The organism is Ursidibacter sp. B-7004-1 (genome assembly GCF_053654055.1).
Window position 1 is genome coordinate 1 of sequence record NZ_JBSIUP010000003.1, and the last position, 115,343, is coordinate 115,343.

110 protein-coding genes and 3 tRNA genes are annotated in these 115,343 nt (G+C 37.4%); 60 read left to right on the forward strand and 53 right to left on the reverse strand.

The features are described from left to right. Positions 1–260: 260 nt before the first annotated feature. The 5 genes from infB to glpX form a co-directional block, all read right to left on the reverse strand. A complete protein-coding gene (gene infB / locus ACWIW0_RS01475; RefSeq protein ID WP_454451906.1) occupies positions 261–2,852 on the reverse strand; it encodes a translation initiation factor IF-2 in 2,592 nt (863 codons plus the stop codon). A gap of 19 nt (positions 2,853–2,871) precedes the next feature. Beyond that, a complete protein-coding gene (nusA, locus tag ACWIW0_RS01480) occupies positions 2,872–4,386 on the reverse strand; it encodes a transcription termination factor NusA (protein WP_454446330.1) in 1,515 nt (504 codons plus the stop codon). Between the two features lie 14 nt (positions 4,387–4,400). Continuing rightward, positions 4,401–4,880 carry a ribosome maturation factor RimP gene (rimP, locus tag ACWIW0_RS01485; RefSeq protein WP_454451907.1) on the reverse strand — a complete coding sequence of 160 codons (480 nt, stop codon included), beginning with the start codon at positions 4,878–4,880 and terminating at the stop codon, positions 4,401–4,403. A gap of 254 nt (positions 4,881–5,134) precedes the next feature. After that, positions 5,135–5,211: transfer RNA gene (locus ACWIW0_RS01490), tRNA-Met, on the reverse strand. A 122-nt stretch (positions 5,212–5,333) separates the two neighbouring features. Further along, positions 5,334–6,353 carry a class II fructose-bisphosphatase gene (glpX, locus tag ACWIW0_RS01495; RefSeq protein ID WP_157394643.1) on the reverse strand — a complete coding sequence of 340 codons (1,020 nt, stop codon included), beginning with the start codon at positions 6,351–6,353 and terminating at the stop codon, positions 5,334–5,336. A 181-nt stretch (positions 6,354–6,534) separates the two neighbouring features. Between glpX and ACWIW0_RS01500 the strand changes: the two genes are divergently transcribed. Then, positions 6,535–8,154: a peptide ABC transporter substrate-binding protein gene (locus tag ACWIW0_RS01500; protein WP_454451908.1), complete on the forward strand. Its 1,620-nt coding sequence runs from the start codon at positions 6,535–6,537 to the stop codon at positions 8,152–8,154. A gap of 238 nt (positions 8,155–8,392) precedes the next feature. Here ACWIW0_RS01500 and ACWIW0_RS01505 read toward each other — a convergent pair whose 3' ends face one another. Beyond that, complete coding sequence (locus tag ACWIW0_RS01505) at positions 8,393–10,045, reverse strand: ShlB/FhaC/HecB family hemolysin secretion/activation protein (RefSeq protein WP_454451909.1); 1,653 nt, start codon at positions 10,043–10,045, stop codon at positions 8,393–8,395. A 34-nt stretch (positions 10,046–10,079) separates the two neighbouring features. Further along, the gene (locus ACWIW0_RS01510) at positions 10,080–13,775 is read right to left on the reverse strand and encodes a two-partner secretion domain-containing protein (protein ID WP_454451910.1); all 3,696 of its coding nucleotides are present in this window, start codon (positions 13,773–13,775) and stop codon (positions 10,080–10,082) included. 228 nt (positions 13,776–14,003) lie between these two features. On the opposite strand from ACWIW0_RS01510, the gene ACWIW0_RS01515 reads away from it, so the two are divergent. Both ACWIW0_RS01515 and glnS read left to right on the forward strand, forming a co-directional pair. Next, a complete protein-coding gene (locus ACWIW0_RS01515) occupies positions 14,004–15,503 on the forward strand; it encodes a hypothetical protein (protein ID WP_454451911.1) in 1,500 nt (499 codons plus the stop codon). A gap of 77 nt (positions 15,504–15,580) precedes the next feature. Further along, complete coding sequence (glnS, locus tag ACWIW0_RS01520) at positions 15,581–17,257, forward strand: glutamine--tRNA ligase (RefSeq protein WP_454451912.1); 1,677 nt, start codon at positions 15,581–15,583, stop codon at positions 17,255–17,257. A 65-nt stretch (positions 17,258–17,322) separates the two neighbouring features. Here the strand turns inward: glnS and ACWIW0_RS01525 are convergent, their stop codons facing one another. After that, complete coding sequence (locus ACWIW0_RS01525; protein WP_454451913.1) at positions 17,323–18,234, reverse strand: lysine exporter LysO family protein; 912 nt, start codon at positions 18,232–18,234, stop codon at positions 17,323–17,325. 132 nt (positions 18,235–18,366) lie between these two features. On the opposite strand from ACWIW0_RS01525, the gene dinB reads away from it, so the two are divergent. After that, the gene (gene dinB / locus ACWIW0_RS01530) at positions 18,367–19,437 is read left to right on the forward strand and encodes a DNA polymerase IV (protein WP_454451914.1); all 1,071 of its coding nucleotides are present in this window, start codon (positions 18,367–18,369) and stop codon (positions 19,435–19,437) included. A gap of 91 nt (positions 19,438–19,528) precedes the next feature. Further along, positions 19,529–20,380 carry a protease HtpX gene (gene htpX, locus ACWIW0_RS01535; protein ID WP_157394647.1) on the forward strand — a complete coding sequence of 284 codons (852 nt, stop codon included), beginning with the start codon at positions 19,529–19,531 and terminating at the stop codon, positions 20,378–20,380. 76 nt (positions 20,381–20,456) lie between these two features. Here the strand turns inward: htpX and ACWIW0_RS01540 are convergent, their stop codons facing one another. From ACWIW0_RS01540 to exbB, 3 genes are read right to left on the reverse strand one after another with little or no spacing between them, the layout of a single operon-like run. After that, positions 20,457–21,299: an energy transducer TonB gene (locus ACWIW0_RS01540; protein ID WP_454451915.1), complete on the reverse strand. Its 843-nt coding sequence runs from the start codon at positions 21,297–21,299 to the stop codon at positions 20,457–20,459. 9 nt (positions 21,300–21,308) lie between these two features. Beyond that, entirely contained in the window at positions 21,309–21,695 is a 387-nt protein-coding gene (exbD, locus tag ACWIW0_RS01545) for a TonB system transport protein ExbD (protein ID WP_454451916.1), read from the reverse strand. A 44-nt stretch (positions 21,696–21,739) separates the two neighbouring features. Further along, positions 21,740–22,192 carry a TonB-system energizer ExbB gene (exbB, locus tag ACWIW0_RS01550; RefSeq protein WP_454451917.1) on the reverse strand — a complete coding sequence of 151 codons (453 nt, stop codon included), beginning with the start codon at positions 22,190–22,192 and terminating at the stop codon, positions 21,740–21,742. A 172-nt stretch (positions 22,193–22,364) separates the two neighbouring features. Here exbB and glpE point away from each other — a divergent pair, with 172 nt between their 5' ends. The 4 genes from glpE to fis all read left to right on the forward strand — a co-directional run bounded on the left by glpE (position 22,365) and on the right by fis (position 25,332). Next, the gene (gene glpE, locus ACWIW0_RS01555; RefSeq protein ID WP_454451918.1) at positions 22,365–22,691 is read left to right on the forward strand and encodes a thiosulfate sulfurtransferase GlpE; all 327 of its coding nucleotides are present in this window, start codon (positions 22,365–22,367) and stop codon (positions 22,689–22,691) included. Between the two features lie 89 nt (positions 22,692–22,780). Beyond that, complete coding sequence (gene sohB / locus ACWIW0_RS01560) at positions 22,781–23,836, forward strand: protease SohB (RefSeq protein WP_454451919.1); 1,056 nt, start codon at positions 22,781–22,783, stop codon at positions 23,834–23,836. A 213-nt stretch (positions 23,837–24,049) separates the two neighbouring features. Next, positions 24,050–25,039 (forward strand): tRNA dihydrouridine synthase DusB, encoded by a 990-nt coding sequence (gene dusB / locus ACWIW0_RS01565; RefSeq protein ID WP_454451920.1) that lies wholly within the window; start codon positions 24,050–24,052, stop codon positions 25,037–25,039. Next, positions 25,039–25,332, forward strand: a complete 294-nt coding sequence (fis, locus tag ACWIW0_RS01570) for a DNA-binding transcriptional regulator Fis (protein WP_157394945.1) — start codon at positions 25,039–25,041, stop codon at positions 25,330–25,332. Before dusB ends, fis begins: the two co-directional genes overlap by 1 nt. A gap of 98 nt (positions 25,333–25,430) precedes the next feature. Here the strand turns inward: fis and ACWIW0_RS01575 are convergent, their stop codons facing one another. The 4 genes from ACWIW0_RS01575 to corC all read right to left on the reverse strand — a co-directional run bounded on the left by ACWIW0_RS01575 (position 25,431) and on the right by corC (position 29,170). Then, on the reverse strand, positions 25,431–26,027 hold the full coding sequence (locus ACWIW0_RS01575; RefSeq protein ID WP_454451921.1) for a sigma-E factor negative regulatory protein: 597 nt from the start codon (positions 26,025–26,027) through the stop codon (positions 25,431–25,433). A gap of 18 nt (positions 26,028–26,045) precedes the next feature. Beyond that, positions 26,046–26,624 carry an RNA polymerase sigma factor RpoE gene (gene rpoE / locus ACWIW0_RS01580; protein ID WP_454451922.1) on the reverse strand — a complete coding sequence of 193 codons (579 nt, stop codon included), beginning with the start codon at positions 26,622–26,624 and terminating at the stop codon, positions 26,046–26,048. Positions 26,625–26,730: 106 nt separating this feature from the next. Further along, positions 26,731–28,257, reverse strand: a complete 1,527-nt coding sequence (lnt, locus tag ACWIW0_RS01585) for an apolipoprotein N-acyltransferase (RefSeq protein ID WP_454451923.1) — start codon at positions 28,255–28,257, stop codon at positions 26,731–26,733. Between the two features lie 25 nt (positions 28,258–28,282). Further along, positions 28,283–29,170 carry a CNNM family magnesium/cobalt transport protein CorC gene (corC, locus tag ACWIW0_RS01590; RefSeq protein ID WP_454451924.1) on the reverse strand — a complete coding sequence of 296 codons (888 nt, stop codon included), beginning with the start codon at positions 29,168–29,170 and terminating at the stop codon, positions 28,283–28,285. Between the two features lie 155 nt (positions 29,171–29,325). Here corC and ACWIW0_RS01595 point away from each other — a divergent pair, with 155 nt between their 5' ends. Continuing rightward, positions 29,326–29,967, forward strand: a complete 642-nt coding sequence (locus tag ACWIW0_RS01595) for a curli polymerization inhibitor CsgI-related protein (protein WP_454451925.1) — start codon at positions 29,326–29,328, stop codon at positions 29,965–29,967. A gap of 214 nt (positions 29,968–30,181) precedes the next feature. On the opposite strand, the gene ACWIW0_RS01600 is transcribed toward ACWIW0_RS01595, so the two are convergent. Continuing rightward, complete coding sequence (locus ACWIW0_RS01600; RefSeq protein ID WP_454451926.1) at positions 30,182–30,769, reverse strand: YajG family lipoprotein; 588 nt, start codon at positions 30,767–30,769, stop codon at positions 30,182–30,184. A 78-nt stretch (positions 30,770–30,847) separates the two neighbouring features. Here ACWIW0_RS01600 and ACWIW0_RS01605 point away from each other — a divergent pair, with 78 nt between their 5' ends. The 3 genes from ACWIW0_RS01605 (at position 30,848) to glmU (ending at position 33,112) form a co-directional block, all read left to right on the forward strand. After that, on the forward strand, positions 30,848–31,159 hold the full coding sequence (locus ACWIW0_RS01605; protein ID WP_454451927.1) for a BolA family protein: 312 nt from the start codon (positions 30,848–30,850) through the stop codon (positions 31,157–31,159). A 297-nt stretch (positions 31,160–31,456) separates the two neighbouring features. Next, positions 31,457–31,546 (forward strand) — tRNA-Ser (locus ACWIW0_RS01610). A 198-nt stretch (positions 31,547–31,744) separates the two neighbouring features. Then, positions 31,745–33,112, forward strand: a complete 1,368-nt coding sequence (glmU, locus tag ACWIW0_RS01615; RefSeq protein WP_454451928.1) for a bifunctional UDP-N-acetylglucosamine diphosphorylase/glucosamine-1-phosphate N-acetyltransferase GlmU — start codon at positions 31,745–31,747, stop codon at positions 33,110–33,112. Here the strand turns inward: glmU and ACWIW0_RS01620 are convergent. Next, complete coding sequence (locus ACWIW0_RS01620; RefSeq protein ID WP_454451929.1) at positions 33,096–33,236, reverse strand: hypothetical protein; 141 nt, start codon at positions 33,234–33,236, stop codon at positions 33,096–33,098. The genes glmU and ACWIW0_RS01620 overlap by 17 nt on opposite strands. A gap of 170 nt (positions 33,237–33,406) precedes the next feature. Here ACWIW0_RS01620 and rpsB point away from each other — a divergent pair, with 170 nt between their 5' ends. After that, positions 33,407–34,123 carry a 30S ribosomal protein S2 gene (gene rpsB / locus ACWIW0_RS01625; RefSeq protein WP_157394084.1) on the forward strand — a complete coding sequence of 239 codons (717 nt, stop codon included), beginning with the start codon at positions 33,407–33,409 and terminating at the stop codon, positions 34,121–34,123. A 96-nt stretch (positions 34,124–34,219) separates the two neighbouring features. Continuing rightward, positions 34,220–35,071 (forward strand): translation elongation factor Ts, encoded by an 852-nt coding sequence (tsf, locus tag ACWIW0_RS01630; protein ID WP_454451930.1) that lies wholly within the window; start codon positions 34,220–34,222, stop codon positions 35,069–35,071. 199 nt (positions 35,072–35,270) lie between these two features. Here the strand turns inward: tsf and ACWIW0_RS01635 are convergent, their stop codons facing one another. From ACWIW0_RS01635 to rsmC, 4 genes are all read right to left on the reverse strand, one after another. After that, complete coding sequence (locus ACWIW0_RS01635) at positions 35,271–36,404, reverse strand: glycerate kinase (RefSeq protein WP_454451931.1); 1,134 nt, start codon at positions 36,402–36,404, stop codon at positions 35,271–35,273. A gap of 9 nt (positions 36,405–36,413) precedes the next feature. Further along, positions 36,414–37,793 carry a GntP family permease gene (locus ACWIW0_RS01640; protein ID WP_454451932.1) on the reverse strand — a complete coding sequence of 460 codons (1,380 nt, stop codon included), beginning with the start codon at positions 37,791–37,793 and terminating at the stop codon, positions 36,414–36,416. A gap of 128 nt (positions 37,794–37,921) precedes the next feature. Beyond that, the gene (locus ACWIW0_RS01645; RefSeq protein WP_454451933.1) at positions 37,922–39,016 is read right to left on the reverse strand and encodes a CdaR family transcriptional regulator; all 1,095 of its coding nucleotides are present in this window, start codon (positions 39,014–39,016) and stop codon (positions 37,922–37,924) included. Positions 39,017–39,050: 34 nt separating this feature from the next. Next, positions 39,051–40,040, reverse strand: coding sequence for a 16S rRNA (guanine(1207)-N(2))-methyltransferase RsmC (gene rsmC / locus ACWIW0_RS01650; RefSeq protein ID WP_454451934.1), 990 nt, complete (start codon positions 40,038–40,040; stop codon positions 39,051–39,053). Positions 40,041–40,122: 82 nt separating this feature from the next. Between rsmC and ACWIW0_RS01655 the strand changes: the two genes are divergently transcribed. The 3 genes from ACWIW0_RS01655 to srmB all read left to right on the forward strand — a co-directional run bounded on the left by ACWIW0_RS01655 (position 40,123) and on the right by srmB (position 42,356). Further along, a complete protein-coding gene (locus ACWIW0_RS01655) occupies positions 40,123–40,545 on the forward strand; it encodes a DNA polymerase III subunit psi (protein ID WP_454452008.1) in 423 nt (140 codons plus the stop codon). Further along, positions 40,532–40,975 (forward strand): ribosomal protein S18-alanine N-acetyltransferase, encoded by a 444-nt coding sequence (rimI, locus tag ACWIW0_RS01660; RefSeq protein ID WP_454451935.1) that lies wholly within the window; start codon positions 40,532–40,534, stop codon positions 40,973–40,975. Before ACWIW0_RS01655 ends, rimI begins: the two co-directional genes overlap by 14 nt. Before the next feature lie 70 nt (positions 40,976–41,045). Continuing rightward, entirely contained in the window at positions 41,046–42,356 is a 1,311-nt protein-coding gene (srmB, locus tag ACWIW0_RS01665; protein WP_454451936.1) for an ATP-dependent RNA helicase SrmB, read from the forward strand. Positions 42,357–42,625: 269 nt separating this feature from the next. Here srmB and apbC read toward each other — a convergent pair whose 3' ends face one another. The 3 genes from apbC to ACWIW0_RS01680 are packed head-to-tail and all read right to left on the reverse strand — an operon-like array spanning position 42,626 to position 45,947. Then, positions 42,626–43,723, reverse strand: a complete 1,098-nt coding sequence (gene apbC, locus ACWIW0_RS01670) for an iron-sulfur cluster carrier protein ApbC (RefSeq protein WP_454451937.1) — start codon at positions 43,721–43,723, stop codon at positions 42,626–42,628. Beyond that, a complete protein-coding gene (locus tag ACWIW0_RS01675) occupies positions 43,720–45,237 on the reverse strand; it encodes a peptide ABC transporter substrate-binding protein (RefSeq protein ID WP_454451938.1) in 1,518 nt (505 codons plus the stop codon). Before ACWIW0_RS01675 ends, apbC begins: the two co-directional genes overlap by 4 nt. 56 nt (positions 45,238–45,293) lie before the next feature. Then, positions 45,294–45,947 carry a YchE family NAAT transporter gene (locus ACWIW0_RS01680; protein WP_454451939.1) on the reverse strand — a complete coding sequence of 218 codons (654 nt, stop codon included), beginning with the start codon at positions 45,945–45,947 and terminating at the stop codon, positions 45,294–45,296. A gap of 169 nt (positions 45,948–46,116) precedes the next feature. Between ACWIW0_RS01680 and rsuA the strand changes: the two genes are divergently transcribed. The 23 genes from rsuA to ACWIW0_RS01795 all read left to right on the forward strand — a co-directional run bounded on the left by rsuA (position 46,117) and on the right by ACWIW0_RS01795 (position 62,533). Beyond that, positions 46,117–46,809, forward strand: a complete 693-nt coding sequence (gene rsuA / locus ACWIW0_RS01685; protein WP_454451940.1) for a 16S rRNA pseudouridine(516) synthase RsuA — start codon at positions 46,117–46,119, stop codon at positions 46,807–46,809. Then, the gene (locus tag ACWIW0_RS01690; RefSeq protein ID WP_454451941.1) at positions 46,809–47,996 is read left to right on the forward strand and encodes a Bcr/CflA family multidrug efflux MFS transporter; all 1,188 of its coding nucleotides are present in this window, start codon (positions 46,809–46,811) and stop codon (positions 47,994–47,996) included. Before rsuA ends, ACWIW0_RS01690 begins: the two co-directional genes overlap by 1 nt. 391 nt (positions 47,997–48,387) lie before the next feature. Continuing rightward, entirely contained in the window at positions 48,388–49,794 is a 1,407-nt protein-coding gene (gene leuC / locus ACWIW0_RS01695; RefSeq protein ID WP_454451942.1) for a 3-isopropylmalate dehydratase large subunit, read from the forward strand. A 96-nt stretch (positions 49,795–49,890) separates the two neighbouring features. Next, the gene (leuD, locus tag ACWIW0_RS01700) at positions 49,891–50,496 is read left to right on the forward strand and encodes a 3-isopropylmalate dehydratase small subunit (RefSeq protein WP_454451943.1); all 606 of its coding nucleotides are present in this window, start codon (positions 49,891–49,893) and stop codon (positions 50,494–50,496) included. Between the two features lie 158 nt (positions 50,497–50,654). Then, a tRNA-Ile gene (locus tag ACWIW0_RS01705) sits at positions 50,655–50,731 on the forward strand. A 200-nt stretch (positions 50,732–50,931) separates the two neighbouring features. Next, complete coding sequence (locus tag ACWIW0_RS01710; RefSeq protein WP_454451944.1) at positions 50,932–52,149, forward strand: tyrosine-type recombinase/integrase; 1,218 nt, start codon at positions 50,932–50,934, stop codon at positions 52,147–52,149. 532 nt (positions 52,150–52,681) lie between these two features. Further along, complete coding sequence (locus ACWIW0_RS01715; protein ID WP_454451945.1) at positions 52,682–52,888, forward strand: helix-turn-helix transcriptional regulator; 207 nt, start codon at positions 52,682–52,684, stop codon at positions 52,886–52,888. Between the two features lie 9 nt (positions 52,889–52,897). Next, positions 52,898–53,569: a hypothetical protein gene (locus tag ACWIW0_RS01720; RefSeq protein ID WP_454451946.1), complete on the forward strand. Its 672-nt coding sequence runs from the start codon at positions 52,898–52,900 to the stop codon at positions 53,567–53,569. Positions 53,570–53,582: 13 nt separating this feature from the next. Beyond that, the gene (locus tag ACWIW0_RS01725; protein WP_454451947.1) at positions 53,583–54,554 is read left to right on the forward strand and encodes a P2 family phage major capsid protein; all 972 of its coding nucleotides are present in this window, start codon (positions 53,583–53,585) and stop codon (positions 54,552–54,554) included. A 3-nt stretch (positions 54,555–54,557) separates the two neighbouring features. Continuing rightward, a complete protein-coding gene (locus tag ACWIW0_RS01730; protein WP_454451948.1) occupies positions 54,558–54,782 on the forward strand; it encodes a hypothetical protein in 225 nt (74 codons plus the stop codon). Between the two features lie 99 nt (positions 54,783–54,881). Beyond that, complete coding sequence (locus ACWIW0_RS01735) at positions 54,882–56,006, forward strand: hypothetical protein (RefSeq protein WP_454451949.1); 1,125 nt, start codon at positions 54,882–54,884, stop codon at positions 56,004–56,006. 171 nt (positions 56,007–56,177) lie between these two features. Further along, a complete protein-coding gene (locus tag ACWIW0_RS01740) occupies positions 56,178–56,372 on the forward strand; it encodes a helix-turn-helix transcriptional regulator (protein WP_157395552.1) in 195 nt (64 codons plus the stop codon). Continuing rightward, positions 56,345–56,698 carry a transcriptional regulator gene (locus ACWIW0_RS01745; protein WP_454451950.1) on the forward strand — a complete coding sequence of 118 codons (354 nt, stop codon included), beginning with the start codon at positions 56,345–56,347 and terminating at the stop codon, positions 56,696–56,698. Before ACWIW0_RS01740 ends, ACWIW0_RS01745 begins: the two co-directional genes overlap by 28 nt. 91 nt (positions 56,699–56,789) lie before the next feature. Next, positions 56,790–56,939, forward strand: coding sequence for a hypothetical protein (locus tag ACWIW0_RS01750; protein WP_454451951.1), 150 nt, complete (start codon positions 56,790–56,792; stop codon positions 56,937–56,939). Positions 56,940–57,132: 193 nt separating this feature from the next. Further along, complete coding sequence (locus ACWIW0_RS01755) at positions 57,133–57,735, forward strand: host cell division inhibitor Icd-like protein (protein WP_454451952.1); 603 nt, start codon at positions 57,133–57,135, stop codon at positions 57,733–57,735. Continuing rightward, positions 57,728–57,931: a hypothetical protein gene (locus tag ACWIW0_RS01760; RefSeq protein ID WP_454451953.1), complete on the forward strand. Its 204-nt coding sequence runs from the start codon at positions 57,728–57,730 to the stop codon at positions 57,929–57,931. Before ACWIW0_RS01755 ends, ACWIW0_RS01760 begins: the two co-directional genes overlap by 8 nt. Beyond that, positions 57,924–58,274: a hypothetical protein gene (locus ACWIW0_RS01765; RefSeq protein WP_454451954.1), complete on the forward strand. Its 351-nt coding sequence runs from the start codon at positions 57,924–57,926 to the stop codon at positions 58,272–58,274. Before ACWIW0_RS01760 ends, ACWIW0_RS01765 begins: the two co-directional genes overlap by 8 nt. After that, the gene (locus ACWIW0_RS01770; RefSeq protein WP_454451955.1) at positions 58,267–58,620 is read left to right on the forward strand and encodes a hypothetical protein; all 354 of its coding nucleotides are present in this window, start codon (positions 58,267–58,269) and stop codon (positions 58,618–58,620) included. The genes ACWIW0_RS01765 and ACWIW0_RS01770 overlap by 8 nt, the downstream gene beginning before the upstream one ends. Continuing rightward, positions 58,608–58,958 carry a helix-turn-helix transcriptional regulator gene (locus ACWIW0_RS01775; protein ID WP_454451956.1) on the forward strand — a complete coding sequence of 117 codons (351 nt, stop codon included), beginning with the start codon at positions 58,608–58,610 and terminating at the stop codon, positions 58,956–58,958. Before ACWIW0_RS01770 ends, ACWIW0_RS01775 begins: the two co-directional genes overlap by 13 nt. Beyond that, entirely contained in the window at positions 58,952–59,179 is a 228-nt protein-coding gene (locus ACWIW0_RS01780) for a hypothetical protein (protein WP_454451957.1), read from the forward strand. The genes ACWIW0_RS01775 and ACWIW0_RS01780 overlap by 7 nt, the downstream gene beginning before the upstream one ends. 70 nt (positions 59,180–59,249) lie before the next feature. Further along, positions 59,250–61,436 (forward strand): DUF927 domain-containing protein, encoded by a 2,187-nt coding sequence (locus tag ACWIW0_RS01785; protein ID WP_454451958.1) that lies wholly within the window; start codon positions 59,250–59,252, stop codon positions 61,434–61,436. 454 nt (positions 61,437–61,890) lie between these two features. Beyond that, complete coding sequence (locus ACWIW0_RS01790; RefSeq protein ID WP_454451959.1) at positions 61,891–62,202, forward strand: type II toxin-antitoxin system RelE/ParE family toxin; 312 nt, start codon at positions 61,891–61,893, stop codon at positions 62,200–62,202. 13 nt (positions 62,203–62,215) lie between these two features. Beyond that, positions 62,216–62,533, forward strand: coding sequence for an addiction module antidote protein (locus tag ACWIW0_RS01795; protein ID WP_454451960.1), 318 nt, complete (start codon positions 62,216–62,218; stop codon positions 62,531–62,533). Between the two features lie 503 nt (positions 62,534–63,036). Here the strand turns inward: ACWIW0_RS01795 and dacB are convergent. Continuing rightward, positions 63,037–64,482, reverse strand: a complete 1,446-nt coding sequence (gene dacB / locus ACWIW0_RS01800; RefSeq protein ID WP_454451961.1) for a serine-type D-Ala-D-Ala carboxypeptidase — start codon at positions 64,480–64,482, stop codon at positions 63,037–63,039. A gap of 192 nt (positions 64,483–64,674) precedes the next feature. Here dacB and greA point away from each other — a divergent pair, with 192 nt between their 5' ends. The 4 genes from greA (at position 64,675) to ruvX (ending at position 67,065) form a co-directional block, all read left to right on the forward strand. Further along, on the forward strand, positions 64,675–65,151 hold the full coding sequence (greA, locus tag ACWIW0_RS01805; RefSeq protein ID WP_157393947.1) for a transcription elongation factor GreA: 477 nt from the start codon (positions 64,675–64,677) through the stop codon (positions 65,149–65,151). Positions 65,152–65,351: 200 nt separating this feature from the next. After that, positions 65,352–66,086 (forward strand): 16S rRNA (uracil(1498)-N(3))-methyltransferase, encoded by a 735-nt coding sequence (gene rsmE, locus ACWIW0_RS01810; protein WP_454445663.1) that lies wholly within the window; start codon positions 65,352–65,354, stop codon positions 66,084–66,086. Next, on the forward strand, positions 66,086–66,640 hold the full coding sequence (locus tag ACWIW0_RS01815; protein WP_454451962.1) for a YqgE/AlgH family protein: 555 nt from the start codon (positions 66,086–66,088) through the stop codon (positions 66,638–66,640). Before rsmE ends, ACWIW0_RS01815 begins: the two co-directional genes overlap by 1 nt. Beyond that, entirely contained in the window at positions 66,640–67,065 is a 426-nt protein-coding gene (gene ruvX, locus ACWIW0_RS01820; protein ID WP_454451963.1) for a Holliday junction resolvase RuvX, read from the forward strand. Before ACWIW0_RS01815 ends, ruvX begins: the two co-directional genes overlap by 1 nt. Here ruvX and tadA read toward each other — a convergent pair. From tadA to ACWIW0_RS01860, 8 genes are all read right to left on the reverse strand, one after another. Further along, a complete protein-coding gene (gene tadA, locus ACWIW0_RS01825) occupies positions 67,057–67,587 on the reverse strand; it encodes a tRNA adenosine(34) deaminase TadA (protein ID WP_454451964.1) in 531 nt (176 codons plus the stop codon). The genes ruvX and tadA overlap by 9 nt on opposite strands. 288 nt (positions 67,588–67,875) lie before the next feature. After that, positions 67,876–69,708 (reverse strand): DEAD/DEAH box helicase, encoded by a 1,833-nt coding sequence (locus tag ACWIW0_RS01830; RefSeq protein WP_454451965.1) that lies wholly within the window; start codon positions 69,706–69,708, stop codon positions 67,876–67,878. A gap of 234 nt (positions 69,709–69,942) precedes the next feature. After that, positions 69,943–70,881, reverse strand: coding sequence for a lipoprotein NlpI (gene nlpI / locus ACWIW0_RS01835; protein ID WP_454451966.1), 939 nt, complete (start codon positions 70,879–70,881; stop codon positions 69,943–69,945). 101 nt (positions 70,882–70,982) lie between these two features. Next, positions 70,983–73,112, reverse strand: a complete 2,130-nt coding sequence (gene pnp, locus ACWIW0_RS01840) for a polyribonucleotide nucleotidyltransferase (RefSeq protein WP_454451967.1) — start codon at positions 73,110–73,112, stop codon at positions 70,983–70,985. Positions 73,113–73,349: 237 nt separating this feature from the next. Beyond that, positions 73,350–73,946 carry a Fic/DOC family protein gene (locus tag ACWIW0_RS01845; protein WP_454451968.1) on the reverse strand — a complete coding sequence of 199 codons (597 nt, stop codon included), beginning with the start codon at positions 73,944–73,946 and terminating at the stop codon, positions 73,350–73,352. Continuing rightward, complete coding sequence (locus ACWIW0_RS01850) at positions 73,921–74,094, reverse strand: antitoxin VbhA family protein (RefSeq protein ID WP_454444611.1); 174 nt, start codon at positions 74,092–74,094, stop codon at positions 73,921–73,923. Before ACWIW0_RS01850 ends, ACWIW0_RS01845 begins: the two co-directional genes overlap by 26 nt. Before the next feature lie 107 nt (positions 74,095–74,201). Then, positions 74,202–75,992 carry an ABC transporter ATP-binding protein/permease gene (locus ACWIW0_RS01855; RefSeq protein ID WP_454451969.1) on the reverse strand — a complete coding sequence of 597 codons (1,791 nt, stop codon included), beginning with the start codon at positions 75,990–75,992 and terminating at the stop codon, positions 74,202–74,204. A gap of 124 nt (positions 75,993–76,116) precedes the next feature. Continuing rightward, positions 76,117–78,261 (reverse strand): TonB-dependent receptor, encoded by a 2,145-nt coding sequence (locus ACWIW0_RS01860; RefSeq protein ID WP_454451970.1) that lies wholly within the window; start codon positions 78,259–78,261, stop codon positions 76,117–76,119. Between the two features lie 264 nt (positions 78,262–78,525). Between ACWIW0_RS01860 and ACWIW0_RS01865 the strand changes: the two genes are divergently transcribed. The 3 genes from ACWIW0_RS01865 (at position 78,526) to trxA (ending at position 82,108) form a co-directional block, all read left to right on the forward strand. Then, positions 78,526–80,190, forward strand: coding sequence for an ABC transporter substrate-binding protein (locus tag ACWIW0_RS01865; RefSeq protein ID WP_454451971.1), 1,665 nt, complete (start codon positions 78,526–78,528; stop codon positions 80,188–80,190). A 182-nt stretch (positions 80,191–80,372) separates the two neighbouring features. Further along, entirely contained in the window at positions 80,373–81,677 is a 1,305-nt protein-coding gene (locus ACWIW0_RS01870; RefSeq protein ID WP_454451972.1) for a uracil-xanthine permease family protein, read from the forward strand. Between the two features lie 116 nt (positions 81,678–81,793). Then, complete coding sequence (gene trxA, locus ACWIW0_RS01875; protein ID WP_454451973.1) at positions 81,794–82,108, forward strand: thioredoxin; 315 nt, start codon at positions 81,794–81,796, stop codon at positions 82,106–82,108. Between the two features lie 179 nt (positions 82,109–82,287). Here the strand turns inward: trxA and ispA are convergent, their stop codons facing one another. The 4 genes from ispA to ACWIW0_RS01895 are packed head-to-tail and all read right to left on the reverse strand — an operon-like array spanning position 82,288 to position 83,928. Further along, a complete protein-coding gene (ispA, locus tag ACWIW0_RS01880; protein WP_454451974.1) occupies positions 82,288–83,181 on the reverse strand; it encodes a (2E,6E)-farnesyl diphosphate synthase in 894 nt (297 codons plus the stop codon). Further along, positions 83,181–83,405 (reverse strand): exodeoxyribonuclease VII small subunit, encoded by a 225-nt coding sequence (xseB, locus tag ACWIW0_RS01885; RefSeq protein ID WP_454451975.1) that lies wholly within the window; start codon positions 83,403–83,405, stop codon positions 83,181–83,183. The genes ispA and xseB overlap by 1 nt, the downstream gene beginning before the upstream one ends. 29 nt (positions 83,406–83,434) lie before the next feature. After that, the gene (locus ACWIW0_RS01890; RefSeq protein ID WP_454451976.1) at positions 83,435–83,803 is read right to left on the reverse strand and encodes a type II toxin-antitoxin system death-on-curing family toxin; all 369 of its coding nucleotides are present in this window, start codon (positions 83,801–83,803) and stop codon (positions 83,435–83,437) included. Further along, positions 83,800–83,928 (reverse strand): hypothetical protein, encoded by a 129-nt coding sequence (locus ACWIW0_RS01895; protein ID WP_454451977.1) that lies wholly within the window; start codon positions 83,926–83,928, stop codon positions 83,800–83,802. Before ACWIW0_RS01895 ends, ACWIW0_RS01890 begins: the two co-directional genes overlap by 4 nt. A 176-nt stretch (positions 83,929–84,104) precedes the next feature. Between ACWIW0_RS01895 and ACWIW0_RS01900 the strand changes: the two genes are divergently transcribed. Both ACWIW0_RS01900 and ACWIW0_RS01905 read left to right on the forward strand, forming a co-directional pair. Next, the gene (locus tag ACWIW0_RS01900; protein ID WP_454451978.1) at positions 84,105–84,893 is read left to right on the forward strand and encodes an MOSC domain-containing protein; all 789 of its coding nucleotides are present in this window, start codon (positions 84,105–84,107) and stop codon (positions 84,891–84,893) included. Between the two features lie 9 nt (positions 84,894–84,902). Then, a complete protein-coding gene (locus ACWIW0_RS01905; RefSeq protein WP_454451979.1) occupies positions 84,903–86,840 on the forward strand; it encodes an LTA synthase family protein in 1,938 nt (645 codons plus the stop codon). Between the two features lie 67 nt (positions 86,841–86,907). Here the strand turns inward: ACWIW0_RS01905 and ACWIW0_RS01910 are convergent, their stop codons facing one another. Then, positions 86,908–87,453, reverse strand: a complete 546-nt coding sequence (locus ACWIW0_RS01910; protein WP_454451980.1) for a GNAT family N-acetyltransferase — start codon at positions 87,451–87,453, stop codon at positions 86,908–86,910. A 203-nt stretch (positions 87,454–87,656) separates the two neighbouring features. Between ACWIW0_RS01910 and ACWIW0_RS01915 the strand changes: the two genes are divergently transcribed. The 4 genes from ACWIW0_RS01915 (at position 87,657) to ACWIW0_RS01930 (ending at position 92,734) form a co-directional block, all read left to right on the forward strand. After that, positions 87,657–87,944 (forward strand): co-chaperone GroES, encoded by a 288-nt coding sequence (locus tag ACWIW0_RS01915; RefSeq protein ID WP_157395527.1) that lies wholly within the window; start codon positions 87,657–87,659, stop codon positions 87,942–87,944. Between the two features lie 23 nt (positions 87,945–87,967). Then, positions 87,968–89,611, forward strand: a complete 1,644-nt coding sequence (groL, locus tag ACWIW0_RS01920) for a chaperonin GroEL (RefSeq protein ID WP_454443135.1) — start codon at positions 87,968–87,970, stop codon at positions 89,609–89,611. 152 nt (positions 89,612–89,763) lie between these two features. Beyond that, on the forward strand, positions 89,764–91,947 hold the full coding sequence (gene uvrD / locus ACWIW0_RS01925) for a DNA helicase II (protein WP_454451981.1): 2,184 nt from the start codon (positions 89,764–89,766) through the stop codon (positions 91,945–91,947). 22 nt (positions 91,948–91,969) lie between these two features. Continuing rightward, a complete protein-coding gene (locus tag ACWIW0_RS01930) occupies positions 91,970–92,734 on the forward strand; it encodes a class I SAM-dependent DNA methyltransferase (RefSeq protein ID WP_454451982.1) in 765 nt (254 codons plus the stop codon). A 24-nt stretch (positions 92,735–92,758) separates the two neighbouring features. Here ACWIW0_RS01930 and ACWIW0_RS01935 read toward each other — a convergent pair whose 3' ends face one another. Continuing rightward, the gene (locus ACWIW0_RS01935; protein WP_454451983.1) at positions 92,759–93,127 is read right to left on the reverse strand and encodes a copper resistance protein NlpE N-terminal domain-containing protein; all 369 of its coding nucleotides are present in this window, start codon (positions 93,125–93,127) and stop codon (positions 92,759–92,761) included. 34 nt (positions 93,128–93,161) lie between these two features. Beyond that, a complete protein-coding gene (locus ACWIW0_RS01940) occupies positions 93,162–93,470 on the reverse strand; it encodes a DUF721 domain-containing protein (RefSeq protein WP_454451984.1) in 309 nt (102 codons plus the stop codon). Positions 93,471–93,579: 109 nt separating this feature from the next. On the opposite strand from ACWIW0_RS01940, the gene secM reads away from it, so the two are divergent. The 3 genes from secM (at position 93,580) to mutT (ending at position 97,209) form a co-directional block, all read left to right on the forward strand. Next, positions 93,580–93,918, forward strand: a complete 339-nt coding sequence (secM, locus tag ACWIW0_RS01945) for a secA translation cis-regulator SecM (protein ID WP_454451985.1) — start codon at positions 93,580–93,582, stop codon at positions 93,916–93,918. A gap of 84 nt (positions 93,919–94,002) precedes the next feature. Beyond that, entirely contained in the window at positions 94,003–96,711 is a 2,709-nt protein-coding gene (gene secA / locus ACWIW0_RS01950) for a preprotein translocase subunit SecA (RefSeq protein ID WP_454451986.1), read from the forward strand. A gap of 96 nt (positions 96,712–96,807) precedes the next feature. Then, on the forward strand, positions 96,808–97,209 hold the full coding sequence (gene mutT / locus ACWIW0_RS01955; protein WP_454451987.1) for an 8-oxo-dGTP diphosphatase MutT: 402 nt from the start codon (positions 96,808–96,810) through the stop codon (positions 97,207–97,209). A gap of 75 nt (positions 97,210–97,284) precedes the next feature. Here the strand turns inward: mutT and ACWIW0_RS01960 are convergent, their stop codons facing one another. The 8 genes from ACWIW0_RS01960 to lptF are packed head-to-tail and all read right to left on the reverse strand — an operon-like array spanning position 97,285 to position 107,003. After that, positions 97,285–98,466 carry an N-acetylmuramoyl-L-alanine amidase gene (locus ACWIW0_RS01960; protein ID WP_454451988.1) on the reverse strand — a complete coding sequence of 394 codons (1,182 nt, stop codon included), beginning with the start codon at positions 98,464–98,466 and terminating at the stop codon, positions 97,285–97,287. Between the two features lie 22 nt (positions 98,467–98,488). Continuing rightward, positions 98,489–98,986, reverse strand: a complete 498-nt coding sequence (gene tsaE / locus ACWIW0_RS01965; protein WP_454451989.1) for a tRNA (adenosine(37)-N6)-threonylcarbamoyltransferase complex ATPase subunit type 1 TsaE — start codon at positions 98,984–98,986, stop codon at positions 98,489–98,491. A gap of 13 nt (positions 98,987–98,999) precedes the next feature. Further along, complete coding sequence (gene orn / locus ACWIW0_RS01970; RefSeq protein ID WP_454445846.1) at positions 99,000–99,551, reverse strand: oligoribonuclease; 552 nt, start codon at positions 99,549–99,551, stop codon at positions 99,000–99,002. Beyond that, positions 99,544–100,032, reverse strand: a complete 489-nt coding sequence (gene coaD, locus ACWIW0_RS01975) for a pantetheine-phosphate adenylyltransferase (protein WP_454451990.1) — start codon at positions 100,030–100,032, stop codon at positions 99,544–99,546. Before coaD ends, orn begins: the two co-directional genes overlap by 8 nt. Further along, positions 100,025–101,323: a lipid IV(A) 3-deoxy-D-manno-octulosonic acid transferase gene (waaA, locus tag ACWIW0_RS01980; RefSeq protein ID WP_454451991.1), complete on the reverse strand. Its 1,299-nt coding sequence runs from the start codon at positions 101,321–101,323 to the stop codon at positions 100,025–100,027. The genes coaD and waaA overlap by 8 nt, the downstream gene beginning before the upstream one ends. A gap of 25 nt (positions 101,324–101,348) precedes the next feature. Next, on the reverse strand, positions 101,349–104,825 hold the full coding sequence (gene dnaE, locus ACWIW0_RS01985; protein WP_454451992.1) for a DNA polymerase III subunit alpha: 3,477 nt from the start codon (positions 104,823–104,825) through the stop codon (positions 101,349–101,351). Positions 104,826–104,836: 11 nt separating this feature from the next. After that, on the reverse strand, positions 104,837–105,904 hold the full coding sequence (lptG, locus tag ACWIW0_RS01990; protein WP_454451993.1) for an LPS export ABC transporter permease LptG: 1,068 nt from the start codon (positions 105,902–105,904) through the stop codon (positions 104,837–104,839). 1 nt (position 105,905) lies between these two features. Then, positions 105,906–107,003 (reverse strand): LPS export ABC transporter permease LptF, encoded by a 1,098-nt coding sequence (gene lptF, locus ACWIW0_RS01995; protein ID WP_454451994.1) that lies wholly within the window; start codon positions 107,001–107,003, stop codon positions 105,906–105,908. Between the two features lie 189 nt (positions 107,004–107,192). Here lptF and ACWIW0_RS02000 point away from each other — a divergent pair, with 189 nt between their 5' ends. The 3 genes from ACWIW0_RS02000 (at position 107,193) to trhP (ending at position 111,041) form a co-directional block, all read left to right on the forward strand. Continuing rightward, the gene (locus ACWIW0_RS02000; protein ID WP_454451995.1) at positions 107,193–108,683 is read left to right on the forward strand and encodes a leucyl aminopeptidase; all 1,491 of its coding nucleotides are present in this window, start codon (positions 107,193–107,195) and stop codon (positions 108,681–108,683) included. 131 nt (positions 108,684–108,814) lie between these two features. Continuing rightward, positions 108,815–109,534, forward strand: coding sequence for a Fic family protein (locus ACWIW0_RS02005; protein ID WP_454451996.1), 720 nt, complete (start codon positions 108,815–108,817; stop codon positions 109,532–109,534). 115 nt (positions 109,535–109,649) lie between these two features. Next, entirely contained in the window at positions 109,650–111,041 is a 1,392-nt protein-coding gene (trhP, locus tag ACWIW0_RS02010; protein ID WP_454451997.1) for a prephenate-dependent tRNA uridine(34) hydroxylase TrhP, read from the forward strand. 134 nt (positions 111,042–111,175) lie between these two features. Here trhP and nrdR read toward each other — a convergent pair whose 3' ends face one another. From nrdR to ACWIW0_RS02035, 5 genes are all read right to left on the reverse strand, one after another. After that, on the reverse strand, positions 111,176–111,637 hold the full coding sequence (nrdR, locus tag ACWIW0_RS02015; RefSeq protein WP_454451998.1) for a transcriptional regulator NrdR: 462 nt from the start codon (positions 111,635–111,637) through the stop codon (positions 111,176–111,178). After that, entirely contained in the window at positions 111,637–111,912 is a 276-nt protein-coding gene (locus ACWIW0_RS02020) for a YcgL domain-containing protein (protein ID WP_454447359.1), read from the reverse strand. The genes nrdR and ACWIW0_RS02020 overlap by 1 nt, the downstream gene beginning before the upstream one ends. Before the next feature lie 2 nt (positions 111,913–111,914). Then, positions 111,915–113,369 carry a replicative DNA helicase gene (locus ACWIW0_RS02025; RefSeq protein WP_454447358.1) on the reverse strand — a complete coding sequence of 485 codons (1,455 nt, stop codon included), beginning with the start codon at positions 113,367–113,369 and terminating at the stop codon, positions 111,915–111,917. A gap of 66 nt (positions 113,370–113,435) precedes the next feature. Further along, positions 113,436–114,254 carry an RNase RNM gene (rnm, locus tag ACWIW0_RS02030; RefSeq protein ID WP_454451999.1) on the reverse strand — a complete coding sequence of 273 codons (819 nt, stop codon included), beginning with the start codon at positions 114,252–114,254 and terminating at the stop codon, positions 113,436–113,438. A gap of 104 nt (positions 114,255–114,358) precedes the next feature. Beyond that, complete coding sequence (locus tag ACWIW0_RS02035) at positions 114,359–115,324, reverse strand: SAM hydrolase/SAM-dependent halogenase family protein (protein WP_454447356.1); 966 nt, start codon at positions 115,322–115,324, stop codon at positions 114,359–114,361. Positions 115,325–115,343: the final 19 nt, after the last annotated feature.

Below are 115,343 nucleotides of genomic sequence, written 5' to 3' on the forward strand. Positions count from 1 at the left end.
TAGCATTATGTAAGCTCCTTTTTGGAATTGTCAAATAAAAAGAACAATCAGTCAGTTTTTACAAAATTTTTCAGTTTATGCTAAGTACACAGGGTTACATCGAAGCATTGCAAATTTCTCCGGAAATCTAACCGCTTGAAATGAATGAAGATGCACCTAGACTATGACAATCCCTAATTTGTGATATTTATCAATGAATGTGGGAACACGCTATGTGTCCTAATCTTGAAAATATAGGGTGCAAATGCACCCCTATTTCATTAAATCGTACGTTTAATTTCAACCACTTCAAAGACTTCGATTTGGTCGCCGACTTTGACATCGTTGTAGTTTTTCACGCCGATACCACATTCCATACCGTTACGCACTTCTGATACGTCATCTTTGAAACGGCGTAAAGATTCAAGCTCGCCTTCAAAAATAACCACGTTATCGCGTAAAACACGAATTGGATTATTACGTTTAACGATACCTTCTGTAACCATACAACCTGCGATTGCTCCGAATTTCGGATGACGGAATACATCACGCACTTCAGCCAAGCCAATAATTTCTTGTTTAAATTCTGGCTGTAACATACCACTCATCGCTGCTTTGATCTCATTTAAGAGTTCGTAGATGATTGAATAATAGCGTAAATCAATGTTTTCTGTTTCGATCACTCGGCGAGCTGTTGCATCAGCACGCACGTTAAAGCCAAGTACGATAGCATTTGATGCTGCCGCAAGTGTTGCATCAGTTTCAGTAATACCACCTACACCAGAACCAACAACTTTCACTTTTACTTCGGCTGTTGAAAGTTCGTTTAATGCTTGGCAAATCGCTTCCACAGAACCTTGTACGTCTGCTTTTACAATTACGTTTAACTCTGCTACATCGCCTTCTGCCATATTGGTAAACATATTTTCCAATTTCGCTTTTTGCTGACGAGCAAGTTTTACATCACGGAATTTACCTTGACGATATAGTGCTACTTCACGCGCTTTTTTCTCATCACGCACAACGGTTGCTTCATCACCAGCTGATGGTACGCCTGAAAGACCTAACACTTCCACTGGGATTGATGGTCCTGCCGATTGAATATCTTTACCGTTTTCATCACGCATTGCACGCACACGACCATATTCAAAGCCACAAAGTACAATATCACCACGATTTAATGTGCCTGATTGAACAAGGATTGTTGCAACAGGACCACGACCTTTATCTAAGTAAGATTCGATCACAACACCGCTTGCCATTCCTTCTTTAACTGCGGTTAATTCTAATACTTCAGACTGTAATAAAATCGCTTCTAATAGGTCGTCAATTCCCATACCTTTTTTCGCAGAAACAGGGACAAATTGAACATCACCACCAAATTTCTCAGAGATAACTTCGTGTTGTAATAACTCTTGTTCAACACGATCTGGGTTTGCTTCTGGTTTATCAATTTTGTTCACTGCAACTACAATTGGCGCACCTGCTGCACGAGCGTGCTGGATCGCCTCAATCGTTTGTGGCATTACGCCATCATCGGCTGCTACAACGAGTACAACGATATCTGTTGCTTTCGCACCACGAGCACGCATTGATGTGAAGGCGGCGTGTCCTGGAGTATCTAAGAAAGTAATCATCTTACCGTCATCTGTTTCAACGTGGTAAGCACCGATATGTTGGGTAATACCACCTGCTTCGCCCGCTGCAACTTTAGCTTTACGGATATAGTCAAGTAATGAGGTTTTACCGTGGTCAACGTGTCCCATAATAGTAACAACAGGAGCTCGAGTAACTTTTTCTGCGTGAATATCACGATCTTCTAAGACTGATTCTTCTAGCTCATTTTCTTTACGCAGAATAACTTTATGTCCCATTTCTTCGGCAACAAGTTGTGCTGTTTCTTGGTCAATAACTTGGTTAATCGTTACCATTTCCCCCATTTTCATCATTGTTTTGATGATTTCAGTTGCTTTTACTGCCATTTTATTGGCAAGTTCAGCAACGGTAATGGTTTCACCGATCACGACATCCGCTTTCACTGTTTGTACTGGTTTAGTAAATGCTTGTTGTAAGGCACTACCTTTCTTACTATGCTTACCTTTACCTTTTAGATCTTTTTGGTTACGACGATCTGCACTACGTTCGTTTTTATTGCCGTTTTCATCATCACGACCACCCTTTTTAGCCTTCGCTACACCATTCTTTCCACGAGCACGACCACCTTCACTACGACGGTCAGAATCACGCTCTGCTTCTAAGGCATAACTTGAAGTAAAACGGTCATCATCAAAATCATCACTGCTTTCACCCGCTTCTTCGCGTGCAATTTCAGCTAAACGGCGAGCATTTTCTGCTGCACGTTTTGCTTCCATTTCAGCTTTTTGACGAGCAAGCTCATCTTGTTTACGGCGTAATTCCGCTTCTTCTTTACGTTTTGCTTCTTTCTCTGCATCAACAACTTTTTCAACTTTCTGTGCTGGCTTAGCTTCGGCTTTTGGAGCTGCTTTAGGTTGTTTATTTGGCATTACAGGTGGTTGATGAACTGCCTTTTTCGCTTCAATAGCTTTGTCTTCTTCAGCTTTTTTGGCTTCAGCTTGTTTTTTTGCTTCTTCAGCAGCTCTTAATTTTTCTGATTCAGCTTTCTCTTTAGCTGCTTTTTCGGCAGCTTCTTTCTCAGCTTGAGCTTTTAATTTTACTGCTTCTGCCTCTGCTGCTTTTTTAGCAGCTTCAGTATCAACTTTGCGTGATTTACGCACTTCAACCTGAACTTCTTTACTTTTTCCACCCGCAGTTGTACCGCTTACTGTTGTTTTTGTTCTACGTTGTAAACTTAATTTTTTTGGGGCTTCCATTTTGATTTCATTATCACTCATTGTTCTTTCTCCTTAAGATTTAGCTAAACCAACAAATTTGGCGTGCTGCCATAATCAATTCGCCAGCTTTTTCTGCGGTTAATTCTTCAATATCAGCTAAATCATCAACACCTTGTTCAGCAAGCTCTTCAAGGGTAGTAATTTGTTTTTCAGCTAAACGGAAAGCAATATGACGATCCATTCCTTCTAAATTTAATAATTTATCTTCAATATCAGCTTGTTTTAACGCTTCTTCTTCCGCTAATGCTTTTGCAGTAAGCACATTCTTTGCACGAGTTTGAAGTTCTTCAACTAAATCTTCATCTTCCAAGCCATCGATAGCTGTTAATTCATTAACTGGCACATAAGCTAATTCTTCAAGGCTTGTAAAACCTTCTTCAATTAAGAGATGTGCAAATTCTTCATCAATTTCCAAACTATTAACAAATAAATCAATTACTTTGTTATCTTCTGCTTGATGTTTTTTATCTAACTCATCGGTAGTCATTACATTTAGCGTCCAACCTGTTAATTGGTTAGCTAAACGAACGTTTTGACCATTACGACCAATTGCTTGTGCGAGTGCTGATGCATCGACAGCAAGATCCATTGAGTGATTATCTTCATCAACCACAATTGAACTTACGTCTGCTGGTGCCATTGCATTGATAACAAATTGAGCTGGGTTATCGTCCCAAAGTACAATATCAACACGCTCACCGCCAAGCTCATTACTGATAGCTTGCACACGAGCACCACGCATACCAACACAAGCACCAACTGGGTCAATACGTTTATCATTACTTTTTACTGCAATTTTGGCACGAGAACCAGGATCTCGAGATGCACCTTTAATTTCAATTAGCTCTTCACCAATTTCTGGCACTTCTAATTTGAATAGCTCTTGTAACATTACTGGTTTAGCACGAGTTACAAATAATTGTGGCCCTTTTGATTCTGGCTTAATTTGATATAACACACCACGCACACGATCTCCAGGACGGAAGTTTTCACGAGGTAACATATCTTCACGTACAATAACGGCTTCTGCTTGGTTACCCAGATCTAAGATGATCTGTTCACGACTTACTTTCTTCACTGTTGCGGTAATAATTGAGCCTAATTGTGAACGGAACTGTTCAACCACTTTATTACGCTCTGCTTCACGAATTTTAGTGCTGATCACTTGGCGTGCAGTTTGCATTGTGATGCGGTCAAACGCAATTGACTCGATCTCATCTTCAATATAGTCACCAAGTTGAATAGCTGGATTTTCAAATTGTGCCGCTTCTAAGGTAATTTCTTTAGTCTGGTGATTAACTTTTTCGACCACTAACCAGCGGCGGAAAGTCGTAAATTCACCTGTTTTACGGTTGATAACAACACGCACATCAATATCAATACCGTTACCCGATTTACGATCTTCTCTTTCTGCGGCTGCTTTCTTTTTAGTTGAGATCGCTAATGCTGTTTCAAGTGCTTCAAAAATCGCATCTTTTGGTAATAATTTCTCATTTGATACCGCTTCAGCGGCTAATAAAATCTCTTTACTCATTCTGTCTGACTTCCTTAGAAATTAAATACGGGAATTAAATTTGCTTTTTGAATATTGCCAAAAGCAAAACTTTGTAAGTTGTTTTCGAGTTTTAGGCTCTCATCAAGTTTTAATGTAATTAAATCACCTTCAACTGAAAGAATTTCACCTTGCCATTTGCGACGATCAAACATAGGAATACGCAAATGAATCACCACTTCACGCCCTACAAAACGTTGATAGTGTTCCAAGGTAAATAATGGGCGATCTAAACCTGGTGATGACACTTCAAGGTTATATTTATCTGCAATTGGGTCTTCAACATCAAAAATTGCACTCACTTGACGGCTTACATCACTGCAATCATCAATAGTTACGCCACCTTCTTTGTCAATATATAAGCGAACTGTCAAAAAACGCCCTGCACGTTGGCATTCAATACCAACAAGTTCAAAACCCATTGCATCAATAGAATCTTGAACAAGCTCTTGTAACTTCTGCTCTACTGTTGCCAAATTTTCTCTCCTTATTTAATTTCCCCTTTCCTGCAATACATTTTTATAGGCAAAGGGTTAATGTTATTTTTAACAGATATAAAAAAAGAGCTATAAAAGCCCTCTTAACACAACTAAAGCTGACTGTTAGCCACAAAAAAGCCTCAAACAACAGTTGAGGCTTCAAGCGGTTTGTTTCATTTCATTCTTTGCAATTTGCAAGATATAAATAAAACAAAACTCATTGTTATCAACATAACAATGAGCCTTAAAACTGGTTGCGGGGGCTGGATTTGAACCAACGACCTTCGGGTTATGAGCCCGACGAGCTACCAAGCTGCTCCACCCCGCGTCTGATGTGGTGCATTATAGCTAATCACAGAACCTTTGCAAGTAATTTTTTCACTTTATGAAATAAAAGCAGATTTTATAAACAATTCGTGAATAATATCAACAATAATGTACCCATTGAGTTTATACATTTAATAATGTATGTAAATCAGCGTCTTTACGATCTAAATAGTGTGAAGATTGAATTTTACGAATGGTACGAGAACGACCACGAATTAACAATGTTTCTGTGGTAGCTAAATTCCCTTTACGTTGAATACCTTTTAATAAATCACCTGTTGTAATGCCTGTTGCAGAGAAGACAATATTATCATCACGCACTAAATCTTCTAATTTCAATACTTCATTGATTGGCACATTTAAAGCTTCGCAACGTGAAATTTCTTTCTCTGCATAAGCAAAATTCTCTAACGAATTGCCCTTAACTTGATTGCGTGGAATGAGCCTTGCTTGCATATCGCCCCCTAAAGCACGAACAGCTGCAGCTGCCACTACCCCTTCAGGTGCACCGCCAATACCATATAGCAAGTCTAAATCACTTTCAGGTAAACAGCATTGTACTGCTGCCGCCACATCGCCATCAGGAATTGCCATTACTCGCACCCCTAATTGTTGCATCTCAGCAATAACTTTACTATGGCGAGGTTTATCTAGCACCGCAACGGTTAATTGTGAAAGCAATTTTCCTTTTTTAGAGGCTACTCGGCGAAGATTTTGTTCAATCGGCAAATTAAGGTCAATCATTCCTTTTGCTTCATTACCTACTACTAATTTTTCCATATACATATCAGGAGCTTGCAAGAAGGTATCTTTACCACCAGCAGCTAACACTGATAATGCGTTGGCTTGCCCCATTGCTGTCATTCGAGTGCCATCAATCGGATCAACCGCAATCGTTACCACTTCATCTTCAGGGCGAGACAAGCCGATCTTTTCACCAATATACAACATCGGTGCTTGATCAATCTCACCTTCTCCAATTACCACTTCACCTCGAATTTCCATCTGATTTAATAACAGACGCATCGCTTTAACCGCAGCATCATCAGCTGCATTTTTATTCCCACGTCCTAACCAAGCAAATGCAGCTAAGGCAGCTGCTTCAGTAACACGTGAAAATTCAATAGAAAGAGATCTTTTCATCTTTAGCTCCTTAAGAGAAACGCTTTAAAAGAATAAATACCAAATTGGTTGCATAAGCATAGCATATTTTGACTTTATTAGATTGACGCTTTGTAAAATTTGCACTAAATCTAACCGCTTATAATGTATTAATGTATAATAGATGCAGAAAAATTACCTATTATTAAACTATTTTCATTTTATGAAATTTACACGCATTATCACAATTATTCTTGCCCTTATTCCCCAACTAAGTTTTAGTGCAAAAATTCCTGATAATATCGAATTAGCAGAAACACAATTACTCAGATATCACTATACCAATGAAGTTATTTCTATAGATCCCCAAAAGATTGAAACAGTGAATGATAGGCATCTTGCAAACCAGCTTTTTGAAGGGCTTGTAACATCTCAACCAAATGGGTCAGTAATACCCGGTGTTGCAACACATTGGGAACATTCACCTGATTTCAAACAATGGATTTTTTATCTACGACAAGATGCTAAATGGTCTAATGGTGAAAATGTTACGGCTAAAGATTTTGTCTATGCTTGGCGAAGACTCGCAGATCCTAAAACAGCCTCTCCCTATATTAGCTATTTATCATTGCTAAAATTAGATAACGAGACTGATATCATACAAGGACATAAAGAAGTAGAAACATTAGGGATAGAAGCTATTGATGATTACACAATCAAACTTACACTTTCTGCACCAGTACCTTATATTGACCTATTAGTACAAAATCCAGCTCTATTCCCTGTTCCAAAACGTATTGTTGAAATATTTGGGGATAAATGGACTGCACCTGAAAACCTCGTTAATAATGGTGCTTATTCTCTCCAATCTCGTACTATAAACGAAAAAATCGAACTAACACGCAATCCTCATTATTGGGATAATCAAAACAGTACAATCAATAATGTAACTATTTATATACTTGATAGTGAACCAGCATTTGCTCATTACCGAGCAAACCAGCTAGATATTGCTAATATTCCTACCCATTTTCATCAACACGAAAAATTTAGACAGGAATATGCACCCCATATCAACACCCATTTACAATTAGCGACTTATCGCTACGAAATCAATACAACTAAACCACCACTAAATGATATCCGTATCCGAAAAGCACTCAATTTAGCCATTGATAGAGAATTAATTACTCATAAAATCTTAGGCTACGATAGTCATAGCACTTTTACCTTTACTCCAAATTACATCTACCTAGGGCATAAAATCAAACAACCTGAATACGCAAACTTTACTCAAGCAGAGCGTAACCAACAAGCCAAAAATCTTCTTAAAGAAGCTGGCTATAGCAAACAAAACCCTATCACTATTGAACTCACTCATTCAAATAACAAAAATCTAAAACATTTTGTCGTAACTAGCAAAGCAAGTTGGGAAAAGAATTTAGATGGAATGGTAAAAATCAATCTCAAAGGATTAGAGTGGAAAACTTTATTAACAGAAAAACAACAGGGCAATTTTCAGCTAATTTCAGCTTCTTGGTTTGCAGATTATAACGAAGCAACGACATTCTTAAGTTTTTATCACTCTAAAAATCATAAAAACCATACTGGCTTTGCTAGCGAACATTTTGACAACTTACTGCAACAAAGCTATTACACAAAAGAAACTGAACAACGAGCAGCATTATATGCACAAGCAGAGGCAGAACTCGAAAAATATCAACCTTTTATTGCTATTTATCATTTTATGGATTTTTTTGTTAAAAGCCCGAAATTACAAGGGTATGATACAAGTAATCCGCAAGGAATTTTTTTAATCAAAGATCTCTATTTTGTAAAATAAGCCTCAAATAAAAATATCCTCCTATTTGGGAGGACCAGACTGATGACAAACTCTAATTTGTTGTATTTAATAAGTGGACGCCAAGCGTGGCGTCCCTACATAACAAAAATAAAATATTTATTTTTCAATTAGTTATACTCATTCTTTGTAGGGACGCCACGCTTGGCGTCCGAATGAAAACACTTTGTCAATAATTTGATCCTCCCATTTGGGAGGACATTTCCAATAAATGTATCATTTAAAAATGATAAGTTAATTTTAACCACACTCGTGGGCTTTTTCCTTTTTCAATATTCTGTGAATGAATTTTCCAAGCACTTTTTGCTTCAAGCGTTAAATTCTTCACTTGAACATTTAAACCCACACCGGCACCTTGTAAACTTCGGTGATTCTTTCCGTCTAAATATGGCTTGCTACGCAAGGTTACACGACCAATATCGTAAAACCCATTGAGGCTCAGATATGAGTTAATCGCATAACGAAGTTGCAGATTAGCGATAATCCCTTTATCACCTGAAGCTGCATTAGATGAATAGGCAGAAACACCCTCTAAACCACCAAGACTTAACTGCTCGCCTGAATCAAGGTTCTTATTTGCCCATTGTACGGAAAGATTAGCCCACAAACTCCATTTATCATTGAGATATTGTGTGCGACTTAAATTCACATTGAGCTTGTAATATCTCCCTTGCATTTTAGCAGAAACCCTATCAATTTCTCTTGCTTCCACTGAGCGAATGTTAAGTTTACCAAGCGTATTTTGCATATTGATTGACGTATAACCACCACCTAATAAGCTATCTTGGAAAGAGGCATTGACACTTAAATTGCCCGAAGTCACCCCTTTTACAGTTTCCGTATTCGTTGAGTGAATGCTATCTTTTAAACGACGTAATTCGCCTCCACTTGATAGCCAAACATTATGAGAATTTGAACGTAGTAACGGATAACGTAAATTAAAATCAAAAGTATCAGAAGAACCATCAGCATTTAAATTAGCAAACGCTCCACCTAACTCATAACGTGTACGAGCAATACTCGTATTAAAACTTAGCCCGTTATACCCTAAAGGTAATTCTAAACCGATTTTTCCATAATCAAGCCCTCTTGCACTCGTCATTCCTTGTACACTAATGGTTTCCCCTCGTCCAAATGGACTTTGAATATAAACATTGGCTCGCACTCGTTTTTCACCAGTGGATTCACTACCATGATTATCTAACGAAAGATTACCTCGCACTGCTGGGGATTCACCTAAGTGAGCAATTAAGACTGTTTCTCCTACTTGCTTCCCTTCCGCCAAACTGTAATTAACCTCTCCCACACCAGCTAAATCTTTGATAAGTAACAAGGTACGTTCTGCTTGCTTATTATTTAAGGGTTTGCCAATTTCTATACTATTTAGATAGCCTTGCACCACACTTTCTCTCAGGCGAGATTGATTTTGGTGTTGAAGATTGGCTACTTTACCTTCAAACACTTGAATAACCACCTCGCCCTTTTCGATACGCTGTGGTGGCAAAACTGCTTTTGCAAGAACATAACCTTGCTGATGATAATAAGCGGTGATTTTATCGGTGAGATCTCGCAATTGTCCTAACGTTACCGTTTTGCTTTCATACTCACGCACCCAATGCGATAACGCTGTTTCTGAAATAGTCTCAATACCAACTAAACGGATTTTTTGCACATCTAAACTGATGTTATCTGATTCCTGTGCCTCTCTTGCAGATTTTTGCCCCAAATCGACCGCTTGTGTCGCCGTTGGTTTGTTCTCTTGTTTAATATCACGAGATATTGAGCCTGCATTGGGGAGAGTGTTGGCGTAGGTTGCTGAACTGATTGCTAATGTAATTGCTGAAAATAAAAATATACGACTTTGAAAAGACATAATGATCTCCCTGTTAATAATAGCAATATAAATTTCACATATATGTCCGACAATATATTTTTTTATGGTTTTTAAAAAAATCCTTATTAGGGCAAGACGACAAAATAAAAATACTATTGCATTGATTCATATACTTTCCAATTTTTGCACTTAAACAATATTGCATTTCTAATAAATTAACACCTTTAGTTTTTTGATAAAACCTTTTATCCTTTTCGATTTTTATATAACCATTATACACATTAACAAAATCTGATAATACCCCTACATTCTCTTTTATAGACAGACTATCACTAGTATAATCTACAACTGACATATCACTCTTATTTTTATTCATAAAATAAACATTCTTTATTTGTTTTAAATCTTCATTATACACTGAAGATTTAGTGATATTCCAAAGACTATTATCAACCACCAAAATATAATTACTATAAAAATCATCCAAATAAAAATTATGCTTAACAAGTTTATTAAATCCAATATTTTTAGATTCTAGCACACCTGAACCTAGAACTTTTATTTTATCCTTATCAGAATCAATAATGCCATTTAAATCTGTTATATGATTAGCATTTACTATATTTGTCCCATCAAATTCTTTAGTCCCCATTAAAACATATAATTTTTTAGGTGAAATTTTTAAGGTACCTGACCCATATACAACCCTATATTTATCGGAACTCAACCCTCTGACAATTAAAGAATATTCCCCCGTATTAACAGAATTTATCCAATTACCATTATTCTCATCAATACTAATTTCACCCATAAAACTATTCTCAAAAGTATCACCTTCTTTTAACCCATCAATATTAATATTATTCCAACCATTTAATGCCTTAAGATCTTCTATTAGAGTTACAGCATTTCCATCATATTCTTTAATAAGATTCTTTTTGATAAAAACATCTCCTTTAAGAAAAGATCTTAATTTAGGTAACCCTATTGGATTTCCATTTTCATCAGCATCTATTGTCCAAGCATTATCTTTAAATATATCTTTATCTTTAATATCTTCTAAAGATATAGCCTCCCCCAAATTGTTTAAAAATTTATTTTCATTATTATAGTAGCTATTCGTAACAGTCGAGGATTGGACTAGATTACCGATTAATCCTCCAACAACTTCGTTATTCTTATACCAATCATCTGTTGAAATAGTGCTTATTTTACCCATAGCATAGCTATTATGAATATTAATAGTAAGTGGATCTTTGTGTTCATCTGCATAAGTATAATATCCTCCACCTATCAATCCACCGATTCTCCAAGAACCAGAAACATTAGCTTTGGAATAGACATTATCAATATTTAAAAAAGACTTTCCTTTTTTAGCATTTGAAGCAATAGACCCTATCACTCCTCCAACATACGCACCTCTATTTGGTAATGTAGAGATTTCCCCCTCGATATAACTATTTTTAATATTTACGATCGCTCCATCATAAATGTTGCCCTCACCAATTAAACCACCTATATATAAGACATTTTTAATTAAGACTTTTGCATAACTGTTTTTAACATCAAATTCTCCTATAAAATTTGCTTGTCCAATAAGCCCACCAGCTACTATACCATTATCCATATAGTTAGAAATGATCTCTACGGTTGAATGATTACCCTCAATTTTACCTGGCTGGGAATGAAAATATCCAGCTAAGCCACCAATAGTAGCTCCATTACTATTTACTTTTAGTAATACTTGATTATGAAAAATATCTGTATTACGAGCAGTGCCTATTACTCCCCCTAAATGAATAGGAAGACATTGATACCCTTTACACTCTATACCACCATTTATCTTTAATGAAACACCATTTTTTATTAACTTACCATCATAAGATTCACCTAAAACGCCCCCAATCCCCCATCTTCCATCTATTGTCCCAGACATATAATTACCTAAAAATGTTCCAGAATATGAATATCCAGTGATCCCCCCAATACCAATACTGTTAGGGGTTATGATATTAACATCGACTAAACTTAAATCTCTAACTGTACTATTTTCTAGGCTTCGTATTAGGCCAATACCATCTTCTTCATTTTCTGAATGAATATTTAAACCACTTAACTTATGTCCTAATCCATGTAAATGTATAGTCACCCCTAAAGGATCTCCCCAGCCTAAAAAATCTGTTTTATTCTTGGTATAACTAATATCTATTTCGTTACCTAAAGCAATATTCATCGAGCCAAATTCCATTGTTGAGCCGTCATCTCTAATCTCTGGCATTCTATGAATGACATCGAAAATTACCTCTTCGCCACCGTTACCCTTTTTTAATATGAAAAACTTTCCCTCAGGAAGGTTAATTCTTACAGAATGTGGAGAAACTAAATCATTATTATTGATAATATAATCGGTATTCTCACCGTCTTCAGTCCCTTGCCCGAATTTCAACTCTAATTTAGCCGTACCTGAACCATTAAGTGTTTTATTGATGTGAATATCGTTGTCAGCATTAAGCGTTAAGGTATTTTTATCCCACGAAATCTCATCATTGATAACCAAATCACCTTTACCTTCTTTTGCACCACTACGACTTTTGAGTTCGACATTTGATGATTTCAAATTATTAGAAACTTGCTGACCTGTTATATCTCCACCATTTTTCGCAACAGTAAAATCTTTCGGATCAATTACCCATTTACCCGTTTTACCTTTTTTCGCCTTGGTCGAAACCCTTGCCTTATTATCAATTTTTACTTTCGCTGCACTGGTTTCTACAAAGCCTCCATCGGCATTCCCTTTACCTTCTGCCTTAATGCTACCTGAGAAATGTAATTCACTGTTGTCTAAATCGCCTAATAATTCAACTACACCACCTTTGTTTGTCACTCGATTAGCTTCAATCACACCACTGTGTTTAATTACCGATTTTTTAACTTCACTGATGCCTTTAGCGGTAAGGACGACACGTCCCCCCTCAGCTAAGATTGCTCCGCCATTATCAACTAAACCTTGTAATGTACCTCGTTTAACAGTGTAATTAAAATGCTCATTCGGCAATGAAATACGAAATGCTTCTGCGGAGGCTAATACTACCAGCCCTTGAGAAGCGGTGATTTTGCCTTGGTTTTTTACGACTGGAGCAATCAATGCTACTACGCCCCCTTCAGGCACCACGATGTTACCAAGGTTTTCAACCCTACCATTCCCTTTGCCATCAAACTGATAATTACCTTTTACAAAATCATCATCGCTAATGTTTTGCGTTGTCGCCACTAATGACCCTACGTTGATTTGCGATCCATTACCAATTAATACACCATTTGGGTTAGAAATAAATACGTTTCCTTTAGCATTTATCGCCCCTTCAATCACTGAACGTTCATTACCAATTACTCGGTTTAATGTCACAGAATCTCGATTAGGTTGATGAAAATTAACGGTTTCTTGAGGTTTAATATTGAAATTTTGCCAGTTAATAGCGGCATTTTGAGAGGATTGATGAACGTTGGTGACTGCACCTTGCTGTTGAATATTAGCTTGCCCTGCAGTAACTTGTCCACCTGTAGGCGCTGCAACAGCTAAACTACTCGTCACTAAACTTACTAATATGGCAAGCGGTCGGATTTGGTGAAAAATTTGCAAATGGCTTGATGAAGAAGCTGTGGAGCTTATTTTTGTTGCTTTAACTTTATGTTTGCCTTTACCAATTTCAGAAACAGCTTGCCAGCAAGCGGTACTGTGGTTCCAAACGATACGATAGATATGGTTCATTTTGCACCTCTTTGTGTTTAAATTAAACAACGGCACTTATTTTAGAACATTAACATATTTCTATTTGTTACACGCTCACCAACTTGTAACAAGCAAACAAAAAAAATAGTTTTAAATCAATTGGTTAAAGAAAAACACTCTAATATTTTAGACTCAATACCCTTATTTTTAACTATGTAGAAAAAGGTATAATAGTGTTATTTATCAGTGTTTTAATTTGGAGAGAGTATGAACATTGTGCTTTCACAAAATTCCATCTGTTTTCAGCAACGAAGAGCTTTATTTAAAAACAAATTTTCTTACATAATGTTGGAAAATTTATATAAAAAGTCTTTTTCGAATGAAAATTTAACCTTTGCTGAATTAGAGAATACTATTCAAATAATTAGACCTAATTTTAAACTACAAAGAACACAAATAAGCCGTTATTTAAAAGAAATAGAGGATCATATTTCTCATTTGTCTCTCCCGATTAAAATAATTTACCAAAAAAGAAATAAAACGGTAGGCCCTTGGTATTTATCTCTAGAGAAAAACGTTACCTTTCACTTCGAGAAGTATAATGAGAAAGACATAGAAAATGAAAATATACCTGATTTAAATCATCTTTTTATATGTGATAAAAACGTAAAAACAATACCCAAATTATTATGTAGGTTCATCTATCAATGGACAAAGAGTTTCTCTTATTTCGATTTAGGTTTAATTGATGATGCTCTGCAAGAGTTGTCTGAATGTTATGAATTTCCTATTAGTTTATTTACTGCTAGCTTCTTAGATATTTATAAATCACGCTTATATTCTATTAAAGGTGAGTATGATGAAGCTGAAAAACTGATTGTTAATATTATTAACAATCCAAATATTCCTGTATATAGCTACTTAGGATCATATTCTCGTGTTATGCTAATGCGAATAAAATATGAGAATATGCCAGCTAGTAATTTTCATAAATTACTTACTAAAAATAGAAGACCTGAAAAATTTTATCAAGAAGATATATTATCTCTAATGGATTGGCATAATTTACAAGCACTTTTATTAAAAAGAAAACTTTTTGTTTCTCCAAGAGAAGATAAAAATAAATTACACAAGCAGATTATTAGCCATTCACAGGAAGCTATAATAATTAGCTTAATCATAGAAAATCGCAATCGTTTTTTAGATTTTTGTTCAAATTTTACATTGTATTTGCAAAATGTAATTGAGTTAAATTTAAGTGATATTCATGATATTGTTCGCTGGTATCAATTTATTATTGAATACTCCAATAAGTTTAGTGTAGGAGATTATTCAATATGGAGTTATATCTTTTATGCGGAATTTTACTTAAAATATCAAATTTTTTTCAATAAAGATGAAATTTCTCAATTGGAACCAAGTCAAGAAGAATTCTATTTATTTGTGTTAAAAAAGACCGAATATGGTTGCAATGCTAGACAAATTGTTATTTTTTATATTTGCTATTTTAAATTTATTAATTCTAAACAAGACTATAAGAAATTATTTGATATTGCTAATAAAATTATAAATATTTTAGACAATAACAAAGACCTATATAAAGAATTAGTTTCAGATAATTACGCACTAGATCTTGAGGAGATCTACAAATACGAAAGCAAGCAAGCAAGCAAGCAAGCAAGCAAGCAAGCAAGCAAGCAAAATGGTGATGACGCAATCTTTAAATGTAAACCATTTATTGAGATTAAACTTAAAAATACCTTGTAATATGCCCTATTCTCACTTTAAGTTATATCGTTAAAAGTGTAGAATGCTCTGTTATTTTTACCCTAAACGAGAGAAATATGAGCAACGAAGAGATTTTATCTGCAGAACAGCCCGATGTTCGTGCCAATTTTATTACCCATATCATTGATGAAGATTTAGCTTCAGGAAAGCATAAAAGTATTCACACTCGCTTTCCACCCGAGCCTAATGGTTACTTGCATATTGGACACGCTAAATCAATCTGCTTAAACTTTGGTATTGCTGAAGATTACAAAGGCTTATGTAACCTACGTTTTGACGACACAAACCCAGTTAAAGAAGATGTGGAATATGTCGAATCTATCAAAGAAGACGTAAAATGGCTTGGTTTTAACTGGGAAGGTGAACCCCGCTATGCTTCTGACTATTTTGATCAATTATATGGCTATGCGATTGAGCTAATTGAGAAAGGTTTGGCTTACGTTGATGAGCTTTCACCTGAAGAAATCCGAGAATATCGTGGTACATTAACTGAACCAGGTAAAAACAGCCCTTATCGTGATCGCCCAATCGAAGAAAACTTAGCGCTTTTTGAAAAAATGAAAAATGGTGAATTTGCCGAAGGCAAAGCCTGCTTACGAGCAAAAATTGATATGGCATCTTCTTTTATTGTAATGCGTGATCCTGTCATTTACCGTATTAAATTCGCTAGCCACCACCAAACAGGCGATAAATGGTGCATTTATCCAATGTACGATTTCACTCACTGTATTTCAGATGCCATTGAGCGTATTACTCACTCGCTCTGTACTTTAGAATTCCAAGACAACCGCCGTTTATACGATTGGGTATTAGAGAACATTTCGATTGAACGTCCACTACCGCATCAGTATGAGTTCTCTCGTTTAAACTTAGAAGGTACATTAACCTCTAAGCGTAAATTACTTAAACTAGTTACTGATGAGATTGTTGATGGCTGGAACGATCCACGAATGCCAACTATCTCAGGCTTACGTCGTCGTGGTTATACGCCTGCCTCATTGCGTGAATTTGCTCGTCGTATCGGTGTAACCAAACAAGATAATGTGGTGGAATATAGTGCGTTGGAATCTTGTATTCGTGATGATCTCAATACTAATGCACCACGAGCAATGGCTGTAATTAACCCTGTTAAAGTTATTATCGAAAACTTTACAGGCGAAGAAATCCTAACCGCTCCAAACCACCCAAATCGTGAAGACTTAGGTGTGCGTGAATTGCCTTTCACTCGTGAGCTTTATATTGATGAAGCTGACTTCCGAGAAGAAGCGAATAAACAATATAAACGTTTAGTACTTGGTAAAGAAGTCCGTTTGCGTAATGCCTATGTAATTAAAGCAGAACGTGTTGAAAAAGATGCAAGCGGTAAGATCACCACGATCTTTTGCACCTACGATCCTGAAACATTAGGGAAAAATCCTGCTGATGGACGTAAAGTAAAAGGCGTTATTCACTGGGTTTCGGCAACACAAAATAAACCTGCTGAATTCCGTTTATACGACCGACTTTTTACTGTGGCAAATCCTGGAGCAGAAGACGATATTAACAGTGTCGTAAACCCTAATTCGTTAGTGGTAAAACAGGGCTTTGTTGAACCAAGTTTAGCCAATGCAAAAGCGGAACAAGGTTATCAATTTGAACGTGAAGGCTATTTTTGTTTAGACAGTAAAGATGGCAATACAGACAACCTAGTCTTTAACTTAACTGTTAGTTTGAAAGAAAGTGTAGCGTTTTAGAGTGATTAACTAAAATAGCAAAAGGAATGCCTTTAGATTAAATCTAGTCTAAAGGCATTTTTATATTAAGAAGCTAGCCCAATAAACATTGGTAATAAAAAAGGTATGGCTAAATTGACAATAAAGCCAAAACTAATCGCTAACGGAACAACTTGCATTCCGCCTGATTTTTGAATAATTGGCAAAGTGCAATCAAGCGATGTCGCTCCTCCCAATCCAACTGCTGTCGAAGGAAACATTCTCATAAAGAAAGGAATGCTGAATAAGCAGAAAATTTCACGAGAGAGATCATTAAAGAAAGCAATACTGCCGTAAACAGGTCCCCACGCATCATTAACCAACACACTTGATAACGAATACCAACCAAACCCAGAAGCAAAAGCTAATGCTTTGAATAAAGGTAAACCTAATAAATAGGCTGAAATCACCCCTCCAAGCAGCCCACTGCCCATAAAGATCAATGCTGTAAATATTCCACGTTTATTTAAAAATACCACTTTCAAAGGAATACCACTATTGCGTAGCTGAATACCAACACAAAAAATCATCACAACGAGTACATAAGTACTGGAGTGAAGTGGGAAATCTAATATATCTTTAGTTACAAAGCCAAAAATTCCCCCTGCTAATACTGCTGAACATAATGCCAATGATTCCAAAAGCTGTTTCCAACGTGAAGGTAATTCTTCTGCAGTTAAAGCAGTTCGTTTCATTGGATATAATTTATCAAAAAGCATTAAACTTCCGATATTACAACAATGAATAATGGCACTTAGCCCCAAAGCTGTTAGCCCAATTTGGGGAAGTTTAGTTTCTAAATCATCTAATTGCCCCAAAGCAATGCCCATTATCAACAAAATTAAGTAAAGGCTATACATTGTCGTTTTATTGACTACCACCATTACTTTAGGATTATGAACACGAAAAAGATAGCCTAAAAAAAGTGGCGCAAAGGCAATCAATAATCCATAAATCATTTGTCCCCCCTTTCAATTTTCCTTTTTATTATTAAGGTTAAATTTTAACAATAAATCAACCCAATAAAACTGTTTTTATATACAGTTATTTGATATACTAACAATCGGTTACTTTCTCTCAATTTTTTGCAAATGAATATATCACGAAAAATTATTCACATTGATATGGACTGCTTTTATGCCGCAATAGAAATGCGTGAGAATCCAACCTTGATCGGTAAAGCAGTTGCCGTTGGTGGAAGTGCAAATCAACGGGGAGTACTCACTACTTGCAATTATGAAGCGAGAAAATTTGGGCTACACAGTGCAATGCCAACCGCTCAAGCATTAAAACTATGCCCGCAATTAGTGTTATTGCCTGTAAATATGCCTTTGTATAAAGAAGTATCAGCCCAAATTCACCAAATTTTTCAGCGATATACATCAATCATTGAGCCACTTTCACTTGATGAAGCCTATTTAGACGTAACCCACTGCCAACATCATTCTGGTTCAGCCACTTGGATTGCTCAAGCAATCCGCCAAGCAATTTGGAATGAATTACAATTAACCGCCTCGGCAGGCATTGCCCCACTAAAATTTCTTGCCAAAATTGCCTCTGACCAAAATAAACCGAACGGACAATTTGTAATTCCCCCCGAGCAAGTTGCTGATTTTATTTCAACACTTCCATTAAAAAAGATCCCTGGTGTGGGTAATGTGACAAATGAAAAACTCAAACAGCTAGGACTTCACACCTGTGCAGATATTCAGAAATCAGAAAAACACTTTATTTTCCAACAATTTGGTAAATTTGGACAGCGTTTGTGGGATTTTAGCCACGGTATTGATGAACGAGAAATTGAAGTCAATCGCCCACGCAAATCACTTGCTGTTGAAAATACCCTACTACAAGATATTTCTGATTTAAACAGTGCTGAAATGATTGTCTGCGAACAATTTAATAAACTTGCCTTTCGCATTCGGAGAAACTGGACTGATACACCTTTATCCGAATTTAAAAAATTAGGGATAAAACTGAAATTTGACGATTTTAGCCAAACAACTCTAGAAAGAACAATGGATAATTTTACTCAAGAGAATTTCTTATATTTACTCGAGCAAATCTGGCAGCGAAGAAATGAGCGAAAAATACGCTTAATCGGTATAAATGCTCATTTTCCAAACAAAAAAGTAACCACACAGTTAAACTTATGGGAATAATTGTTGCCGAAACCTTGAATTTTGCTAAATTATCGCCATTTACAAGCGGTCTTTTTTACTCAACTTTTTACAACTTGGAGAATTATCTACTATGATGAGAATTGCACTCTTTCTTGCAACAAACTTTGCCGTGATGATTGTATTAGGCATTATCTTAAGCGTAACAGGTATTGCTGGTAATAGTACTGGCGGTATCTTAATTATGTCAGTGCTTTTTGGTTTTGCAGGTTCATTGATCTCATTATTTTTATCAAAAACAATGGCACTACGTTCTGTTGGTGCAGAAATTATTACTGAGCCACGCAATAATGCAGAACGTTGGTTAGTTGAAACCGTTAAACGTCAATCACAACAAGCAGGTATTCCAATGCCTGATGTCGCCATTTACCACTCAGCTGATGTGAATGCCTTTGCAACAGGTGCAACCAAAAGTAACTCCCTTGTTGCAGTAAGTACTGGCTTATTAAATTCAATGACACAAGACGAGGCAGAAGCTGTTGTTGCACACGAAGTTGCTCATATTGCAAATGGCGATATGGTTACGATGACTTTATTACAAGGTGTACTCAATACCTTTGTTATTTTCTTATCTCGAATGATTGCAACCGCTGTATCAAGCACTCGTAACGACAATGGTGAAGAAAGCCAAAGCACTGGGATTTATTTCCTAGTATCAATGGTGTTAGAAATTCTCTTTGGTGTATTAGCAACCATTATTGCGATGTGGTTCTCTCGTTATCGTGAATTCCGAGCAGATGCTGGCTCAGCAAGCCTTGTGGGTAAAGAAAAAATGATTGCTGCCTTACAACGTTTACAAAAACTACACGAGCCTGAGGAGTTACCGGGTTCATTAAATGCATTTATGATCAATGGTAAGCGTAAAGAACTCTTTATGAGCCACCCACCACTTGAGAAACGAATTGAAGCATTGAGAAACTTATAGGTTTCTCTTAAAACGGTAATAAAATAGGCAATAATATTAAATTATTGCCTATTTTCTATATCCTCTTATAAATGTTTTAATTTATATTAAATCTTACTGGCACAGTTAATGATGTTGGGAAACCAACTGGTGGTGAAGAATTCATTTTGGTACTTTGTGCAGCTTTTACTGCGGCTGCATCTAAACTGCTGTTGCCTGATGAATTGATCACACTCACATTAGTGATTTGCCCTGATGCAGATACTGAAAATGCTAAAGTAACAACACCTGTCTTACGCATCATTCTTTCTCTCTGTGGATAACTATTTTGAGCTCGTTGCTGTAAAGCCTTTTGTAATTGTGCTTTATAAGCACCAATTTCACTGCCAGAAGCACTTGATCCACTACCACTAGATGTTCCAGTTGTTGCTGTTGATGCCGTAGAGCCATTTAAAGTACCTTGTTTTACATTATTGCTCTGAATTGGTGCGGGTACTGCTTTTGCTACAATACCTTGCCTTACTTCAGGTGCTTTTTCCAATGCTTTAATAGGTTTCTTAATTTCTTTCGGTTTCTCAGGTTCTTTACGCTTCTCTTCTTTTGGTTTTTCTTTCGGCTTTGGCTTTTCTTTAGGCTTTGGTTTCTCAATAGGTTTTACAGGCTCAGGAATTGGTTCTGGTTCTTTCTCTTCTGGCTCTGGTTCAGGCTCTGGCTCTTTTACTTTTTCTGGCTCTGGCTGTTCTTCTACAACATTTTCAGGTGCTGTTGCAACCGCTGGCTGTTCTAGCAATACAGCCATCATTTCCATCGAAATACTCGTTACTTCTTCGACAGGATGTTCTGGTTTTGGCTGATTAGCAAGCCACCAAACTCCCGAAAACAAAGCACTATGTGCAACTAAAGAAACAACAAAACCAACCCGAGAATATTTTTTTTCCATTTTCTCGCCCTATTTTGCTGTTTCTTTCTTCGTTACAATTGCGACATTTTTAATCTCATTGGCAGCTAATAAATCAGTCAGCTCAACAAATTTCTCAAATGCGACTGCACCATCTACTTTTAATGTTACTTTTTGAGTTTTATCCCAAGTTGAAATTTCACTATTCAGCATCTCTTTAGTGATAGGTTTATCATTGTAGAAAAACTCATTGTTTTCTGTAATAGTCAGTAATTTAGCAAGTTCATCGGCTTTCATTGCTTGAGTTGTTGAAGCTTTTGGCACATTTACCTGAATTTTTCCTTGAGAAATAAAGGAAGCAGTAACAAGCACAATCGCAAGTAAAACCAACATAATATCAATGAAAGGAATAATATTGATTTCATCAAATTTTTTCATAATTTCTTATCTCAAATGGTAAATTTATTCGTAAAAATAACCGCTTAACTACGTGATTTACGCACATCTAGGGCTTGCCATTTGAGTTTATTTTCTTCTACTCTACGCCCAAAACCGTTGTAGAACATCATTGCTGGAATCGCCACCAAAATACCAACTGCAGTCGCTTTAAGTGCGAGAGATAAATGCACCATTATAGATGCAGCATCAATTTCACCACCTGAATGACCTAATTCATAGAATGTTAAAAGAATACCAATTACTGTACCTAATAAGCCAACATAAGGCGCATTAGAACCAATCGTTGAAATTGTTGTTAAGTTATGGGTTAAATCAATCTCTAGCTCTTGTAAGGTTTCATAGCTAGTTACGTTCACCTTACGATAAAACAGAATGCGTTCAATGATCTTAGCAAATAGAATCAAGCTCATTAGACCAAGTAGGCCTAAAATGATGTAATCAATATATTGTTGTAAAAAGTGAAATAGTTGTTCCATAGTATAAAATCTTCCCTTTGAGTAAAAATAAAAAACACATAAGGTTATTTATGTATTTGAGAATAGTTCGTATTATATGACTTTGAGTTGAAAGTTCAACTGAAATTCATTATGCGAATCATTCATTTAGTGATATATTCTGCCTCTCATTGCTTATTTTTTTAGGGAAAATATGGAAGAAACTTTTATTGAAATAACCCCACAGCAAGCTTGGGAAATGATGCAAAATGAAGACGCTGTTTTAGTCGATATTCGAGATGCTATTCGCTTTAATCACAGCCACCCACAAGATGCGTTTCATTTAACCAATTATAGCTATGGTAAATTTTTAGACGAATATGATTATGATCAGCCAATTCTCGTAAGTTGCTATCACGGAGTAAGTAGTCGTAATACAGCTCAATACTTAGTCGAACAAGGTTTTGAGCGTGTTTATAGTGTTAAAGGTGGTTTTGAAGGTTGGGTAAGAGCGGAGCTCCCGATAGAAACTGCTTACTAACTAACAACAAGCGGTAAGATATAGCCAAAACATTGCAAAAAATGGGTATAAATTCACCGCTTATTACAATGTATTATAAAGGAAACATTATGTGGAAAGAGATATTGCTAAACTACGGTATTTTCTTATTAGAACTCTTAACCGTATTTGGTGTTGTTGCTGTTGTAATGATGATTATTCTTGAAAGCCGCAAACAACCAGAAGCAGGTACGATCACGATTACAAATTTAACTGAAAAGTATCAAGAACAAGAAAAAACACTAAATAGCTTATTTTTAAGCGAAGCGGAACAAAAACATTTAGAAAAACAAGAAAAAAAATCTCAAAAAGAGAAAGCTAAAGTAGAAAAGAAACGTTTAAAAGCAGGTGAAGAACCTGCCGAAGAAACGAAATCACGCCTTTTCATCTTAAATTTTAATGGAGATATTCACGCTAGTGCAGTAAGTTGCCTACGTAAAGAAATTGATGCTTTGATTTCGCTAGTTAATCCAGAAAAAGATGAAGTCTTATTAAAATTAGAAAGTCCTGGTGGTGTTGTACATGGCTATGGCCTAGCCGCATCACAATTACAACGTTTAAAAATGCGTAATATTCCCTTAACTATTGCCGTAGATAAAGTTGCAGCAAGTGGGGGGTATATGATGGCTTGCGTTGCAGATAAAATTATTTCTGCACCTTTTGCTGTAATTGGCTCTATTGGTGTTGTTGCTCAAGTACCAAATATTCATCGTTTATTAAAGAAAAATGAGATTGATGTTGATGTAATGACAGCTGGTGAATATAAACGCACAGTAACTTTTGTAGGGGAAAATACAGAGAAAGGTAAGCAAAAATTCCAGCAAGAATTGGAAGAAACACATCAACTATTTAAACAATTTGTACAAGAAAATCGCCCACAAGTCGAAATTGAAAAAGTTGCAACAGGGGAACATTGGTTTGGTACACAAGCGATTAAATTGAATCTTGTCGATGAAATCTCAACAAGCGATGACATTGTTCTCAATTCGATCAAGGGAAAAGATGTTATTGAAGTAAAATATCGTCAGAAGAAGAAACTGGCTCAACGACTAGGCGATCAAGTAGAATCACGCATTGAAAATTTGGTTGCTAAATTTTTACATAAGAATCGTTCACCAATGTTATAAAAATGACAATATTTTTATTGTGTAAAATTTTTCAAATTGATGAAGAAATAGACTTCCAAAATCGCTAAAAAATGCGTATTATACGCACCCTTAAATCAAAAGGATATTTTCCTTATGGAAAAGGGATGAAAAAATGTACGGTTTTAAACCGTACTTTTTATTTGGCTCACGCTCTTGTGAAATCTGCTTTTATTTTAATCAAGGGATACTGCAATGCAAATAGGGCAATATGCTATTAAAAATCGTATTTTCCTAGCCCCAATGGCAGGCATTACGGATCAACCATTCCGTCGATTATGTAGCCAATTAGGAGCAGGTTTAACATTCTCAGAGATGATGTCCACAAATCCTGATGTATGGCATACCGAAAAATCGAAGTTACGCTTAGCGCATCATCACGAAATTGGTATCAATGCCGTACAAATAGCAGGTTCTGATCCTACTGAAATGGCAAATGCTGCAAAAGTGAATGTTGAGTATGGGGCAAATATTATTGATATCAATATGGGGTGCCCAGCTAAAAAGGTAAATAAAAAAATGGCAGGTTCTGCCCTTTTGCGTGAACCAGAATTAGTTGCTCGTATTCTCGATAGTGTAGTAAAAGCTGTTGATGTGCCTGTAACATTAAAAATTAGAACAGGTTGGGATCCTGAAAATCGAAACTGCCTAGAGATTGCTCAAATAGCTGAGAAAGCAGGTATATCTGCACTAACAATTCACGGACGTACTCGTAGTTGCCTATTTGAAGGTGAAGCCGAATATGATTCGATAAAAGCTGTCAAGCAATCAGTTTCGATACCCATTATTGCCAATGGAGATATTACTTCTGCTCCAAAAGCACAACAAGTTCTTGATTATACAGGAGCTGATGCAGTGATGATTGGTCGTGGAAGTTTTGGCTATCCTTGGTTATTTAAGGAAGTGGGAGACTTCTTAGAGAAAGGGGAGTATTCATCTATTTCAATAGATGACAAGTGCCAACTAATGCTTAAGCATATTGATGATCTTTACCAGTTTTACGGTGAAGAAAAAGGTTATCGTATTGCTCGAAAACACGTTGGTTGGTATGTGGAAACATTAAGCCCAAACTCAAATTTTAAACGTACTTTTAATGCTTTAAGCTCAACTTCAGAGCAAATGCAAGCATTAGAAGATTTTGTAAAATTGATTCGAGAGAATCCTAATAAGTTGGATAAAAAGTAATGTTAGAACAACAAACAACAAACCCATTAACAGTATCAATGCTTAATGCACAAGCTCAACAAGTGAATAAACCACTTCGTGATAATGTGAAACAAGCAGTTAGAAATTATTTATCTCAATTAAATGGTGAAGATCCAACAGAATTATATGAGTTGGTTTTATCTGAGATTGAACACCCAATGTTAGATATGGTTATGCAATATACACGTGGAAACCAAACTCGTGCAGCGACAATGCTAGGCATTAACCGCGGTACATTACGTAAAAAATTAAAAAAATACGGTATGGGCTAACCTATATTATTTACTAATAACAATCCGTAAATGAAACGTACGGATCGTTATTTTTAGGTGTAATGGATAACTCAACTTTTGTCCATTACACCTTTTTATTATTTATCTTTATTCGTTTCTGTTGAAGAAGTTTGCGCTTTAGATTTTTCTTCTTCACTTAACACAACAGCTCCCGCACTTGTACGGCGTTGTAATTCGTGATTTTGCAGTAAAGCATTAATTCTACGCTGTTGATACTCTAATTGTTGCTCAGTTGGTTGATCTTTTGCTGGTGCATTATAACTAACCTGTTGAACCGAGTTGGTAAATGGTAAAGTCTGTAATACAGGTTGCTCAGTAGCAGCAACTTCTTCACCACCATTAAAGGTATTAACGCCAATAACCGCCATTAAACACACAGATGCAGCAACACCTGCTTGCATTAAAGGTGTTCCCCAACGTTTTAACTTGAGTAATAAACCTTTTGGTTTTGCACTTTCAGCAGTTTTTTCAATTTCTTCATTTTCAAGCAAAGCTTCCATCTTCGCAGAGAAATCATTGCCTAAAAGAATATCTTCACCACGCATTACACTACGAATTGTGTGATAATTTGCCCATTTTTGTTGTAGCTCTTCACTTTTACATAATGTATCGGTAAATTCTCCATTCACATTATGTCCGTCTATATAGGCGGAAAGTGTTTCTCGTTGTTGCATAGATAACTCCAATGATATTTAAATCTGTTGCATTAAAGGATTAACTTTCGCATCAATCGCTTCTCTAGCTCTAAAAATTCGTGAGCGAACAGTCCCCACAGGACACTGCATCACTTCCGCAATTTCTTCATAACTTAACCCATCAATTTCCCGCAAAGTAATCGCAGTTTTTAATTCATCAGGTAAGTTTTCAATCGTATCAAATACAATTCGTTTTAATTCTTCTGATAACACCAAATTTTCTGGGGTATCTGCTTCTCTTAATTGAACGCCACTATCATAACTTTCAGCATCTTCGGCTAAAATATCTTCTTTAGGTGGTCTTCTACCTAAAGCAGTTAGATGATTTTTTGCGGTGTTTACAGCAATTCGGTAAAGCCAAGTATAGAAAGCACTTTCACCACGGAAAGATTCTAATGAACGATAGGCTTTAATAAAAGATTCTTGCACAATATCAGGAATGTCATCTCGTGAGACATAGCGTGTTAGCAACCCTGCTACTCTATTTTGATAACGTACGACGAGTAAATTAAATGCTTTTTTATCACCTTGTTGTGCACGTTCAACCAATGCCTGATCGGTTATTTGTTCACTCATCTATTTGCGTTCTCCTAACTTCTACGCGTAGATTCTTTCTTATGCACGCTCTGTTAGTGCGTAAATTGACTAGAAAGTTCATAAAAATAGTTCAATTGATTAAAAATTACTCTCTTATTTTAGGTTTTTTAAAAATACCAAATAATAAGCATAACCCACTGATTATAAAAATACTCCAATGCCCCAAACGAGCAAATAAAGTTTCCCCTTTAATTGCTGAGATTTTCATCGTTAATGTTGTTGATTCAAATTGTGGTGCTTGAGCGATAACTTGCCCCAAGTGATCAACAAATGCAGTAATTCCCGTATTTGTCGCACGAATAAGCGGTTTACCCAGCTCCAATGCTCTCATTCTCGCCATTTGAAAATGTTGCCAAGGCCCTTGACTCTCTCCAAACCACGCATCATTTGAAATCGTCAATAAATAATCGGCATTATGTATCTTTTGATTTTGTTGGACTTGATGACCAAAAATAATTTCATAGCAAATTGCCACATTAAAACGCTGTTGAGCAACTAATAATGGTGCTTGAATAAAATCACCTTGAGATAAGTTAATAGGTAATATAAAAATCTCTCTCATCCAATCTAATAACCGCCCAAACGGCACATACTCACCAAAAGGAACGAGATGATGTTTATTATAACGTGCTGCTCTATACAAAGAATAAGGTTCTTTCGGATCACCTAATACCACTGCACTATTAAACAATCCTTGTTGGCTTTGATAGAATGTTCCAATAATAATTTGGCTTTGTTTTATTTGGGCAATCCGATCTAACCGAGTTAATAATGGCTCAATTTGCTGTTCTAACGCAGGAATGGCAGATTCTGGCAACACGATGACATCACTCTTACCTAATAATGGTTGAATTAAACGAGAGTAAGTTTGCACCGTAAAATCAAAATGTGCAGGATCCCACTTCATTTTCTGTTCAATATTTCCTTGAACAAGGCTAATTGTGGTAGGCTCTTTCTGCTTATCTATTTCAATAAAAGAGAAAAACTTTGTAGTAAAAGCGATAAGTAATATCATCACTAAATTAGCTGTACAAGCGGTTGGATACTGGCGATCTTTTGCAAATTTGTGAAAAATCCACACAATATAACCGCTTACCAGCATCACAAAAAAGGTTAGCCCTTCCACTCCAAATAGCGGAGCGATTCCCCAAAATAGGCTATCAATTTGTGTATAACCAAATTGTAGCCAAGGAAATCCCGTAAAGACAACCCCTCGTAAATATTCTGTCAAGGTAAAGACACTAGCAATAATCCAAGGGCTACGCCACTGAAAGCGTTGTAGTAAGTAACTGAATAATAAATAATAAATAGCTAAATAACAGGCTAACAGTAATACTGCTAGATAGCTAACAATTTCAGGCACGCCACCAAACTGGATCATACTGACGTGTACCCAATTTACGCCAATCGTAAAATGGCTGACAGCCCATAAAAACGTAGCAATTAACGCAGTACGTTTCTCAGCCAATGTTGCCACCCAAATCAGCCCCATTGCTGAAATAAAAGCAACGACCCAATAGTCAAATGGGGAATAAGCGAGAGTCCCTATTCCCCCTGAAATTAAACCAATAAGATAAGCGGTAAGATTTGACGACTTTTTTGTAATAACCATTATTATGTTTCTCTACGGCTTATTTTTATTCGTGATTTCCATCTTTTTGTTGCATTAAAGCAAGCTGTTCATCGGTTACTGTAACTCGTAACTGAATTAAACGACGGCTATCGGCAGATGTTACCTTAAATAAAATTCCATTTAATTCAATAGTTTCTCCACGTTTTGGTAAATAACCAAAGGCTTGCAAGACTAAACCACCGACTGTATCCACTTCTTCATCATTAAATTGTGTAGCAAATTGCTGATTAAAGCGTTCAATATCTGTTAATGCTAATACAGCATAGCTATGTTGAGAAAGCTGACGAATTGGCTCAATTTCTTCTTCATCAAACTCATCTTCAATATTACCGACAATTTGCTCTAGAATATCTTCAATAGTTACTAACCCTGAAACTGCCCCAAATTCATCTACTACAATTGCCATATGAAAACGCTCTGAACGAAACTCTTTCAACATTCTATCCACGCGTTTACTTTCTGGCACAATAACTGCGGGGCGTAAAATTTCTTCCATATTAAATGGCTCAGAATCTGAACGTAGATATTTGAGTAATTCTTTAGCTAATAAAATACCTTCAATGGTATCTTTTCCATCTCTAATGACAGGAAAACGAGAGTGTGCCGACTCAATAATAATATCGACACAAGCATCTAATGGCTGATCTGCATCAATAAAAACAATTTGTGGGCGTGGGATCATTATGTCGCGAACACGCAATTCAGATATCTCCATTACGCCTTCTATCATCTCTTTAGTATCGGTATCTATAAGCTCATTTTCAGCAGAATCACGAATAACTTCGACAAGATCTTCACGATTTTTAGGTTCTTGTTGAAATAACCCACTAAACAAGGATTTAAAAAATGATTTTTTTTCTGAAGAGCTTATGCTCTGTTGGTCATCACTCATTTGGATATACTCATAAATAAATAAAACTTGAGAAAGCTATCACAATTTAGATAAAAAATCGACATTAGTTCGCATTCCTTGCTTTCTATTTACATAAATTTAGCATAGGATATACACAATTTTTTCGTTACATCGGATTTATAGGAGTTCATTTTATGAAATTAGCCAAAATTGCATTTACTCTGAGTGCTTTATTTATCAGTGCAACAACCTTAGCAGGAACAGTAAGTAGCTCATCTAATATCAATTTTTTAGCTTTTGATGGACAAAAAGTAAAAAAAAGCACCAAATTAGAAGTAAATGATAGTAACCAACATCAAGTTGTAGTCGAAGTTTCAAGTATTTACCACTCAGGTTCAGATAGCTCTTTCTTTGAATCACAACCAATCATCATTACATTTGCAGGTAGTACTGAAGATATTAAAATTACCGCACCTGATTTACGCACTGATAGCAATGTTGCCGAATTTAAAAAAACACCTAAATTCAGCGTAAAAACAGCATCTGGTAAAGAGTTAGAATATAAACACGATTACTTAAAAGGTGAAGGTTTTATGCCGAATGCGAACATTGTAGAAAACTTATCAAACTACAATAGTGGTAATAATATCGCCTCATTAAAATCACTTGCCGTTACCCCAATGGCAGCTATGATGCCAACATCAAATGGTAAAGCGACAAAAGGTAAAGTAATGGTTCAAGGTGAAAATATTGCAGAGCAGCAATTACAATACTGGTTCCAACAAGCCGATAAAGAAACCCAAAAACGTTTCTTAGATTGGGCGAAAAAACAGTAACCACTTACTATAAATCATAAAGTCTTGTAGGGATAATATCCCTAAAAAGTTAGACTAAATTTAATTAAAGGACTAGGTTCTATATTACACAGAACCGAGTCCTTTTAATTTTACTTGAATACACTCGTTATGCAGTGTAGGAAAAAAGGTTATTTTTTGCTGAATTATGCCTTCATAGAGAGAATAGAGGGCGTATATTTCCTATGTTCACTACCTATTTGAATTGATGAATAGCATTACTAACTTCATTGTCATTATAGATGGCTTGAATTGCATCTGTATATGCTTGATTTAAGACATTGTGGATCTCTTTATTACTTGCACCGAAAGCCCCCTCGTAAGAACGTGCAGTATTAAAGTTTTTATTAAAGTCTCCTCTTACCCCCTGTACTGCAACTTCAATATCTACATTAGCATTTACTTTGTAACGTAAATTCCCTTGTTCAACATCTGCAAAGAAACGTTTTATTTTGACTGTAACATTGGCATTTCCTGCACCTTGAACAATCGTAAAGCCTTTACTATTTAAATTTTGTTGCATTGCTTGTTGAAACAGATGAGAAACCTGCGGCACTGCATTTAAACGAATAATATTACCACTATCAGTATAACTCGCTACTTCTGCTGATGGGCGTAAATCCTGAGTCATTACATTCACTAACGCAGTTTGATTATTTGTGTTAAATACCGCCGTTGGTGCTGGCACATTAAATGTCAGAGTGTTTGACTGAGTTTGGCAACCAGCTAATACTGCTGTACCAAATAAAGAAACGACGAGCATTGCTTTTTTTGTAAGTTTCATAAAACCTTCCTTATAATGAGTAAATACGGGTAAAGTATAGTATTATCTTACTAAATTTCCAATCATTCAGGAGAAACAATGTCTGTACAACAAACTATTATTCAAAAATTAACTGAACAATTCACACCTAGTGTGCTCCAAGTTGAAAATGAAAGCCATCGCCATAGTTCTGGGCGTGGAGCGGAATCCCATTTTAAAGTAACTCTTGTTTCATCTCAATTCGAACAAATGCGTACGCTCACTCGTCATCGTAGTGTGTACCAATGCCTAGCAGATGAATTAGCTAATGGTGTTCACGCTTTAGCGTTACATACTTATACACAACAAGAGTGGATTGAACAAGGTGAAATAGCCCCCAAATCGACAAACTGTGTAGGACACGGCCATTAAATTTACGAACATTATACAAAACAGAAAAATCACTTGATTAGTCAATTAAATTTTTGTATAGTTTACAAAGATTTAAGAATGTGCATTTATATGCACATTTCAGACTGATGACAAACCCTAATTTGTTGTATTCAATAAACGGACACACGCAGTGTGTCCCTACACAACAAAATAAAATTTGTTATTTTTCAATCAGTTATAATTTTTCTTGTAGGGACTCACTGAGTGCGTCCGAATGAAAAAAGACTTTGTCAATAATCTGGAATGTGCATTTATATGCACATTTTTTATTGATTTGGTGAGATGTCCGAGTGGTTGAAGGAGCACGCCTGGAAAGCGTGTATATGGGAGACTGTATCGGGGGTTCGAATCCCCCTCTCACCGCCATATCAATAAATATATCTGTTTTCATATTCATAGATAATTCCTTGTTAAAATAACTTACCTCCAAACATTTTATTATGTTTGGAGTTTTTTTATTCCTTATATTTGGGGATGTTGGTAAATATGTTCTCTCCTATATATTTCGCATCTTTATTAAATTTCGGTAAAATAGACACAATTTTTTCTTATAAGGATTTCAATATGACCCAACTTAGCGTTGTTATTCTTGCTGCGGGTAAAGGTACTCGTATGTATTCAGATTTACCGAAGGTGTTACACTCAATTGCAGGTAAGCCGATGGTAAAACACGTAATTGATACCGCAAAACAGCTTGATGCCAAACAGATCCATTTAATTTATGGACACGGTGGCGATTTATTACAACAACGTTTAGCGAATGAGCCTGTGAATTGGGTGTTACAAGCCGAACAACTGGGAACAGGGCACGCAATGCAACAAGCTGCACCATTTTTTGCTGACGATGAAAACATTTTAATGGTGTACGGCGATTCTCCACTTATTACCAAAGCAACGTTAGAAAAACTTATTGCCGCTAAACCTGAAAATGGTATCGCATTACTTACCGTAGAGTTAGCTAATCCAACTGGTTACGGACGTATTATTCGTGAAAATGGTTCGGTGGTGGCAATAGTTGAGCAAAAAGATGCGAATCCTGAACAGTTAAAGATTCAAGAAATCAATACTGGCGTAATGGTGGCGAGTGGAGCAAGTTTCAAAAAGTGGCTGGCTCAGTTAAACAATAACAACGCACAGGGCGAATATTACATTACCGATGTGATTGCAATGGCAAATCGTGATGGTTTTAAAGTACAAGCAGTGCAAGCAACGGATTTAATGGAAGTTGAAGGTGCAAATAATCGCCTACAACTCGCCGCTTTAGAACGCTATTATCAGAAAACACAGGCTGAAAAATTATTGTTAGCTGGTGTGACAATTGTTGATCCACAACGTTTTGATCTGCGTGGAACAGTTTCCTACGGCAAAGATGTTTATATTGATGTGAATGTAGTGCTTGAAGGCGAAATTAAATTAGGTGATCGTGTCAAAATTGGTGTAGGTTCAGTGCTGAAAAACTGTGAAATTGGTGATGATGTAGAAATTAAACCTTATTCAGTCATTGAAGATAGCGTCATTGGTAAACAAGCTAAAATTGGTCCTTTCTCTCGTTTACGTCCTGGTACACAATTAGCAGAAGATACTCACGTTGGTAACTTTGTGGAAATTAAAAATGCACAAGTGGGTATAGGCTCAAAGGTTAATCATTTAGCTTATGTAGGTGATGCTGAAGTGGGTACAAATTGTAATATTGGTGCAGGTGTCATTACCTGTAACTATGATGGAGCGAATAAATTTAAAACAATCATTGGTGATGATGTATTTGTTGGTTCAGATAGCCAATTGGTCGCTCCAGTAACGATTGCAAGTGGCTCAACCATTGGTGCGGGTTCAACAGTAACTAAAGATGTGGCGGAAAAGGAATTAGTGATTACTCGTGTACCACAACGTCATATTCAAAATTGGCAACGTCCGACTAAGAAAAAAGCGTAGCAAATAAATAAGCGGTGTGAATAGCAAAATTTTTTGCAAAACGCACTGCTTGTTGTGAAATAGTTATAGCTTTTTTCCTGACTTTTCTGTAAAATCCGTCCGTTTTTTGTGCTTGCTTTTTCATTGAAAAAACAGTTCAAAAAACATTATTTTTATTAACCCAAAATCACACACATATCACAAACTGATTATCGGGGTGCTGTTAAAATAAACTGTTTTAATGGTCGATATACAGGATATGTGGAGGCAAAACCCTTCCCATAAAAATGGGAACTAACATAAAGGAAATTTCTTATGGCACAAGTATCTATGCGCGATATGCTTAACGCAGGCGTTCACTTCGGTCACCAAACTCGTTACTGGAACCCAAAAATGAAACCATTCATTTTCGGTGCGCGTAACGGTGTTCACATCATCAACTTAGAGAAAACATTACCATTATTCAACGATGCATTAGCGGAATTAACTCGCATTGCAAGTAACAATGGTAAAATTCTTTTCGTTGGTACAAAACGTGCAGCGTCTGACGCAGTAAAAGCAGCAGCAGTAGAGAGCCAACAGTTCTACGTAAACCACCGTTGGTTAGGTGGTATGTTGACTAACTGGAAAACAGTTCGTCAATCAATCAAACGCTTAAAAGATTTAGAAACTCAAACTCAAGACGGTACTTTCGATAAAATCACTAAGAAAGAAGCATTAATGCGTACTCGTGAGCTTGAGAAATTAGAATTAAGCTTAGGCGGTATTAAAGATATGGCTGGTCTTCCAGATGCAATTTTTGTAATCGGTGCAGACTACGAACATATCGCAATCAAAGAAGCAAACAACTTAGGTATTCCTGTATTTGCTATCGTTGATACTAACGCAAGCCCAGATGGCGTAAACTACGTTATCCCAGGTAACGATGACGCAGCTCGTGCGATCCAACTTTACTTAGATGCAGCAGTTGCAGCAATCAAAGAAGGTCGTGGTCAAGAAGTTGAAATCGTTGCAGAAGAAGCGGCTGAATAATCGTATTAAGGCATAAGCCCTATACACATTCGTAATTTGTGAAGCAGGGGCGACAATTCCCCTGCTTTCTTTGTTTATATTTAAGAGGAATAAAAAATGGCTGAAATTACAGCATCTCTAGTAAAAGAACTTCGTGAGCGTACCGGCGCTGGAATGATGGAATGTAAAAAAGCGTTAGTAGAAGCAAACGGTGATATCGAGTTAGCAATCGATAATATGCGTAAATCTGGTCAAGCGAAAGCAGCTAAGAAAGCAGGTAATATTGCAGCTGAAGGTGTAATCTTAGCTCGTGTTGGTGCTGGTTTTGGTGTATTAGTTGAAATGAACTGCCAAACTGACTTCGTAGCAAAAGACGCTGGTTTCTTAGGTTTAGCAAATGAAGTTGCTGACTACGCATTAGCAAACAAAGGTATCTCAATTGAAGCATTAGCTGCACAATTCGAAGAACAACGTGTCGCTTTAGTTGCTAAAATTGGTGAGAATATGAACATTCGTCGTGTTCAATACTTAGATGGTAAAGTGATTGCACAATACTTACACGGTGCGAAAATCGGTGTATTAGTAGCTGGTGAAGGTTCAGAAGAAGAATTGAAGAAAGTTGCAATGCACGTTGCTGCATCTAAACCTGAATTCGTAAACCCAGAAGACGTATCTGCTGATGTTGTGGCAAAAGAGCGTGAAATCCAAATCGAAATTGCAATGAACTCAGGTAAACCAAAAGAAATTGCTGAGAAAATGGTTGAAGGCCGTATGGCTAAATTCACAGGTGAAGTATCATTAACAGGTCAAGCATTTGTAATGGATCCTTCACAATCAGTAGGTAGCTACTTAAAATCAGTAAATACTTCTGTATCTAACTTCATTCGTTTAGAAGTGGGTGAAGGTATTGAGAAAGTTGAAGAAGATTTTGCAGCAGAAGTTGCTAAAATCACTGGCGGTAACGCTTAACACTTTAGCGAATAACTAGAACGAAAAACCGAGCATTTGGCTCGGTTTTTTGCTAGTAAGAAGCAGGAGGTAATGGATAAAATAGTTGCTAATAATATTTTTCTTATATTGTTAGAAACTCTTTTTATGGGAGGTAAATTAGCATTTTATCTACTATACCTATATTGCGATTGCTAAAAATATATCCTAATAGGATAAATTATAATGATAATTTCAATAACCTTGCCACATTCTCTGCTGTTGAAATTAAGTTATCTTTCCCTGCTTTCAGTGTTGCATCTAGCGAATCCAACTGTCGAATTATAGGAAAGACAGCATCAATACCACATTGATAAACAACAGAGTAATCTTCTTTCAAACAACCCGTTATTGCAATAACAGGTTTTGCATATTGCTTAGCAACATTAGCAACGCCAATGGGCGTTTTACCTGAGACAGATTGAGCATCCATTCTGCCTTCCCCAGTAATGACTAAATCTGCAACTTTGATTTTCTCGCTTAATCCCACCGCATCAATCACAATTTTAACCCCAGATTGCAATTTTATTTTTGGTAACAACAATAAGCCTCCACCCATTCCTCCAGCTGCTCCTGCCCCACTCTTATCCGCAATATTTAAGCCAAATTGACTTTCAACTTTCTTCGCAAAATGACACAAAGCACGATCAAGAATATCCACCATTTCAGCCGTTGCTCCTTTTTGAGGACCAAAAATAGCAGAAGCCCCCATCTCGCCACAAAGAGGATTATTCACATCACAAGCCACGTCAAACTCAACGTTAGCTAATCTAGCATCAAGGCAAGATAGGTCAATACTGTCGATCTGAGCGAGTTGTTCTCCCCCAAAGCCAATTTCTTTGCCCATATTATCTTTAAATTGCCCCCCTAATGCTTGGAGCATACCTACCCCAGCATCATTAGTCGCACTTCCACCTATACCTAATATAATTTTGGAAACACCTTTCTCTAGGGCAGCTTTAATCAACTGCCCAGTACCATAGCTAGTAGTTTTTAATGGATTTCGTTGCTCAACAGGTACCAGATGCAAACCTGAGGCTTCAGCCATCTCAATAAAGGCAATTTTGCGATCTTTTGATATACCCCAAACCGCATCAACTACATTACCAAGCGGTGCGATAACTGATGTTTTTTGCAAATCTCCCGATGTGGCATCTGTTAAAGATTGAACTGTACCTTCGCCACCATCAGCCATTGGAACTAATTGATAGTTAGCATTTGGATATATACGACTAAATCCAATCTGAATAGCTTGAGCAACTTCTAACGCACTCAAACTTTCTTTAAAAGAATCAGGGGCAATAACAATGTTCATTGAATATCCTTATAATAATACGAGAGAAAGTAAATAGACAGTTAGCATTCCCACTGTTCCCATAATAAAGGTTAAAGCTGTTTGTGTTCTGTAACCTTGTTGAGGAGTTAATTTTGTAAAGTTAGTTACGACCCAATAATAGCTATCATTGGCGTGAGAAACACACATTGCACCTGCAGCAATAGCCATAACCGTTAAAGCAGCAGCCATATCGCTAGTTAGCCCTAAGGCATTCATTAAGGAATCACTAGCATCAAATCCACCCATAATTGATGCGGTTGTAATAATTGCAACAGTAGAGCTACCCTGTGCAGTTTTTAAAATAGCCGAAATAAGGAATGGGAAGAAAATACCAGCACTACTGATAATATGAGCATTCTCTTTAATATATTCTACAAATCCAGCTTGAGTAATAACATTACCAAGAACACCACCAGCAGCTGTAATAAATAATATAGGTCCTACAACTTTTAATGTATCATTAGTTAAACTATCAAACTCAGCAATTTTTTTACTTTGAACTAATAACAACACTGCAAAAATAACACCAATGGCTAAAGCGATAATTGGATTTCCTAAGAATTGAATAAAAATTCCAATATCTCCACTTAATCCCATAATTTTTGCAACAGAACCTAAAGCCATTAATAAAATTGGTGCAATAATAGGTGCCAGACTTAAAAAACCACTCGGTAATTTTCCATAATGCTTAATTAATTCATCGTAGCTTTGATGTATAGCATCATCAGAACCTTTTTCATCAGAAATAATAATAGTTTTGCTTACTCGTTTCGCAAAAAAGTAGCTAGCAACCAATACAGGAAAAGAAACTAAGATCCCCATTAAGATCACTAATAATAGATTATTACCCAACCCAATAGCACCAGCTGCAGCAATTGGACCTGGGGTAGGGGGAATAAATACGTGAGATGCATATAAACCTGCACTTAGTGCAACAGCCATTCCAACAGGACTTGCAGCTATTTTTCTGCGAATAGCTTCTCTAATAGGATTCAAGACTACAAAACCGCTATCACAAAAAACAGGAATACCAACTACCCAGCCCATTATCAACATTGCTAATTCAGGCCTTTTCTGACCAACAAATTTAATAACCATATCAGCTAGTTTTAGTGCTGCTCCTGTTTTTTCTAAAATTGTACCAATGATTGCCCCAAAAATAATGACGATACCAATACTTTTAAACGTGCCACTAAATCCAGTTCCAATAAGTGCAGGAATTTTATCTAAAGGAATCCCTGCAACCAATGCTAGTCCAAGTGAAACACTCATCAATGCTAAAAATGGATGGACTTTCAATTTAGCTATTGACCATATCATTATAATAATTGCAATAACAAAACTGATAATCAATGTAATACCAGTCATATAAAGCTCCTTTTGGTTATCTTTGTTAAAGTTACTTTATTATTTGGTAAAAGTATAAAAATTTCTTTGTATATAAATACAAAAATATACGTAATAAATCGAATTGTTTTATATAAAAACCCAAAACATCAGTACCAAATTGAACCTAAATATAAAATAAATTTTTCATCTATCTTATTGAAAGATAAAGAAGTAATTCGTTCTATCTTATCTAGCCGATAACGTAATGTATTGGGGTGTATAAATAACTTTTGGGAAGCGTGAACAAGATCACAGTTTGATAAAAAATAGCATTGTAGGCTTTTTAAAAGAAGGTGGTTTTCATCTTGCTCTAATAGTTTTTTAAATGGTTTTAATAATTCTTTTGCTTGCCAGCTATCGCTAAACTCTTGAAAAAGAGATGGTATTTTGTACTCATCAAACATAACCAATTTTTTCTTAGGTGCAATACGCTCGATGTGAATTAAAGTACTATAAGCGGTCTGATAAGAAATATAGGCTAGACAAAATTCTTTTACTTTTGCTCCAACCACGATATGCCCTTGTATATTTAAAGTAGAAAATATCTGTGAAATATCTCTACACAAGTTTTTATCTCGTGTCTCTTCTTTTAATAATGCGAGTTTATCAATCTCAATAACTGCAATAAATAATGTAGGGTAATGATATTCAAAATACGATAATAATTTTTGCAATAATTCTGGAGTAACGTTCTTTATTTTGAGTAGTACAACAGATATAGGTTGATAAATATTGATTTTCCAAAAGTCAGCTTGTTGTTTTATTTGTTCTGGTGTTAGTGTTGCGCTTAATAATCCTTTAATAAACTCTTCTTTATAACGTTTTTTCCAAATATCTTTTTCAATCTCAAAAGATTGTTCCATAATCAATTCAGCAGCCATTTTTACTAACTGAGCATACTGTCTTATTTCTTTAGGATTACCTGAAATACCAACGACACCAACTGTATTACCAAAATAATTTAAAGGTAAATTTATCCCTTCTTTTACTTCATCATTCCATAATTTAACTAAATCACTATCAATTTCCGTTATCTGATTTTTTCGTAATGAGAGTATTGCTCCTGTATGTTTTTGATTAAGGCGGCTAGGATCTCCAGAAGCAATAATAATGCCATTTTCATCCATTACATTTACAGAATAAGGAATGATTTGCATAGCTCTCTTGACGATTAAATTTGCAATAGATTTACTTAGTTTCATCACTTTTCCTTCTGTAAAAATAGATGATTTTAAATTAAGCTCTTACCGAATAAACCTTAAACTTATTAGATTTTGCTAACAACTGATGTGAGCCAAAGGCTTGGTCTAATAAGTCTGGGTAAGGTAAAAAAGCGTTGGCGACAATACGCAATTCACCGCCTTTGTTTAAGTGTTGTTTTGACTGTGCAATAAGTGTTTCTACTGCACGGTAAGCGGTGTCGATACCATCGTGAAATGGTGGGTTAGAAATAATTAAATCGAAACGACCGTCAATATGAGAAAAGACATCACTGGCTAAAACTTCCCCGTCTAATTGATTTTCAGCTAATGTTCGCTGGCTAGAATGGATTGCCATTGCGTGAATATCCGACATTGTGAGCTTAATTTTCGGGAATTGTTGTTTTAAAGCAGCGCCGATAACACCTGAACCACAGCCTAGATCGAGTACTTTGCCTTTTAATCCATCTGATTTTGTAAAAGTAGAAAGCAATAGTTTTGATCCTGTATCTAATGCCGCAGAGCTAAATACCGCTGGCAACGCATAAACTATTAAATCTTCTAAGCGGTAAGATTTCCAGAATTTTTTACCATCAAAGCTCGGTTTTTCACTTAATGCAAAATGATATAAACCACAACGGCGTGCGGAGTCAATTTTGGCAATTTCGCCTAATGAAGAAAGCATTGTTTCAACAGATCGAACGCCAGCTCTATTCTCACCAATAATCAATAATTCTTGCCCAACTGGTGCGTTAGAAAGCCATTGTAATAATTGGAATTGGCACTCTTGCTTATTTTTAGTCCAGTAAAATACAGCTAGGTCTGCGGGCTGCTCACATTCCAACCCAAATATCACATCTTTATGTTGATTTGCATAATCAAAATAACTTGAGAAAACCGCAACATTTGTGGCTTTTGCACGAATGACATCAGCAAAGCGATCTCGCACATCGCCAAATAATAAAATACTTTTATTTTCAAATAACGCCAAATGACGTTCCAATACTTCACTTTCAAGAGATAACATAATTTTTCACTTTTTACTTAAAATAATTTCCGCATTTTACCGACTTTTGCTACCATTCCCCACAACTTTATGAGGAAATATGATGAATCGGCGAGATTTGCTGTTACAAGAGATGAATATTACCCAATGGGTGCTAACCAAACCACAGGTATTAAAGGGCGATGCACAAATTCGCTTAGCTCCACACATTAAATTTGTGGTGGTATGTGAAGAAGATTATCAACACTCTGGGTTATTTCAAGATATTTTGCGAGCTTTGGGTTTAAATACCAACCAATATCAATGGCTTAATATGGAGCAAGCAGTCCGCCTTGCTTTAACTCACTCGCCTTATTTTTGGTTAATTCAGCCTGAACAACAAGCGGCTACTTTTACAAAAAAATTTGCCAATCAAACCGCTTGGCAAAGCTCGTCTTGGCAAAGTCTTCAACTTGCTACAAATAAACGCCAATTTTGGCAACAGATTGAACCATTTACCTTAAATACTGAAAATGACTACAATTAGCCCTATTATTGATAGCGACTTTAGCCGCCTATTTGAGATTGAGCAACAAGCCCATTTAGTACCTTGGAGTAAGGGAACGTTGCTCAATAATCAAGGGGAACGTTATCTTAATTTAAAACTATCTATTGAAAACCAAATTGTTGCCTTTGCGATTTGCCAAAAAGTGCTAGATGAAGCAACATTATTTAACATTGCCGTTGCCCCAGAATTTCAAGGAAAAGGCTACGGAAAAAAATTGCTAGAATCGCTTATTCAACAATTACAACAACGGAACGTACTAACTCTATGGCTTGAAGTGCGAGAATCGAATCAAACGGCTCGCCAACTCTACGATAAATTAGGCTTTAATGAAGTTACCTTACGCAAAAATTACTACCCTACCCCAACAGGTGAGCGAGAGAATGCAGTTGTGATGGCACTTTATCTTTAATCCACCTAATCTACTCAAAGATGATAGAATAAGCGGTCAGATCAAATAATTATTTTACAATGAGACATTTATGAATACCCCAACATTTGAAGAATTAGATTTAAGTCCAGAATTACTCAAAGCATTAGCGAAAAAAGGCTATAACCGCCCAACCAGTATCCAACAACAAACTATTCCAGCCGCTCTCGAAGGTAGAGATGTGTTAGGCTCAGCACCTACGGGGACAGGAAAAACTGCGGCATTTTTACTCCCAGCTATCCAGCACTTACTTGATCATCCTCGTCGTAAACCTGGTCCACCTCGCATTTTAGTTTTAACACCAACACGAGAATTAGCAATGCAAGTGGCAGAACAAACAGAAGAATTGGCTCAATTTACTAATTTGAAAATTACTACTATTACAGGTGGTGTGGCTTATCAAAACCACGGTGAAGTCTTTAATACTAACCAAGATCTTGTGGTGGCAACACCAGGACGTTTATTGCAATATATCAAGGAAGAAAATTTCGACTGCCGTTCTGTTGAAGTGCTAATCTTTGACGAAGCCGACCGAATGCTACAAATGGGATTTGGTCAAGATGCAGAGACTATTGCAGCCGAAACACGTTGGCGTAAATATACTTGGTTATTTTCGGCAACCCTTGAAGGTGAATTATTAGTAGATTTTGCTCAACGAATTTTAACTAATCCACTAGAAATTGATGCTGAACCAAGCCGTAGAGAACGTAAGAAAATCCAACAATGGTATTATCACGCCGATAATCTTGAACATAAAACCAAACTATTGGCTCGTCTAATTGGAAACTTTGAAGTAGAACGTGGGATTGTGTTTGTACGTCGCCGAGAAGCTGTTAGAGAATTAAGTGAAACCTTGCGTAAACGTGGTATTCGCTCGACCTATTTAGAAGGAGAAATGGCACAAACACAACGTAACCAGTCGATTACACGCTTAAAAGAAGGGATTGTTAATATATTGGTAGCCACAGATGTTGCCGCTCGTGGAATAGATATTGATGATGTCGATTTTGTTATTAACTTTGATTTGCCATATAGTGCAGATACCTATTTACACCGTATCGGACGTACTGCACGAGCAGGGAAAAAAGGCTCGGCAGTTTCTTTGGTTGAAGCTCACGATTATAAATTACTTGGCAAAATCCAACGTTATACCGAAGAAGTATTGAAACCTCGTTTGATTGAAGGTTTAGAACCTCGTACTAAAGCCCCCAAAGATGGTGAGATCATTAGTGTAACGAAAAAAGAAAAAGCACGCATTAAGAAGAAAAAAGAAGATAAAAAAGAGGCTGCTAAGAAAAAAGTAAAAGTTCGCCATAAAGATACCAAAAATATTGGTAAACGGAGAAAACCAAGCATAGAATAGGATCAATCTTTTACACTATGATGTATTGTGTAACTCAATATAACACATACATCCTGTGGAAAATATACCTGTTTATTCAGCTTAGTTTGGATAAGTACTTGTCGACGACAATAAACGTATCTTAGCTTACTGCCTGAGTTTACGATGTATTATTACCAAGCTCTTTGACTAAAGTCTATTTAGTCCATCACGCCGTATAGTAGATAAATAATTGTTACCAACTTTTTGTCTACTATACTTTTGTTCTATATGCTGTTTTTAATGGTGGTTTACTTCACTTCTCTAATCATAATTTCTGAAGGAATAACACTACCTTGCCAGTAGAGTTCAGCTGCTACTTTTGATGCTAACTCTGCATAAGCTTGGCTGATTTCGTGATTAGGATCTGCAACGACTGTCGGTGTGCCGTTATCAAGATCTTCACGCAGACGAATATGCAATGGTAATTGACCTAATACTTGCGTTTTATATTTTTCTGCAACACGATTTGCCCCACCTGTACCAAAAATATGTTCGTGATGCCCACAATTTGAACAAATGTGTACACTCATATTCTCAACAATACCTAATACTGGTACAGATACTCGCTCGAACATTGCTATCCCTTTAATCGCATCAAGTAAGGCAATATCTTGTGGAGTAGTAACTACCACAGCACCCGTAACAGGAATTTGCTGAGAAAGCGTTAATTGAATATCCCCCGTACCTGGAGGCATATCAATAACTAGATAATCTAAATCAGGCCACCACGTTTCCTGTAATAACTGGCTTAATGCACTACTTGCCATTGGCCCACGCCAAATAGTCGCATTGTCAGGTTCCATTAGATAGCCGATAGAGTTCGAGTAAATGCCTTGTGCCTCAATCGGTGTGATATGCTTATTATCTGGTGATGTTGGGCGTTGATCTGCCGCACCTAACATATGCGGAACAGATGGACCATAAATATCCGCATCTAAAATCCCAACTCTTGCTCCTTGAGCTTTTAATGCCAAAGCTAAATTTACCGTAGTGGTTGATTTACCTACCCCACCTTTACCTGAAGTTACTGCAATAATATTTTTGACACCATTTACAGCAGGGTGATTGTTAGCACGTTTTAATGTAGCAATTTGATAATTAATTACCCATTTAACTGAGCTTGCATTGGTCGCTTGTTTTAACTTTTCTTCTGTTGCCTGTTTCAGTGCTTCAAACCCACTATTCCAAGCGAATGGCATTGTAAATTCAAGACGTAAAATTCCACCTGCTAATTCTGCTTTTTTAAGTGCATTCAATGCTAACAAATCTTTTTGTAACGTTAAGTGTGTAAATTGTTGAACAATCTCTTTAATTGTATTGAGCTGTTGTTCGGTAAGTTGGTTCATTGTGTATCCTTTTTTTGTCGATATAAATCTTTACTGTAAATCACTTCACTACTGTTATTCATTTTAATCCCTTGAATATCAGGTAATACCGTTACTCTCCGTTGATATTGGAAAAGCGGTAAGATAGCAATATCTTTTTGCAATTCATATACAGTATCCAATATTTTTTGCTCTCTCTCAGCTTGTGATAATGCTTCTGATTGTAAAGATTCCAATGATTGATTTACTCTTTCATTATGATAGCCGCTTTTATTATCGGGACTACTTGAATGAAACATTGTTAAAAAAGAGAGTGGATCTTCATAATCTGCACACCAGCCAGAGCGAATAAGTTGAAATTGTTGTGCATTACGTTTTGCTAATAATTCTTCCCAACTCACTGCTTGTTCATCGATCCTAAAAAGATCTGATTGCCCTAGCCTACGAGCAATGCGAGTTGCTATGGTATTGTGTGGTTTGTGATCATCATAGGTTAAACTAATTTGAATAGGTGATTTCACATCAATATCAATTTGGTGCAAAATTTGCTCTGCACTAAATTTCGGTAATGGACGCTCTGAATTTTCAAGCATTGTTTTGGGTAATACAAAATAATTAGCTATTCCCACACCATTAGCTATTTGAGATGTTGATAACATCGCTTGAATAGCTTGGCGAACTTCCTTTCGTTTCAACATTGGATCGTTAAAGTTAAATTCGTAAAAATAGGTACATAAACGGGGAAGCATTATTTGGTTACGAGTATAACTTGCCAGTGGATTCTCTACGATATCAAAACGGCTAGGGTTTTGAATGGTTGTAATCAGCTGGTATAACACTGTCTGGAAAGCAGTGTCAGACTGCTGCGATTGCAGGGTTAAAGTTGTTTTACTACGCTCTTTTATTCGGTAATCACCATTACTAATAAAGCCATATTCTTCAGGCTTTTGCCCACGATAAGTTGGTAGCAGTGCAATATGAGCCAACATTTTAGGAAAATTTGGATTAGCTTGAACTAATTGGATCTGTAAGGTATGAGAATTGAGTGCTTTAACCCCTAACTCATCACTTACTTTTGTGCCTTGAATAATTTCTTTCGCATTCTCAACGCCCATATAGATCAAATAATGAGCCAACGAAGAGCGATTATTTTTATCCGCAAGACGCTGCCAACTTGCGACAAAATCATCTGCAATGACTGCTTCACCATTCGACCATTTTGCTTGATCATCTAAGATAAAGAGCCAATTTTTATGATCATCACTAAAAAACTCCTTAGCGATTGCAGGAACAACTTCTCCAGCTGAATTAAATCGCATCAAACCGACAAGTAAATCACGAACAGGTGATGCGTCAGCCGTTGCTTTAATTAAATGTGGGTCAAGTTGTAAATGGGCAGAATAAATCGCACGCGTCAATTCAGTGGGGGATTTATCCATTTCTGAAATTGTTAGTTTCGGCTCTGTCTTTTGATCACAAGCCGTTATAAACCCTAAACAAGCGGTTAGTATTGTAAAAAATTTTGCAAATTTCACCGCTTATCTTCCTTTAGTGGTAAAGTTGATCCTAGACTTAATATTCATTATTTTTCTTAGTGAATTGATGTAAGTCCAGGGAATAAGTTGCTTAATCCCGCAACAATAATTTCAATGCCTAACGCCATTAAAATTAGCCCCATAATACGGGTAACAACATTTGAACCCGTCTTTCCTAAACGCTTAACTAATGGAGCAGAAAATCGGAATAAAATATAGCAAATAGCGGCAAATAGAATAATTGCAATACTAAAGCCGACATAATCTACCCACGAATGATAACGAGTACCCCAAACGATCGTAGAACCTATCGCCCCTGGCCCAGCCATAATTGGCATTGCTAATGGTACAACACCAAGATTTTCATACTCCGAAACATCTTCATTTCGTTCTTCTTTATTCTGTTTATGCTCACCCAATTTACCGCTAATCATTGTCATTGCAATACTTACAATCAAAAAGCCACCCGCAACACGGAAAGAATTTAATGAAATACTGAAAGCATCTAAGATCAGCTTACCAAAATAAAGGCTCACTAACAAAATCACGCCCACAGAAATTGAGGTAGTTAAATTTGTTCTATTGCGATCCGCTTCGTACTGATGTGCCGTCATACTGAAAAAGATCGGTAAAGTGCCGAACGGATTTACGATAGCGAATAATCCAATAAAGAATTGCAGATAAATAGCAAAATTAACAACAATTTCCACGAAAATGCCTATTTTGAACGAAAGATATAATTTTCTATTATATAAGCATATAGCAAAATCGCCAAAGAGCTTGCAAAAATTTACAACGAAAAAGAGAAAATAGGTCTATAATCTACCAATTACCTTATTTTTATTTGGGATATCACCTTTTATTCAGGAAATATAAAGAATGCGTTTAGATAAATTTATTGCAGAAAATACGGGATTAACTCGCTCACAAGCAACAAAAGCATTAAGAGCTGGACAAGTTACCGTTAATGGAATTGTTGAGAAAAATAGTGCTTTAAAAATTAGCGAACAAGATGAAATTTGCTTTGATGGAGAAACATTGGAGTGGGTAAGTGAAGGGCAATATTTTATGCTGTATAAACCACAAAACTGTGTCTGTTCTCACGATGATGGCGATTACCCAACTGTCTTTCAATTTTTTGATTACCCATTAACCGCCAAATTACATTGTGCAGGACGTTTAGATGCGGATACCACAGGCTTAGTACTCTTAACTGATGACGGTCAATGGTCGCATCGTATAACATCGCCTAAACATCATTGTGAAAAAACTTATTTAGTTACATTAGCTGATCCTATTGAGCCATTCTATGCCGAACAATTTGCTTCAGGAATTTTATTACGCGGTGAAAAAACATTAACAAAACCCGCGACCTTAGAAATTCTAGATGATTACAACGCCAATTTAACCATCAGCGAAGGTCGTTATCATCAAGTTAAACGAATGTTTGCCGCTTTAGGAAATAAAGTTATCGCTCTACATCGCTGGCGAATTGGTAATATAATTTTAGATCAATCCCTTGAAGAAGGGGAATTTAGGGCTTTAACAGAACAAGAAATAGCGAGTTTTTAATGAATACAACAAGACCAAACGGCTTTTTTGTCGTAATTTTAGGCTTACTCTCAATGCTCCCACCTCTTGCCATTGATATGTATCTGCCATCATTTTTAGATATTGCTCAAGATCTCAATGTTTCTCAAGAGAAAGTCCAAACTACCTTAGCAATTTTTACCTTTGGCTTTGCCATAGGACAACTTTTTTGGGGACCGATTGCAGATAGTTTCGGGCGAAAACCTATTATTCTATTAGGATTATCGGGGGGAGCTGTTGCTTCTTTTTTTCTCACTCAAGTTTCCAACATTGAGAACTTTTACCTATTACGTTTAATTCAAGGTTTATTTGGTGCAGCTCCTGCAGTGGTACTTGGGGCATTAGTACGAGATCTGTTTGACCGTAACCAATTTGCACGAATGATGTCCACGATTATGATTATTACAATGGTTGCCCCATTACTTGCTCCGATTATGGGTGGGCATATCGCCCATTGGTTCCATTGGCACGCTATTTTCTATCTACTAATGGCGATGGGAATTATTTGTGTCTGCCTGTTTGCCATAGGCGTGCCAGAAACCTTAAAAGCTGAAAATAAAATGCCACTAAATTTTGCTAAAGTATTAAAAAACTTTGCAGCACTAATCTCACATAAAGCAACTCTTGGTTATGTTTTAGTGGGTGGTCTTTCCTTTGCAGGAATGTTCTGCTTTCTGACATCAGGTTCACTCGTTTATATCGGTCTATATGGTGTTTCAGCGGAATATTTTGGCTACTTTTTTATGCTAAATATCGGTGTAATGATCGTAATGACCTTTATTAACGGGCGTTTAGTTACTAAAATCGGTTCGGAAAAAATGCTACGAATTGGTTTAACATTACAATTTATAGCTGGAATTTGGTTGGTCATTTCCGCCACATTACAACTAGGTTTATGGTCAATGGCAATTGGTGTTGCTGTTTTTGTCGGAATGGTTTCCACCATAGGTAGTAACGCATCAGCAGCTATTTTAGATCGCTATCCCCAAATGGCAGGAACAGCAAATGCCGTAGCAGGAACAGCTCGTTTTGGTATTGCCTCATTGATTGGTGCAGGGCTATCTCACATTCCATTAAGTACTGAACGACCAATGCTATATATGATGGCAAGTTGTACTTTTGTAGCATTTATTTGCTACTATTTTTTGGCTTGTCGTAATGCTGATTGATAGGATTTTCCTGTTAATATAGCAAATTTATAAATAGCCTTTACTATCTAATCTTCTATAAAGAACCTTATCTAGTAGATAAGGTTCTATTAAATCAGACAAATACAAGATTTTATTCTGCAAATATCTAATATTTATCTATTTATTGCTTATCAAACAGAATAAAAAGAGCCATTTTGATTAAAAATAGCATTTTACTTTCATTTTGAGAGCAGTTATATTCCTTAACATTCAACAAGCGGTTGCTTTTATGAAAACATTTACATTCCGTTACCATTCTAGAATAGGAATATACTCAATCCCCTTCTCTATTAAAATGAGTGATACGGTTTTCAAATAGCATACTGCTTGTTTAGTTTTAATCACATTTTATTACTGAGTTGGAAAAGCTATGAAAAAAACGTTATACGAAAAATTGTTTGATGCCCATATTGTTCACGAAGCACCGGGCGAAACGCCCTTACTCTATATCAACCGCCATTTAGTTCACGAAGTAACATCTCCGCAAGCATTCGATGGGTTAAGAGCAATGGGACGTGAAGTACGCCAACCAACTAAAACCGTTGCAACAATGGATCACAACGTACCAACGGATAGTCGTGATTTAAGCGGTTCTGGTGAAATGGGACGTATTCAAATGGTAGAATTATCTAAAAATACAGACCAATTTGGCATTCAACTCTACGACATTAACCATATTAACCAAGGTATCGTACACGTTATGGGGCCAGAGCAAGGCTTAACCTTACCAGGAATGACCATTGTTTGTGGTGACTCTCATACTGCAACTCACGGTGCTTTCGGTGCATTAGCATTTGGTATTGGAACATCAGAAGTAGAACACGTTCTTGCCACCCAAACCGTTAAACAAGCTCGTGCAAAGAAAATGAAAATTGAAGTGCGTGGTAAAGTTCGTGAAGGTATTACAGCGAAAGATATTGTTCTTGCCATTATCGGTAAAACCACTATGGCAGGTGGTACAGGACACGTTGTGGAATTCTGTGGGGAAGCCATTCGTGATTTATCAATGGAAGGTCGTATGACCGTTTGTAATATGGCTATCGAATTAGGTGCAAAATCAGGCTTAATTGCCCCTGATGAAACCACCTTTGCTTATTTAAAAGATAAACCAAATGCTCCTAAAGGTGAAGACTGGGATAATGCCGTTGCCTACTGGAAAACATTACATACAGACGAAGGGGCAGAATTTGATACCGTTGTTACCTTAGAAGGTAATGAAATTGAACCTCAAATTACTTGGGGGACAAACCCAGGACACGTTATTGGTGTAAACGATGTAATTCCAAACCCTGCTGAAATGAGCGATCCTATTGAGCGCCAATCTGCAGAGAAAGCACTTGCTTATATGGATTTACCACACGGTATCAAATTAACTGATGTTTCTATTGACAAAGTCTTTATTGGCTCTTGTACAAACTCTCGTATTGAAGACCTACGAGCGGCGGCCGCTGTGGCTAAAGGGCGTAAAGTTGCAAATGGAGTACAAGCACTCGTTGTTCCAGGCTCAGGCTTAGTGCGTGAACAAGCAGAAAAAGAAGGCTTAGATAAGATTTTTATTGAAGCAGGGTTTGAATGGCGTCAGCCAGGTTGCTCAATGTGTTTGGCAATGAACCAAGACCGTTTAGCGCCAGGTGAGCGTTGTGCTTCAACCAGTAACCGTAACTTTGAAGGTCGTCAAGGTCGTGGTGGACGCACTCACTTAGTCAGCCCAGCAATGGCTGCTGCTGCAGCGGTATTCGGTAAATTTGTCGATATTCGCAAAGTTGAACTTCACTAATTATTTAATAAATCAATGTTACAAGCGGGCAGATTTTCAAAAAATTTTACTAAAAGTACCGCTTGTAAAACATAAAAAGAGAAAAGGACAGATAAAATGGCAAAAGAATTTAGACAACATACAGGCTTAGCTGTACCACTTGACGCATCAAATGTTGATACTGATGCAATTATTCCAAAACAGTTCTTACAAAAAGTAACTCGTGTCGGCTTTGGAGCACATTTATTCCACGAATGGCGTTTTTTAGATGATGAAGGTAAACAACCCAACCCTGATTTTGTGCTTAACTACCCACGTTATAAAGGTGCGAGTATCTTACTTGCTCGTGAGAATTTTGGCTGTGGCTCTTCTCGTGAACACGCACCTTGGGCATTAGATGATTACGGCATTCGAGCAATTATCGCACCAAGTTTCGCTGATATATTTTATGGTAATAGCTTAAATAACCAAATGTTGCCTATCCGTTTAAGCGAAGAAGAAGTTGATGAGCTGTTCAAATATGTCGTTGCGAATGAAGGCGCTGAAATTACCGTTGATCTTGAAGCACAAATTGTTGTAGCTAACGGCAAAACCTATCCTTTTGAAATTGATAGTTTCCGCCGCCACTGCTTATTAAATGGCTTGGACAACATTGGCTTAACGCTACAACACGAACAGAAAATTGCAGAGTACGAAAATAAAATTCCTGCTTTTTTAAGATAGCTCCATTGCAGTAAATATTTATAACCTAGCGTGTAGGTTTGGATAGAAATTAATCCTAACCTATACCTATTAGATGTTTTTTTATGCAAGTAAATACCTAAAACTAGATTTATAATAACTTTATCTTTATAATCTCGTCCGTTTTTCATTTCATCTATCCCCCCTTAGCTCAGTCGGTTAGAGCAGGCGACTCATAATCGCTTGGTCACTGGTTCAAGTCCGGTAGGGGGGACCATTTTAGAGTTTTTATACGTTCGCAACAGTAAAAAACATCAAGAAAATCAATCAAATATATTCTTTTTTTGTTCGCTTAGGTTCTTATGAGTTCGCTTGTATCCGCTTGTTTATGTAACTAATTGTGTAACTTTTTAAAAGTCGCTTTTTAATTAGTTACATCAAATAGGCTTATTCTTATTTAATACTTAGGAGCAAGCTATGGCTAAAACTGTAAAACCGCTTAATGAATTAAAAATCAAAAATCTAAAACCTAAAGATAAAGAATATTCCCTAGCAGATGGGAATAATCTTTATCTATCTATTTCACCACAGAACGCTAAAGTATGGCGTTTTGTCTATGTTCACCCAATTTCTAAAAAGAGACTGAAGAAAACTTTAGGCACTTTCCCCTTTATGCGACTAGCAGAAGCTAGAGAAATAGCAAGGCATCACAAAACCCTACTTTTAAAAAACATAGATCCCTTTGAATACATCGAGCAGCAGAAGAGGGAGCAAGAACAGAGAGATGAATTATTTTCTGATTTTGCCTACAAATGGGCAGACTGGAAACAAAGCAAGGGGAAATATAATGAGGAGACGAAGAATAAAACACTAAAACGCCTTGAAAATCATTTATTCCCTCGTTTTGTGGATTATAGGCTAAACCAATTCACAATCACGGACACCATAGAGAAATTGCAAGACTTGGAAATAGTAAAGCCTGATACATTGCAAAGAGTTTTGGGGAATTTAATAGAAATTTTAGATTATGCAATGCTATGCGGACGTATTCCACATAATCCAATTACACCCATTAAAAAGGCATTTGCTACCGTTGCAAGTACACACCAGCCAACTATAAAGCCTGAAGAGCTTGCGGAGTTTATGCAGATGTTGCAGAAATCCAACCGTACGCCACAAATTAAGCTTTTGATTGAATGGCAGTTAGTAACAATGCTACGCCCTTTTGAAGCATCGGCGGTTCAGTGGAGTGATATAGATTGGGAAAATAAGATTTTATCTATTCCAGCGGAGAGAATGAAAGGCGGAAAGCGTGGGCATTGTGTACCCTTATCTTCTCAAGCCTTGCAAATTTTAGAAGAAATAAGGCTATTTAATGGAAGCTATAAGCACGTTTTTGTAGGGCGTAATGACCGAAGCAAACCAACCAACAGCCAAACGGTAAATAATGCAATCAAACGGATAGAGCAAGGCAAGTATAGCGGAATTTTAACCGCTCACGGCTTGCGGAGTATTGCAAGCACTTATTTGAATGAACGTTTTACAGAAGAGCCGTTTGTTATTGAGGCTTGTTTGTCACACGTTGGAGCGGATACCGTTAGAAATGCTTATTTTAGGGGGAGTTATTTAGAAAGAAGGCGTGCCATTATGCAGGCTTGGGGCGATTATGTAGAACAATGCAAGAAGGCTAAATAATTATGGGAGCGGTAGGGATACCGCTTTTTATTTGCTTTAGTCTTTTGTTCTTCCCAGCTTATTGTCTCAAATAGTGCAATGGGCTTATATAAAAAACTTTATTATATGCTTAATTGTTAGACACTCTCACCGCTTGTAAATCGCTCGCTACCTCGCCTCGCCCGCACATACTTAACCTATAGATTTTTACGCATTGCATAAAAAGCCTCAAGCCTTGCCCTATATAAGCCCTTTCCACACATTCACCCCCTCAATTTTTACGCATTTATACGCACGATTACGCAAATTTCTACCCCTAAAACTGCCCTCTTTTTCTGATTACTGAAAGAAGCACGACAGAACCGCCCAAATTTTGCAAAAAATCGCCCAAATCTCACCGCTTACAGACTTGAGCCAATCAGCCCAAACCGCCCCAAATTGTGAAAAAAACTACCACACCCCGAACAAATAGCCAATTTTTTATAAATTAGTAACATTGCTTGCAACTGCTTGACACCGCAAGCAAGAGAAATTTTTCAGGAGTAAGCCACAAATGGAGAAAACCGCCCAAAGAGAACGATTTATCAAAATTGATGAAGTGATCCGCCTAACTTCTCTTTCAGATAGCACAATATATAGAAAAATGAAGGCTGGCGAATTCCCGCAAAACATCAGCATAAGCACAAATTCCAAAGTATGGCTAGAGAGTGAAATTCAGCACTGGATAGCCGAACAAATTCACAAAAACCGCAACCAATAAGGGCAAGCTATGAACCAGCTAGAGCAACAATTTAAACAAGAGAAAGCCGATTTTGAGAAAGAAACGGCAAAATTCACCGATTTAAAAGCCGAGAAAGAAAAAACAGAAAAAATCATCTCGGCATTTAAAAACGAGCTACAAGAAGCAATTTCAAAGGTTGAAAAAGGCTTAATTGCAAGCGGGGAAATTAGCGAAGACGAATATATAGAGCTACGCAACCAAACTACAGGATTAAAAGCCCGTATTGAATACCAGCAAGCAAAATTAGAAGATTTACAAGAGAAAATATATCAGCAAGCCGAAGTTATTCGCTCTAAACGTGGGGAAGTTATTTTTACACGGCAAGCGATTTTTGCACAAAATATTGATGCAGATTTTAAAAAATGGCTTGAAGAAAATAAAAGCGTACTTGATGATTTTTTCACTCGTTTTTATTATAGTGGGAAATTTTCAGCAACGGGCAGTTCTTGGAATGAAGATTATATTGGGGTAGAAGAATATGTAATGAAGCATATTATTTCAAAAATATCATCATCTATTTCTGAAAATTATCAAATTGATGAAAAATTACATATTCCAGACCCAACACGAAATTTTACATTTAAAACGCCAGGGCAAATTCACAAAGAAAAATTTGATAAAACTGCAAAAGGTTTTGACAAATTATTAAATAACTTATAACAAGGAAAAAGAAATGGAACTATTAACATCACAAAAATTTAAAAAATACCTTGAGACTTTTTCTAATTCTTTATGTTTAGATAACTATGGGGAAGTAAAAATAATAAACCTAAATGAAGAACTAGAAAATAACTTCTTCACCAACATAAAAAATAATAGCTTTTTAGGTTTAATCAACGTATTCAAATCACGCCTAGAACGTGGGAATTGCTTAGGCTTAAATATCCCAATTCCAAGCACCACAAACACAGACCAACAAGAAAGAAGCGTAAACCCGAGCTTTATCGCCCCCTTTCAAGAATTTGAATGCAGCCAACTGAATTTAGACACCTATATAAGCTATGCAAAATTAGACGCATTTACCCAGCTTGAAGAAGTCGATTTTAATCAAGCGTTAGATGCTTATTTAGAACAGCAACATTTAACGGCGTTATTGATTGCTGGCTGGAATGGCAAGCAGAAAGCAGGCACTTCAGACCCGACAACCCACAAACTAGGGGAAGATACCACAAAAGGCTGGCTACAACGCATTCGAGAGAATGCACAAGATAAAGTGATCGCCGAAGAGCAAAGCTACACAAGCAAAAAAGCACTAATCAAAACCGCTTTAGCGAAAATTGAAGAGCCATTCAAAAGCAAAGGGAACTTAGTCGCTATTTGTGGGCGAGATATTTTTAGCGATGAAGATTTAGCCATTACAAGCCAAGATCTTACCGATAACAATCAAATGCTCATTGCACAAAAAACAATAGGCGGATTAAAAGCGATTTATTGCCCTTATTTCCCAGCAAACGCCCTTTTAATTACAAGCCTTGATAATATCTCGCTCTATGTACAAACAGGCACAATCAGAAAGTTTTTAGAGCAAAACCCAGCGAAAGACAGGCTAGAAATTTACAACTCAATGAGCGTAGATTTTATTATTGAAGACTATCGAGCCGTTGCACTGATTGAAAACGCCACCATTAACGAAAACAAGGAATAAAAAATGCCAGATGCACTAGAAAAGTTAAGGCCCATATTCAATAGAATGAAAAAATGCACCAATGAAGATCAAGTGATAGATATTCTTAGAGAATATGTAGAAGAAGGCGAGTTAGGTAAAGATGAATGTTTTATTTTAGGCTGGCTTTATACTCAAGAAGAACGGCAAAACAACAAAAACAAGCACACAAAGCGAACAAATCAAAAAGGCTTTGTAATGAATTACTAACCCACCCAAGCCCCGAACAAAAAGGGGCTTTTTTATTCCCTAGCGTTCTCAAAAACACTAAAATAAACCACGAGAGCCAACACAAAAAAGGGAAAAACTATGAACAAAAAAACAAGCCTACCGCCTCGCAAGTGGTACACCCTAGAACAAGCAAGCGAAAGATTGAGCAACGAAACAGGCTCAAAAGTATCAGTAGATTACCTTATTCACGCTTTATTTAAAGGGGCTTTTTTACCCTATATTCACGTTGATTATAAAATAAATAATTATATTTCATTTAATGGTAAATATAGAGTAGATCTTAGTGATGGTTATAATGTATTGATTGAAGATATTCATTCAACAGTAGAGCTAAATTATAAAGATGTAAAGATGATGTATGATTGTTGTAATTTAGCTATTCAAGGGGTAGATTACAAAAATAATAATTTAGATAAATGGCTTATTCCATACGTTGAAAACCTTATAGAAAAAATGACTAATGAATATGGGGAAGTAAACGACAGAGCGATTTATTCATTTTTCAAAAAATACAAAAAAAGAATTTTTGGAATAAATGGATTATTAGCATTAAAAATAGAATGTTTATATAATGGTTCTTCTTTAATTAGTGAAGAATTTGAACTATTAAATAACGGATTAAGAATTAAAGAACAAGATTTACTTTCACCGCCTATAATTGGCTTAAATGGGAAAGGGATTTTTCTTAGATTGAAAGTAGAAAATGAATTCTATATTTCAGCTAAAGATTTAATTATTGTTCACGATGACCTTTTAAGGGTAAAAAATAACTTTAGAGCCAATTTACAAGGCTTTGCAGAATTTGCAGATGAACAGGGAATTTTGCCCGACAACATACCCCCGTATTTTTTAGATTGGGAAGAGCAAGAGAACAGAGAAGAAAACGAACAAAAAACAATCGAAAAAACAGCCCCAAGAATGGAAAATTACGAAACTAAAAACCCTATTCAATATGGCAAAGAATACACCAAAAAACTAGTAATAGAGAGCTGCTTAGCAACTAGAAAAGAATTTCCAACCGCAGGCAAAAACACCATAGTAAAAGCCGTTTTAAGTAAAATCAGTAATGATCCCAAAATGAAAGGGCTAAAATTACAGAGTGAACGAACCTACACAAACATACTAGATAAAATGGGAATAGAATTTCCAGATGAGAAAGGAAAGACTATCGAAATTTCCAAAGTGATAATAGTAAAACCTTAAAAAACAATAGCTTGAGAATGGTAAAAATTTTTCCATTCTCAATTTTTTTTACAATTTCCAAACTTAACCACCTACCCCAAAATCACCCCTGCGAACCAAACGAACGCAAGCGAACAATTTTTACAGCTTGCGAACGTATAAAAACCTAATTTAACAAAACAAGGGGAGATTATGGAGCAAACCGCACCATCACCACAGCTACTAAGCATTAAAGACTTGATAGCACTGCTCAACCTTTCAAAAACAACGATTTACGACTTATTAAAAAAAGGCAAATTCCCAAAGCCATTTATTCAAAAAAATAGATGCACTCGCTGGAAAGCTGAAGACGTAAACAAATGGCTAACACAACAGGAGATCAACTAATGGCACTTGAAATCAGATGCCCGTTTTGTGGTGGTAAATGCAACATCAGAACCAGCGAACGCCCCACGCTCTTAACCGTACAGGCAAAAATCTATTGTCAAAATTGTGGCACATTGCAAGCCGATTTTGTCGGACAGCTCACCAACGTCAAACGAGCCTTATTTATTGATTGCAACGAGGCGGAACGCTGGAGCAAAACCGAGAAGGAGCAAATACAAGAAGACGGCAAACGCCCACTAACCAACGATGAGAGAATAGCCCAATTTAGAGCAGGCAAAGAACAGCCCGATTTATTCCACAGTGAAGAAACTATCCCAAAGCACTAACACCGCTAGAGCGTAAAGAAAGACGGCAAGCGGTGGCAAGGCAATGAAATTCTTCATCAAACTAATTACAAACTTCAGACTAGGGGGAAAAATGAGCGAACAAGGAGCAGATGCGGCAGGAATGGAGCTATACAAAGGCATAAAATTCTTTCTAACATCGGTAGGAATAGGCGGAGGATTAGCGTTGCTATTTTGGAAACTGCCATCACTCGCCGAATTTATTTTAGCCTTGAAGCAATAAGCCAATACAAAGGGAAAATAACGCCAATTTATTAGCTAATTAAGTGTATCTACGCTTCTCAAATAAAAAATGCAGGGTAATAACTCGCTAGATTTTGCGTAGATGCACCATAAAAAAAACGCTTGCAAAATTGAGAGCCTTGCAAGCGGTTTTAAATCAGTTTATTTACTCAAATTAAAGGATTAAAGAAACTATGAAAACTTTATTTCGAAAACAGAAACAATCTACGCCATTTTTTGCTAAAATGCAACAAATTTCCAGATTGTTATTGACAACCCGAAACAATTCGCCGTATGCTTGCCACGCTTTCGCAAAATCGAGAGCCGAGTGTGGAAACTCGAATAGATACACGGCGAATAATAGCACGCCTTCAACCCGTGCTTTTTTTATTCGTTGCTCACGCACACCTAAAGAACGCTATATTTTAGCGTGTTCATCAATGGTAGCGTGTAGCGGGCAAGGCTTAGCCCTTGACTGTGTTCCGTGTATCGCAGTTTTCCACCCCGTTACACGCTATCGCCCTACATTGTGGAAAATGTTAGCGATAGCCCCAATAAACTTTTACACGGAGCTATCAGCAATGAAACCATTATTTGCTTATACTTTTTCTTGTGTGCTACGCAACACAGACACCTACACACCGCAAACCGTCCGAGTTATCGCCCACAGCGAAACAGACGCACGCCTACAACTCACAGCAGACTACCGCCTAGAGCTTAATCGCCCAGTTGCAAAAGTCCGACTAAATCCAACCGCTTACACCACTCAAGCAACACAAGGGGGCGTTTATGCGTAATCTATCCCAAGAAATCCAAACCCTAAAAGCCGAGCTAGAAAGCCTTTTAGACGATATGCAATTTTGTGAAGAGATGATGAGCAAGGGCAACAACAAATTAGCCCAAAAAATGCTTGATTGTGTTTATTCATCAATGAAAAACACCGCAAACACTCACGAACTACGCCAAACAATGCAAGGGGGGAGAGATGAATAATTACTATTTAGCAGCCACCGCCGTTTTACTCGTGAAAAATAAACCGCTAGTAAATCATATTTCTGTATTTAGAACGGAACAAAAAGCCCACAATTTCGCAAAAGCATTAGCCGAAAAAATAGAAGAAGGTTCAGTTTTTGTAATGCGAGCGACTACAAAAGAACTGTATTTAACTATTCTTCACCATAAAACACAAGGCGACATCATTGTAGGCGTAGGCAGCAAAGCAACAGCCGAAGAGCTAAAAGCCGAGCATAAAGGGCATTTCCCACAGTACGCTTTTAGTGTAAGACCATTCCAAGAAACAGATTTTATAGAAAAAACGGGGGCGTTCTATGCATAACCAAACACAAACAGAAAACCAAACAGAACGCCAAGACTATCATAAACCAATCCCTGCCCTTGATGATTGTTGCGGATATGAAAGCCTAACCGTAATAGAGCAAACCGAAAATAGAGAATTTACCGACCAAGAAAGATTTTTCTTTTTTGGCGTAAACCTTGAAATTTCTCGAACAATCCCTTTTATTTACGATTGCATACGAGAACAAGCCCCAAGCTGGCAAGCCTTGAATGCTGGCATTGAAGCAATGATAGAGCTACACAAAGCCTACAATCGCCACATAGAGGAGCAATTTAGCCGTTTTGAGCGTGATATTTTGAAAGGGGGCGATGTATGCAAAAGCTAATAGAGAACCTTGTGAAAGCCTTTAAAGACGAATTGAGAACCTTAATAGCGGAAGAGTTAGATAAGCGATTAAACGCCACTAGCTCACTACAAGCAAGCCAATTTCAAGAAATGCCAAAGCCTGATTTTAAATTTATCAGCATTCAAGAAGTGATTGAGCGTTTTGGCGTAAGCCGTGCAACGATTGATCGTTGGTTGCGTCCTGATTCGGGCTGCCATATCCCTGATTTTCCGAAGAAAATCAAACAAGGATCACTAACCTTTTTTATGGAAAGTGAAATAAATGCGTATATGAAAAAACAGTTAGAACAACGCGAACAAGGGGGCGAACAATGCTAACACACCGTATAAATTTACCAGACGGCACAGAAATCGAATTTTTTGCAAGCGATGAGGCAACATTCCAAGCTCAATTCGGCAATTTTACCCCGTTTGAGCAGATGAAATCTTTCGCCGATTTTCAACGCTACCAGCAACAGCAAGGGAAAAAGCACCGAGCCAATAAAACGGCTAAACAGGCACGCAAACGCCAAAAAATAGCGAGAAGAAAACACCGCTAACGAGCTAAAAATACGGGCGATAAATTCGCCCGTTCATCAATATTATTTACAAGATTAAGGATTGATAGAGATGATTAACGCCCCTTTTTTTGATAAACAGCCCACCGATAAATTTACGGAAATTTTTTGCTTGATAGGTTCGCAAGCGTGGGGGGCATTGAGCTACAACAAACAAGAAAAACGAGCGAATGGGCAAGAATGGCTACTCTTATGCCAAGCTACAGGCAAAGACCCTAAAAACCTACCGCTTGTTATTGGTAAAGACCAATTAAACCAAGTACACCAGCTTAATTTAACCCAAAGCCAAACAATGATCCGTTTTTGTCAGTTTGGAGAATTGATCGAAATGCAGAAAACCGCCCTTTTGCAAAATATCGCCCAAAACTCACCGCTTGAAAAAGTGATTTTTGCCGATAATTTAGGGCAGACAATCGAAGACGTAAGCGACTATATTCACCGCCTACGCACTGACGAAAGCACCCAACAACTTGCCAAAATGGCAGCGGATAAAATCGCCGAGAATGAGCCGAAATATAGTCCCTATTTTGAAGAACGGAATATCAACGGACGTAAGGGCTTATATTATGTTGTTCCGAAATTAGATAAAGAAGGCGATGTAATGTATGAGATTGAAAAATGGGCTTGCGACCCGTTAGAGCTAAAAGGCGAGGGCTACACCGAAAGCGGAGAAGCCTTTTATATTTTTGAATGGCTACACCCACAAACCAAAAAACGCCACCAAGAAGCGATTTCTTTCGCCAACTTTGGAAAAACAGCAGGTTGGGAAGTTATGCAACGTTACGGCTTAAAAATGACGAATGAAAGCTATTTAAACAAATTAGCCGACTATTTCCATTTTAACGGCGACCATACAACAAAATGGAGCGTAACAGAAAAGACAGGCTGGCATAATGGGGCTTATTTATTGCCAAGTGGCGAGATCATTGGCGAACCTAAAAACCCTGTATTATTTAAAAATAAAAGCAATGGCGAGAACGGTTACACCACAAAAGGCACGGCGGAAAGCTGGAAAAATGAGATCGCTCATTATATCAGAGGGAATCAATCAATGATGCTGGCTATTGCCGCATCTTTTGCTAGTCCACTCTTAAAAATTCTCAATGCAGATTCTTTTGGCGTTCACCTTCACCACGATAGCACTGCAGGGAAATCCACCGCATTAAATTTGGCTAACAGTATATGGGGGCATCGTAAAACCCTTGAAAAATCGTGGGATAACACCCCCGTAGCCATTATGAACTTTGCTCAATCAGTAAATGACGGTTTATTAACCCTTGACGAACTAGGGCAGGTTCAAGACGTAAAAGACGTTGAAAACGCAGCCTATAAACTTTTCAATGAAACAGGCAGAGGAAGAGGGCAAAAAGACGGCGGAAATCAAGAGGTAAACAAATGGAAAATCACCGCCCTATCAACGGGCGAATATGATTTAGAAGGCTTTTTAAAATCGAAAGGCATCACCCCAAAAGCAGGGCAATTAGTCCGACTGCTCAACGTGCCAATGATAGAGGCTAAAGAATTACACGGTTTTACTGATAACAAAGCTCACGCCGACCACTTAAACGCACAAACGTTTGAGCATTATGGCGTTGTAGGGCGTGAATGGATTAAATTTATCATAGCCAACAAAGCCGAAATTAAAGCCCAATATAAAGCCGTTGAAAAGCTATGGTTAGAACGATTAGAACACCAAAACGCACAGATCCAGCGAGTATCAAGCCGTTTTGCTATATTAGAAACCGCCCTACAACTTGCCAAATCATTTACTGGCTGGAGTGAAGAAGAAAACAGGGAGGCAATTTTAAAATCATTCCTAGACTGGCAAGAAGATTTTGGCACTCGAAGCCGAGAAGAAACCACCGTAATAAATCAGGTAAATAGCTGGCTATTTGCGAATTTAGAAAGCCGTTTTATTAAATGCCCAGCAGTAGGCGAATATCCACAACCCACCGTTTACAATGCGGCAGGTTATAGATTTATTCAAGATTATGGGAAATATAAAAAGGGGCAGATGTTTATTATCCCGAAAGTCTTCACCGATGAAGTATTAGCAGGCAGAAATAAGAAAGTAGCGTTAAAAGTCTTAGCAGAAGTGAAGATGCTAACGCCAAATCAAGGGAAAGATACAACTAATGTTTACTTGCACAAAATACCGCTTGCGATTGACCCAAAACGCACTCGATGTTATTTAGTGGAACAGTTAGACGAAAGCACAGAAGACGAACCAAGCGAATGATTTTACCCACCCCGCACAATGCGGGGATTTTTTTCGCCTTGAACCCCAGAATAAAATTTTACAGAATGACTAAAAATAATGTGGACACGATGACAAAAAAATAAATATCTATATAAATCAATGTCTTACATATATTAAATTGTCCATTATTGTCCATTTATGTCCATAAAATACACCTAAAACACTATTTTTTGTCCACTGTTGTCCATTTAGGAAAAATTCAAAAAATGGACTGTCCATTTTTTTAAAATAAAAAGTGGACAATTTTTTGAGTTTAAGTTATTGAAAAATAATAACTTTTTGTAAATTGTCCTTGTGTCCACATTGTCCTGATAAAAAAATGCAATTAGGAAAAAAAAGAAAAAATAGTAAGAAGGGAAAAATCAGGGGAGTAAATTTTATTGATTTATGTATTGAAAACATTACAATACAAAAACAACCACAAGGGGGGATAATGTACATTATTGAACAAACGCCAATTTTTAAGGAATGGCTAAAAAGTGTAAAAGACCCTATCGCAAAAATTACAATGATTAAGCGAATTACACGGGCAGAAAATGGCAATTTTGGCGATCATAAATTACTGGCGAATACGGGGGGCATTTATGAAATGCGAATAGATACGGGCAAAGGATACCGCATTTACTACGCTCAAGCAGGAGAAATCATTTACTTGCTAACCAACGGTGGAGATAAAACAACCCAACAAGCCGATATAGAGAAAGCTCAAACAATATGGGCTGACTACCAACAGCAAGCAACATAAAACGGAGGAAGCAATGAATAAACCACTTACCGCAGAATATAAAGCAGAATTAGGCATTGCCCGATTTGATGCAGCGGAATACTTAGAAAGCGATGATTTGATCGCTTTATACCTTGCCGAAACCTTGAAAGATGGCACAGATGAGGAATTTATCCAAGCCCTAAACACCGTGGCAAGAGCTAAAGGAATGAATGAGATCGCTAAAAAATCAGGTATTGGTAGAGAAAGCCTATATCAAACGCTTTCAAGCAGTAAGCCAAGGTTCGAAACGGTTCGGAAAATTCTAGATGCAATGAATATTGAGCTTATTCCAACTATTAAGACCACATAACCGATAACACACCAACCACAGGGCGAGAAATCGCCCTTTTTTATCTTCCATAGGTAAATAATAATCTTGATTTACATCAAATTATTTCTTCATTGTTGAACTTGTTGAATACTCTTTATTTTTTGGCGATTATGAATTTAAAAGCGATCTTATGTATCAAATGATGTAACTATTTAGAAGATTAAATTTTGGCGAACCCTTGTAATGTAAGATCTTATTAAAAGGATCTGTTACGGTAGGGGGACCATTTTAGAGTTTTTATACGTTCGCAACAGTAAAAAACATCAAGAAAATCAATCAAATATATTCTTTTTTTGTTCGCTTAGGTTCTTATAGGTTCGCTTGTGTCCGCCTTTAAATGTTCCCTTTTGTGTTCCCTCGTTTATGAGGGTAAAAATCGAGGGAACACTAGAGGCTAGTTTTAACGAATTATAAGGGACTAACCAATGGCTAAAACAAATCTAATCACTAATATAAAAATACGAAACATACACCATTTGAATTTATTCATTATAGAGTGCCATATATAAACTATTTTCAAATTGGTTAAGTGGCGCTCTTTTCGTTTTACGTTCAGGATCAGTAGATGTTGAATAGCCATTGACAAACTGCACAAAAGCAATCTTTTCTCCACGTTTGTTTGTCATAAATCCAGCAAGATTATAAACACCTTTTAACGCTCCTGTTTTTGCGATCAGATTATTTGCCAATGGCTCAGCTGAAATCGATCCTCGACCAGATAATGTCCCATCAACACCAGCAATGGGGAATGTTTCAAGCAATTTTAGCTGTTCTTCATTTTGAGCAATAAATTCCAGAGTTTGTAACATTGTTTCAGCATTCACTTGATTATGACGAGATAATCCTGAACCATCTACAATTACGCTATTCCCAAATTGAATATTCGCTTTACTTTTAAATAATGAACGAATGGTATGGCTTGCTAATGGAAATGATGCAGGTCGCTTTGATTGTTGATGAGCAACCGTTCTGAAGATTGTATCTGCAATTTGGTTATCTGATTTTTTCATCATTTTTTTAAGTAATACAGAGAGCGGTTGAGAATAATGTTCTGCCAATAAAGCACCTGATGGTGCCTTTGCAGGTACTTGAATTTGCCCAGTAAATTGAATACCTAATCTAGCCAAATAATTTTTAATTAAATTTGCTCCATAGGTAGTTGGATCTTGTACTGCAAAACTTAAACCAAAAGGCTTATTTTGCTTAGCTAAACAACCTTTAATTTGATAACGGTTATTATCACTCACAACCGCATCTAATAAGCAGTAATCTGATTCAGGTTTCTCTGCTACATAAGCGGAGCTAAAGACTTGGACAGGATAAGCTGAAGGAACATCAACGCTAATTAAGCTCCCTGCCGATTTATTCGCATCCAAATTAACGTAAAAACAGTTGTTATCAATATTTACAGCAGCGGGTGGTGCACTAAAACAGATATTCAGATCATTCCAAACCCACCCAGCAGCTTTATCGTGGCTAGTAAATACCGTAGTATCTAAAATAAGGTTACCTCTAATCGTTTGAATACCTTGTTGCTTTAATTTGGACACAAGTTGAAATAATTGCTGGCTAGTTAAATCAGGATCTCCTGTAAAACGGGCAATTAAATCACCGTTCAAACTACCATTTTCTATCTTTCCATTAGTTAAAAGAGCAGTTTGGAATTTAAAATCTTCTGGTAAGGCTAATTTTGCCTCTAATGCCGTAAATACTTTTTGTGTGCTTGCTGGCAACATAAAGGTTTTACTTTGATATTCTGCAATAATTTGATTTGTGGTTAAATTCTTAGCGATGATACTTGCCGAAGCACCTTCGGGTAAATGCGACATTATTGGCACAAGATCAACCTGTGCTTGAGCTGTAAAAGCTGAAAACGAAAAGAGCGATAGCCAACCAAGTTGGCAAAATTTGTTTAAAGATGAAATCATAATCAAGGTTGCTATTTTTTAAAAGAAAATGAATAATACGAGTTTAGTTAAACTTCGTAAATACACAATAGCAGATATTTGTGGGCGTTAGTTTGAGAATTTCAAACGGCTGATTGTAAACAAGCGGTAGGTTTTATTCTGTTTTTTACAATACTATTGTGTAACGACATACATCATACATAAGGAAATAAAATGCAACAAATTCCAATGACAGTGCGTGGTGCTGAGTTATTACGTGAAGAACTTGAATTTCTCAAGAATGTACGCCGTCCTGAAATTATCAATGCGATTGCCGAAGCTCGTGAACATGGTGATTTAAAAGAGAATGCAGAATATCACGCTGCACGAGAGCAACAAGGGTTCTGCGAAGGGCGTATTCAAGAAATTGAAGGAAAACTAGGCAATGCTCAAATTATTGATGTCACCAAAATCCCTAACAACGGCAAAGTTATTTTTGGTGCAACCGTAACACTGATCAATACAGACAGCGATGAAGAAGTAACTTATCGCATTGTTGGCGATGATGAAGCGAATATCAAAGAAGGCTTAATTTCTGTAAATTCTCCTATCGCTCGTGGATTAGTCGGTAAAGAAGTCGATGATACCGTCAATATTAAAACACCAGGCGGTAATGTTGAATTTGATATTATTGAAGTACAGTATCTTTAACTAAATCCAAGGGCTTTTATTAAAGCCCTTTATTAGCTAGTTAGCAAATTGAATTCTATGTCGTATCAATCCTGGTAAAATAAGTATATAAGTACTAAACAGATATTCTTTGTAACTTTTACCCAAATCTAACAGCTTGTTTAGCTTGACGAGCTAATTCATTTGATTACACTAAACACTTTTTAATCCACTAGATCCTAATGCGAATACCTAGAATTTATCATCCAGAATTATTAGCAGGCAAAACGCACTGTATTTTATCAGAAGATGCGACTAACCACGTTGGACGAGTACTGAGAATGAATGAAGGAGCGGAGTTAGTACTCTTTGATGGCTCAAACTATACTTTTTCTGCTCAAATTAGCCAAATCAGCAAAAAACAGATCGAAGTAAAAATTTTATCCCACCAACTTGATGATAGAGAGTCAAATTTGCCAATCCACTTAGGTCAGGTAATCTCTCGTGGTGATCGAATGGAGTTTACCATTCAAAAATCAGTCGAGCTGGGTGTAACGACTATTACGCCATTATGGTCTGAACGCTGTGGTGTTAAATTAGAAGGTGAACGCCAAGATAAAAAATTGCAACAGTGGCAAAAAATTGCAATTTCTGCCTGTGAACAGTGCGGGCGAAACATCATTCCTGAAATTCGCCCCATAATGAAACTCACTGATTGGTGCAAAGAGCAAGACGATATGCTCAAATTGAATTTACATCCAAGGGCAAAATATACCATTAAATCACTCCCCAATGTGCCGTCTGCTGGAGTTCGGTTATTGATCGGCTCTGAAGGTGGACTTTCACCAGAAGAGATTACAATGACCGAGCAACAAGGTTTTACCGAAGTCTTATTAGGAAAACGTATTCTTCGCACAGAAACCGCATCACTTGCTACAATAACCGCTCTACAAATTCTTTATGGAGATTTAAGTTAATGAATTTACAAGGTCAATTATTGATTGCCACCCCAGATATGAATGACGATTATTTTGATCGCTCTGTCATTTATATTTGTGAGCATAATGAGCAAGGGGCAATGGGATTAATGATTAACTCTCCCACAGATCTGTCGGTAATGGAATTACTGGCAAAAATGGACTTTTTAATGGCAAATGAACGTAGTTATAGCAAAGATCAGCTTGTCTTAAATGGTGGACCTGTTAGTCAAGATCGTGGCTTTATTTTACATACTAGTACTAATGCACCATTATTACATAGCTATGAGACAGCAAATAATATTACACTCACGACATCAGGTGATATTTTAGATACTTTTGGACGAAATAACTCTCCTGAGCATTTTATTGTCTGTCTAGGTTGCTGTACTTGGAAAGCCGATCAGCTTGAGCAAGAAATTGCCCGTAATTATTGGTTAGTTTCACCAAGTAGTGAACATATTCTATTCCACGCAGGCTATTTAGATCGCTGGTCGGAAGCCTATGAAATGCTTGGTATTGAAGGCTTTCTAGCAAAAGCAGGGAGAGCTTAATGGGGAAAACGATTCTCGCCTTTGATTTTGGAACAAATAGTATCGGCTGTGCGGTTGGGCAAAGTATCACAGGCACAGCTCAAGGACTACCCGCTTTTAAAGCCCAAGATGGTATTCCTAATTGGGAGCAAATAGGCAAAGTAATTAGCGAATGGAACCCTGATCTACTAGTGATTGGTTTACCTTTAAATATGGACGGTACAGAACAACCACTTACACAACGAGCCAGAAAATTTGCCAACCGATTAAATGGGCGATTTAACCTACCAATAGCCTTACAAGATGAACGACTTACAACGGTTGAAGCTCGTTCTGAAATTTTTGCTCGTGGTGGCTATAAAGCCTTAAAAAAAGATAAAGTGGATTCGATCTCTGCTTGCCTTATTTTAGAAAGTTGGTTTGAGAGCGACGGTCTATCAGGATAACTTATCTAAGTTTATCGCTTTCTGCTCCGCTCGTCTTTTTTGAAAAAAATGGCTAATTTTCTGGCTACATTCAGTTGCCATTACCCCACCACGAATTTGTAAGAGATGGTTCATTTTGTAATCTTCAAAAAAATGAAAACGAGATCCCACAGCTCCTGTTTTATAATCACTCGCACCAAAGACCAAACGCCCAATTCGGCTATGTAAAATCGCCCCTGCACACATTGTGCAAGGCTCAAGGGTAACATAAAGCGTAGTATTTAATAGCCGATAGTTTGCGAGAGCTTGCCCTGCCATTCGGATTGCTTGAATTTCTGCGTGAGCAGTTGGGTCTGATAAGATAATTGAACGATTCCAACCCTCTCCCAGTATCTCGCCATTGTCCGATACCAACACTGCACCAACAGGGATTTCACCTTCAGCTTCTGCTCGCTGTGCAAGTTGTAAAGCATATTGCATCCATTTTAGATCATCTTGAGAAATCTCAAGGGAAGAAGTTAGTTGAGTAGGTTTAATAAACATTTGTAAAAAATTCCTTAAATCTAACCGCTTTTTATACCAATAAATCGATCTTGTTGGGATTTAATATAATAAAGAAAATGCTCCTTTCGGAGCATTAAGACTGATGACAAACTCTAATTTCTTGTATTTAATAAGTGGACGCCAAGCGTGGCGTCCCTACATAACAAAAATAAAATATTTATTTTTCAATTGGTTATACATCTTCTTTGTAGGGGCGCCACGCTTGGCGTCCGAATGAAAACACTTTGTCAATAATCTGAATGCTCCTTTCGGAGCATTTTATGTTAATTAGTCACGACGTCCACGTTTATCGCCAAAACGCTTCTCTTTAAACCCGCCTTTACGCTCTTTAAAGCTACGATCATCACGATCACGTCCACCACGTTTTTCATTACGATCACCACGTCCACGACCTCTTCCCTTTTCTTCATACGGAGAATTATTGCTTGCTGAACTTGCTGGTCCTAATAACGACATTTGCATCGGCTTGCTCAATACACGAGCTTTTTGAGCAAAATGTTGAACTAAGTGATTTGGCATACCTTGTGGTAATTCAATCGTTGAATATTTATCGTGTAATTTAATATGCCCAATATAGCGGCTACTAATATCACCTTCATTTGCAATAGCTCCCACGATATGACGGACTTCTACACCATCTTCACGACCAAGTTCGATACGATAGAGATCCATTGCAACACCATTATTCTCACGATGCTCACGACCACCACGACGCTCTGCAGAACGTGGATTTTCACGATCTCGTCCACGACCACGCTCACCACGAACTGCTTTGATTTCTGGGTCTGGTGGTAAAATCAATTTTTGTTTCTCTTGTAGCAACATCATCATTGCGGCTGCAAGTTCTTCGTGATCTTGATCTGCCGTAAAGAGATCTTCAAGTAGTTCACGATAAAGCTCAAGATCGTGGTGCTCTAATTGTAATGAAATTTTCGCCTTAAATTTTTCACGGCGTTTTGCCATTAAAATTTCGTGATTTGGTACTGGCACTTCATCAATCGGCTTTTTCATTAAATGTTCGATATTTTTGAGTAAACGGCGTTCACGAGGTTCAACAAATAATAACGCACGTCCTGAACGACCTGCACGCCCTGTACGTCCAATACGGTGAACATAAGATTCGGCATCTAGTGGAATATCATAGTTTACTACTAAGCTAATACGCTCAATATCAATACCGCGAGCAGCTACATCGGTTGCAACAACAATATCTAAACGACCTGATTTCAAACGATCTAAAGTTTGTTCGCGTGCTTGTTGGGTCATATCACCATTTAATGCTGCTGCACGATAGCCATTACGTTCCAATAATTCTGTGACATCAGTCGTACCTGTTTTAGTACGAGTAAAGATAATTGACGCATCAAATTCTTCCACTTCTAAGAAACGTAATAACGCATCATTTTTACGGAAACCATTCACTAACCAGTAGCTTTGAGTGATGTCTGGTGCTGAACGCTGAGTTGCTTGAATTTTAACTTCTTGTGGATCATTCATAAAACGGCGTGTAATACGGCGGATTGGCTCTGGCATTGTTGCCGAAAATAACGCTGTTTGGTGATTTTCAGGTAATTCTGCCATTACTGTTTCAACATCTTCAATAAAGCCCATTCGCAACATTTCATCCGCTTCATCTAATACAATGGTTTTCAATGCAGAAAGGTCTAAAGTACCACGACGGATATGGTCAAGAATACGCCCTGGCGTTCCAACTACAACTTGTGAGCCTTGTTTTAACGCTCGAATTTGAATATCGTAACGCTGCCCACCGTAAATAGTAACAACACGAACGCCTTTCATATTTTTGGTAAATTGTTCACAGGCATCTGCAACTTGGATTGCAAGCTCACGCGTAGGAGCCATAACAAGCATTTGTGGGTAACGTTTTTCAACATCAATTTGTGCTAATACAGGTAGTGAAAATGCCGCAGTTTTACCACTTCCTGTTTGTGCCATACCTAAAACATCACGCCCTTCGAGTAAGTGGGGAATACAGGCTTGTTGAATAGGTGATGGGGTTACAAAGCCCATTTCTGTTACAGCATCAAGGATAGATTGTGGTAAGCCTAAATCGGCAAAAGTCATAGTGTTAGTTGTCATAAAATTCCAAAAAGGTTGTTTAGGAAATGCTTTTTCTAAATTACTTCCCCTCTTTAGAAAAGAGGAGAGGAAGTAATGGAAATTACACATTTCACTAAAAAATAAAAATTATATTGTTGAGCTTTTTAGGTAAGAAAAATAAATAGAAAACAAATCAATGCTTTATATAACTTGTCACACAGTACAAGCGGTGGAATTTACAAGATATTTTGCAAATCTGACCGCTTTATCGTCCTAATTTATCCCAACAACAACTTTCCCAATAGTTATGGGAGCTGTCTTATTAGCCCGCAAGCGAGCTAATTCAAACAAGGCAAAACGATACTCAACAAAGTTATATACTTGATTTGCAATAGTCAGACGGAATAGGCTAGATGCCTCTTCGACTTGATTCAATTTGAGTGTTTGTTTTGCAAGATAAAAATAAGTTTCTGTTAAAATTTCAGCATACTGAGCCGTATTTGGTTCAGCTTGAGCATTCATTTTTAACCGAAGCTGTTCTAGGGTGTAATCCCCAAGAAAATAGGAAACAATGTTTGTCCCCCAAAATGTATTAGCTAACCCTTTTGAACGGCTTGCTAAATTTGCTTTTGCTTCACTTGGTGATAGCTCTAATTCATTAAAATATAACCATAAAACACGATAAGGATCAGTCTTATCCGCTTCATAGAAGTAGAGTAAATCACGTTCTGCTTCAGCATATCTACCACTATAATAAAATGATAATCCTCTATTTAAACGAGTATAATCGTAGTTAGGATCAAGCTCTAATACTGCATTAAACGCATCTACTGAGCTATCATAATCATCTTCTAAGAGTAAATACAAACCTAAGTAATTGTATGCAGCAGCCATTTTGGGATTTAGCTCTACCGACTCCGAAAAATCATTGCGAGCAAGCGACCATAATCCCAAACTATCATAAATCACACCTCGCTCAAACAATAATTCTGCTTTCTCTGATTTTGTTAATTCTGCTTCTTGAAGAACTAACGTTAAACGAGCAATCATTACTTCTTGTTCAAAATGTAATTGTGGACTGACTTCTGGTAAAAGCAACTTATGTGGAGAAATAAGATCTGAAACACGATTAATACAACCTGTTAGCAGAACTATTGCCATCATATTGATAATAAACAGACGAAAATTCAACAACTTAAAACGTTGCAACATTCACAAGACCTTAGGTAAAAGATTTTTGAATACTCAAGAGTATTCATATAAATACATTGGGAATAACTAGGGACACCTTATGCTGTGTCCCTAAAACAGAATTATTCTGCTAGTTCCTGAGATTCTTCCACAATTTCTGTCGTTTCTGAGGCATTATTCAAGTCTTTCATTGTTAAGCGAATACGACCTTGACGATCGATTTCAACCACTTTTACTTGAACTTCTTGACCTACTTCTAAATAGTCTGCAACACGCTCAACTCGAGCATCTGTGATTTGAGAAATATGTACTAAGCCTTCTTTACCACCAAGGATAGATACAAATGCTCCGAAATCAACTACACGTGTTACTTTACCTTTGTAGATTGCATTCACTTCAACTTCAGCGACGATTTCTTCAATACGCTCCATTACACGTTTTGCAGCATTATTATCTGTTGCAGCAATTTTTACTGTACCGTCATCATCAATATCAATTGATGTATTAGTTTCTTCAGTTAATGCACGAATTGTTGCACCACCTTTACCAATCACATCTTTGATTTTCTTCGGATCAATTTTCATTGTATGGATACGCGGTGCAAAATCTGAAATATCCGCACGAGCAGCAGGGATAGCTTGCTCCATTACACCTAAAATATGTAAACGAGCCCCTTTCGCCTGTTTCAATGCAATACGCATAATTTCAGGGGTAATGCCTTCAATTTTAATATCCATTTGTAATGCAGTTACCCCTTCACGGGTACCCGCTACTTTAAAGTCCATATCGCCTAAATGATCTTCATCACCTAGAATATCTGACAGAACAACGAATTTTTCTTCTTCTTTCACTAAGCCCATTGCAATACCTGCAACAGCTGCTTTAATCGGCACGCCTGCGTCCATTAACGCAAGAGATGCACCACATACAGATGCCATTGATGAAGAACCATTTGACTCAGTAATTTCAGAAACCACACGCACTACATACGGGAATTCTTCAGCGGTTGGCATTACGGCTAACACACCACGTTTAGCTAGACGACCGTGACCAATTTCACGACGTTTTGGTGAACCGATACGACCTGTTTCACCCACAGAATATGGAGGGAAGTTATAGTGGAATAAGAAACGGTCTGATTTTTCACCTGTTAATTCATCAATGATCTGTGCATCACGCTCTGTACCAAGTGTTGCAACCGCTAATGCTTGTGTTTCGCCACGTGTGAAAATTGCAGAGCCGTGAGTACGAGGTAAAACACCAGTACAAATATCTAATGCACGAACAGTATCTACCGTACGACCATCAATACGAGGCTCACCTGCAATAATACGGCTACGAACGATTTGGCTTTCTAATGCTGTAATGATATCAATTATTTTGCCTTCAGAAACACTTTCATCTTCAGCGGTTAAAGTCGCAATGACCTCGGCTTTAATGGCATCAATTTGTTCATAACGAGCTTGTTTTTCAACAATACGGTATGCTTCGCCAATGCGTGTTTCCGCTAGTGCTTTAACTTTATTGATTAAATCTGTATTTGGTTCTGGTGCAACCCAATCCCAACGTGGTTTACCTGCTTCTTTTACGAACTCTTTAATATTTTCAATAACAACTTGTTGCTGTTCGTGACCGAACACCACCGCAGCAAGCATCTGTTCTTCAGTTAAGATATCTGCCTCAGATTCAACCATTAAAACTGCTTTATCTGTACCCGCAACCACTAAATCTAAACGGCTAATTTTTTGTTCCGCCATTGTTGGGTTTAACACGAATTGATCGTTGATAAAACCAACACGAGCCGCACCGATTGGGCCATTAAACGGCACACCTGATAAGGATAACGCCGCTGACGCACCAATCATTGCGACTAAATCAGGGCTAATTTGTGGATTTACAGAAACAACCGTTGCAATAACCTGGATTTCGTTGAAAAAGCCTTCAGGGAAAAGTGGACGAACAGGGCGGTCAATTAAACGTGCAATTAAGGTTTCACCTTCAGAAGGACGACCTTCGCGTTTAAAAAATCCACCAGGGATACGCCCTGCCGCATAAGTACGTTCTTGATAATCTACGGTTAATGGGAAAAAATCTTGCCCTTCTTTCACATCTTTTTTAGCAACTACCGTTACAAAAACGGTTGTATCATCCATACTCGCCATTACCGCTGCTGTTGCTTGACGAGCGATTGCACCTGTTTCTAATGTAACAGTATGCTGACCATATTTAAATTGTTTTACAATTGGAGTCATTATTCATTTCCTTTAAAAATCTTTAGTTTTATCGTTTTATTTCTTAAAAATTGCGACTAGCAAAAATCATCTCGCTTAATGAGATAACTTTTGATAGCCGCCTCTTACATACCTAGAAACAAAACTGCCGTATTATACAGAAATTTAGATAAAAATCGCCTAGTATTTCGTAAATTTGGAAAATTTATTGTTAAAGTCACCGCTTTGAAATACTGCTAACTCATTGGTTGTATGGCATCATTTGCATTCAATACATCTTGAGATAAGCTCTTCTAAATAACTATAATCAGCTTTCATAAATGCCAATACCGATGCGTCAATCATTTCCTGTTGAGATATATTTGCAAAATTAAGCTTATATCCTACCCGATCAGCCAATTCCGAAATAAAGATTCGTTGCACCCTTCCGTTACCTTCTCTGAATGGGTGATGTACATTTAACTCTCCCAAGTAAAAAGCAAGGCGTTTAATCAACTCTTCTTGATTCAAACCTAGCAAATAATTTTCTGATTTTAGCTGATCGAATAATTTATTTAACTCTGGGATAATTCGCTCTGGACGAGTGAATACCGTATTACCTTTTGATAACGACCCACTACGAATTTTCCCAGCCCACTCATACACAGGAAAGAAAATAAATTTATGAATATCTTGCAAATGCTTTAAGTCAAAATTTCCTACAATAGGTTTTGTTTTTAAAAAAGCGATGCGCAATGCAGTAATATCACGCTCACGATCTTCTAATTCTTCAACTGTTTTTGCCTCTAGCTTATTTTTTAAAGTACCATTTTTATAAATATAAGGATCATTACTGCCATAACGCATAGATTTCATTTTCTGCTTGTTCCTGTGTAATTTCTCCTTCAATCCATTGATTTAATAAAGTCTTTGCAGCCTCGCTTACAACAAGCCCTTCTATGGCATTATTATTAATTGCGAATTGAACTGCTTCTTGACGTTTCTGTTTTTCAATTAAAGACATATTTACTCCAAATAAATTTCTTTCATTGTACAGTAAAACTCAAATACTGCTACCTCACTATGAATACAAAATAGGAAAATCTAACGCAAATACAAAAATATTCAAAGTTAAGCTCTCTCACATTCCAACTTATTCATACAACAATAACCTAATGTCATTGTTTGAGTATGATAGTTTTGTAATGTGCAACGATGACCAACACTAACAATGATACTTTCAGGGAGTGATTGTCTCACTAATTCGTATAGCTGCCTTTCCATTGTTTCTTCAAGTGCTGACGTTGTTTCATCAAGTAAAATTAATGTTGGTTTGGTTAATAAAATTCGTACAAAGGCAATACGTTGTAATTCACCTGGTGAAAGAATTTGTTGCCAATCTTTTTCTTCATTTAGCATTGTATTGTATTTTTCTAAACCACATTGATTCATCACATTTATGACTTGATGTTCTTCTGATTGAATATTAGGATAGCAAATTGCTTCTTTTAGTGTTCCTTGTGGTACATAAGAGCGTTGTGGAAGAAATAGTGCATTTTTTTGAGATGGTGCAGTAATATGCCCTGTCGTTTTAATCGGATAAATTCCTGCTAACACTTTTAGCAATGTCGTTTTTCCTGTTCCAGATGCTCCTTGAATAAGTAACGCATCACCACTTTTTAAGGAAAAATTCACATTTTCTAATAATGTACGCCCATCAATCCCTTGAATAGTTAAATTAGAAACGGTTAAATGATGTTCATCAACAGTTGCAACCGCCTTTTCTTCTGTGTTGAGATGTTCTAAGGTAGTAAAAAAGCCGTATAGACGATTTAATCTTGCTTGGTATAAGGTAAATTCATCATAAAATAGGCGGAAAAAGGATAATGCTCGCATTAAACGATTGAATGACTGTACCGTTTGATGCATATCTCCTAGCGTAACTTGTCCAGCAAAGAAACGTTGAGATTGCAACATTAGCGGTAAAATCATTGCAATTTGTGTTACTCCCGTATTAAAACCGTCTAACCCCAGCATTCTTCGTACAATGTTCCAACGATTATGGATAACCGCAGAAAATTTTTCTTGAAGGTTATGCTGTTCTTTCTGTTCCCCCGAATAGAATGCAATACTTTCTGCATTCTCACGCAAACGAATGAGTGAGTAACGATAATCACCTGATAGTTTTTCTTTAAGGAAATTTAAACGAATAAGTGGGCGACCGATAAGGACAGAAAATATGGTTGCGATAATAATAAAAATATAGATAAAAAATACGACACCTTTGGGAATATCTACACCCAATAGTGACAAAATCCCCGAAAGTCCCCATAGAATAATAGTAAACTCAATAGTTGAAACAATTGCATTGATTACTCCACGAACAGCTTCAAGAGTACCTTGCACAAACTCTGTGGCATCTTGTTCAATACGTTGATCAATATTATCAGGTAACTCTTTTTGGTATTTGATTAGGTAATAGTTTTTATTTTCCAACCAACGAGTCAGCATTTGAGCATTTAATTTCTCTAACCAACGGATTTCAAAGGTCTGCTGTAAGAAATAGTTAATAATTGCGTGAATAATCTTCACAATGACCAACATTAAGTTAATCAACGCAAAAAACCAAAAAGCATCAGCTTGTTGCTTTTGTAGCGAACTATACAAGCCATTATAGAAAAAGGTATTAAGTACACTAATTCTGACTTCGAGTAAAATCATCAACAGCAATAATATAATTAACCCTACGGTTTTAAATTTGTTCGACTGTTGCCAACAAGGTTGGACGACATACCAGAACTTCTGTCCGAAATGCGTTCTATGAAGTAATAACCCAGCCAGATATAGTCCAATAGAGACACAACATAATGCGATACATAGCCACGAAAAGCTACTATTTAATTCAGCTTGCCAATTATTCATTTTAGTTACGACAGATGATTATTTTAGTAATGACAAAGGGGCGAACTCGCCCCACAATAAAAGTAAGCGGTAAGATTTTCCCAGTAATTTGCAAAAAACACCTGAGATCTTACCGCTTACATAATTAGAATGAATATTCCGTTTTCACCCAATAAGTACGAGGCATACCTAACACTGCAAAGCTACGGTCGTATTGCCCACGTTGAACCTGCCAATAGTTCTTATTAAACAAGTTTTCTACACCTGCACGCACAACGACTTCTTGGTTACCCGCAAATTTCACACTGTATTTTGCCCCTGCATCTACGGTGGTATAAGAAGGTAATTTATATTTTGCAGCAGTATCTTGATAAGATTTACCGTAATGTTGTAATCCTGCGTTTAAAGTAAGATTACGAGCAAAAGGAGTATCCCACTCTAGGTTAGCCTTTAAAATAACTCTAGGACTAGTAACCTGAACACCTGATACAATTTGATCCGCATAGGTTGGAAAATCAAACACTTTACCCTGGTTATAAGCAATGCCTAAACTTGGGCGTAACGTTTTCTCCAATAAGTTAGCGTAAATATTAAATTCAACACCACGATTACGCTCTTTACCTTGTTCTTTTCCTGCTCGACCTTTTAGTACATTTGTATTACCACGAATAATCCCTGGACGGCTAATTTGGTAAACGCTTAATGTGGTCGTCACTAAGTCATCCCAGTTTTTACGAACACCGGCTTCAAGCTGTTTGGTTACACGCGGGCTGTTCATTTCTCCTGTTTCAGGATCGGCACTACCTGGCTCTAAATCTTCAAGGTAGTTTCCATAAAAGACTAAATCAGGATTTGCGACATAAGCGAGCGTAACCATTGGGCTAAAGCGATCTGCTTTCAAGGTTTTATTTGTAGCTCGATTTAACTGTTCAATCCATTGAAAACGTCCACCTAAGGTTAAGCGAATACTGTTATCCACAAACCCTAAGGTATCTGCAATCGCTAAACTTTTGGCACTGAGTTTGTTATCCGTATTTTGAGTATTTGGAGTGAGATCAACATTATTGCTCAGACTTGCAAAACTTGGTTGGTAAATTGTACCTCCAGAGATTGAAGTGCTTCCGCTACGATCATGATCACGCTGACGTACCACAGAGTCAAACGCTAAATTCCAATGATGTGAAACTGCTCCTGTGTCAAACTCCCCTTGTAATTTTAAATTGCCACTTGTGGTTCGAGAGACAAAATTTATTCCACGAATATCAGTTACACTGAATTCACCATTTTGTTTCACACTTGTAATCTGACCAAAAGCACCGTAATAACGAGATTCCATATGCCCGAAACCGCCTGACAAGGTCATATTATAGGGTAAGTCATACTCAAAGGTTGCCATTGCCGTTTGATCTGAAGTCGTTTGCCCCAACCAACTTGGGTTGAGATTTGTCTCACCGCTTGGTGCTGCAGGTATTGCATAGGTGAAATTCTGCATATCTTGAATACGAGCTCGACTACCGTCGGTTTTGCGTTTGTTCTGCATATAATCCAATCCAACACGTAATTTATCGCCACGATAATCGGCACCAATGGCAATTTCTTTCGCTCTCTCATCATAATCTTTACGAGCTGTATCGCCATCACGATATTTACCGCTCACGCGAATGCCCCATTCTTTGTTAGTGCCAAAACGGCGACCAATATCAAAGGACTCTTGCAAACGGCTATCACTAAACCAAGCAAAACCGAGTTTATTGATATCTTCATCTGTGGCACGTTTGGTTTCAATGTTGATCGACGCACCTGACGAACCTTCTGGGTCCATTCCTACTGTGGCAGTAGAAGCCCCTTTAATTAACTGTGCAGAGCCTACTGCAGAAGTCGGCGTATTGTATGCAGAATAAAGCCCTGCTAGCCCATTTACGCTAAATTGACGAGCGTCTAATTGCAAACCGCGTACATACACACCTTGCAATGTATTTGTTTCACCACCAAAATTCATTACCGATGCATCTGTTTTTGCTAACACATCAACGATGTTTCTAGGCTCTTTATCTGCAAAGGCTTTTTCATCGTAATTCACAACGGTAATCGGTGATAGAAAAGCAAGCTGTCTGCCAAGTAAGCTTAAATTAACATCGGCTTTTAATTTTTCAGTCGCTTTAAATTTTTCCAGTTCAGATACCACTGACACTTCATCTAAAGCATTGTTACTTGTTTGCTCTTGAGCGAAAAGACTAAAAGATAGGCTCGCAAATAGCGAAGTATAAAGAATGTTATGTTTGAATTTCATAAATTTGCCCTCAGTAAAAAATAAATTTGATGCTAATAATTATCAACATCTCCAATAATATACTAAAAGCAAAAACTAAATCGTTTTAGCAACATCCTTTTACAATGATTTAATTTTAATAAAAAAATAAAAGTAAAATTTACAATAATTTATTTACATCATCTAAAAAATCCGTTATCTATATCGCTGTCATTCTTTCTGACAATTTCATAACAATTCCGTAACAATCAACCTTGCAATATGAGTTGCAATAAGGATATTTTTATGCAGAACACAGAACACACAGTTTGGACAAATAACAAACACCTTGTCAAGCTCTCCACTCTTGCTACTCTAACTCTATTTACTTTGGCTCCCAATGCATTTGCAGCAAAAGTGCCTGAAGGGGTCAAATTGGCTGAAAAGCAAGAAGTACGTATTCAAGCTACTGCCGAGGCTGCCACTTTAGATCCACAAAAAATGGAAGGAACGGCTGAAAGCTACTATGCTCGCCAATTATTAGAAGGATTAGTCAATACTGATTCGGAAGATAATATTATCCCCGGTGTTGCAGAGCGTTGGGAATCTTCGGCAGATAATCAATCCTTAACTTTCTATTTACGCAAAGATGCAAAATGGTCAAACGGTGATCCCGTTACCGCTCACGATTTTGTGTATGCTTGGCAACGTTTAGTTGATCCAAAAACAGCTTCACCTTACGCAACTTATCTCGAATTTATGAAAATGGAAAATGTTGCAGATATTGTCGCAGGTAAAAAATCACCTGATACACTGGGGGTAAAAGCGATTGATGACCATACTTTACAGCTTACTTTAACTGCACCAGTGCCTTATGCCGCAGAACTTACACAACACGCTTCGCTTTTCCCTGTACATAAAGCAACAGTCGAGAAATATGGCGATAACTGGACTCGCCCAGAAAATTTTGTCGGTAACGGTGCTTATAAACTTAGTGCTCGAATTCTCAATGAAAAAGTAGAGCTAGAACGTAGCTCAACGTATTGGAACGATAAAGAAACCGTTATCAATAAAGCTATCATTTATATCTTAAATGACAATGCCGCTATTTCTCGTTTCCGTACTGGTGAGATTGATATTGCGAATATTCCATCAACCCTTTACAAAGATCCTAAATTCCGCAAACAATTCGATTCGCAGATCCATAATTCTCGTAAATTAAGTACATTTACTTACGAAATGAACCTAGCGAAAGCACCATTTGATGATATTCGCGTGCGTAAAGCATTAGATTTAGCGTTAGAGCGTGAAGTAATTACGGATAAAGTTTTAGGTTTTGGTCAGTTGCCAACATTTAGATTTACGCCATTTTATATTGGGGCGGGTGAGAAAATTAAACAGCCTGAATATGCAAGCTGGACTCAGCAACAACGTAATAAAGAAGCTAAAAAATTGTTAAAAGAGGCAGGTTACAGCAAATCTAAACCGCTCAAAACCGAGCTACTTTATAACACTAACGAAGGCTTAAAAAATATAGCGGTTGCAGCTACGGCAATGTGGAAGAAAAATTTAGATGGTATGGCAGATATTAGGCTTAAAAACATTGAATGGAAAACCTTCCTAGACACTAAAAATCAGAAAAACTATACCATTGCTTTCAGTGCTTGGGCTGCCGATTACAATGATGCCAGTACTTTCTTAACTTACTATTTATCCAATAGTGAGCAAAATAAAATCGGTTTCAAAAGTGAGACATTTGATAAACTCATCAATGATTCCTACTATGCGAAAACCCCTGAAGAACGTGCTGAAATCTACGCTAAGGCAGAAGAAGAGTTAGGCAAACATCACCCATTTGTAGCGATTTACCACTACGCTGGCTTATTCATCAAAAATCCTAAATTGAAAGGTTACGAAGGTAAAAGCCCACAAGGTGTTTACTTCTTGCGTGATCTTTATGTAGAAAAGTAAAACACATCAACTCATAATCAACGAAAAGCGGTCAGTTTCTTGCAAATTTTTGCGAAAAACTGCCCGCTTTATTTCTTATTCAAAGAGAGATTGATGTAACGTAAATTCAGTATAACGACATTCTCTTAACGCAGAAAAAGCGGTATAATCCGCCACCTTTCTAACCAACCTTTGTTATTTATATGCAAAAACTTCTTTATCCTGTTGATTCAAAACCACCATTTGGATTAACACTCCTTCTCGCTTCGCAACATTTACTTGCCGCCCTAGGGGGAATTATTGCCGTTCCGCTAGTGCTAGGGAATGTATTACAACTTCCAACCGCAGATACCATTGTGTTAGTCAATGCGGCATTATTAGTATCTGGTATCGTGACGATTATTCAATGTCAAGGTATCGGCCCTATCGGTTTACGCTTACCAAGTGTAATGGGGACAAGTTTTACTTTCGTTGCGGCAGCTCTCGCGATTGGCTTTAGTGAATATGGTGTAGCGGGTATTCTTGGCTCATCATTAGTGGGTTCTTTAGTGATGATTATCGGTAGCTTCTTTATGCCTTATGTTCGCAAGCTGTTTCCACCCGTTGTTACTGGTGTGGTTGTAATGATGATCGGTTTAAGCCTTATTCCTGTGGCTGTGGACTGGTTTGCAGGCGGGCAAAAAGGCGATCCTAACTATGCAGATCCTGCCAATTTGGCAATGGCGACATTTGTCTTAGTGCTTGTGGTTGCATTAGTACAATGGGGCAAAGGGATTTTCTCAGCAGCGGCGATTGTGATTGGTATCTTAGTCGGTTATGTTGTCGCATTAGCATTAGGCTGGATTAACTTCGATAGCGTAAAAAATGCGGAGCTATTTGCCGTTCCACAACCATTACACTTTGGCTTAGCCTTCCCTATTTCTGGAATTATTGGAATGAGTATTGCTTACTTAGTAACCATTGTTGAATCAAGCGGTAACTTTTTAGCGCTAGGTAACGCAACACAAACGGAGATCACTGGTAAACACCTGCGTGGTGGTGTATTGTGCGATGGTTTAGGCTCTGCTTTTGCTGCAATAATGTCCACAACCCCGTTCTCATCATTCTCACAAAATATCGGCGTTATTTCATTGACTGGAGTAGCAAGTCGCTATGTAGTAACAATTATGGGCGTTTTACTCGTGTTAGCTGGTGTATTCCCTGTATTTGGTGCATTGATTGTTTCAATTCCTATGCCAGTATTAGGTGGTGCAGGTTTAATGATGTTTGCAATGATTATTGCAGCAGGTATTCAAATGTTGGATAAAGTAGAACGTAGCAAACGTAATGGATTGATTATTGCTATTTCTATTGGCTGTGGACTAGCAGTAACAACACGCCCTGAACTGCTTGATAAACTACCAAGTTTCTTTAAAGAAATTTTCGGTTCTGGTATTACGGTAGGTTCATTACTGGCTCTTACGCTTAACCTGATTTTGCCACAAGATAAAGAACATTCTGAAAAATAATTACATCAATATCTATTTCCTACTTGAAAAGTAGGAAATAAATCTCTATCTTGTGTAACCATATAACGCTTCGTTAGATAGAAGCGTTTCTTTTTATCACTCAATAAGGAAACACTATGAGCAATGTAATTCATACCACTGACGCAACATTTGAACAAGACGTATTAAAATCAGATGTTCCTGTATTATTAGATTTTTGGGCACCTTGGTGTGGTCCTTGTCGTGCAATCGGACCAATGTTAGATGATTTAGCTGAACAAGTTGGCGAAAATGCCCGTATCGTAAAAATGAATGTTGATGAAAACCAACAAGTACCTGCACAATTCGGCGTACGCAGTATCCCATTCTTACTTATTTTCAAAAATGGTGAAGTTGTAGCACAACAAGTTGGTGCTCAAAACTTACCCGCATTCTTAGAAAACTTGAAATAATAAGTAGCTAATTATAAGCATAAGTGTAATGAAAAAAGAGGTACTAATCATTATCGGTTATCCTCCTTTTGTTCATTGCACTTTTTCACATTACCCTTGGGGGTAATGTGAAGTGCTAGCTCCTTATAGAGTAACCTAAAAACAGCATATTCTATATATAGATTTTTTATTTAAGGTAATCAACTCTCACGCTTAACAATAAAAGACGCTAATTCAGCTAGAGCGGTTGTATCGAATGGAAGTTGAGCTAAAGATAAAAGAGCAGCTTGATAGAGATCTTCAGCTTTTTGTTTTGCTCCGTCTAAACCAAGTAATTTAGGGTAGGTACTTTTATTTAAGGCCTGATCTGCTCCTACGGTTTTTCCTATTTTTTCACTTTGTCCGATAACATCTAAGATATCATCTTGTACTTGAAAGGCTAAACCAATAGCTTGGGCATAATGTGTCAAGTGCTGTTTAATTTGTTGATTATTCACATATTTTGATAAATTAAACCCCATTAACACAGAGGCTAAAATCAAAGCACCTGTTTTATTACGGTGGATTAGCTCCAATTCACTAAGTGAAACACTTTTATTTTCAGATAACAAATCTAAACTTTGCCCTAAACACATTCCTTTTGCTCCAGATGAGCTGGCAAGCAGTTGAATTTGTAGGATTTTTTGTTTTTCCGAAATAGTAGGATCTTGACTTAATAGTTCAAAAGCAAAGGTTTGCAAAGCATCACCAGCTAAAATAGCGGTTGCTTCATCGAATGCAATATGACAAGTTGGTTTACCACGACGAAGAGTGTCATTATCCATTGCGGGCAAATCATCGTGAACTAGCGAATAAGCGTGAATAGCTTCCATTGCTCCTGCAGAGTGATCGAGTTGTTCTAATGGAACACCTAACATTTTTCCTGTCGTATAAATTAAAAATGGTCGAACTCGTTTTCCACCAAGCAATACGGCGTAAGACATTGCATCAATAAGCGGTGAGTTAAAATTATCATATTGCGTTAATTGGGTTGCAAGAAAATCATTAACACGTTGCTGGCATTGCGTAAGCTCGTGAGAAAGTTGATATGTCATTATTGATAATCCACCAATTCACTGTCTTGATCTTTTTGTAATAGAATTTGAATACGTTGTTCTGCTTTTTGTAAGCGTTCTTGTCCTTGCTGAACCAGTTTAATAGCAGTTTCAAACTCAGTTAATGCTTCTTCTAGGGGAAGTTCTCCCGATTCTAAACGCCCGACAATTTCTTCTAATTCTTTCAGGGTTGTTTCAAAATCTTGTGTTGGTTTCTTTGCCACGATAATTTCCTTAGTATTTATAATGTAAATTATTCTGAACTAACTTGTTGTAAATATTGAGATAATTGATAGAAAGTTAATTTCCCACTTGCAACATCCACCATTATGTCATCTAGCCCTATATCTGCTTGAATTTCAACACCTTGCAGATCGAGATAAGTTAGCATTGTTACCATTGCAGTACGCTTATTTCCATCAGGAAATGCGTGGGCTTTTGCTATTGCTATCGCATAAAGTGCAGCGATATCAAATATATTATTGGTGTTTTCATAAAGTATCCAATTATCAATACGAGCTAAAGCACCATCTAGTTTGCCAATATCGGCAAAACCTTTTAATCCAGGCTCATTTTCTAAGATAACCTGATGTATTGCGAGGACTAGTTCAATATCAATCATTTATAAGCAAGGGATTTAATTTCTTTGTTGTGTGTTTTTATCACTCGTTTAGCAGCGGCCAATGCAACACGTTTCCCCGCTTCACCTTTAAGCTCCATTTTTACAGGTTGATTGTTTGATTTCATTGTTTTTCCCTAATTATTACGTTAGAAATTTTGTGATTTATGCTCCTTATCTTAATCTTAAGCATAAGATGCGTCAATCTAGCTTTATATAATATGTACTGAATTATTCAATACATTCAAAAGTGGAAAATTTCGCAAATTTCCGCTATTGTGCAAGCTTCAAGAAGGAGCAAAATGTGAAAGTCACACAATTAAATATATATCCCATCAAATCGTCAAAGGCCTATGTTGTAGAGCAAGCCTTTGTACACCCACAAGGTTTAAATTTTGACCGAGAATTTATGATTACTGAACCTGACGGTACATTTATTACAGCTCGTAAAGAAAAAGTACTCTATCAACTAGCTGCTTTTCCATTTTCAACAGGCATTGTAATACGTGCAGATAATGGGGAACAATGTATCGTACATTATCGTGATTTTGTAAAAAGTGCCGATAGTGAAGTTTGGGGAACACACTTTCCATCTTGGATTGCTCATCATTCCGTTAATCACTGGTTGAGTGGTCTGTTTGGGCGAGAGGTTCAACTTCGTTGGCTTGGAGAGAAAAGCCAACGCCAAGTGACAAATTTTGAACCTAATCCAATGAGCTTTGCGGATAGCAACCCAATTTTGTTAGTTTCACAACAATCTTTAAAACAAGTGCAAGAATGGTCGCCTGTTCCTGTTACAATGGAACAGTTTCGTGGCAATATTGTCATAGATGGCGATTTAGCTTTTGAAGAAGAACAGTGGCAACGCATTCAAATCGGTGATGTGATATTGCGTTTTGCTCAATGTTGTACTCGCTGCATTTTAATTACTCGTAATTTAGATACTTTAGAGTTAGATCCTAAAGCTGAACCATTTAGAACACTTAAACAGCACCATACGAATGAAAAAGGTAAACCATTATTTGGTATTCATCTAGTACCCGAAAATAGTGGGGTTATTCGTGTTGGTGATACTATTACTTTATTAGACTAAGGTCTGTATATGCAAAAAAAACGCTCCATTTTATTCCCAATATTCTTCTTTATTGGTCTTAATTTAATTATTTTTACCTTATCTCGTATCGGGCTATCTTTTTGGCAAGCCGAACGTATTACTGCCGTTGATGGTTGGGTACGTTTATTCTTACAAGGGTTACGCATTGATATTGTTTCCATTTGTTATCTTTTTGGCGTGCCTGCACTTTTTAGCGTACTCTTTTTGAATAACAATATATTAGGCACTATTTGGCAAAAAATCTTACGCATTTGGCTCACTGTCGGAAGCGTATTTATTCTGTTTATGGAAGTTGCAACCCCTGCATTTATCGAAACTTACGATTTCCGCCCAAACCGTTTATTTATTGAATACTTACTTTACCCTAAAGAAGTTTTTTCAATGTTAGCGAATGGACATCTTGTAGCGGTATTATCTAGCTTAATTGTTACCATCATTGCGAGTGTGATTTATTGGAAGTTATCTGGTTGGGCAGTGAAAGATTTACAGCTACCAAGCTGGAAATGGCGACCAGTCATTGCCTTAGTGATTATTGCTGTTTCTTTTGTCGGTGCTCGTTCAACCTTAAACCATAGGGGAATTAACCCAGCTATGGTAGCATTCTCAGGCGATCCGTTAGTTAATTCACTCGTACTTAACTCAGGTTACTCTGTCTTATATGCCGCACAACAACTAAAAGATGAAGACAAATCATCTGAACAGTATGGAAAAATGCCAGTAGATGAAATGCTAAATATCGTGAAAAGTAGTCGTGGACGTCCAGAAAGTGATTATATTTCTGCAGAATACCCAACTTTAACTCGCAATAAAGCAACCTATCAAGGTAAACCTAAAAATATCGTGATCCTATTAGAAGAAAGTTTAGGGGCACAATTTGTAGGGACATTAGGGGGTAAGCCACTTACACCTGAATTTGATAAATTAGCTCAAGAAGGTTGGTTATTTGAGAATTTATATGCCACAGGAACACGTTCAGTGCGTGGGATTGAAGCGGTTACCGCAGGTTTTACGCCAACTCCCGCTCGTGCAACGGTGAAACTCACAAAAAGCCAGAATGGTTTCTTTACTATTGCTGATTTACTAGGGCGTCAAGGCTATCATACGTCGTTTATTTACGGCGGTGAGAAACACTTTGATAATATGGCAAGCTATTTCTACGGAAATGGTTTCCAAAAAATTATTGATGAGAAGGATTACAAAAATCCAAAATTTGTCGCCACTTGGGGAATGAGTGATGAAGACTTGTTTGATAAAGCCAATGAAACGTTTACAGAATTAGCCAAAGGCGATCAACCTTTCTTTAGCTTGGTCTTTACCTCAAGTAACCACGACCCATTTGAATTCCCAGATGGAAAAATTGAATTGTTTGATAAAGAAAAACAAACCCGTAATAACGCTGCAAAATATGCAGATTACGCTTTAGGCTATTTTTTCAAATTAGCGAAACAATCAAACTATTGGAAAGATACCATTTTCTTAGTGATTGCAGACCACGACTCGCGTGTCGGTGGTGCTGAATTAGTACCGATTAAAAATTTCCATATCCCAGCGTTAATTTTAGGAGAAGGCATTGAAGCAAAACGCGATCCACGTTTAGTTAGCCAAATTGATATGCCGACCACCTTGCTATCTTTAGCCGGCGTAAGTGGCGATTATCCGATGATTGGCTATGATTTAACTCAGCAAGTTGATCCAAATCGTGCCTTTATGCAATACGATCAAACTCAAGGAATGATGAAAGGAACAGATGTGATTATTTTGCAACCGAATACTGCTGCCAAAGGTTATGAATACAATCCACAGAATAATCAACTTACACCGAAAGAACAGCCAGAGTCAATGAAAAAAGAAGCTTTAGCTCACGCATTGTTAGGTAGTTATTTATATAACAAACAGCTGCATAAACTACCTAAAACGGCAAATTAAGTTATTAAGAGTATCATCTTATAGATCTTACTGCATTTAAAAGTCGATTGAGTTTAATATTTATCTTTTATATCAAACTCGATCGGCGATAAACATTGAGCGAATAAAGATTATCGCCAATTTTTTCGGCATTTTCTTGCACTTCTACAAAGGCAAAACCACAACGTTGAGCCACTGCATTACTGCGAGAATTATGAGTTGCACAGCGTAAAACATAGTGGTCAAATTGATCTTGAGTGGCATTGATAATTGCATTAACCGATTGTGTAACAATGCCTTGCCCTTGCATTTCAGGCGAAAGCCAGTAACCGATGTGGGCTGTTCTGTTTTCCCAATCAATCGGCTTATTAAAACTAATTGTTCCTACCGCCTTTCCTTGCCAACAAATCGCCCAAACAAAAGATTCGCCACTTTTTGCTTCTTTTTCACACAATTTTACAAAATTCTGTGAGTCTTCCAACTTATGCGTAAATCTTGTCCAATGGACAAATTGAGATAAATAATCACGATGGCGATCAATCTGTGTAAAAATGGCTTCACTATGCCCATCATTGATTTTCTCGAGTACAATTTCATTATTTATTACAATCTGTTGTGGTAGCTTGTACATCATTTTATTCCCCTTTCAATCAACAAGAATTGGAATTTACGCTCAAAAATTTTACATATCAAGCAACAAGCGGTCTGTTTTTACAAAAATTTTGCAATTTTTTATCCTTTCCCCTTGAAAAGTAAATTCTTACCACCAAATAGCTCCCCGTTACCCTAAAATCAGGGAAAATATTTTAATCTACAAGGCTATAAGGAGCTATTTCAATGAAAATTCGTCCATTACACGATAAAGTTATTTTAAAACGTGAAGAAGAGGAAACTAAATCAGCAGGCGGTATCGTATTGACAGGTTCTGCTGCAACAAAATCCACTCGTGGTAAAGTATTAGCGGTCGGTAACGGTCGTACTTTAGATAATGGCACAGTACTCCCGTTAAATGTGAAAGTGGGCGATGTAGTTATCTTTAATGAGTATGGTGTAAAAGCAGAGAAAATTGACGGCGAAGAAGTGTTAATTCTTTCTGAAGACAATATTTTAGCAATCGTAGAATAATTGAAATTATAGGAAATAAAAAAATGGCAGCAAAAGACGTAAAATTTGGTAATGATGCACGCGTTAAAATGTTAAACGGTGTGAATGTATTAGCAGACGCAGTGAAAGTAACTTTAGGCCCTAAAGGTCGTAATGTGGTATTAGATAAAGCATTTGGTGCACCAACGATCACTAAAGATGGTGTTTCAGTTGCTCGTGAGATCGAATTAGAAGATAAATTCGAAAATATGGGTGCACAAATGGTAAAAGAAGTGGCATCAAAAGCGAACGATGCGGCGGGCGATGGTACAACGACTGCAACGGTATTAGCACAAGCTATCGTAAATGAAGGCTTAAAAGCAGTTGCGGCAGGTATGAACCCGATGGATTTAAAACGTGGGATTGATAAAGCTGTTGCCGCAGTGGTTGAAGAATTAAAAACACTTTCTAAACCTTGCGAAACATCAAAAGAGATTGAGCAAGTAGGGACAATTTCTGCAAACTCAGACAGCACAGTGGGTAAATTGATTGCTCAAGCAATGGAAAAAGTGGGTAAAGAAGGCGTAATTACTGTTGAAGACGGTACAGGTTTAGAAGATGCCTTAGATGTGGTGGAAGGTATGCAGTTTGATCGTGGTTACTTATCACCATACTTCATCAATAAACCTGAAGCAGGTACCGTTGAGTTAGAAAATCCATATATCTTATTAGTCGATAAAAAAATCTCGAACATTCGTGAAATTCTGCCAGTATTAGAAGCAGTGGCAAAAGCAGCGAAACCGTTGTTAATTATTGCAGAAGATATTGAAGGCGAAGCATTAGCAACTTTAGTTGTGAATACAATGCGTGGTATCGTGAAAGTCGCGGCGGTTAAAGCTCCGGGCTTTGGTGATCGCCGTAAAGCAATGTTACAAGATATTGCGATTTTAACGGCAGGTACAGTGATTTCAGAAGAAATCGGTATGGAATTAGAGAAAGCCACGCTTGAAGAACTTGGTCAAGCAAAACGTGTTGTGATTTCAAAAGACAATACCACTATTATTGACGGTATCGGTGATGAAGCACAAATTAAAGGTCGTGTTGCTCAAATTCGTCAGCAAATCGAAGATTCAACCTCAGATTATGATAAAGAAAAACTCCAAGAGCGTGTAGCAAAATTAGCTGGCGGTGTTGCAGTAATTAAAGTTGGTGCAGCGACTGAAGTTGAAATGAAAGAGAAGAAAGATCGTGTTGATGATGCACTTCACGCAACTCGTGCAGCGGTTGAAGAAGGCATTGTTGCAGGTGGTGGAGTGGCATTAGTGCGTGCTGCAAGCAAAGTCGCAACAACCTTAAAAGGTGATAATGAAGAACAAAACGTGGGTATTAAACTGGCACTTCGTGCAATGGAAGCTCCACTTCGTCAAATCGTAACCAATGCAGGTGAAGAAGCATCAGTTGTTGCTCGTAATGTAAAAGATGGTAGTGGCAACTATGGCTATAATGCGGCGACAGAACAATATGGCGATATGTTAGAAATGGGTATTTTAGACCCAACTAAAGTAACTCGTTCAGCATTACAATTTGCAGCCTCTATCGCAGGGTTAATGATCACAACAGAATGTATGATCACCGATTTACCTAAAGATGAAAAAGCTGACTTAGGTGCTGGAATGGGCGGTATGGGTGGAATGGGCGGAATGATGTAATTCATAGCCATACACATAAATAATAGACTAAGACTTAATTTCTAGTATTGGGGAATTAAGTCTTTTTTCTTGCAAAAAATTTTCCCGATCTCACCGCTTGTAAGCTATAATAACAAAAATACTGTATAAAATCACATAAAAGAGGCGTTGTGATGGATTTTTCTTTATTACTAGACGGATTAAATGATAAACAGCGAGAAGCAGTTGCTGCTCCATTAGGAAACTATCTTGTATTAGCTGGGGCTGGCAGTGGTAAAACTCGGGTCTTAACACATCGCATAGCTTGGTTAATTGGGGTGGAAAATATTCCCGAAGCGAGTATTTTAGCGGTTACTTTTACCAATAAAGCGGCTGCAGAAATGCGTCATCGTATTGAACACACGTTATCTCAATCTAGTAATCATCGACTATTTGGAATGTGGGTAGGCACTTTCCATAGTATCGCTAATCGTTTACTGAGAATGCACTACCTTGATGCAAATCTTCCGCAAGATTTTCAAATTATGGATAGTGAAGATCAGCAACGCCTAATTAAACGCTTATTGAAATTACATAATATTGATGAAAAACATTTTCCACCAAAACAAGTGGCGTGGTTTATCAATGCTAAGAAAGATCAAGGATTACGAGCAAAAGACATTGAACGTAGTGATGATGTTAATACCCAAAAATTAGTACAAATTTATCAGATCTACCAAGATGCTTGCGATCGTGCAGGTTTACTCGATTTTGCAGAGTTACTCATTAGAACCTATGAGCTATTTAAACAAAATAAATTGATTTTACAGCGTTATCAGCAGCGATTTCGCCAAATTCTCATTGATGAGTTTCAAGATACCAACAACATTCAGTATGACTTAATTCATTTACTTGCAGGTAATAGTAGTAATGTAATGATTGTTGGTGATGATGACCAATCCATTTATGGCTGGCGTGGTGCTCAAGTTGAAAATATTCAACGTTTTTTAGATGACTATACCAATGCTCAAACAATTCGTTTAGAACAAAATTATCGTTCTACGGGGAATATTTTAAGTGCTGCTAATGGTTTGATTGCCAATAATGAAAACCGCTTAGGTAAGAATTTATGGACGGATAGCGGAGAGGGTGAGCCTGTTGATATTTATTGTGCTTTCAATGAGCTTGATGAAGCCCGTTTTGTTGCATCACAAATTAAACAATGGAAAGAAGATGAAGGAGAGCTAAATCAGTGTGCGGTGCTGTATCGTAGCAACAGCCAATCACGTGTTATTGAAGAAGCTCTTATTCAAGCAAGTATTCCTTACCGTATTTATGGCGGAATGCGATTTTTTGAACGCCAAGAAATTAAAGATGCTTTGGCATATTTACGTTTAATTGCGAATCGCCAAGATGATGCGGCTTTTGAGCGTGTGGTAAATACACCACCGCGTAGTATCGGTGATCGTACGTTAGATATTTTGCGACAGCTCACTCGTACACGCCAAATTACTTTATGGCAAGCTATTCAAGTTGCTGTTCAAGAAGAGCAACTTTCAGGGCGTGCTGCATCGGCTTTATTACGTTTTGTGGATTTAATCAATGCACTTGAGCAAGAAACAGAACAAATGCCACTTTTTGAACAGACCGATTTTGTGATCCGCAAATCTGGTTTATACGAAATGTATAAACAAGAGAAAGGGGAAAAAGGCGAAGTTCGTATTGAAAACTTGGAAGAATTAGTAACTGCTGCACGCCAATTTAATAAACCTGATGAAGCAGAAGAAATGAGCGATCTAACTGCTTTTTTAACTCACGCATCATTAGAATCAGGTGAGACACAAGCATCACCACATCAAGATTATGTGGAGCTGATGACTTTACACTCAGCAAAAGGGCTTGAATTTCCACGAGTATTTATTGTTGGTGTAGAAGAAGGCATTTTTCCAAGCGGAATGAGCTTTGACGAAGGGCGTTTACAAGAAGAACGGCGTTTAGCTTATGTCGGTATTACTCGAGCGAAAAAGAAACTCACAATTAGCTATGCGGAAAGCCGCCGTTTATATGGTAAAGAAGAGCGTCATTTACCTTCCCGATTTATTGCCGAATTACCTGAAGAGCACATTCGAGAAGTCCGTTTGCGTGGAAATATCAATCGCCCAGCTCACTTTTTTGCAAAAAATTCCCCAAAACCAACCGCTTCAGTACTTGAGGATAGTCCTTGGAAGATGGGACAAAAAGTCCGACACGAGAAATTTGGGCAAGGCACAATCATCAATGTCGAAGGCAGTGGGGATCAGACTCGCTTACAGGTCGCTTTTGTCCAACAAGGGATTAAATGGTTGATTGCCAAAATGGCAAATTTAGAAAAGGCATAGCATTAGAAAAGTGAATATAAAAATGAAACAGAGTGTTTATGATAATCCGATTTTTTTTGCTAATTATTTAAAGTTGCGTGAGAACCCGATTAGCCTAAATGAGATAGTTGAAAAGCCAACGATGTTCTCGCTTTTGCCCGATCTTAATCACAAGCAAGTGCTTGATTTAGGTTGTGGCGTGGGAGAGCATCTTCTCCATTATTTGCAACAAGGTGCAAAAAAAGTGGTGGGCTTAGATCTTTCTCAATCAATGCTAGCACAAGCAGAGCAAGGTTTTGCAAAAAATGGTTATGATCAAACCGCTTATCGTTGCTACTGTTTACCAATGGAGCAGTTAGATCAAATTGAAGAAACTAATTTTGATTTGGTGACGAGTTCTTTTGCTTTCCACTATGTTGAGGATCTGAAAGGTTTATTACAACGTATTCATTCAAAACTAGCTCCCAATGGTATGTTAGTTTTTTCCCAAGAACACCCGATTACAACTTGCTTTCGTGAAGGCGAACGCTGGGTTAAAGACCAAAATAAACAACAAATAGCCTATCGTCTTAGCTTTTACCGAGAAGAAGGACTACGAAATAGGAATTGGTTTCAGCAACCATTCAAGACTTATCATAGAACCACTGCGACTATTTTAAATAGCTTAATTGACGTAGGATTTGAGATTATAAGAGTAGAAGAACCGATGTTGGCAGAGCAGACCGAGTGGCATAACGAGTTTAAAGATTTACGTCATCGTCCACCATTACTGTTTATAAAATCAGTAAAGAGACTAGATATAAGATAATTCTATACTACTCCATTTGTAGTATTATTTTATTCGCTGTAATTTATAGTTATTTTTTGTTTTAGTAGGATTCCCATTTTCATCACAAACTTCAACGTAGCTATCTGTTACTAATAGGGTAAGATTCCCAGAATTGTTTAAACGAAGTACATTAGATTTATTGGTATCCCAAATATAATTCCCTTTCTCAATATAAGGGTGCTGCTCTTTATTTTTGAAGTAAACCGTATTGTATTGATAAGTCTTATCTGAATTTAATACAAGCTCAGCGTCAATTTTTTCACAATCTGCACAAGGTAAAGAACCCTTATAAGTACCAGATACGGTTTTTTGTGGCAGACCTGAACAAGCCCCTAACATTGTAGTAAAAGCAATTAGGGCAATTTTTTTCATCTTGGCTTTCCTCTTTAATTTTTAAGTATTCGAGCTAAATAGATTTAAAATTAGGATTTAGTTTTAATTCTAGTTGTTTAATATGTGGGAAATCTATTTGAATTAAATCTAATAACATTGATTGTTGTAATAAAAATCCTTGCCGTATCGTGGCATTTTGAACTTCAATAACCAATAGATTATCGTATAAATTGATAATTCGATAAAGATTCCGATATTGAGCTGGAAGAATCTGTTGGATTTTAAGATTTAACAGATTGATTTCATTGCTACGTTGGACAAGCTTAGCTAGGCTTGAGTTCTCTAAAATGTCCGTAATATTTTTAAGTGGTTGAATTTTCATCTTTATTTACAATTATTCCCCTTGTTTTTCTTAACTTAGCCACAATAATCTGACTTATTCTACAAAAGTATCGTATAATCGGCATAGTTTTTTTCGAGTTAATTTTATTATGGGTCTTTTTCGACAGTTTCATAAACCTGCATTTTGGTCGCAACTATTTTTAGGACAGTTGTTCTTAGGAATGGTCGCGATTTTAACCTTACCTAATGCACAGCCAATCTTGAATGAAACCGAACAAAGTACCATTGCAAATCAACAATTCCTTACACTTAGTGATTTATCACAGTTTCAATACAATGAAAAAGAACAAACTTATTTTTTCATTGAACCACAATTTTCTTTAAACCTTATCGAAAAACAAGCGGTTATTTTTTGCGAATTTTTTGTAAAATCATACCGCTTTGATGATATTGCTACCCCACCAATTCGAGCTGGGCCTTACGCCTGATTTTTTCAATTTATTTTATTACTGGTGTCTATTGATACTAATTATTCCCTATTTTAAATACTATTTCTATTAGGAAAGAATTTTATGTTTACAAAATTAATGACTTCAATTTTTGGCAGTAGCAATGATCGTACTTTACGCCGTTTAAACAAACGAGTGGTACAAATTAACAAATTAGAACCTGAATTTGAAAAATTAACTGATGATGAATTAAAAGCCAAAACTGCAGAATTTAAACAACGTCTTGCAGAAGGGGCAACGTTAGATAGCTTATTACACGAAGCTTTTGCGACAGTGCGTGAGGCTAGCAAACGTGTATTAGGAATGCGTCATTTTGATGTGCAGCTTATCGGTGGTATGGTGCTGACTGAACGTAACATCGCAGAAATGCGTACTGGGGAAGGTAAAACTTTAACTGCAACGCTACCTTGCTACTTAAATGCTTTAACAGGTAAAGGCGTTCACGTTGTAACCGTCAATGATTACTTAGCTCGCCGAGATGCTGAAACTAACCGCCCATTATTTGAATTTTTAGGAATGAGCGTTGCAGTCAATATTCCGGGGTTAGCCTCTGATGAAAAGCGTGCAGCTTATCAAGCGGATATTACTTATGCGACTAACAGTGAATTAGGCTTTGATTATTTGCGTGATAACTTAGCTCATTCAAAAGAAGAACGTTTTCAACGCCCATTACATTATGCGTTAGTCGATGAAGTGGACTCAATCTTAATTGATGAAGCTCGTACACCATTGATTATTTCAGGCCCTGCAGAAGATGCTACGCAAATCTACCAAGCGATTGATACCATCATTCCACACTTAATCGCACAAGATAAAGAAGATACCGAAGAATATACGGGTGAAGGTGATTTTACCTTAGATCTCAAAAGTAAACAGGCTCACTTAACAGAGCGTGGGCAAGTGAAAGTTGAAGAATTGCTTACTCAAATGGGCTTAATGCACGAAGGTGAAAGTTTATATCACCCAGCTCGTATCAGCTTATTACATCACGTTTATGCCGCATTGCGAGCTCACAAATTATTTGAATTAAATGTGGACTACATTGTAAAAGATGGTGAAGTGGTGATTATTGATGAACACACTGGGCGTACAATGGCAGGCCGCCGTTGGTCAGATGGTTTACACCAAGCGATTGAAGCCAAAGAGAAAGTCAATATCCAAGGTGAAAACCAAACCGTTGCATCAATTACTTATCAAAATTACTTCCGCTTATACGAAAAACTAGCGGGAATGACTGGTACGGCAGATACGGAAGCCTTTGAATTCCAACAAATTTATGGCTTAGATACCGTTGTTATCCCAACTAACCGTCCAATGATTCGTGATGATAAAACTGATTTAATGTTTAAGAGCGAGCCTGAAAAATTCCAAGCGGTTATTAAAGATATTCAAGACTGTATGGCTCGTAACCAGCCTGTACTCGTGGGAACAATTTCAATCGAAAAATCGGAAGCTCTCTCTGAAGCCTTAAAACAAGCTGGCATTCCACATAAAGTGTTAAATGCAAAATTCCACGCCCAAGAAGCAGAAATTGTGGCTGATGCAGGCTATCCAGGAGCGGTAACCATCGCAACCAATATGGCAGGACGTGGTACAGATATTGTGTTAGGTGGTAACTGGAAAGCGGAAATCTCGAAACTAGAAAATCCAACAGCAGAACAGATTGAAGCGATTAAATCTGCGTGGAAAGAACGTCATGAGATTGTAATGAAAGCGGGCGGTTTACACATTATTGGTACAGAGCGCCACGAATCTCGTCGTATCGACAACCAATTACGTGGACGTTCAGGTCGTCAAGGCGACCCAGGTTCTTCACGTTTCTATCTCTCTTTAGATGATGCGTTAATGCGTATTTACCTTAACGAAGGCAAATTAAATATGATGCGTAAAGCCTTTAGCGAAGAAGGCGAAGCGATGGAGTCTAAATTATTAACCAAAGTGATTGCATCTGCCCAAGCCAAAGTAGAAGCACACAACTTTGACGGACGTAAGCAATTATTACAATATGACGATGTTGCGAACGAACAACGTAAAGCGATCTATGAGCAACGTAATTACTTATTAGAAAGCGATGATATTTCAGCAATGATCGACACTATTCGTACTGATGTATTCAATACGGTAATCGATCAATATATTCCACCACAATCTATTGAAGAAATGTGGGATATTCCAGCGTTAGAAAATCGCTTAAAACAAGAGTTTGCAATGGATCTACCGATTGAACAGTGGCTCAATGATGAAAAAGATCTGCACGAAGATACACTACGTGAACGTATTATCTCCCTAGCGAAAACCCAATATGCTGAAAAAGAAGCAATGGTGGGAGCAGAAATAATGCGTAACTTCGAAAAAGGAGTAATGTTACAGAATCTTGATGAACTCTGGAAAGAGCATCTCTCAGCAATGGATTATCTGCGTAAAGGGATTCATTTGCGTGGTTATGCTCAAAAAGATCCGAAACAAGAGTATAAAAAAGAGTCTTTTGCAATGTTTACCAATATGCTTGATCACTTAAAATCTAATGTGATTAGTATTCTAAGCCGTATCCAAGTGCGTAGCCAAGAAGAAGTGGAGCAAGCAGAACGTGAACGTCAGGCACTAGCAGAGCAAGAGTCTGCTCATTATCACGAAGAAAACAGTGAACAAGAAAATGCACTGACAGAAGAACAAGATTTATCAAATCTTAATATCGGGCGTAATGAACCTTGCCCGTGTGGTTCAGGCAAAAAATATAAACATTGCCACGGTAATAAAGCAAAATATGCTTAATAACTAACATAAGCGGTCAGATATTGTAAAAAATTTGCAAGAAATGGCCGCTTTGTTTTAATCACTCTATGTTTATTTTCACGATTAGGAAAGGAAATGACAAAAAAGCAGGTACAAGTTGCCGTAGGCATTATTCGTAATGAATTTGGGCAGATCTATCTCACACAGCGTTTAGAAGGGCAAGATTTTGCTCAATCGTTAGAATTCCCCGGTGGAAAAATTGAACCCGATGAAACACCAGAGCAAGCATTAAAAAGAGAATTGGAAGAAGAGATCGGCATTGTTACTTTAAGTGCGTTTCCCTACGAGCATTTTCATTTTGAATACCCAACTAAGACCATAGAATTCTTTTTCTATTTAGTTGAAGAGTGGATTGGCGAGCCTTTTGGACGAGAAGGACAAGAAGGTTTTTGGATCCATCAATCCGAGCTGGAAGAAGGTCAATTTCCCCCAGCCAATGCTGAGATAGTTAATCGCTTAAAGCATGAAATACATTGATTGTTATTAACATAGATGTAATGGATAAATCAGCAATCATTTTTCCATTACACCTTTTTGTTTGAGCATCTAGTTTTATTTTAATTTCAGTTTTTTCCCTACTACGATTTTATTTTGTTTAATATCGTTGAGTTCACTAAGTTTATCTGGGGTTGTTTTATACATTCTTGCAATAGAGTAAAGTGTTTCATCTTTCTGCACAATATGGAATTTAGCATTCAAATCTACTTCCTTTTGGCTCTCTTTACTAGAAATCTTCTCTTTGCTTTTTGTAGTTTGCTGTTTTTTCTCGTCTTTTTTACTTGTTTGGATATTTTCTTTACTATTTTCCTTAGTTGGCTTATTCGCCATTTTTTTGGCGTCTACCTTGTTTAGCTTTGTTTCTGTTTTATCCGACTTTTTCGCTTCTTTCTCTTTAATACTCAACTTAGCATCTTTATTTTTCTCTTTTTTCGTTTCATTTCGTTCAGTATAAATCGCTTTTGGCGAGACTTTATAGTATTTACGTTGATATTCGACTAAACCATTATAGATCGCTCTAGCAACTTGGCGGCGATAGGCAAGAGAAGAAAGTTTTTGTTCTTCTATGGCATTCGAGAGAAAGCCTGTTTCAACTAAGATAGACGGAATATCAGGCGAACGTAACACACTTAAACTTGCGTGCTGTGGAGCACTTTTAGCGAGTTTAGTCACATTGCTCATTTTACTGAGAATAGTTTTGCCTAATTCATAACCTGCTCGCTGTGAATGAGAAAATTGTAAATCCAATACGGTTTGGCTTAAATAACGCTCGTTAGCTTGAGCCAGTACAGAACCTGCACCACCAAGCAATTCAGATTGTTTTTCGTGATCTTCTAGCCATTTACCTAATTCATCATTTGCTCTGCGATTGGATAAAACCCAAACAGATGCACCGCGTAAATTCTCCGAACTTGGTGATGAATCTGCGTGAATAGACACTAAATAATTGGCTTTATTTTTACGGGCAATCTCGGTTCGGTTTGGTAACTGAATAAAATAATCGCCACTACGGGTCATCACAGCTCGAAAATTTGGATCAGCATCAAGTAGTGCTTTTAACTCTTTAGCGATAGATAAGGTAACATCTTTTTCTTTGATACCTAGTGTTTTTCCGATTGCTCCAGGGTCTTTTCCACCGTGTCCCGCATCAATCGCAATGACTGTTTTGGCATAGCTTGTAATGCTGAAAGTAAATAAAGCAACCAGCGGTAGAAATTTTAAAAGTTTATGTTTCATTTTATTTCTCAAATAGGCTTTACTAAGCTGTGTGATTTGCTAGAAAATTTGCAATAATCGTTTTTCCAATTTCATTTTGTGCTTGTAATTCAATGTTTCTGCCTGTTTGTGCATAATCAATTTGAATAATAATATCAGCACTTGGAATCATTCCTTGCCCACGCATAGCCCATTCTAATAAACAGAGTGTTTGTGGGCGGAAGTAATCACGAATACCCATAAATTCTAGTTCTTCAGGATCAGCTAAACGATAAAGATCAAAATGATAAAGAGAATAAGGAGCTAAATGATATTCTTCCACTAGCGTATAAGTTGGGCTTTTCACATTTCCTTGATGCCCAAAGGCTTGTACGATACTGCGAGTGAGTGTGGTTTTACCCGCCCCTAGCTCGCCATTGAGATAAATCACTAACCCTTTATCACGATGATTTGCAAAAAAATCTTGGAATGTGACCGCTAATTTACAGCCAAATTCCAACATTTGTGTTTCATTTTCAAAATAAAATTGTGTTTTTGTCATTCTTGTTTGTTATTTAATCTAATTTAATAAAATGCTCTCGGTAAAATTTTAATTCTTCAATAGATTCTTTAATATCGTCTAGTGCTAAATGCGTATTTTTTTTGTTGAATTGATTAAGCATTTCTGGTTTCCAACGGCTTGCTAACTCTTTTAAGGTGCTAACATCGAGGTGACGATAATGAAAAAATTCTGCTAAATCAGGCATATAACGGTAAAGAAAACGCTTATCTTGTGCAATGCTGTTTCCACAGATAGGTGATGCACCTTTAGGGACCCATTTTTTCAGAAAATCAAGGGTTTGTAACTCTGCCGCACGTTCGGTTAATTTACTCTGTTTTACACGCTCCACTAAACCATTTTCGGTGTGGGTTTTAACGCACCATTCGCTCATTTTATTCAGTAATTCATCGGATTGATGAATAGCAAGTACAGGCCCTTCGGCAAGAATATTTAGATCTTTATCAGTAACAATAGTGGCAATTTCGATAATACGCTCTTTTTCAGGATCTAATCCTGTCATTTCTAGATCGATCCAAATTAAATTTTGTTTATTTTGTTCACTCATTATCATTCCTTAATTGTTGTAATGCTTGATAAACATTCTGTGGCACAAATTGTGCGACATCGCCTTGATGTCGATAAACTTCTCGAACCATTGTAGAAGATAGATAACGCCACGCTAATGAAGACGGTAAAAATACTGTTTCTAATTCATTTTGTAGCTGTTGATTAAGCTGTGCTAGGTGAATTTCATAATCAATATCCGCTCCACCACGAATACCGCGAATCAATGCAGTTGCGTTATGATCTTTGGCTAAATCTGCCAGTAAGACACTAAATCCCAACACAGTTACATTATCTAAGTGATGGCAACTTTGTTTAACTAATTCAATCCGTTGTTCAAGGCTAAAAAGCGGTTGTTTACTTGGATTTTTAGCAACAGCTATAATTACTTTATCAAATAATTTTGCCGAACGTTGAATAACGTCCAAATGTCCATTTGTAATAGGATCGAAAGTACCAGGGTAAATGACCGTTTTATTCATCTTTATTCTCTTTTGATTCTAAATAAGGCGATAGTAATGCTAAGTGGCGTTTTAACGCTCCTTGATTCTCTTTTAAAACATCATAACCTGCTTGGCTAATCTCTTTCCCTAGTTCTGGGTGCTCAAAGAGATAATTAACGGCTTCCGCAAGACCTTCAACGTTACTCTCAATTTCAATCACACCATCAACATCTCTTAATTTACTAAAGACTTCTGGAAAGTTAAATGTATGTAAACCTGAGATAACGGGTAATCCAAATGCGATAGGTTCAAGTGGGTTATGCCCACCGTGTTTTACAAGGCTTCCACCTATAAAAGCAACTTGTGCTAAACCGTATAATAACATCATTTCACCCATTGTATCACCAAGTAATACTTGGGTATTTGGTAAAATTCCACGCTGATCTGACCGCTTGACATAAGGTATTTTCATTTTTCTAAGTAGCTCTTCGACACTTGCAAAACGTTCTGGGTGGCGTGGTACTAAAATCAGCACAAGGCTTGGGTGTGTAATTAACAATTTACGATGGGCGTCTAAAATCATTTTTTCTTCACCTTCGTGGGTGCTACCAGCAATCCATACAGCTCTTCGAGAAAGGTTTAGATAAACTCGAGTTTCGGTAACTTTTTTATGTAGCTCAGGTGTAATTTCTAAATCGAATTTAAGATTTCCAGTATTTACTAAACGCTGCGGGTTAAACCCTAACTGGATATAGCGTTCAGCACTAACGGAATCTTGAGCTAAAATTAGCGTAATTTCATTGAGCATTTCTCGTAAGTGCGTCTTTATCCAGCCATAACGTTTAGCTGACCTTGGTGATAAACGAGCGTTAGCAATCACAAATGGAATTTTTCGTTGATGAATTTGATGAATTAAGTTTGGCCATAATTCTGTTTCAATTACCACAAATAATTTTGGTTTAACAAATTTCAGAAAACGATTGATTGCATCGGGTAGATCGTAAGGTAGATAAATGTGAGATAGACTGTCACCAAAAGCCGATTTAACCCTTTCTGAGCCTGTTGGGGTAACAGTGGTTACTGTGATGGCTAACTGGGGATATTGAGTTCGAATTGCTTTAATCAATGGTGTTGCAGCAATCACCTCACCGACTGATGCGGCGTGAATGACGATCCCATTCGCTTTAGGTGGAATTATTTTTGAATAAAAGCCGTAACGTTCGGATAAACGTTGACGGTATTCAGGCAAAGTTCTACCACGATACAACATTACCAATAGCACTAGTGGCTGAATAATATAACTAAGTAAAGTATATAAATGGCGTAACATTTTAGGTCCTTAATAGCCGATAGTCTTATTCAAATTCTAATTCAACGGCATTTTCACCGAGTAAATCTTTCAGTTTAGTTAGCATTGCCTCTTTCGGCGTTACTCGCCATTCAATATCCCCGACTAATAATGCCCGCCCTTCAGGGCTTTGGTAGTAAAAATGCAAAGGTAGAGTTGAATCTTTATAAGGCGTTAAGATTTCAGTTAATTCTTTAATAAAATGAGCGGTAAGTTGTTCTTGTGAAATTGCAAGAGCAAGGCTTTTGGCGTAACGACTTCTTGCTTCATCAAGAGAGAGTAGCTCTCTTGCAGACATTTTTAAACCACCACTGAAATCATCGTGCTGTATCGAACCGATGGCGACAATAATTTCATCTTTTTGTAATAGATGCCCATAATTTTCAAGTGCTTCTGAAAATAAGGTGATATCGAGCTTTCCTGACCTATCTTCAATGGTGGCAATACCAATGCGACTACCCCGTTTGGTTACAGCAACACGAGATGCCATTACCATTCCTGCAACACAAGCTGTTTGCCCACGATAAGTCGGTTGTATTTCATTTAAACGTGCAGGAGCATAATGAGCAAGTTCTTTTAAGAAACGCCCTACTGGGTGTCCGCTTAAGTAAAGTCCTAAGGTTGATTTTTCGCCTTCTAAAATAGCTTGCTCACTGAGTTTTGGGGTATTTGCATACGCATTTTGGACTTCTTCTGGCGTTTCAGTAAGTACCCCAAACATATCACTTTGACCTAAGGCTTCCATTTTTGAATGTTGGTCGGAGGCTTTAAGTGCATCTTCTAAGTTCTTTAGGAGTGCTGCTCGGTGAGGACCTAATTTATCAAAAGCCCCCGCCATTATTAAGCCTTCAAAGGTTCGGCGATTGACTTTCCGCAAATCAACTCGGGCAGTGAGATCAAACAGATCTTTAAAAATCCCCCCGCTATCACGTGCTTCTAAAATCGCATCAACAGGTGCTTCACCAACCCCTTTAATTGCCCCTAAACCATAGACGATCTCGCCTTTTTCATTCACACTAAAGCGATGTTTCCCTGTGTTAATATCAGGTGGTACAACCGTTAGCCCCATATTGATACATTCATCATAGAAACCAACAATTTTATCTGTATTGTCTAACTCTGATGTCATAACCGCTGCCATAAATTCCGCAGGATAATGGGCTTTCAACCACAGTGTTTGATAAGAAACCAACGCATAAGCAGCCGAGTGAGATTTATTAAAACCATAACCCGCAAATTTTTCTACCAAGTCAAAGATTTTCATTGCCAATCCGCCATCAATGCCGTTTTTGATTGCCCCTTCTTCAAAGGTCGAACGTTGTGCAGCCATCTCTTCAGGTTTTTTCTTACCCATTGCACGCCGTAATAAATCCGCACCACCCAAGGTGTAGCCAGCTAATACTTGTGCAATCTGCATTACTTGTTCTTGGTAAACAATAACCCCGTAGGTTGGTTCTAAGATCGGTTGTAATGATTCGTGTTGATATTGCGGATCAGGGTAAGAAACAGGCTCTTTTCCGTGTTTACGATCGATAAAGTTTTGCACCATTCCAGACTCTAGCGGGCCTGGTCGGAATAACGCAACCAATGCAATAATATCTTCAAAACAGTCTGGTTTTAAACGAGAGATCAAGTCCTTCATACCCCGAGATTCCAACTGGAATACCGCAGTGGTTTTCGCATTGAGTAACAGTTCAAAAGCTTTTTTATCATCAAGGGGAATGCTTTCAATTCGAACAGGCTCTTTCCCTTCTCGTGCAAGGCGTTGGTTGATCATCTCCAATGCCCATTTAATAATCGTTAAAGTGCGTAAGCCCAAGAAGTCGAATTTTACTAAGCCTGCATACTCAACATCATTTTTATCAAAGTGAGTAACAGGGTGTAGCCCTTCTGAATCGCAATAAAGCGGAGAGAAATCAGTGATCGCAGTGGGTGCAATAACCACTCCACCAGCGTGTTTCCCTGCATTACGCGTTACCCCTTCAAGCTTGCGAGCCATATCAATTAAGGCTTTGACTTCTTCATCAGTATCGTATAACTCGGGCAATTTCGGCTCAGCATCAAAGGCTTTCGCAAGAGTCATTCCCGGATCAGGCGGAATCAATTTAGAGATACGATCCACAAAGCTATAAGGGTGTCCTAAAACACGCCCCACATCTCGAATTACCGCTTTGGCTGCCATCGTACCAAAGGTAATAATTTGTGAAACAGCTTGTCTTCCATAAGTTTCGGAAACGTGTTCAATCACACGATCTCGTCCGTCCATACAGAAATCGACATCAAAATCGGGCATTGAAACCCGCTCCGGATTAAGAAAACGTTCAAAAAGCAGATCAAACTCAAGGGGGTCAAGATCGGTAATTTTTAACGCATAAGCAACTAATGATCCTGCACCAGAACCACGCCCAGGGCCAACAGGAATATCGTTATCTTTTGACCACTGGATAAACTCCATCACAATCAGGAAGTAACCTGGGAACCCCATTTGGTTGATTACATCTAGCTCAACTTGCAATCTTTCATCATAAACCGACCGCTTGTTTGCTCGTTCTTCGGGATCGGGAAAGAGAAACTCAAGGCGTTCTTCTAAGCCATCTTTCGATTTCTTTACTAAGAAATCTTCGACAGATAACTCGCCTGTTGGGAAATTCGGTAAAAAATATTCTCCTAAACGAATCGTTACATTACAGCGTTGAGCAATTTTTAGTGTATTTTCAATAGCTTGTGGTAAATCGGCAAATAATGCACACATTTCCGCTTCACTACGAAAATACTGCTGTGCCGAGTATTTCTTGGGACGTTTTGGGTCATCTAAAGTATAGCTATCGTGAATAGCTACTCGGATTTCGTGAGCGTCAAAATCATCTTGGTGTAAAAAAACAACATCATTGACAGCGACAACAGGAATTGCAAATTTTTGAGCAAAAACCACCGCTTGTTGAATATAGCGTTCTTCATCGGTTCGCCCTGTGCGACAGAGCGAAAGATAGTAGTGTTCGGCAAAATGTTGTTGATAAAATTGAAGTAACTGTTCTGCTTCTGTAACATTTTCTTTAAGTAACGCTTTGCCTACATCACCATTACGCCCACCAGATAGCACAATGATGCCTTCATTTAACTCTGCCAACCACGCCTTTTCAACCACTGGGAATTGAAAGTAACCTTGTTGATAAGCCTTTGAGATTAAAAGGGTAATATTATGATAGCCGACATTGTTCTTTGCCAGTAGCGTTAGCTCAAACAACTCATCACTTTCTGGCTCAGAGCGAACCATTATATCCACCCCGACAATCGGCTTCACCCCAGAACTCAATGCTTCCCCATAAAAACGGACTAAACCGCAGAAGTTGGTAAAATCCGTTAATGTCATTGCCACCATATTATTTGCAACGCAAGTTTTGACTAACGGTTTAACTTTCGCTAAACCGTCAATCATCGAGAAATCACTGTGGACTTTTAAATGGACAAAGCGTGGTTGTGACATTATGAAATTCCTTAATCCCTTTTCTTACCTAACAACCACCAAACAATCATCAAACAGATTAAACTTGGGGTTAATGCACCAAGTGGAACGGGTAGCCACGAAACAACAAGGCTTAAATTACCAAACACGATATTGGCGACATAGAAAATGAAACCTGCAAGGATACCAATCACAATTTTAGCTCCCATCGTACTACTGCGTAATGGACCAAAAATAAAGGAAATTGCTAGCAGCATCATTACTGCCATTGAGATCGGTTGGAAAATTTTCCGCCATAGTGTAATTTCAAAACGTTTTGGATCCTGTCCTGTTTCTTTTAAGAAACCGACATAGTCTGCTAAGCCTGTAATAGATAGCGACTCAGGTTTAAGTGAAACAATCCCTAATTTACTTGGTGTAATGCTGGTCTGCCAAGATTGCTGAGTTTGTTTATCTTGATTGATTTGGTTCTCGCCAATAATGGATTTTTCTACATTTTTTAATAGCCATTCATCATTCTGATATTCAGCTTTTTGAGCTTTTAGAATAGATTTTAGCTCTCGCTTGTCAAATTCATAGATCAAAATATCGTTCAAATTTCTTTCATCATTGATCTTTTGAATATAGATAAAATTATTACCATCTTTTGCCCAAAAACCACCCTGCGTAGCTAACATTGAGCCACCACTCTGTGCAATAGAACGCATATTTCTGGCAAATTGTTCCGTTTGTGGTACGCCCCATTCACCGATCACCATTGTGAAGATCACTAATGGAATAGCGGTTTTCATTACCGCTAAGCCAATGCGAAAACGTGAAAATCCAGACGCTTGCATTACTACCAATTCACTACGGCTTGCCAATGTGCCAAGTCCCATTAGTGAACCCAACAGGGCGGCAATCGGGAAAAAGGTTTCGACATCTCTTGGAATGGTCAGAAAGGTATAATAAGCAGCGTGTAAGCCATCGTAAGAGCCTTGCCCGACAGCACGAAATTCTTCTACAAATTTAATAATCGCCCCAAGCCCAACTAACATAAATAGTGTGAGCATAATTGATGCAAGAATAGTTTTACCAATATAACGTTCTAGTACATTCATCTTAATTCACACCTTTTTTAGCACTTAAACGGTAACGTAGTGCAGATAATCCTTTACTATCCCAAGCATTTAACACAATGCCCAATAATAAGAATGCAACTGAAACGAGTGGCATCAGTACGGATGCATCGACCTTGCCTGAACTGCCAGCTGATTTGAGCGAACTTTGCAGTAAGAAATAAATGAGATAAAGCAAAAGTGCTGGGAGTAATTTTGCAAATCGTCCTTGACGTGGATTTACGCTACTCATCGGTACAGCTAATAATGCCATTAGTGGTACAGCCAAAATTAAGGCTAAACGCCAGTGTAATTCGGATTGTGCTTCAGGTGATGTATCATCGAGTAGTTTGGTTAAATCTGCACGTTGGACTAATTTTTCGTCCGTTTCAACATCTTGATAGCCAAGATAAGCGGTATAGTTATCAAAGCTAGAAATACGAAAATCAGCTGTTTGCGGTGTGCCTTCATAGCGAGTGCTATGGCTTAATGTAAGCAGTTGATCACCGTTCGGTAAACCTTGTAATTCGCCAGATTCTGCGACCACCACAGATGGTTTATTTTTCTTTTGTTGGTGAGGCTGAAAAACGTAAATATCGTTAATTTTGTTATCTTCAATATTATCAATAAAAAGAACGTAGCCTCCAGCCGACATAAACTGCCCAGCAGAAAGGGCAGCAAAACGTGGATTTGCTTTTGCTTCAGCTAACATTTCGCTCTGTTTATTGATTGCCCAAGGGGTCAGCCAAAAGACATTGTAGGTTGCAATGGCGGTTGTAAATAAGGATAAAAAGAGAGCCGATTTTACCAGTAGGCTTTGTCCTACACCACAAGCTCGCATTACGGTTATCTCGCTTTCCGAATAAAAACGCCCAAGTGTGAGCAATAGTGCAATAAATAAAGACAATGGCAACATCAACTGTGCCATTGTTGGCATTCCTAACCCCAACAGGCTTAATACCAAATCCGTAGGCACTCGCCCACTCACTGCCGAGCTTAAAACACGCACAAGCTGTTGGCAGAAGAAAATGACCAACAGAATAAATAGAATAGCAATCTGGCTTTTAAAAATTTCTTTTGTTAGATATCGACTTAAAATCACGAAGTTGTTCTCATTTTAGCAAATTAGTGCTTGCAATTTTTTCGTAAGTGAGTAGCGTTACGACTCGCATTTTTAACGCAAGTTCAAGCGGTTAGTTATTCGCATTCTTTTGCAAATTTTTCGCAGAAAATGACCGCTTAAAAATGTGTAATCATACCCTTTTCAGCAAAAAAAATCACTGGAGTATTTATGAAATTTAATTTGATTAACGATGATATTGTACAACAAGCTACCGATTGTCTTGTTGTCGGTGCTTATGAAGATAGTCAGTTATCTCAAGTGGCGACACAAATTGATCAATTAAGTGGTGGTTATTTAACCGCTTTATCAAATAAAGGCGATTTACCTGTAAAAGTAGGGCAAGCCTTATTATTACACGCATTACCAAATGTAAAAGCCGAACGTATTATTGTGTTAGGTTGTGGTAAACAAGGTGAACTGACAGCACGTCAATATAAACAAATTGTACAGAAAGCATTACAAATTACCCAAGAGACTGGGGCAACACAGCTCACTTTTGCTTTAGATAATCTGGTAATGAAAGATCGTTCTGCACAATGGCATTTACGTTTTGCCGTAGAAAGTATTGCTGAAACACGTTATAGCTATAATGACTTTAAAAGTATAAAACCTGAACAAAATAACCACTTAGAGCAGGTTCAATTTTATATTTCAGGAGATATATCAGCCGCAGAACTTGCTTTAAAACAAGCTCAAGCGGTTGTTTCTGGGGTAAATTTTGCAAAAGATGTGGCAAATTGCCCACCAAATGTTTGTACGCCAAAATATTTAGCAGATTGTGCTAAAGCGTTGGCTAAAGCCTATCCAAACGTAACTACCACGATCATTGATGAAAAAGAGATGGCAAATTTAGGAATGCACTCTTACTTGGCGGTTTCTCGTGGTTCGGAAAACCCTGCTTATATGTCTGTTATTGAATACAAAAATCACCCAAATCCGAATGCTAAACCGATTGTTTTAGTCGGAAAAGGAATGACTTTCGATTCAGGTGGTATCTCAATTAAACCTTCGGAAGCGATGGACGAAATGAAATACGATATGGGTGGAGCTGCTTCTGTTTACGGTACGATGAAAGCCGTTGCTGAAATGCAATTACCGTTAAATGTTATCGGTATTTTAGCTGGCTGTGAAAATATGCCTGATGGCAATGCCTATCGTCCTGGTGATATTCTTACCACAATGTCGGGGCTGACCGTAGAAGTGTTAAATACTGATGCTGAAGGGCGTTTAGTATTGTGTGATGCACTGACCTATGTTGAACGTTTTGAGCCTGAATTAGTGATTGATGTCGCAACCTTAACGGGAGCTTGTATGGTGGCATTAGGGCTACATAATAGCGGTTTAATTTCAACTGACGATGCGTTAGCGAACGGACTTCTCTCTGCTGCTGAACAAGCGGAAGATAAAGCGTGGCGTTTACCAATGGGTGAAGAGTATCAAGAGCAACTTAAATCAAACTTCGCTGATCTTGCGAATATCGGTGGACGTTTTGGTGGGGCAATTACCGCTGGTGTATTTTTATCTAACTTTGCAAAAAAATACCCTTGGGCTCACCTTGATATTGCAGGGACTGCGTGGAAATCAGGAGCAGCTAAAGGTGCAACTGGCAGACCAGTGCCATTGTTAAGTCAGTTTTTGATTGATAAAGCTAACAGTTAAGTCGTATGGATGATTTGTAGGGTGCTATGTTGAATGGTATCCTACAATCTAAACAGGCTGATCCTATGGTAGATAATTTTTATAAAGGTAAAAAAATATAAATGAAGCCTCCTTTTTCGATTACCAATTCAATGCTGAATAAGGTCGTTGCTATTTCACATAAGCTAGGTACTTTACAGACACAATATGAACGTAATTTACATTTACGCAAAGAAAATCGTATCCGTTCTATTCAATCTTCTCTTGCTATTGAGAATAATAGTTTAACTTTGGAACAAGTAACGGCAATTATTGAAGGTAAGCGAGTACTTGGACACCCTAGAGAAATCCAAGAAGTTAAAAATGCTTATGATGCCTATGATGAAATGATGAGCTATGATCCTTATTCTATTGATGATTTTCTTAAAGCTCATCAATTGCTGACTCAAGGGATAGTCAATCAAACTGGGCAATTTAGATCTAAAGATGTTGGAATCTATAACTCATCTGGGCAACTTATCCATATGGGAGCAAGACCACAATTTGTAGAGAAACTCGTTAGTGATCTGTTTCAATGGGCAAAGGAAGATGATATTCCGTCATTGATTAAAAGTGCAGTGATGCATTATGAGATTGAGATGATTCACCCTTTTGAAGATGGTAACGGGAGAATTGGACGCTTATGGCAAAATGTGATTTTAAGCCAATGGAACCCTATTTTTGCTTGGATTCCTGTTGAGACAATAGTTTATGATCATCAATCTCGTTATTATCAAGTATTAGCAGAAGCCGATAACGCAAATGATTCAACTGTCTTTATCGAGTTTATGTTAGATGTTATTTTAGAAACCTTAGAAAATTATTCTATTTAATCTCCTATTTTATAAACTTTCCGCTTACTCAAAGGACGATATTCCGTTAGAATGTCGCCTTTTTTATGCTTTCTATTTAAGAAAGCCCTGACTTGTTATCAGAAAGAGAATTAAAATGTTACAAAACAAACCTGAACTTTTATCGCCTGCTGGCTCGCTCAAAAATATGCGTTACGCTTTTGCCTACGGTGCAGATGCCGTATATGCAGGGCAGCCACGTTATAGCTTGCGTGTGCGTAATAATGAATTTAACCACGCTAATTTAAAAATTGGGATTGATGAAGCACATGCTCAAGGTAAAAAATTTTATGTGGTTGTAAATATTGCACCGCATAACTCAAAATTAAAAACCTTTATTAAAGATTTAGAACCCGTTGTGGCAATGCAACCCGATGCGTTAATTATGTCCGACCCTGGTTTAATTATGCTTGTGCGTGAGCATTTTCCGCAGGTTGATATTCATCTTTCTGTACAAGCGAATGCAGTAAACTGGGCGACCGTTAAATTCTGGCGACAAATGGGGCTAACACGCGTTATTTTATCGCGTGAATTATCGATCGATGAAATTGCAGAAATTCGCCAACAAGTACCAGATATGGAAATTGAGATTTTTGTACACGGTGCATTGTGTATGGCGTACTCTGGACGTTGTTTATTATCTGGTTACATCAATAAGCGCGATCCAAACCAAGGGACCTGTACTAACGCTTGTCGTTGGGAATACCAAGTAGAAGAAGGCAAATTAGACGATGTGGGCAACATTGTAGCAAATAATGTCGCCAACAAAATTGAACCTGAACAGCAGATTCAAATTAAAAATGTCGCACCGACTTTAGGTGAAGGTGATACCACCAGTAAAGTATTTTTACTGGCAGAATCGCAAAAACCAGATGAGCAAATGACCGCTTATGAAGACGAACACGGTACTTATATAATGAACTCAAAAGATTTGAGAGCGGTACAACACGTTGAAAAATTAGCTCAAATTGGTGTTCACTCATTAAAAATTGAAGGTCGTACAAAATCATTCTATTACTGTGCTAGAACCGCTCAAGTTTATCGTAAGGCAATTGATGATGCCGTTGCTGGAAAGCCTTTTGATGAATCATTGATGGATACTTTAGAGTCTCTTGCTCATCGTGGCTATACGGAAGGATTTTTACGTCGCCATACTCACGATGAATATCAAAATTATGATTATGGTTATTCAATTTCTGAACGCCAACAGTTTGTCGGAGAATTTACAGGCAAACGTAATGAGCAAGGAATGGCGGAAGTGGCAGTAAAAAATAAATTTTTACTCGGCGATGAAGTGGAAATGATGACACCAAAAGGCAATATTGTCTTTAAAATTGAGCGAATGCTAAATCGTAAAAACGAAAGTGTTGAAGCAGGGCTTGGCGATGGTCATTTTGTTTTCTTAGATGTTCCAGCTGATGTTGAACTTGATTATGCGTTACTAATGCGTAATTTAGTTGATAGTAATACGCGTAATCCGCATAAATAATAGGGTGTACTAGAAAAAATAGTTACTCATAATTATTCTGTCCATTACACCCCTTACTTTCAAAATAGGTGTAATGGACAAAATAGTTGTTAATAATATTGTTCTTATATTGTTGAGTATCTCCAAAGACTCCTTTAGTCTAATCCTTCCAACCTCAATTTCTCAATCTCATTCGTAAATTCAGTAATATCATCAAAACTTAAATAGACTGAAGCAAAACGGATATATGCCACTTTATCGAGAGATTTCAAAGCATCAAGAACAAGGTTTCCAACATATTTACTTGAAATTTCTCGCTCTCCCGTTGCTTGAAGTTGTAGAACAATGTTATTGATAGCTTTTTCAAGTTCATCTGTACTAACAGGGCGTTTTTCTAATGCTCGACTTAATCCTAAGCGGAGTTTTTGAATATTAAATGGTTCTCTATTGCCATTATTTTTCACAATATGAGGCACTAATAATTCTGCCGTTTCAAACGTTGTAAAACGTTCTTTACATTGAATACATTCTCTACGACGGCGGATCTGATAGCCATCAGCCGTTAAACGAGAATCTACCACTTTGGTTTCGTCTTCAGCACAAAAAGGACAACGCATTATTTTTTTCCTTGCTGTTCTAAAAAGAGTTTATGCAGATTTTCAGTTGGTGGTGGCATCTGTAAGTAGAAACCTTGCGTTTGGATTTTTTGCAAAACTTCTTGCTTATCTGCCCGCTTCAATGGTTTTTCACCATTGAGATTAAATAACATCACAAATTGTGGTTTACCAAATAATTGTCGTAACTCTTCAGGTACTTGATCAAATTGATCTCGTTTTTCCACAAACAGATACATACCTTCTTTTTTGCTACTTTTATAAATTGCACATAACATTTTTAATACTCATCATCATAAGCTGCACCTTGATAGTTATCAAAGCGAGAAAATTGACCTTGGAAAGTTAAACGCACTCGCCCAATAGGGCCATTACGCTGTTTACCGATAATAATTTCGGCAATACCTTTCAGGTCAGAATTATCGTGATACACCTCATCACGATAGATAAACATAATTAAATCAGCATCTTGCTCAATAGAGCCTGATTCTCGCAAATCGGAGTTTACAGGACGTTTATCCGCACGTTGCTCAAGACTACGGTTAAGCTGAGAAAGTGCCACAACAGGCACTTCCAGCTCTTTCGCAAGTGCTTTTAAAGAACGAGAAATTTCCGCAATTTCTAATGTTCGGTTGTCGGCAAAGCCGGGGGCTCGCATAAGTTGTAGGTAGTCCACCATAATTAAGCTTAACCCGCCGTTTTCACGATATATTCGTCTTGCTCGAGAACGTAGTTCTGTTGGGGTTAGCCCTGAGCTATCATCAATATAAATATTCCGTCTTTTTTGAAGTAACGACATTGTAGTAGAGATTTTTGCCCAATCTTCGTCATCATCAATTTGCCCAGTTCTAATTTTTGTTTGATCAACACGAGAAAGTGATGCCAGCATACGCATCATAATTTGATCTGCGGGCATCTCAAGACTAAAAATCAGAACTGGCTTATTTGGTCTTTTTACTGTATTACCATTTTCATCTGTTTCAGTTGTATCTGCAAAGGCTGCATTTTCACATAAATTCATTGCGAAAGTCGTTTTTCCCATTGAAGGACGAGCTGCAACAATAATGAGATCGGAAGGTTGTAACCCTGCGGTTTTACGATCTAGATCATCAAATCCTGTCGTTACCCCTGTTATACCACCATTGTGTTTCGATTTAGATAACATCTCAATACGAGCAAGAGTATTCATTAAGATCGAATCAATATTCTTTGGTCCATCTTCCCCTGAAGTGCGTTTTTCTGCAATGTGGAAAATTTCACGTTCCGCCTCGTCCAACACATCTTTCACTAACATTCCTTTTGGCTGATAACTTAGTGAAGCAATTTTATTACTCGCCGCAATCAGTTCTCGGCGAATGGCTCTTTCACTAATAATCTCCGCATAAGTCAGCACGTTCGCAACACTTGGTGTATTTTTAGATAATTCAGCTAAATAGGCAAAACCACCAATATCTTCAAGAATACCTTTATTTTTGAGTGCCTGATCTAACGTAATAAGATCAATCGGCTGATGATTACGTACTAATTCGATCATCTGCTCGTAGATCAATTTATGGGCATAATTATAAAAATCTGTCGGTTGAACCCGTTCTGCAACGTTATCCCATTGCTCGTTATTCAACATAATTGCCCCTAAAACAGCTTGCTCCGCTTCAAGGGAGTGAGGTGCTATATTGATTTGTTCAACTTGCGGATCGGTAGGATTTTTTGATTGGGGCGTGCGAGTTTTAGCCATTATCTACTCTCAAAAATAAGGAAAATAAGCGGTAAGTTTAATCCAAAAAATTGTAAATTTAAATTGTTAAAATTTATCCCAAATTGGCTTACATTCTGACGGTAATACTAAACCTTTACCTAATTCGATCCAACCTGCTGGGTAGTGAAAGTCTGAGCCTAATGAGGCATAAAGATCGAATTCAGTTGCCCAACGTGCCAATAATTGACGCTGATCGGGTGTTTGCGCACAACCTGCCACTTCAATCCCATCTCCGCCTAGTTGTTTAAATTCAGCAATTAAACGGCGAATCCAGCGAGCAGTTAATTTATAACGCAATGGGTGAGCAATACAAATCACACCACCAGCGTGGTGCGTAGCCTCAATAGCTTCTGCCATTGAACACCAAATTGGCTTAACGTATGCACTTTTCCCCATTCCTAAATAGCGTTTGAAAGCGTGTTCATCATTTCTAGCATAGCCTTCTGCTACTAAAAAACGAGCATAATGAGCTCGTGTAACTTCACCACTAGCTAATTTTCTTGCTCCTTCATAGGCATTGGCGATGCCTGCTTTTGCTAATTTTTCACCAATTTGAATAGCTCGTTCTTGGCGTAAAGCGGTTTGATTTGCTAAAAGTTTTACTAATGCAGGGTGAGTTTCATCTACATTTAATGCAGCTAAATGAATACTTTTTCCTTCCCATAGAATTGAAATTTCAACCCCTGCAATCAAGGTAATCGGCTGATTTTCAGCAGCTTGCTTTGCTTCCGTAATACCTGCAACCGTATCGTGATCCGTCAAAGCAAGCATTTCAACATTCATTTCAAGTGCTCGTTGAACTAGCTGTGTTGGTGTAAGTATCCCATCGGACGCAGTACTATGGCTATGTAAATCTCTAATCATTATCTTTTTTGAATCATTTGATATGTGTAGGGGCTAATCACATTAGCCCCTAAAATAAATTGATCTTTTACAACTAATCTAATAAGTCTTATCTTTCCAGTGACTTACTCAGCCGTTTTCTTTTCACAAGATTTTAAAGAAACCGACCACTCTGCACCAGATTTAATTTTATATTTATCTGCAAAGCTATCCATATTTAGAGCAAAAGAAACATTTAACAAACTGTTGAGATACATCAACGGTCTGCCAGTCTCTACATCACCAAAACTACTTTTATATGGCATTGCACCACTATAACGGACTTTTACTTCTTCACCGACTTTCTCACTAATTTCAACACAGACACGTCCATCTTTTTTAATACCTGATTGATCTAATAACGTATCACTAATGTTTGTCCAAATATTGCCATACTGAATATCTAAAACAGGAATATTACCTTTTAACACGCCATCTTCAAGAGTTGGGCGTTGATAAGCGATTTCAAGTACTTTAGGTTCTAGCTCTTTCCCTACTTCTTCAAAACGAATTTTACCTGAAGCTAAGCGAGCCCCCGTATAGGCATAAACATCACGTCCGTGGAAAGTATAAGATTTTTCTGAACCTTCTAAGCGGTTAGTTTGCTCATCAATTTCACGCACTGCTTCAATACCTAAATGCTCTGCAACTAACGTTAATGTGCCATTATCAGGCGTAACAAAATAGTGTCCTGTTTTCGTTTTTAAAACAACTGATTTACGATCTGTCCCCACACCAGGATCAACCACACTGACAAAAACAGTGCCTTGTGGCCAATAAGTTGCCGTTTGATATAAACGATATGCTGCTTCCCAAATATTATAGGCAGGAATTTCGTGAGTGAGATTAAACATTTTTAGATCACGATCAACACCAAATGCAACGCCTTGCATTGCAGATACTGCACCATCTTTTAGGCTAAAATCCGTTTGCAAAACAAGTGCATTTTTTGCAAAAGTTTGCTCTGAGCTTACCGCTTGTTGCGTCCCCGTATTTGCCATTGATGAAATTGAAAAAAATGCAAGTGCTACAGCTAAAAATGTTTTATTCATTCTGTTTCCTTTATGTTGT

Coding starts and splice junctions, on each gene's coding strand:
- dinB (WP_454451914.1), top strand. CDS start 18,367: ATGAATATATCACGAAAAATTATTCACATTGATATGGACTGCTTTTAT.
- ACWIW0_RS01605 (WP_454451927.1), top strand. CDS start 30,848: ATGTCTGTACAACAAACTATTATTCAAAAATTAACTGAACAATTCACA.
- secA (WP_454451986.1), top strand. CDS start 94,003: ATGTTTACAAAATTAATGACTTCAATTTTTGGCAGTAGCAATGATCGT.
- ACWIW0_RS01860 (WP_454451970.1), bottom strand. CDS start 78,261: ATGAAATTCAAACATAACATTCTTTATACTTCGCTATTTGCGAGCCTA.
- waaA (WP_454451991.1), bottom strand. CDS start 101,323: ATGTTACGCCATTTATATACTTTACTTAGTTATATTATTCAGCCACTA.
- ACWIW0_RS01720 (WP_454451946.1), top strand. CDS start 52,898: ATGAACCAGCTAGAGCAACAATTTAAACAAGAGAAAGCCGATTTTGAG.
- glpX (WP_157394643.1), bottom strand. CDS start 6,353: ATGAAAAGATCTCTTTCTATTGAATTTTCACGTGTTACTGAAGCAGCT.
- trxA (WP_454451973.1), top strand. CDS start 81,794: ATGAGCAATGTAATTCATACCACTGACGCAACATTTGAACAAGACGTA.
- ACWIW0_RS01755 (WP_454451952.1), top strand. CDS start 57,133: ATGAAAACTTTATTTCGAAAACAGAAACAATCTACGCCATTTTTTGCT.
- leuD (WP_454451943.1), top strand. CDS start 49,891: ATGGCAAAAGAATTTAGACAACATACAGGCTTAGCTGTACCACTTGAC.
- tsaE (WP_454451989.1), bottom strand. CDS start 98,986: ATGACAAAAACACAATTTTATTTTGAAAATGAAACACAAATGTTGGAA.
- secM (WP_454451985.1), top strand. CDS start 93,580: ATGGGTCTTTTTCGACAGTTTCATAAACCTGCATTTTGGTCGCAACTA.
- ACWIW0_RS01575 (WP_454451921.1), bottom strand. CDS start 26,027: ATGCAACAACGAGAAACACTTTCCGCCTATATAGACGGACATAATGTG.
- groL (WP_454443135.1), top strand. CDS start 87,968: ATGGCAGCAAAAGACGTAAAATTTGGTAATGATGCACGCGTTAAAATG.
- ACWIW0_RS01870 (WP_454451972.1), top strand. CDS start 80,373: ATGCAAAAACTTCTTTATCCTGTTGATTCAAAACCACCATTTGGATTA.
- ACWIW0_RS02035 (WP_454447356.1), bottom strand. CDS start 115,324: ATGAATAAAACATTTTTAGCTGTAGCACTTGCATTTTTTTCAATTTCA.
- ACWIW0_RS01890 (WP_454451976.1), bottom strand. CDS start 83,803: ATGATTGATATTGAACTAGTCCTCGCAATACATCAGGTTATCTTAGAA.
- glpE (WP_454451918.1), top strand. CDS start 22,365: ATGGAAGAAACTTTTATTGAAATAACCCCACAGCAAGCTTGGGAAATG.
- nusA (WP_454446330.1), bottom strand. CDS start 4,386: ATGAGTAAAGAGATTTTATTAGCCGCTGAAGCGGTATCAAATGAGAAA.
- ACWIW0_RS01690 (WP_454451941.1), top strand. CDS start 46,809: ATGAATACAACAAGACCAAACGGCTTTTTTGTCGTAATTTTAGGCTTA.
- ACWIW0_RS01595 (WP_454451925.1), top strand. CDS start 29,326: ATGAAATTAGCCAAAATTGCATTTACTCTGAGTGCTTTATTTATCAGT.
- ACWIW0_RS01775 (WP_454451956.1), top strand. CDS start 58,608: ATGCAAAAGCTAATAGAGAACCTTGTGAAAGCCTTTAAAGACGAATTG.
- ruvX (WP_454451963.1), top strand. CDS start 66,640: ATGGGGAAAACGATTCTCGCCTTTGATTTTGGAACAAATAGTATCGGC.
- rnm (WP_454451999.1), bottom strand. CDS start 114,254: ATGATTAGAGATTTACATAGCCATAGTACTGCGTCCGATGGGATACTT.
- ACWIW0_RS01770 (WP_454451955.1), top strand. CDS start 58,267: ATGCATAACCAAACACAAACAGAAAACCAAACAGAACGCCAAGACTAT.
- greA (WP_157393947.1), top strand. CDS start 64,675: ATGCAACAAATTCCAATGACAGTGCGTGGTGCTGAGTTATTACGTGAA.
- mutT (WP_454451987.1), top strand. CDS start 96,808: ATGACAAAAAAGCAGGTACAAGTTGCCGTAGGCATTATTCGTAATGAA.
- ACWIW0_RS01500 (WP_454451908.1), top strand. CDS start 6,535: ATGAAATTTACACGCATTATCACAATTATTCTTGCCCTTATTCCCCAA.
- ACWIW0_RS01765 (WP_454451954.1), top strand. CDS start 57,924: ATGAATAATTACTATTTAGCAGCCACCGCCGTTTTACTCGTGAAAAAT.
- ACWIW0_RS01600 (WP_454451926.1), bottom strand. CDS start 30,769: ATGAAACTTACAAAAAAAGCAATGCTCGTCGTTTCTTTATTTGGTACA.
- ACWIW0_RS01910 (WP_454451980.1), bottom strand. CDS start 87,453: ATGATGTACAAGCTACCACAACAGATTGTAATAAATAATGAAATTGTA.
- fis (WP_157394945.1), top strand. CDS start 25,039: ATGTTAGAACAACAAACAACAAACCCATTAACAGTATCAATGCTTAAT.
- ACWIW0_RS01960 (WP_454451988.1), bottom strand. CDS start 98,466: ATGAAACATAAACTTTTAAAATTTCTACCGCTGGTTGCTTTATTTACT.
- pnp (WP_454451967.1), bottom strand. CDS start 73,112: ATGACTCCAATTGTAAAACAATTTAAATATGGTCAGCATACTGTTACA.
- ACWIW0_RS01865 (WP_454451971.1), top strand. CDS start 78,526: ATGCAGAACACAGAACACACAGTTTGGACAAATAACAAACACCTTGTC.
- orn (WP_454445846.1), bottom strand. CDS start 99,551: ATGAGTGAACAAAATAAACAAAATTTAATTTGGATCGATCTAGAAATG.
- ACWIW0_RS01645 (WP_454451933.1), bottom strand. CDS start 39,016: ATGAAACTAAGTAAATCTATTGCAAATTTAATCGTCAAGAGAGCTATG.
- ACWIW0_RS01525 (WP_454451913.1), bottom strand. CDS start 18,234: ATGATTTATGGATTATTGATTGCCTTTGCGCCACTTTTTTTAGGCTAT.
- glnS (WP_454451912.1), top strand. CDS start 15,581: ATGAGCAACGAAGAGATTTTATCTGCAGAACAGCCCGATGTTCGTGCC.
- ACWIW0_RS01895 (WP_454451977.1), bottom strand. CDS start 83,928: ATGAAATCAAACAATCAACCTGTAAAAATGGAGCTTAAAGGTGAAGCG.
- ACWIW0_RS01930 (WP_454451982.1), top strand. CDS start 91,970: ATGAAACAGAGTGTTTATGATAATCCGATTTTTTTTGCTAATTATTTA.
- rimI (WP_454451935.1), top strand. CDS start 40,532: ATGACTACAATTAGCCCTATTATTGATAGCGACTTTAGCCGCCTATTT.
- ACWIW0_RS01715 (WP_454451945.1), top strand. CDS start 52,682: ATGGAGAAAACCGCCCAAAGAGAACGATTTATCAAAATTGATGAAGTG.
- trhP (WP_454451997.1), top strand. CDS start 109,650: ATGTTACAAAACAAACCTGAACTTTTATCGCCTGCTGGCTCGCTCAAA.
- coaD (WP_454451990.1), bottom strand. CDS start 100,032: ATGAATAAAACGGTCATTTACCCTGGTACTTTCGATCCTATTACAAAT.
- rpoE (WP_454451922.1), bottom strand. CDS start 26,624: ATGAGTGAACAAATAACCGATCAGGCATTGGTTGAACGTGCACAACAA.
- ACWIW0_RS01725 (WP_454451947.1), top strand. CDS start 53,583: ATGGAACTATTAACATCACAAAAATTTAAAAAATACCTTGAGACTTTT.
- rsmC (WP_454451934.1), bottom strand. CDS start 40,040: ATGTTATCTCTTGAAAGTGAAGTATTGGAACGTCATTTGGCGTTATTT.
- nlpI (WP_454451966.1), bottom strand. CDS start 70,881: ATGTTGCAACGTTTTAAGTTGTTGAATTTTCGTCTGTTTATTATCAAT.
- dnaE (WP_454451992.1), bottom strand. CDS start 104,825: ATGTCACAACCACGCTTTGTCCATTTAAAAGTCCACAGTGATTTCTCG.
- ACWIW0_RS01505 (WP_454451909.1), bottom strand. CDS start 10,045: ATGTCTTTTCAAAGTCGTATATTTTTATTTTCAGCAATTACATTAGCA.
- dacB (WP_454451961.1), bottom strand. CDS start 64,482: ATGATTTCATCTTTAAACAAATTTTGCCAACTTGGTTGGCTATCGCTC.
- ACWIW0_RS01795 (WP_454451960.1), top strand. CDS start 62,216: ATGAATAAACCACTTACCGCAGAATATAAAGCAGAATTAGGCATTGCC.
- ACWIW0_RS01785 (WP_454451958.1), top strand. CDS start 59,250: ATGATTAACGCCCCTTTTTTTGATAAACAGCCCACCGATAAATTTACG.
- exbB (WP_454451917.1), bottom strand. CDS start 22,192: ATGGAACAACTATTTCACTTTTTACAACAATATATTGATTACATCATT.
- ACWIW0_RS01635 (WP_454451931.1), bottom strand. CDS start 36,404: ATGAACATTGTTATTGCCCCTGATTCTTTTAAAGAAAGTTTGAGTGCG.
- rsmE (WP_454445663.1), top strand. CDS start 65,352: ATGCGAATACCTAGAATTTATCATCCAGAATTATTAGCAGGCAAAACG.
- dusB (WP_454451920.1), top strand. CDS start 24,050: ATGCAAATAGGGCAATATGCTATTAAAAATCGTATTTTCCTAGCCCCA.
- ACWIW0_RS01515 (WP_454451911.1), top strand. CDS start 14,004: ATGAACATTGTGCTTTCACAAAATTCCATCTGTTTTCAGCAACGAAGA.
- ACWIW0_RS01905 (WP_454451979.1), top strand. CDS start 84,903: ATGCAAAAAAAACGCTCCATTTTATTCCCAATATTCTTCTTTATTGGT.
- ACWIW0_RS01620 (WP_454451929.1), bottom strand. CDS start 33,236: ATGAAAAAGCAAGCACAAAAAACGGACGGATTTTACAGAAAAGTCAGG.
- ACWIW0_RS01790 (WP_454451959.1), top strand. CDS start 61,891: ATGTACATTATTGAACAAACGCCAATTTTTAAGGAATGGCTAAAAAGT.
- infB (WP_454451906.1), bottom strand. CDS start 2,852: ATGAGTGATAATGAAATCAAAATGGAAGCCCCAAAAAAATTAAGTTTA.
- tadA (WP_454451964.1), bottom strand. CDS start 67,587: ATGTTTATTAAACCTACTCAACTAACTTCTTCCCTTGAGATTTCTCAA.
- exbD (WP_454451916.1), bottom strand. CDS start 21,695: ATGAAAAAATTTGATGAAATCAATATTATTCCTTTCATTGATATTATG.
- corC (WP_454451924.1), bottom strand. CDS start 29,170: ATGAGTGATGACCAACAGAGCATAAGCTCTTCAGAAAAAAAATCATTT.
- ACWIW0_RS01710 (WP_454451944.1), top strand. CDS start 50,932: ATGGCTAAAACTGTAAAACCGCTTAATGAATTAAAAATCAAAAATCTA.
- ACWIW0_RS01510 (WP_454451910.1), bottom strand. CDS start 13,775: ATGAACCATATCTATCGTATCGTTTGGAACCACAGTACCGCTTGCTGG.
- ACWIW0_RS01915 (WP_157395527.1), top strand. CDS start 87,657: ATGAAAATTCGTCCATTACACGATAAAGTTATTTTAAAACGTGAAGAA.
- rsuA (WP_454451940.1), top strand. CDS start 46,117: ATGCGTTTAGATAAATTTATTGCAGAAAATACGGGATTAACTCGCTCA.
- ACWIW0_RS01830 (WP_454451965.1), bottom strand. CDS start 69,708: ATGACAACTAACACTATGACTTTTGCCGATTTAGGCTTACCACAATCT.
- ACWIW0_RS01640 (WP_454451932.1), bottom strand. CDS start 37,793: ATGACTGGTATTACATTGATTATCAGTTTTGTTATTGCAATTATTATA.
- tsf (WP_454451930.1), top strand. CDS start 34,220: ATGGCTGAAATTACAGCATCTCTAGTAAAAGAACTTCGTGAGCGTACC.
- ACWIW0_RS01745 (WP_454451950.1), top strand. CDS start 56,345: ATGGCTAACACAACAGGAGATCAACTAATGGCACTTGAAATCAGATGC.
- nrdR (WP_454451998.1), bottom strand. CDS start 111,637: ATGCGTTGTCCTTTTTGTGCTGAAGACGAAACCAAAGTGGTAGATTCT.
- ACWIW0_RS01750 (WP_454451951.1), top strand. CDS start 56,790: ATGAGCGAACAAGGAGCAGATGCGGCAGGAATGGAGCTATACAAAGGC.
- ACWIW0_RS01740 (WP_157395552.1), top strand. CDS start 56,178: ATGGAGCAAACCGCACCATCACCACAGCTACTAAGCATTAAAGACTTG.
- ACWIW0_RS02025 (WP_454447358.1), bottom strand. CDS start 113,369: ATGGCTAAAACTCGCACGCCCCAATCAAAAAATCCTACCGATCCGCAA.
- ACWIW0_RS02020 (WP_454447359.1), bottom strand. CDS start 111,912: ATGTTATGTGCAATTTATAAAAGTAGCAAAAAAGAAGGTATGTATCTG.
- ispA (WP_454451974.1), bottom strand. CDS start 83,181: ATGACATATCAACTTTCTCACGAGCTTACGCAATGCCAGCAACGTGTT.
- glmU (WP_454451928.1), top strand. CDS start 31,745: ATGACCCAACTTAGCGTTGTTATTCTTGCTGCGGGTAAAGGTACTCGT.
- ACWIW0_RS01655 (WP_454452008.1), top strand. CDS start 40,123: ATGAATCGGCGAGATTTGCTGTTACAAGAGATGAATATTACCCAATGG.
- rpsB (WP_157394084.1), top strand. CDS start 33,407: ATGGCACAAGTATCTATGCGCGATATGCTTAACGCAGGCGTTCACTTC.
- ACWIW0_RS01735 (WP_454451949.1), top strand. CDS start 54,882: ATGAACAAAAAAACAAGCCTACCGCCTCGCAAGTGGTACACCCTAGAA.
- ACWIW0_RS01935 (WP_454451983.1), bottom strand. CDS start 93,127: ATGAAAAAAATTGCCCTAATTGCTTTTACTACAATGTTAGGGGCTTGT.
- uvrD (WP_454451981.1), top strand. CDS start 89,764: ATGGATTTTTCTTTATTACTAGACGGATTAAATGATAAACAGCGAGAA.
- apbC (WP_454451937.1), bottom strand. CDS start 43,723: ATGAACCAACTTACCGAACAACAGCTCAATACAATTAAAGAGATTGTT.
- ACWIW0_RS01815 (WP_454451962.1), top strand. CDS start 66,086: ATGAATTTACAAGGTCAATTATTGATTGCCACCCCAGATATGAATGAC.
- ACWIW0_RS02000 (WP_454451995.1), top strand. CDS start 107,193: ATGAAATTTAATTTGATTAACGATGATATTGTACAACAAGCTACCGAT.
- ACWIW0_RS01845 (WP_454451968.1), bottom strand. CDS start 73,946: ATGAAATCTATGCGTTATGGCAGTAATGATCCTTATATTTATAAAAAT.
- lptG (WP_454451993.1), bottom strand. CDS start 105,904: ATGAATGTACTAGAACGTTATATTGGTAAAACTATTCTTGCATCAATT.
- lnt (WP_454451923.1), bottom strand. CDS start 28,257: ATGGTTATTACAAAAAAGTCGTCAAATCTTACCGCTTATCTTATTGGT.
- ACWIW0_RS01780 (WP_454451957.1), top strand. CDS start 58,952: ATGCTAACACACCGTATAAATTTACCAGACGGCACAGAAATCGAATTT.
- ACWIW0_RS01540 (WP_454451915.1), bottom strand. CDS start 21,299: ATGGAAAAAAAATATTCTCGGGTTGGTTTTGTTGTTTCTTTAGTTGCA.
- ACWIW0_RS01940 (WP_454451984.1), bottom strand. CDS start 93,470: ATGAAAATTCAACCACTTAAAAATATTACGGACATTTTAGAGAACTCA.
- ACWIW0_RS01760 (WP_454451953.1), top strand. CDS start 57,728: ATGCGTAATCTATCCCAAGAAATCCAAACCCTAAAAGCCGAGCTAGAA.
- htpX (WP_157394647.1), top strand. CDS start 19,529: ATGATGAGAATTGCACTCTTTCTTGCAACAAACTTTGCCGTGATGATT.
- leuC (WP_454451942.1), top strand. CDS start 48,388: ATGAAAAAAACGTTATACGAAAAATTGTTTGATGCCCATATTGTTCAC.
- sohB (WP_454451919.1), top strand. CDS start 22,781: ATGTGGAAAGAGATATTGCTAAACTACGGTATTTTCTTATTAGAACTC.
- ACWIW0_RS01730 (WP_454451948.1), top strand. CDS start 54,558: ATGCCAGATGCACTAGAAAAGTTAAGGCCCATATTCAATAGAATGAAA.
- ACWIW0_RS01850 (WP_454444611.1), bottom strand. CDS start 74,094: ATGTCTTTAATTGAAAAACAGAAACGTCAAGAAGCAGTTCAATTCGCA.
- ACWIW0_RS02005 (WP_454451996.1), top strand. CDS start 108,815: ATGCTGAATAAGGTCGTTGCTATTTCACATAAGCTAGGTACTTTACAG.
- srmB (WP_454451936.1), top strand. CDS start 41,046: ATGAATACCCCAACATTTGAAGAATTAGATTTAAGTCCAGAATTACTC.
- ACWIW0_RS01855 (WP_454451969.1), bottom strand. CDS start 75,992: ATGAATAATTGGCAAGCTGAATTAAATAGTAGCTTTTCGTGGCTATGT.